Origin of the sequence: Streptomyces sp. JHA26 (assembly GCF_002005565.1) — a bacterium.
In the GTDB taxonomy this organism is placed as follows: Bacteria; Actinomycetota; Actinomycetes; order Streptomycetales; family Streptomycetaceae; genus Streptomyces.
The window spans coordinates 1-111,671 of sequence record NZ_BDJC01000006.1 but is presented as its reverse complement, the minus strand read 5'-3'; the positions used below and the strand labels follow the sequence as shown (position 1 = coordinate 111,671).

109 protein-coding genes and 1 pseudogene (1 of these 110 running past the window's edge) are annotated in these 111,671 nt (G+C 71.8%); 63 read left to right on the top strand and 47 right to left on the bottom strand.

Translation table 11 applies throughout. From position 1 onward, the window contains the following. The 4 genes from JHAT_RS05855 to JHAT_RS05840 all read right to left on the bottom strand — a co-directional run. On the bottom strand, positions 1–214 hold the 5' portion of the coding sequence (locus JHAT_RS05855) for a nucleoside triphosphate pyrophosphatase (RefSeq protein ID WP_077796950.1). Its footprint begins 407 nt before the window's first position; the window shows 214 of its 621 coding nt (coding positions 1–214); its start codon is at positions 212–214; the stop codon falls past the left edge of the window. A 32-nt stretch (positions 215–246) separates the two neighbouring features. After that, positions 247–375 carry a morphogenic membrane protein MmpB gene (mmpB, locus tag JHAT_RS35715; protein ID WP_077796949.1) on the bottom strand — a complete coding sequence of 43 codons (129 nt, stop codon included), beginning with the start codon at positions 373–375 and terminating at the stop codon, positions 247–249. Positions 376–508: 133 nt separating this feature from the next. Beyond that, the gene (locus JHAT_RS05845; protein ID WP_077796948.1) at positions 509–718 is read right to left on the bottom strand and encodes an acyl-CoA carboxylase subunit epsilon; all 210 of its coding nucleotides are present in this window, start codon (positions 716–718) and stop codon (positions 509–511) included. A 9-nt stretch (positions 719–727) separates the two neighbouring features. Next, positions 728–2,329: an acyl-CoA carboxylase subunit beta gene (locus JHAT_RS05840; protein WP_077796947.1), complete on the bottom strand. Its 1,602-nt coding sequence runs from the start codon at positions 2,327–2,329 to the stop codon at positions 728–730. Positions 2,330–2,439: 110 nt separating this feature from the next. Between JHAT_RS05840 and JHAT_RS05835 the strand changes: the two genes are divergently transcribed. Together JHAT_RS05835 and JHAT_RS05830 are read left to right on the top strand one after the other, a co-directional pair. Next, a complete protein-coding gene (locus JHAT_RS05835; RefSeq protein WP_077796946.1) occupies positions 2,440–3,306 on the top strand; it encodes a biotin--[acetyl-CoA-carboxylase] ligase in 867 nt (288 codons plus the stop codon). 484 nt (positions 3,307–3,790) lie between these two features. Then, positions 3,791–4,930, top strand: coding sequence for an adenylate/guanylate cyclase domain-containing protein (locus JHAT_RS05830; RefSeq protein WP_077796945.1), 1,140 nt, complete (start codon positions 3,791–3,793; stop codon positions 4,928–4,930). A 14-nt stretch (positions 4,931–4,944) separates the two neighbouring features. Here the strand turns inward: JHAT_RS05830 and JHAT_RS05825 are convergent, their stop codons facing one another. Beyond that, complete coding sequence (locus JHAT_RS05825; RefSeq protein WP_253195405.1) at positions 4,945–5,562, bottom strand: hypothetical protein; 618 nt, start codon at positions 5,560–5,562, stop codon at positions 4,945–4,947. Positions 5,563–5,778: 216 nt separating this feature from the next. Between JHAT_RS05825 and JHAT_RS05820 the strand changes: the two genes are divergently transcribed. Further along, positions 5,779–6,579, top strand: coding sequence for an enoyl-CoA hydratase/isomerase family protein (locus JHAT_RS05820; RefSeq protein ID WP_077796944.1), 801 nt, complete (start codon positions 5,779–5,781; stop codon positions 6,577–6,579). A 71-nt stretch (positions 6,580–6,650) separates the two neighbouring features. Then, positions 6,651–7,799, top strand: coding sequence for a sensor domain-containing diguanylate cyclase (locus JHAT_RS05815; protein WP_171990762.1), 1,149 nt, complete (start codon positions 6,651–6,653; stop codon positions 7,797–7,799). 42 nt (positions 7,800–7,841) lie between these two features. On the opposite strand, the gene JHAT_RS34560 is transcribed toward JHAT_RS05815, so the two are convergent. After that, positions 7,842–8,159, bottom strand: coding sequence for a hypothetical protein (locus JHAT_RS34560; RefSeq protein ID WP_171990761.1), 318 nt, complete (start codon positions 8,157–8,159; stop codon positions 7,842–7,844). Between the two features lie 109 nt (positions 8,160–8,268). Between JHAT_RS34560 and JHAT_RS34555 the strand changes: the two genes are divergently transcribed. Then, on the top strand, positions 8,269–8,622 hold the full coding sequence (locus JHAT_RS34555; RefSeq protein WP_171990760.1) for a hypothetical protein: 354 nt from the start codon (positions 8,269–8,271) through the stop codon (positions 8,620–8,622). A gap of 223 nt (positions 8,623–8,845) precedes the next feature. After that, positions 8,846–10,093, top strand: coding sequence for an Ig-like domain-containing protein (locus JHAT_RS05805; protein ID WP_077797003.1), 1,248 nt, complete (start codon positions 8,846–8,848; stop codon positions 10,091–10,093). A gap of 156 nt (positions 10,094–10,249) precedes the next feature. On the opposite strand, the gene JHAT_RS05800 is transcribed toward JHAT_RS05805, so the two are convergent. After that, positions 10,250–11,122, bottom strand: a complete 873-nt coding sequence (locus JHAT_RS05800; protein WP_077796942.1) for a helix-turn-helix transcriptional regulator — start codon at positions 11,120–11,122, stop codon at positions 10,250–10,252. Positions 11,123–11,274: 152 nt separating this feature from the next. Here JHAT_RS05800 and JHAT_RS05790 point away from each other — a divergent pair, with 152 nt between their 5' ends. Next, a complete protein-coding gene (locus tag JHAT_RS05790) occupies positions 11,275–12,315 on the top strand; it encodes an NAD(P)-dependent alcohol dehydrogenase (RefSeq protein ID WP_077796940.1) in 1,041 nt (346 codons plus the stop codon). 116 nt (positions 12,316–12,431) lie between these two features. Here JHAT_RS05790 and JHAT_RS05785 read toward each other — a convergent pair whose 3' ends face one another. Further along, entirely contained in the window at positions 12,432–13,673 is a 1,242-nt protein-coding gene (locus tag JHAT_RS05785; protein WP_253195404.1) for an MFS transporter, read from the bottom strand. 128 nt (positions 13,674–13,801) lie between these two features. On the opposite strand from JHAT_RS05785, the gene JHAT_RS05780 reads away from it, so the two are divergent. Together JHAT_RS05780 and msrA are read left to right on the top strand one after the other, a co-directional pair. Next, entirely contained in the window at positions 13,802–14,734 is a 933-nt protein-coding gene (locus tag JHAT_RS05780) for a LysR family transcriptional regulator (RefSeq protein ID WP_077796938.1), read from the top strand. A gap of 124 nt (positions 14,735–14,858) precedes the next feature. Further along, positions 14,859–15,371, top strand: a complete 513-nt coding sequence (gene msrA / locus JHAT_RS05775; protein WP_077796937.1) for a peptide-methionine (S)-S-oxide reductase MsrA — start codon at positions 14,859–14,861, stop codon at positions 15,369–15,371. Between the two features lie 54 nt (positions 15,372–15,425). Here msrA and JHAT_RS05770 read toward each other — a convergent pair whose 3' ends face one another. After that, positions 15,426–16,544, bottom strand: a complete 1,119-nt coding sequence (locus JHAT_RS05770) for a hypothetical protein (RefSeq protein WP_077796936.1) — start codon at positions 16,542–16,544, stop codon at positions 15,426–15,428. 95 nt (positions 16,545–16,639) lie between these two features. On the opposite strand from JHAT_RS05770, the gene JHAT_RS05765 reads away from it, so the two are divergent. After that, positions 16,640–17,794 carry a cystathionine gamma-synthase gene (locus JHAT_RS05765; RefSeq protein ID WP_077796935.1) on the top strand — a complete coding sequence of 385 codons (1,155 nt, stop codon included), beginning with the start codon at positions 16,640–16,642 and terminating at the stop codon, positions 17,792–17,794. Positions 17,795–17,804: 10 nt separating this feature from the next. On the opposite strand, the gene JHAT_RS35160 is transcribed toward JHAT_RS05765, so the two are convergent. The 3 genes from JHAT_RS35160 to JHAT_RS05755 form a co-directional block, all read right to left on the bottom strand. After that, on the bottom strand, positions 17,805–18,062 hold the full coding sequence (locus tag JHAT_RS35160; protein WP_107481833.1) for a hypothetical protein: 258 nt from the start codon (positions 18,060–18,062) through the stop codon (positions 17,805–17,807). 32 nt (positions 18,063–18,094) lie between these two features. Then, positions 18,095–18,595 carry a sigma factor-like helix-turn-helix DNA-binding protein gene (locus JHAT_RS35155; protein ID WP_107481831.1) on the bottom strand — a complete coding sequence of 167 codons (501 nt, stop codon included), beginning with the start codon at positions 18,593–18,595 and terminating at the stop codon, positions 18,095–18,097. 195 nt (positions 18,596–18,790) lie between these two features. Then, entirely contained in the window at positions 18,791–19,297 is a 507-nt protein-coding gene (locus JHAT_RS05755) for a MarR family winged helix-turn-helix transcriptional regulator (RefSeq protein ID WP_107481830.1), read from the bottom strand. A 162-nt stretch (positions 19,298–19,459) separates the two neighbouring features. Between JHAT_RS05755 and ilvA the strand changes: the two genes are divergently transcribed. The 6 genes from ilvA to JHAT_RS05725 all read left to right on the top strand — a co-directional run bounded on the left by ilvA (position 19,460) and on the right by JHAT_RS05725 (position 25,079). Then, a complete protein-coding gene (gene ilvA / locus JHAT_RS05750; RefSeq protein ID WP_077796934.1) occupies positions 19,460–20,689 on the top strand; it encodes a threonine ammonia-lyase in 1,230 nt (409 codons plus the stop codon). A gap of 252 nt (positions 20,690–20,941) precedes the next feature. Beyond that, positions 20,942–21,976, top strand: coding sequence for an ATP-binding cassette domain-containing protein (locus JHAT_RS05745; RefSeq protein WP_077796933.1), 1,035 nt, complete (start codon positions 20,942–20,944; stop codon positions 21,974–21,976). Between the two features lie 5 nt (positions 21,977–21,981). Further along, positions 21,982–22,779, top strand: a complete 798-nt coding sequence (locus tag JHAT_RS05740) for an ABC transporter permease (RefSeq protein WP_253195409.1) — start codon at positions 21,982–21,984, stop codon at positions 22,777–22,779. A 122-nt stretch (positions 22,780–22,901) separates the two neighbouring features. Next, positions 22,902–23,444, top strand: coding sequence for a hypothetical protein (locus JHAT_RS05735; RefSeq protein WP_077796931.1), 543 nt, complete (start codon positions 22,902–22,904; stop codon positions 23,442–23,444). After that, positions 23,444–24,583 carry a hypothetical protein gene (locus JHAT_RS05730; protein WP_077796930.1) on the top strand — a complete coding sequence of 380 codons (1,140 nt, stop codon included), beginning with the start codon at positions 23,444–23,446 and terminating at the stop codon, positions 24,581–24,583. The genes JHAT_RS05735 and JHAT_RS05730 overlap by 1 nt, the downstream gene beginning before the upstream one ends. Before the next feature lie 4 nt (positions 24,584–24,587). Then, complete coding sequence (locus JHAT_RS05725) at positions 24,588–25,079, top strand: hypothetical protein (protein WP_077796929.1); 492 nt, start codon at positions 24,588–24,590, stop codon at positions 25,077–25,079. Positions 25,080–25,143: 64 nt separating this feature from the next. Here JHAT_RS05725 and greA read toward each other — a convergent pair whose 3' ends face one another. Continuing rightward, the gene (gene greA / locus JHAT_RS05720) at positions 25,144–25,641 is read right to left on the bottom strand and encodes a transcription elongation factor GreA (protein WP_077796928.1); all 498 of its coding nucleotides are present in this window, start codon (positions 25,639–25,641) and stop codon (positions 25,144–25,146) included. Between the two features lie 170 nt (positions 25,642–25,811). Then, positions 25,812–26,210 (bottom strand): DUF4307 domain-containing protein, encoded by a 399-nt coding sequence (locus JHAT_RS05715; RefSeq protein WP_077796927.1) that lies wholly within the window; start codon positions 26,208–26,210, stop codon positions 25,812–25,814. Positions 26,211–26,359: 149 nt separating this feature from the next. Here JHAT_RS05715 and mca point away from each other — a divergent pair, with 149 nt between their 5' ends. Both mca and JHAT_RS05705 read left to right on the top strand, forming a co-directional pair. Further along, complete coding sequence (gene mca, locus JHAT_RS05710; protein WP_077796926.1) at positions 26,360–27,241, top strand: mycothiol conjugate amidase Mca; 882 nt, start codon at positions 26,360–26,362, stop codon at positions 27,239–27,241. Continuing rightward, a complete protein-coding gene (locus JHAT_RS05705) occupies positions 27,234–27,494 on the top strand; it encodes a hypothetical protein (RefSeq protein WP_171990759.1) in 261 nt (86 codons plus the stop codon). The genes mca and JHAT_RS05705 overlap by 8 nt, the downstream gene beginning before the upstream one ends. Positions 27,495–27,564: 70 nt before the next feature. Here JHAT_RS05705 and JHAT_RS05700 read toward each other — a convergent pair whose 3' ends face one another. Further along, a complete protein-coding gene (locus tag JHAT_RS05700; RefSeq protein ID WP_077796924.1) occupies positions 27,565–30,774 on the bottom strand; it encodes a tetratricopeptide repeat protein in 3,210 nt (1,069 codons plus the stop codon). 200 nt (positions 30,775–30,974) lie between these two features. Here JHAT_RS05700 and JHAT_RS05695 point away from each other — a divergent pair, with 200 nt between their 5' ends. The 5 genes from JHAT_RS05695 to JHAT_RS05675 all read left to right on the top strand — a co-directional run bounded on the left by JHAT_RS05695 (position 30,975) and on the right by JHAT_RS05675 (position 39,719). Next, on the top strand, positions 30,975–33,005 hold the full coding sequence (locus tag JHAT_RS05695) for a thioredoxin domain-containing protein (RefSeq protein WP_077797001.1): 2,031 nt from the start codon (positions 30,975–30,977) through the stop codon (positions 33,003–33,005). Positions 33,006–33,209: 204 nt separating this feature from the next. Further along, positions 33,210–34,472 (top strand): glycosyltransferase, encoded by a 1,263-nt coding sequence (locus tag JHAT_RS05690; protein ID WP_077796923.1) that lies wholly within the window; start codon positions 33,210–33,212, stop codon positions 34,470–34,472. Then, positions 34,469–36,118 (top strand): phospholipid carrier-dependent glycosyltransferase, encoded by a 1,650-nt coding sequence (locus tag JHAT_RS05685; RefSeq protein ID WP_077796922.1) that lies wholly within the window; start codon positions 34,469–34,471, stop codon positions 36,116–36,118. The genes JHAT_RS05690 and JHAT_RS05685 overlap by 4 nt, the downstream gene beginning before the upstream one ends. Further along, positions 36,115–37,302, top strand: a complete 1,188-nt coding sequence (locus tag JHAT_RS05680; protein ID WP_077796921.1) for a polyprenol monophosphomannose synthase — start codon at positions 36,115–36,117, stop codon at positions 37,300–37,302. The genes JHAT_RS05685 and JHAT_RS05680 overlap by 4 nt, the downstream gene beginning before the upstream one ends. After that, positions 37,299–39,719: a galactose oxidase-like domain-containing protein gene (locus JHAT_RS05675; RefSeq protein ID WP_077796920.1), complete on the top strand. Its 2,421-nt coding sequence runs from the start codon at positions 37,299–37,301 to the stop codon at positions 39,717–39,719. The genes JHAT_RS05680 and JHAT_RS05675 overlap by 4 nt, the downstream gene beginning before the upstream one ends. Here JHAT_RS05675 and JHAT_RS05670 read toward each other — a convergent pair. Genes JHAT_RS05670 through JHAT_RS05660 form a run of 3 tightly spaced genes read right to left on the bottom strand, consistent with a single transcriptional unit; the run spans position 39,716 to position 41,867 of the window. After that, the gene (locus tag JHAT_RS05670) at positions 39,716–40,447 is read right to left on the bottom strand and encodes a Mut7-C RNAse domain-containing protein (protein WP_077796919.1); all 732 of its coding nucleotides are present in this window, start codon (positions 40,445–40,447) and stop codon (positions 39,716–39,718) included. The two genes, JHAT_RS05675 and JHAT_RS05670, sit on opposite strands and share 4 nt — an antisense overlap. A 33-nt stretch (positions 40,448–40,480) precedes the next feature. Then, positions 40,481–41,128, bottom strand: a complete 648-nt coding sequence (locus JHAT_RS05665) for a TetR/AcrR family transcriptional regulator (RefSeq protein WP_077796918.1) — start codon at positions 41,126–41,128, stop codon at positions 40,481–40,483. Between the two features lie 25 nt (positions 41,129–41,153). Further along, positions 41,154–41,867 (bottom strand): hemolysin III family protein, encoded by a 714-nt coding sequence (locus JHAT_RS05660; protein WP_077796917.1) that lies wholly within the window; start codon positions 41,865–41,867, stop codon positions 41,154–41,156. A 386-nt stretch (positions 41,868–42,253) separates the two neighbouring features. Here JHAT_RS05660 and JHAT_RS05655 point away from each other — a divergent pair, with 386 nt between their 5' ends. Continuing rightward, positions 42,254–44,086, top strand: a complete 1,833-nt coding sequence (locus JHAT_RS05655) for a phosphoenolpyruvate carboxykinase (GTP) (protein ID WP_077796916.1) — start codon at positions 42,254–42,256, stop codon at positions 44,084–44,086. Positions 44,087–44,446: 360 nt separating this feature from the next. On the opposite strand, the gene JHAT_RS05650 is transcribed toward JHAT_RS05655, so the two are convergent. Both JHAT_RS05650 and JHAT_RS05645 read right to left on the bottom strand, forming a co-directional pair. Further along, on the bottom strand, positions 44,447–44,869 hold the full coding sequence (locus tag JHAT_RS05650) for a hypothetical protein (protein ID WP_077796915.1): 423 nt from the start codon (positions 44,867–44,869) through the stop codon (positions 44,447–44,449). A gap of 78 nt (positions 44,870–44,947) precedes the next feature. Then, the gene (locus JHAT_RS05645) at positions 44,948–46,159 is read right to left on the bottom strand and encodes a pyridoxal phosphate-dependent aminotransferase (RefSeq protein WP_077796914.1); all 1,212 of its coding nucleotides are present in this window, start codon (positions 46,157–46,159) and stop codon (positions 44,948–44,950) included. 234 nt (positions 46,160–46,393) lie between these two features. Between JHAT_RS05645 and JHAT_RS05640 the strand changes: the two genes are divergently transcribed. Continuing rightward, positions 46,394–47,275: a serine protease gene (locus JHAT_RS05640; protein WP_077796913.1), complete on the top strand. Its 882-nt coding sequence runs from the start codon at positions 46,394–46,396 to the stop codon at positions 47,273–47,275. Positions 47,276–47,299: 24 nt separating this feature from the next. Here JHAT_RS05640 and JHAT_RS05635 read toward each other — a convergent pair whose 3' ends face one another. Both JHAT_RS05635 and JHAT_RS05630 read right to left on the bottom strand, forming a co-directional pair. Next, positions 47,300–48,910 carry an amidohydrolase family protein gene (locus tag JHAT_RS05635; RefSeq protein ID WP_077796912.1) on the bottom strand — a complete coding sequence of 537 codons (1,611 nt, stop codon included), beginning with the start codon at positions 48,908–48,910 and terminating at the stop codon, positions 47,300–47,302. Between the two features lie 11 nt (positions 48,911–48,921). Next, a complete protein-coding gene (locus JHAT_RS05630) occupies positions 48,922–50,211 on the bottom strand; it encodes an amino acid deaminase (protein WP_077796911.1) in 1,290 nt (429 codons plus the stop codon). A 133-nt stretch (positions 50,212–50,344) separates the two neighbouring features. Here JHAT_RS05630 and JHAT_RS05625 point away from each other — a divergent pair, with 133 nt between their 5' ends. The 8 genes from JHAT_RS05625 to JHAT_RS05590 all read left to right on the top strand — a co-directional run bounded on the left by JHAT_RS05625 (position 50,345) and on the right by JHAT_RS05590 (position 57,935). Further along, entirely contained in the window at positions 50,345–51,382 is a 1,038-nt protein-coding gene (locus JHAT_RS05625; RefSeq protein ID WP_077796910.1) for a sugar kinase, read from the top strand. Further along, positions 51,379–52,164 (top strand): IclR family transcriptional regulator, encoded by a 786-nt coding sequence (locus JHAT_RS05620; RefSeq protein WP_077796909.1) that lies wholly within the window; start codon positions 51,379–51,381, stop codon positions 52,162–52,164. The genes JHAT_RS05625 and JHAT_RS05620 overlap by 4 nt, the downstream gene beginning before the upstream one ends. Further along, a complete protein-coding gene (locus JHAT_RS05615; protein ID WP_077796908.1) occupies positions 52,161–52,571 on the top strand; it encodes a RidA family protein in 411 nt (136 codons plus the stop codon). The genes JHAT_RS05620 and JHAT_RS05615 overlap by 4 nt, the downstream gene beginning before the upstream one ends. Before the next feature lie 120 nt (positions 52,572–52,691). Then, a complete protein-coding gene (locus JHAT_RS05610; RefSeq protein ID WP_077796907.1) occupies positions 52,692–54,173 on the top strand; it encodes a GntP family permease in 1,482 nt (493 codons plus the stop codon). Between the two features lie 102 nt (positions 54,174–54,275). Continuing rightward, on the top strand, positions 54,276–54,974 hold the full coding sequence (locus JHAT_RS05605) for a hypothetical protein (RefSeq protein ID WP_077796906.1): 699 nt from the start codon (positions 54,276–54,278) through the stop codon (positions 54,972–54,974). A 67-nt stretch (positions 54,975–55,041) separates the two neighbouring features. Next, positions 55,042–56,373, top strand: coding sequence for an Nramp family divalent metal transporter (locus tag JHAT_RS05600; RefSeq protein WP_077796905.1), 1,332 nt, complete (start codon positions 55,042–55,044; stop codon positions 56,371–56,373). Positions 56,374–56,524: 151 nt separating this feature from the next. After that, entirely contained in the window at positions 56,525–56,929 is a 405-nt protein-coding gene (locus tag JHAT_RS05595; RefSeq protein WP_077796904.1) for a peptidase inhibitor family I36 protein, read from the top strand. An 85-nt stretch (positions 56,930–57,014) separates the two neighbouring features. Then, positions 57,015–57,935 carry a hypothetical protein gene (locus tag JHAT_RS05590; protein ID WP_077796903.1) on the top strand — a complete coding sequence of 307 codons (921 nt, stop codon included), beginning with the start codon at positions 57,015–57,017 and terminating at the stop codon, positions 57,933–57,935. A gap of 138 nt (positions 57,936–58,073) precedes the next feature. On the opposite strand, the gene JHAT_RS05585 is transcribed toward JHAT_RS05590, so the two are convergent. Then, positions 58,074–59,756 carry a chitinase gene (locus tag JHAT_RS05585; protein WP_171990758.1) on the bottom strand — a complete coding sequence of 561 codons (1,683 nt, stop codon included), beginning with the start codon at positions 59,754–59,756 and terminating at the stop codon, positions 58,074–58,076. Positions 59,757–60,160: 404 nt separating this feature from the next. On the opposite strand from JHAT_RS05585, the gene JHAT_RS34295 reads away from it, so the two are divergent. Both JHAT_RS34295 and JHAT_RS34290 read left to right on the top strand, forming a co-directional pair. Further along, positions 60,161–60,568 carry a hypothetical protein gene (locus JHAT_RS34295; protein WP_143660363.1) on the top strand — a complete coding sequence of 136 codons (408 nt, stop codon included), beginning with the start codon at positions 60,161–60,163 and terminating at the stop codon, positions 60,566–60,568. An 80-nt stretch (positions 60,569–60,648) separates the two neighbouring features. Continuing rightward, complete coding sequence (locus tag JHAT_RS34290; protein ID WP_143660361.1) at positions 60,649–61,095, top strand: contact-dependent growth inhibition system immunity protein; 447 nt, start codon at positions 60,649–60,651, stop codon at positions 61,093–61,095. Positions 61,096–61,561: 466 nt separating this feature from the next. On the opposite strand, the gene JHAT_RS05580 is transcribed toward JHAT_RS34290, so the two are convergent. After that, positions 61,562–61,894, bottom strand: a complete 333-nt coding sequence (locus JHAT_RS05580; protein WP_253195403.1) for a MerR family transcriptional regulator — start codon at positions 61,892–61,894, stop codon at positions 61,562–61,564. 57 nt (positions 61,895–61,951) lie between these two features. Here JHAT_RS05580 and JHAT_RS05575 point away from each other — a divergent pair, with 57 nt between their 5' ends. The 12 genes from JHAT_RS05575 to JHAT_RS05520 all read left to right on the top strand — a co-directional run bounded on the left by JHAT_RS05575 (position 61,952) and on the right by JHAT_RS05520 (position 71,430). Beyond that, positions 61,952–62,902, top strand: a complete 951-nt coding sequence (locus JHAT_RS05575) for a hypothetical protein (RefSeq protein ID WP_077796900.1) — start codon at positions 61,952–61,954, stop codon at positions 62,900–62,902. Positions 62,903–62,978: 76 nt separating this feature from the next. Next, positions 62,979–63,686, top strand: coding sequence for a Flp pilus assembly protein CpaB (cpaB, locus tag JHAT_RS05570; protein ID WP_077796899.1), 708 nt, complete (start codon positions 62,979–62,981; stop codon positions 63,684–63,686). A gap of 9 nt (positions 63,687–63,695) precedes the next feature. Continuing rightward, positions 63,696–64,949 (top strand): AAA family ATPase, encoded by a 1,254-nt coding sequence (locus tag JHAT_RS05565; RefSeq protein WP_077796898.1) that lies wholly within the window; start codon positions 63,696–63,698, stop codon positions 64,947–64,949. 119 nt (positions 64,950–65,068) lie between these two features. Then, positions 65,069–65,404, top strand: a complete 336-nt coding sequence (locus JHAT_RS05560) for a septum formation initiator (protein ID WP_077797000.1) — start codon at positions 65,069–65,071, stop codon at positions 65,402–65,404. A gap of 1 nt (position 65,405) precedes the next feature. After that, positions 65,406–65,783, top strand: coding sequence for a TadE/TadG family type IV pilus assembly protein (locus tag JHAT_RS05555; RefSeq protein ID WP_077796897.1), 378 nt, complete (start codon positions 65,406–65,408; stop codon positions 65,781–65,783). A 123-nt stretch (positions 65,784–65,906) separates the two neighbouring features. Then, positions 65,907–67,244 (top strand): CpaF family protein, encoded by a 1,338-nt coding sequence (locus tag JHAT_RS05550; RefSeq protein WP_077796896.1) that lies wholly within the window; start codon positions 65,907–65,909, stop codon positions 67,242–67,244. A 9-nt stretch (positions 67,245–67,253) separates the two neighbouring features. Beyond that, entirely contained in the window at positions 67,254–68,198 is a 945-nt protein-coding gene (locus tag JHAT_RS05545) for a type II secretion system F family protein (protein ID WP_077796895.1), read from the top strand. A gap of 13 nt (positions 68,199–68,211) precedes the next feature. Next, positions 68,212–69,099, top strand: a complete 888-nt coding sequence (locus tag JHAT_RS05540) for a DUF5936 domain-containing protein (protein WP_077796894.1) — start codon at positions 68,212–68,214, stop codon at positions 69,097–69,099. A gap of 303 nt (positions 69,100–69,402) precedes the next feature. Beyond that, positions 69,403–69,600, top strand: coding sequence for a Flp family type IVb pilin (locus JHAT_RS05535; protein ID WP_077796893.1), 198 nt, complete (start codon positions 69,403–69,405; stop codon positions 69,598–69,600). Then, positions 69,597–70,187 (top strand): pilus assembly protein TadG-related protein, encoded by a 591-nt coding sequence (locus tag JHAT_RS05530; protein WP_077796999.1) that lies wholly within the window; start codon positions 69,597–69,599, stop codon positions 70,185–70,187. The genes JHAT_RS05535 and JHAT_RS05530 overlap by 4 nt, the downstream gene beginning before the upstream one ends. A gap of 32 nt (positions 70,188–70,219) precedes the next feature. Further along, entirely contained in the window at positions 70,220–70,798 is a 579-nt protein-coding gene (locus JHAT_RS05525) for a hypothetical protein (RefSeq protein ID WP_077796892.1), read from the top strand. A gap of 8 nt (positions 70,799–70,806) precedes the next feature. Continuing rightward, positions 70,807–71,430 carry an OmpA family protein gene (locus JHAT_RS05520; protein WP_077796891.1) on the top strand — a complete coding sequence of 208 codons (624 nt, stop codon included), beginning with the start codon at positions 70,807–70,809 and terminating at the stop codon, positions 71,428–71,430. A gap of 142 nt (positions 71,431–71,572) precedes the next feature. Here JHAT_RS05520 and JHAT_RS35150 read toward each other — a convergent pair whose 3' ends face one another. The 4 genes and pseudogenes from JHAT_RS35150 to JHAT_RS35145 all read right to left on the bottom strand — a co-directional run. Then, the gene (locus JHAT_RS35150) at positions 71,573–71,983 is read right to left on the bottom strand and encodes a glyoxalase/bleomycin resistance/extradiol dioxygenase family protein (RefSeq protein ID WP_077796890.1); all 411 of its coding nucleotides are present in this window, start codon (positions 71,981–71,983) and stop codon (positions 71,573–71,575) included. 23 nt (positions 71,984–72,006) lie between these two features. After that, positions 72,007–72,147, bottom strand: coding sequence for a hypothetical protein (locus JHAT_RS34950; protein WP_216353421.1), 141 nt, complete (start codon positions 72,145–72,147; stop codon positions 72,007–72,009). Positions 72,148–72,168: 21 nt separating this feature from the next. Continuing rightward, positions 72,169–72,360 carry a hypothetical protein gene (locus tag JHAT_RS05510; RefSeq protein ID WP_077796998.1) on the bottom strand — a complete coding sequence of 64 codons (192 nt, stop codon included), beginning with the start codon at positions 72,358–72,360 and terminating at the stop codon, positions 72,169–72,171. Between the two features lie 90 nt (positions 72,361–72,450). Next, positions 72,451–72,636 (bottom strand): annotated as a pseudogene (locus JHAT_RS35145) (Scr1 family TA system antitoxin-like transcriptional regulator); the annotation flags it as partial. Positions 72,637–72,710: 74 nt separating this feature from the next. Between JHAT_RS35145 and JHAT_RS05500 the strand changes: the two are divergent. Further along, complete coding sequence (locus JHAT_RS05500) at positions 72,711–73,043, top strand: hypothetical protein (RefSeq protein ID WP_307718344.1); 333 nt, start codon at positions 72,711–72,713, stop codon at positions 73,041–73,043. A gap of 196 nt (positions 73,044–73,239) precedes the next feature. Here JHAT_RS05500 and JHAT_RS05495 read toward each other — a convergent pair whose 3' ends face one another. Further along, on the bottom strand, positions 73,240–73,617 hold the full coding sequence (locus tag JHAT_RS05495) for a DUF192 domain-containing protein (RefSeq protein ID WP_077796889.1): 378 nt from the start codon (positions 73,615–73,617) through the stop codon (positions 73,240–73,242). Positions 73,618–74,040: 423 nt separating this feature from the next. Between JHAT_RS05495 and JHAT_RS05490 the strand changes: the two genes are divergently transcribed. The 7 genes from JHAT_RS05490 (at position 74,041) to JHAT_RS05455 (ending at position 83,781) form a co-directional block, all read left to right on the top strand. After that, positions 74,041–74,451 carry a hypothetical protein gene (locus tag JHAT_RS05490; RefSeq protein ID WP_077796888.1) on the top strand — a complete coding sequence of 137 codons (411 nt, stop codon included), beginning with the start codon at positions 74,041–74,043 and terminating at the stop codon, positions 74,449–74,451. Positions 74,452–74,459: 8 nt separating this feature from the next. Beyond that, positions 74,460–76,490: an ATP-binding protein gene (locus tag JHAT_RS05485; RefSeq protein WP_077796887.1), complete on the top strand. Its 2,031-nt coding sequence runs from the start codon at positions 74,460–74,462 to the stop codon at positions 76,488–76,490. A 434-nt stretch (positions 76,491–76,924) separates the two neighbouring features. Beyond that, a complete protein-coding gene (locus JHAT_RS05480) occupies positions 76,925–77,797 on the top strand; it encodes an LLM class flavin-dependent oxidoreductase (protein WP_077796886.1) in 873 nt (290 codons plus the stop codon). A gap of 64 nt (positions 77,798–77,861) precedes the next feature. Further along, the gene (locus tag JHAT_RS05475) at positions 77,862–78,665 is read left to right on the top strand and encodes a class I SAM-dependent methyltransferase (protein ID WP_077796885.1); all 804 of its coding nucleotides are present in this window, start codon (positions 77,862–77,864) and stop codon (positions 78,663–78,665) included. A 1,108-nt stretch (positions 78,666–79,773) separates the two neighbouring features. Then, positions 79,774–81,099: a PhoH family protein gene (locus JHAT_RS05465; RefSeq protein ID WP_077796883.1), complete on the top strand. Its 1,326-nt coding sequence runs from the start codon at positions 79,774–79,776 to the stop codon at positions 81,097–81,099. Positions 81,100–81,550: 451 nt separating this feature from the next. Then, on the top strand, positions 81,551–82,246 hold the full coding sequence (locus JHAT_RS05460) for a transglycosylase SLT domain-containing protein (protein ID WP_171990757.1): 696 nt from the start codon (positions 81,551–81,553) through the stop codon (positions 82,244–82,246). 140 nt (positions 82,247–82,386) lie between these two features. Continuing rightward, a complete protein-coding gene (locus JHAT_RS05455) occupies positions 82,387–83,781 on the top strand; it encodes an AI-2E family transporter (RefSeq protein ID WP_077796881.1) in 1,395 nt (464 codons plus the stop codon). Positions 83,782–83,844: 63 nt separating this feature from the next. Here the strand turns inward: JHAT_RS05455 and JHAT_RS05450 are convergent, their stop codons facing one another. Continuing rightward, entirely contained in the window at positions 83,845–84,378 is a 534-nt protein-coding gene (locus JHAT_RS05450) for an alkyl hydroperoxide reductase (protein WP_077796880.1), read from the bottom strand. A gap of 6 nt (positions 84,379–84,384) precedes the next feature. Then, positions 84,385–84,939 carry a peroxiredoxin gene (locus tag JHAT_RS05445; RefSeq protein WP_077796879.1) on the bottom strand — a complete coding sequence of 185 codons (555 nt, stop codon included), beginning with the start codon at positions 84,937–84,939 and terminating at the stop codon, positions 84,385–84,387. A gap of 133 nt (positions 84,940–85,072) precedes the next feature. On the opposite strand from JHAT_RS05445, the gene JHAT_RS05440 reads away from it, so the two are divergent. Then, entirely contained in the window at positions 85,073–86,011 is a 939-nt protein-coding gene (locus JHAT_RS05440) for a LysR substrate-binding domain-containing protein (protein WP_077796878.1), read from the top strand. A 91-nt stretch (positions 86,012–86,102) separates the two neighbouring features. Here JHAT_RS05440 and JHAT_RS05435 read toward each other — a convergent pair whose 3' ends face one another. The 5 genes from JHAT_RS05435 to JHAT_RS05415 all read right to left on the bottom strand — a co-directional run bounded on the left by JHAT_RS05435 (position 86,103) and on the right by JHAT_RS05415 (position 90,996). Next, positions 86,103–88,445, bottom strand: a complete 2,343-nt coding sequence (locus tag JHAT_RS05435) for an ABC transporter permease (protein ID WP_171990756.1) — start codon at positions 88,443–88,445, stop codon at positions 86,103–86,105. After that, positions 88,442–89,131 carry an ABC transporter ATP-binding protein gene (locus tag JHAT_RS05430; RefSeq protein ID WP_077796877.1) on the bottom strand — a complete coding sequence of 230 codons (690 nt, stop codon included), beginning with the start codon at positions 89,129–89,131 and terminating at the stop codon, positions 88,442–88,444. Before JHAT_RS05430 ends, JHAT_RS05435 begins: the two co-directional genes overlap by 4 nt. Beyond that, complete coding sequence (locus tag JHAT_RS05425) at positions 89,128–89,652, bottom strand: PadR family transcriptional regulator (RefSeq protein WP_077796876.1); 525 nt, start codon at positions 89,650–89,652, stop codon at positions 89,128–89,130. Before JHAT_RS05425 ends, JHAT_RS05430 begins: the two co-directional genes overlap by 4 nt. 151 nt (positions 89,653–89,803) lie before the next feature. Next, complete coding sequence (locus JHAT_RS05420; RefSeq protein WP_077796875.1) at positions 89,804–90,061, bottom strand: hypothetical protein; 258 nt, start codon at positions 90,059–90,061, stop codon at positions 89,804–89,806. Beyond that, positions 90,058–90,996, bottom strand: a complete 939-nt coding sequence (locus JHAT_RS05415) for an SPFH domain-containing protein (RefSeq protein ID WP_077796874.1) — start codon at positions 90,994–90,996, stop codon at positions 90,058–90,060. The genes JHAT_RS05420 and JHAT_RS05415 overlap by 4 nt, the downstream gene beginning before the upstream one ends. A 271-nt stretch (positions 90,997–91,267) precedes the next feature. Between JHAT_RS05415 and JHAT_RS05410 the strand changes: the two genes are divergently transcribed. Next, positions 91,268–93,577, top strand: coding sequence for a transglycosylase domain-containing protein (locus JHAT_RS05410; RefSeq protein ID WP_107481827.1), 2,310 nt, complete (start codon positions 91,268–91,270; stop codon positions 93,575–93,577). Positions 93,578–93,645: 68 nt separating this feature from the next. Here the strand turns inward: JHAT_RS05410 and JHAT_RS05405 are convergent, their stop codons facing one another. From JHAT_RS05405 to JHAT_RS05385, 5 genes are all read right to left on the bottom strand, one after another. Next, a complete protein-coding gene (locus tag JHAT_RS05405; protein WP_171990755.1) occupies positions 93,646–95,721 on the bottom strand; it encodes a SpoIIE family protein phosphatase in 2,076 nt (691 codons plus the stop codon). A 280-nt stretch (positions 95,722–96,001) separates the two neighbouring features. Next, complete coding sequence (locus tag JHAT_RS05400) at positions 96,002–96,706, bottom strand: DUF402 domain-containing protein (protein ID WP_077796872.1); 705 nt, start codon at positions 96,704–96,706, stop codon at positions 96,002–96,004. Positions 96,707–96,763: 57 nt separating this feature from the next. Further along, a complete protein-coding gene (locus JHAT_RS05395) occupies positions 96,764–98,149 on the bottom strand; it encodes an aspartate ammonia-lyase (protein WP_077796871.1) in 1,386 nt (461 codons plus the stop codon). Positions 98,150–98,269: 120 nt separating this feature from the next. Next, on the bottom strand, positions 98,270–99,682 hold the full coding sequence (locus JHAT_RS05390) for a M28 family peptidase (protein ID WP_077796870.1): 1,413 nt from the start codon (positions 99,680–99,682) through the stop codon (positions 98,270–98,272). A 240-nt stretch (positions 99,683–99,922) separates the two neighbouring features. Then, the gene (locus JHAT_RS05385; RefSeq protein WP_171990754.1) at positions 99,923–101,590 is read right to left on the bottom strand and encodes a fumarate hydratase; all 1,668 of its coding nucleotides are present in this window, start codon (positions 101,588–101,590) and stop codon (positions 99,923–99,925) included. A gap of 203 nt (positions 101,591–101,793) precedes the next feature. Between JHAT_RS05385 and JHAT_RS05380 the strand changes: the two genes are divergently transcribed. Beyond that, positions 101,794–102,492 (top strand): DUF1707 domain-containing protein, encoded by a 699-nt coding sequence (locus JHAT_RS05380; protein WP_077796868.1) that lies wholly within the window; start codon positions 101,794–101,796, stop codon positions 102,490–102,492. Positions 102,493–102,595: 103 nt separating this feature from the next. Further along, entirely contained in the window at positions 102,596–102,976 is a 381-nt protein-coding gene (locus JHAT_RS05375) for a WhiB family transcriptional regulator (RefSeq protein WP_077796867.1), read from the top strand. Between the two features lie 207 nt (positions 102,977–103,183). Here JHAT_RS05375 and glpX read toward each other — a convergent pair whose 3' ends face one another. Beyond that, positions 103,184–104,218, bottom strand: coding sequence for a class II fructose-bisphosphatase (gene glpX / locus JHAT_RS05370; RefSeq protein WP_077796866.1), 1,035 nt, complete (start codon positions 104,216–104,218; stop codon positions 103,184–103,186). A 124-nt stretch (positions 104,219–104,342) separates the two neighbouring features. Here glpX and JHAT_RS05365 point away from each other — a divergent pair, with 124 nt between their 5' ends. Beyond that, the gene (locus tag JHAT_RS05365) at positions 104,343–104,876 is read left to right on the top strand and encodes a DUF4245 domain-containing protein (protein ID WP_171990753.1); all 534 of its coding nucleotides are present in this window, start codon (positions 104,343–104,345) and stop codon (positions 104,874–104,876) included. 91 nt (positions 104,877–104,967) lie between these two features. On the opposite strand, the gene JHAT_RS05360 is transcribed toward JHAT_RS05365, so the two are convergent. Beyond that, positions 104,968–105,558, bottom strand: coding sequence for a malonic semialdehyde reductase (locus JHAT_RS05360; protein WP_077796864.1), 591 nt, complete (start codon positions 105,556–105,558; stop codon positions 104,968–104,970). A gap of 310 nt (positions 105,559–105,868) precedes the next feature. Here JHAT_RS05360 and JHAT_RS05355 point away from each other — a divergent pair, with 310 nt between their 5' ends. Continuing rightward, complete coding sequence (locus JHAT_RS05355; RefSeq protein WP_077796863.1) at positions 105,869–106,081, top strand: DUF4287 domain-containing protein; 213 nt, start codon at positions 105,869–105,871, stop codon at positions 106,079–106,081. A gap of 56 nt (positions 106,082–106,137) precedes the next feature. On the opposite strand, the gene JHAT_RS05350 is transcribed toward JHAT_RS05355, so the two are convergent. The 3 genes from JHAT_RS05350 to JHAT_RS05340 form a co-directional block, all read right to left on the bottom strand. After that, complete coding sequence (locus JHAT_RS05350) at positions 106,138–106,383, bottom strand: exodeoxyribonuclease VII small subunit (RefSeq protein WP_077796862.1); 246 nt, start codon at positions 106,381–106,383, stop codon at positions 106,138–106,140. A 9-nt stretch (positions 106,384–106,392) separates the two neighbouring features. Further along, positions 106,393–107,601, bottom strand: a complete 1,209-nt coding sequence (gene xseA, locus JHAT_RS05345; protein ID WP_077796861.1) for an exodeoxyribonuclease VII large subunit — start codon at positions 107,599–107,601, stop codon at positions 106,393–106,395. Positions 107,602–107,699: 98 nt separating this feature from the next. Beyond that, complete coding sequence (locus JHAT_RS05340; RefSeq protein ID WP_077796860.1) at positions 107,700–109,067, bottom strand: APC family permease; 1,368 nt, start codon at positions 109,065–109,067, stop codon at positions 107,700–107,702. Positions 109,068–109,184: 117 nt separating this feature from the next. Here JHAT_RS05340 and JHAT_RS05335 point away from each other — a divergent pair, with 117 nt between their 5' ends. Beyond that, positions 109,185–110,201, top strand: a complete 1,017-nt coding sequence (locus JHAT_RS05335; RefSeq protein WP_077796859.1) for a 4-hydroxy-3-methylbut-2-enyl diphosphate reductase — start codon at positions 109,185–109,187, stop codon at positions 110,199–110,201. A 60-nt stretch (positions 110,202–110,261) separates the two neighbouring features. After that, positions 110,262–111,002, top strand: a complete 741-nt coding sequence (gene ppgK / locus JHAT_RS05330) for a polyphosphate--glucose phosphotransferase (protein WP_077796858.1) — start codon at positions 110,262–110,264, stop codon at positions 111,000–111,002. Positions 111,003–111,093: 91 nt separating this feature from the next. On the opposite strand, the gene JHAT_RS05325 is transcribed toward ppgK, so the two are convergent. After that, complete coding sequence (locus JHAT_RS05325; RefSeq protein ID WP_375603544.1) at positions 111,094–111,540, bottom strand: DUF6542 domain-containing protein; 447 nt, start codon at positions 111,538–111,540, stop codon at positions 111,094–111,096. Positions 111,541–111,671 lie beyond the last annotated feature (131 nt).

Sequence of the window (111,671 nt, the reverse complement as noted above, 5' to 3'; positions counted from 1 at the left end):
CCAGGGCGCCGTGCACCTCGGGCTTCGCGGCCACGACGGAGGCCTTGGCCTCGGCGAGCGCGAGGGCCAGCTCGGCGGGGGTCGGGGCGGTCACGGCGTCCTCGTCGACGCCGCTGACGAGCACCTCGGGGGCGAGCCCGGCCTGGCGGAGCAGCCCGAGCCGGGCGGGGGACTGGGAGGCGAGGACGAGACGCCGGCGGCGCTGAGCAGTCATGGGGCCAGGTTAGCCACCCGGACGGCGCCGGCTCACCCCAGGCCGATCACGATCATCGCCAGCACCATGGCCGTGGCCAGGAGAACGCTCAGCCGCCGCAGCATGTGCTGCATGTCGCGCAGCTCTTCGGGCGGCTCGTTCTCGGGGTCGGACCACAGCATTCCACCAGCGTGCGGCCGAGCACGGGGGCGGCGCTTGAGTACGGGTACTCATTTGGGGCGCGGGGTTTCTCCTGCGTGCACCCGCGCGGCGAAACCGCACCTCGGCACGGCCCCGCGCCCCTGGGGGTCCTCCCTACGCCGGCCAGTACGTACGGCCCCAGGACGCCGGCCCCGGCTGGGGCAGCGTGCGGGCCGCGATGCGGGACGGGTCGGACCACGCGTCCCTGGCGGCCGGTGCGCCGGACGGCTCGGGCAGGGCCGTCACGGCGCGGGCTCGGACCACCGCCAGGGCGGCGGCGAGCTCCTCGGGGGTCGGGTTGCCCCGCACGACCTTGATCGTCACGTCGGCTCCTTACAGGGGGATGTTGCCGTGCTTCTTCGGAGGCAGGGATTCCCGCTTGGTGCGCAGTTGACGCAGGCCGCGGACGATGTGGCGGCGGGTGTCGGACGGCATGATCACCGCGTCCACGTAGCCGCGCTCGGCCGCCGTGTAGGGGTTGAGGAGGGTGTCCTCGTACTCCTGGATCAGGCGGGCGCGGACGGCCTCGACGTCCTCGCCGTTCGCCTCGGCCTCGGCGAGGGTGCGACGGTGCAGGATGTTGACGGCGCCCTGGGCGCCCATCACGGCGATCTGGGCGGTGGGCCAGGCCAGGTTGAGGTCGGCGCCCAGGTGCTTGGAGCCCATGACGTCGTAGGCGCCGCCGAAGGCCTTGCGGGTGATGACGGTGATCAGCGGGACCGTGGCCTCGGCGTAGGCGTAGATCAGCTTGGCGCCGCGGCGGATGATGCCGTCGTGCTCCTGGCCGACGCCGGGCAGGAAGCCGGGGACGTCGACGAAGGTGATGACGGGCACGTTGAAGGCGTCGCAGGTGCGCACGAAGCGGGCGGCCTTCTCGGACGCGGTGATGTCCAGGCAGCCGGCGAACTGCATCGGCTGGTTGGCGACGATGCCGACGGGCCGGCCCTCGACCCGGCCGAAGCCGGTGAGGATGTTCGGCGCGAACAGCGGCTGCGTCTCGAAGAACTCGGCGTCGTCGAGGACGTGTTCGATCACCGTGTGCATGTCGTACGGCTGGTTCGCCGAGTCCGGGACGAGCGTGTCCAGCTCGCGGTCCTCGTCGGTGAGGGCCAGGTCCGCCTCCTCCGGGAACGCCGGGGGCTCGGAGAGGTTGTTGGACGGCAGGTACGACAGCAGCTGCTTGACGTACTCGATGGCGTCCTTCTCGTCGCCGGCCATGTGGTGGGCCACGCCCGAGGTCGAGTTGTGGGTGCGGGCGCCGCCCAGCTCCTCGAAGCCGACGTCCTCGCCGGTGACCGTCTTGATGACGTCCGGACCGGTGATGAACATGTGGGACGTCTGGTCGACCATGACCGTGAAGTCGGTGATCGCGGGGGAGTACACCGCGCCGCCCGCGCACGGACCGACGACCAGGCTGATCTGCGGGATCACGCCGGAGGCGTGGGTGTTGCGGCGGAAGATCTCGCCGTAGGCGCCGAGGGAGGCCACGCCCTCCTGGATGCGGGCGCCGCCGGAGTCGTTGATGCCGATGACCGGGCAGCCGGTCTTCAGCGCGAAGTCCATGACCTTGACGATCTTCTGGCCGTAGACCTCGCCGAGGGCACCGCCGAAGACGGTGAAGTCCTGGGAGAACACCGCGACCGGGCGGCCGTCGACCGTGCCGTAGCCGGTGACGACGCCGTCCCCGTAGGGGCGGTTCCTCTCCAGGCCGAAGTTGGTGGACCGGTGCTGGGCGAACTCGTCCAGCTCGACGAAGGACCCCTCGTCGAGCAGGAGGTCGATCCGCTCACGCGCCGTCAGTTTGCCCTTGGCGTGCTGCTTCTCGACCGCGCGTTCCGAACCGGCGTGCGTAGCCTCCTGGATACGGCGCTGGAGATCCGCGAGCTTGCCCGCGGTCGTGTGGATGTCAGGCTGCTGCTCTTCCGGCTCGGACATCGGGATGCGGCTCCCTGCCTGCTCAAAAGGGGGGACGGTTACTCATCCGTAGAGTAGTAGGGGGTCCTCCGATCGGCAGTGCGGTCTTTCCCACACCTAGTGTGGGTTGCATGACACCCCGAGATGCCTCCGACCCCTCGCCCAGCCGTTGGTCCGACCTGGACCGGCCGCCCCTCAACGTCACGGCACTGCGCCGGGGACTGGTGCGCGAGGGCGGGCTGTGGCGCCGGGTGGACGTGGTGCAGCGCACCGGGTCCACCAACACCGACCTCGTGGCGCTCGCCGCCGGGGGGAAGGCGGACGAGGGCGCCGTGCTGGTCGCCGAGGAGCAGACGGCCGCGCGGGGGCGGCTCGACCGGCAGTGGACGGCGCCGGCCCGCTCCGGTCTCTTCTTCTCCGTGCTGCTGCGGCCCGTGGAGGTGCCGGTGGACCGCTGGGGCTGGCTGCCGCTGCTCACCGGCGTCGCGGTGGCGACCGGGCTGTCCCGGGCGGCGGGGGTGGACACGGCCCTGAAGTGGCCCAACGACCTGCTCGTCACGGTGGACGGCGAGGAACGCAAGGCCGGCGGGATCCTGGCGGAGCGGGCCGGCGACGGCGGGGTGGTCGTCGGCGTCGGCATCAACGTCACCCTGCGGGCGGACGAGCTGCCCGTCCCGCGTGCCGGGTCGCTGGCGCTGGCCGGGGCCGTGAGCACGGACCGGGATCCGCTGCTGCGGGGGGTGCTGCGGGCGCTGGAGGACTGGTACGGGCGGTGGCGGTCGGCCGGGGGCGACCCGGCGGTGAGCGGGCTGCAGGAGGCGTACGCGGCGGGGTGCGCGACGCTCGGCCGGATGGTGCGGGCGGAGCTGCCGGGGGACCGGGCGCTGGTGGGGGAGGCGGTGGCCGTGGACGGGGACGGGCGGCTGGTGCTGGCCACGGAGGAGGGGGCGCGGGAGCCGGTGGGGGCGGGGGACATCGTGCACTTGCGGTTGGCCTGAGGGGGGCGGGTTGCCTGCGGCGCTTGGGCGGGGGTGCCTGCGGCGGTCTGTGCGGGTTGCCTGCGGCGCTTGGGCGGGGTGCCTGCGGCGGTCTGTGCGGGTTTGGTGGGGGTGTGCGTGGCGCCTTGGGTGGTCTGGGGTTCGGGGCCGCGTCGGGGGGTGTCCGTCCTCGGAACGGCGCGGAATCGGTTCCTCGAGAGCAGGCGGGGCGTGGACGCGCCGACCGCTGCGGGCGGACACCCCCCGACACGTCCCCTTCGCGCCGTACGCGGCTGACGGCCGTCACCCCGCTCGGGCGTACCGGCCGTGCGGTGCCGCGTGGCTGCGGGCGGCCGGGGAGGCGCCACGGTGGTGCCGGGGCGTGTGATCCGACCCGTGTCCGTGCCCGTGCCGGGAGGCGGCTCGCGGGAGTGAGCTGGGGCACACCTGACGTAAAGTTGGGGCCGGTCGAACCTGACCGCGGCAGATCGGAAGGGCAGCAGGCGTGACCGTCGACGACACGGGCTCCGGCGCGGACGGGGACGGCCGGGTGGACCCCGAGCCCGGCCCGGATCCCGCCGACTCCGGCGAGGACCCGCTCGCACTGCGCCTCGAAGGGCTCATCCTGGGCGCCGAGCGCCGCTACACCCCCTTCCAGGCCGCCCGCAGCGCGGGCGTCTCCATGGAGCTGGCCTCCCGCTTCTGGCGGGCCATGGGCTTCGCCGACATAGGCCAGGCCAAGGCGCTCACCGAGGCCGACGTCCTGGCCCTGCGGCGTCTGGCCGGTCTGGTGGAGGCGGGACTGCTCAGCGAGGCCATGGCCGTGCAGGTGGCCCGGTCCACCGGGCAGACCACCGCCCGGTTGGCCGAATGGCAGATCGACTCCTTCCTGGAGGGTCTGACCGAGCCGCCGGAGCCGGGGATGACCCGCACCGAGGTGACGTATCCGCTGGTCGAGCTGCTGCTGCCGGAGCTGGAGGAGTTCCTCGTCTACGTCTGGCGTCGTCAGCTCGCCGCCGCGACCGGCCGGGTCGTGCAGGCCGGCGACGACGAGGAGATGGTGGACCGGCGGCTCGCGGTCGGCTTCGCCGACCTGGTCGGCTTCACGCGGCTGACCCGCCGGATGGAGGAGGAGGAGCTCGGCGAGCTCGTCGAGGCCTTCGAGACCACCGCCGCCGACCTGGTGGCCGCCCGCGGGGGGCGCCTGATCAAGACCCTCGGCGACGAGGTGCTGTACGCCGCCGACGACGCGGGTACCGCCGCCGAGATCGCGCTGCGCCTGATCGAGACGATGGCGAACGACGAGACCATGCCGGAGCTGCGTGTCGGCCTCGCCTTCGGCACGGTGACCACCCGTATGGGCGATGTGTTCGGCACGACCGTGAACCTGGCCTCCCGGCTCACCTCGATAGCCCCCAAGGACGCCGTGCTCATCGACTCCGCCTTCGCCGAGGAGCTGATCCGCACCAAGGACGCCCCGGCCTCCGAGGCGGAAGCGGCCGAGGAGGCCGCCGCGGCGGAGAAGGAGGGCGAGGAGCCGCCGGCGTACCGCTTCGCGCTCCAGCCGATGTGGCAGCGGCCGGTGCGTGGTCTCGGCGTGGTCGAGCCGTGGCTCCTCACCCGGCGGGGCGACGCCGGGGACTGAGGGCCGGGCGGTGGTCAGCCGTCGCCGTCCAGCAGGTCCACGCACAGGCCGATCAGCGGTATGCACAGTCCCCCCGGGGGCTCCGGTTCCGGAGCGGGGGGCGTGGTGCGGCTCGGGGCGGGCGTGGGTGTGGGGTGCGGGGCGGGTGTGCTGGTCTGCGGCGCGGGGGGCGTCGGGTCCTCGGTGCCGGTGTCCGGTGTGTCCGGTGTGTGCGGGGGTTCCGGGGTGGCCGGGGCGGTCGTCGAGCCCGTTGTCGACGGATCCGGCGCGGCCGGCGTCGGGGAGCCGCTCGCGGAGGGGCTCGGTATCGGGCCGCTCGGTCCGGGGAACGCGCTCGCGCCGCCCATGACGGACGTCGCCGACGGACTCACCGCGGGCGTGGCGCCGTGGTCCGTGCCGGTGTCGCCCCTGTCGTTCCCGCGCGTCTCCACGCGTGGTGCGGCCTCGGCGGTGGAGCCGTCGAATCCGCCGCCCCCGGGCTCGGGGACCAGGCGCACGAGGCTGAGGGCGCCGGCCGCCAGGGCCAGGCCGCCGGCCGCGAGGAGGGCCTTGCGGGGGCGTGGCCGGCGGTGACGGCCCCGGATCCGGGGAAGCCGAGGTCGCGGTGTGGTCGGCGTGTCCGTCGTCGTCATGTTCCCTCCCCGGTGCGCAGGTGCCCCCCGCCGCTGCGCTTGGCGAGCGACCATAGGCGCTGCGGGGTGCCGGGACGGGGGCATCGACCGGATGTCACTCGAACGGGTGGACGGAGGCGGGGTGTCACGGTGGTACGCGCCCGGCCTTTTCCCGCGCGTCCGCACCTGCGATGATCGGGCGGTCGAGTTGTTAACCCACGTTAACCGGAGGGTGTCATGAGCGAGGAGCGGTTCGGAGAGTTCGTCCTGGTGCGGCGGCACGGGGACGGGCACGTCGCGGAGCTCGCCCTCGACCGGCCGAAGGCCATGAACGCCGTCTCGACCGCGATGGCCCGGTCCGTCGGCGCGGCCTGCGCGGCGCTGGGCGAGGACCGGGACGTACGGGTGGTGGTGCTGACCTCGACGCACGAGCGGGCGTTCTGTGTCGGCGCCGACCTGAAGGAGCGCAACTCCTTCTCCGACGCCGATCTGCTGCGCCAGCGGCCGGTGACGCGGGGCGCGTACACCGCGGTGCTGGAGCTGCCGCAGCCGACGGTCGCGGCCGTGCACGGGTTCGCGCTCGGCGGCGGGTTCGAGCTGGCGCTGTCGTGCGACGTGATCGTGGCCGACCGCACGGCGGTGGTGGGGCTGCCCGAGGTGTCGGTCGGGGTGATCCCGGGCGGTGGCGGCACGCAGCTGCTGCCGCGCCGGGTGGGGGCGGCGCGCGCCGCCGAGCTGGTGTTCACGGCGCGGCGGGTGGAGGCCGCGGAGGCGCGCGAGCTGGGTCTCGTCGACCAGCTGGTGGACGAGGGGCGGGACCGCGAGGAGGCGCTCGGCCTGGCGTCCCGGATGGCCGCGAACTCGCCCGTGGGCCTGCGGGCGGCCAAGCGGGCGCTGCGGCTCGGTCACGGGCTGGACCTGCGGGCCGGCCTGGAGGTCGAGGACGCGGCGTGGCGGTCGGTGGCCTTCTCCGGGGACCGCGCGGAGGGCGTCGCTGCGTTCAACGAGAAGCGGGCGCCGCGCTGGCCCGGGGAGTGAGCGGGCGCGGACCGGTCCCCGTTCGCGTCGTCCATGTCCACTTTTGGGTAGAACGTCCCTAGCCTGGAGTGATGGGTGAGGACAGTCGGCTCACGGCCGTCGTGGCGTTGGCGCAGGGCATGGCCGCCGCACACAGCTCGCGGGAGGTGTGGCGGGCGGCGGCCGTCGGCGCGTGCCGGGCGCTGGGCGGCAGCTTCGCGGCCCTGTCGGTGTGGGAGCGCGAGCTCGGCCGGCTCCGGGTCCTGGTGAACGTGGGCGAGCGGGCCGAGGGCGAGGAGGAGTTCCCCGAGGACGAGTCCTACCCCGTGCACCAGTTCGCGGAGATCACCGAGTTCCTGCACGAGCGCTGGGCCGGCGGCGGCGAGCCCGACGCCTGGGTCGAGACGGCCGAGGGGCCCGCGGCGGGGAGCCCCGGGTACGTCCATCAGCGCGTCGCGGCCCTGCGCCGCCGCGGGCGCGGCTGCTGCGTGGTCGCGCCGATCGTGCTGCACGGCCGCGCCTGGGGCGAGCTGTACGTGGCCCGTCCGGTGGACGAGCCCGTGTTCGCGCGGGGCGACGCCGACTTCGCCACCGTCCTGGCCTCGGTCGTGGCCGCCGGGATCGCGCAGACCGAGCGGCTGGAGGAGGTCCGGCGCCTCGCGTACACCGACGCGCTCACGGGACTCGCCAACCGCAGGGCGGTGGACTCCCGTCTGGACGAGGCGGTGGAGCGGCACCGCGAGGAGGGCGTCGTCGTCAGTCTCGTCGTGTGCGACCTCAACGGGCTCAAGCGGGTGAACGACACCCACGGGCACGCCGTCGGCGACCGGCTCCTGGAGCGTTTCGGGTCGGTGCTGTCGCTGTGCGGGGCCATGCTGCCGGGGGCGCTCGCGGCCCGACTCGGCGGCGACGAGTTCTGCCTGCTCGCGGTCGGGCCGTCCGCCGACGCGGTGGTCAAGGCGGCGGAGGAGCTGTGCCGCCGGGCGGCCGAGCTGGAGCTCGGCGACGGCGTGGCCTGCGGGGTCGCCTCCACCGAGGATCCCGTGGGACCCGTCCGCTCCGCCCGCCGGCTGTTCCGGCTGGCCGACGCCGCGCAGTACCGGGCCAAGGCCGAGCGGGCCGACCGGCCGGTCGTGGCCGGCCGCGAGGGACCCGACGACCCCGTCGTCCGTCTGGCGGACGAGCCGCCCCGGGAGGAGGACGGGGAGCGGCGCCGCTTCCGCGGGCGGCATTCGCCCTAGGCGTGCGGCTGGGGGGGGCGGTCGGAAGGACGTCCGGCGGCCTCAGAAACCGAGGCGTTCCCGGCGCACCGAGTACACGACGAACCCCGCGCCGAGGCCGAGGCAGGCGGTGCCGCCGACGACGTACGGGGTGCTGTCGAAGCTTCCGGTGTCGGCCAGCCGGGTGCTCCCCCCGCCGGCCGCCGCGGTGTCCGTCGACACGGCTCTGGCCTGCTCGGTGACCTGCGGCGACGGGCTCGTGGAGGGGGTGTCCACGGCCGGGGTCCCGGGCGTCGCGTTCGCGGACGGGACGAACCACAGGGCGCACAGTAGGCCCCCCGCGGCGGCGGCGGTCAGCAACGGACGGCGAGCGGATGACACGGAATATCGATCCCCTTGTGGCGCTGGCGAATTGGCCGTGTGGGCAGATGTTAGTGAAAGGCGCGGGTCACAGGAAAGTCACGGGAGCGGTCGGCCTTACTCTCCGGTCATGAGCACTCCGGAGACATCACGTTTTGTGCGGCTTCGCGTGGACCTCGTCCTGGCGATCGACGACGAGGAGGCGGTCACCGGCGCCGCGCTGCAGGCCCTCGCCGACGACCCCGGGCTGGCCGACGCGGAACGGGCGCACGCCGAGCGGACTGTGACCGAGGACACCGCCGAGGCCCTGGCCTGTCTCGTGGACCCGTTCGACCTGGTCGGCGCGGTGCCCGGGATCGAACTCCAACAGGCCTCCTGGAGCAGCGAACAGATCGACTACGACCCCGACTCGCCCGACTGGGACCCGGACGAGGATGATGGCGGCCAGGACGACCCGGAAGACGGGGAACAGGCGGGCGGCTGACGCGCCGTGGGGGAAATGGTGACCCCGGGCGGCAACCGCCGCCCGGGGTTCCACCGTCTCAGAGGGCGCACCGGGGGACCCCCGCGCCACCACCGCCCGCGGCGGACGTGGTATGTCCCACACCCGTCGGCGATGTGGAACGGGACGAACCGGTCGTAGCGTTGGACGTCTTGACGGGGAACCTCGGGGTTTTCGGGAATCGGCAACGATGGAGAAGCGTGTGATGACGGACGGTAAGCGGCGCAAGGGTCTGGCGGCCGCGTCCGCACTGCTCGGCGGTGTGCTGGTGCTCTCGGCATGTTCCGGCAACGACGCCGACGCCTCCGGAGGCGGAGACGGCAACACCTCGCAGGCGCAGGTCGACGAGGCGGCGGCCAAGAAGACCTCCGAGGCGCAGATCAAGATCACGCCCGCGAACGGCTCGGACAACGCCTCCATCAACAACTCGGCCACCGTCACCGTGAGCAAGGGCACGCTCACGGACGTCAAGATGACCACGACCGACGGCACCGAGGTCAAGGGCGAGATATCCGCCGACAAGACCAGCTGGAAGCCCAGCGCCCAGCTGGAGCGGGCCACCACCTACCGGCTGGCGGTCACCGCGCAGGACTCCGAGGGCCGCGCCGCCCACGAGAACTCCTCGTTCACCACGGTCTCCAAGAGCAACAGCTTCATCGGCACCTTCACCCCGGACGACGGCACCACCGTCGGTGTCGGCATGCCCGTGTCGATCAACTTCGACAAGGAGATCACCAACAAGGCCGCCGTCCAGAAGGCGATCACCGTCAACACCACCAGCGGCCAGGAAGTCGCCTGTCACTGGTTCAACACCCAGCGCATGGACTGCCGCCCCGAGACGTACTGGCAGGAGGGTTCCACCGTCACCCTCAAGCTGGCGCTCGACGGCGTCGAGGGCGCCGACGGCGTCTACGGCGTCCAGCAGAAGACGGTCACCTTCAAGATCGGCCGCAACCAGGTCTCGTACGTCGACGCGCAGACCAAGCAGATGAAGGTCACGCAGGACGGCAAGACCGTCCGCACCATCCCGATCTCCGCGGGCTCGCCCGAGAACAAGACCTACGAGGGCCAGATGGTGATCTCCGAGAAGTACAAGGAGACCCGGATGGACGGCTCGACGGTCGGCTTCACCGACGACGACGGCAAGGGCGAGTACGACATCAAGGACGTGCCGCACGCCATGCGCCTGAGCACCTCCGGCACCTTCATCCACGGCAACTACTGGGGCAAGGGCATCTTCGGCAGCGTCAACACCAGCCACGGCTGCGTGGGCCTGGAGGACGCCAAGGGCGCCGACGACCCGAACACCCCGGGCGCCTGGTTCTACAACAACTCCATCATCGGTGACGTGGTCGTCGTCCAGAACACCGGCGACAAGACCATCGCCCCGGACAACGGCCTCAACGGCTGGAACATGGACTGGGCCCAGTGGAAGGCGGGTTCGGCGGTCTGACGCCGGACTCCCCGCGGCTCACCGCGACTTCACGGCGGACGTCCGCCGCCCCTCACCGGGGGCGGCGGGCGTCCGCCGTTCTCCGCGCGGAACCGGCGCGACTGCCGGCCGACGCGGACGCGGGCGGGAACCCCGCCGCCGCGGCCGGCCGGCGGGTCACGTCGTCAGCGCGGCCGCCGCGTCCCTCCCCCAGCTGGCCAGCAGGCGCAGGGCCTCGGCCGACGGGGAGCCCGGCTCCGCGTGGTAGGTGACGAACGCCTGCTCGTCGTCGTCGACCAGGCGGAACGTCTCGAAGGACAGGGTCAGGTCACCGACCAGCGGGTGCCGCATCCGCTTGACGCCGTAGCTCTTCTCCTTGACGTCGTGCGTGGCCCACAGCCGCCGGAACTCCTCGCTCTTCACCGACAGCTCGCCCACCAGCGCGGACAGCCGCGGGTCGTCCGGGTGCCGGCCCGCGTCCATGCGCAGGAAGCTGACCATGTCGTACGCCTTCTGGTCCCAGTCCACGAACAGCTCGCGGTACTCCGGGTTCAGGAAGACCAGCCGCGCCCAGTTCCGCTCCTGGGCCGGCAGCTCGCCCCAGTCGCCGAAGAGGGCGGCGGCCATCCGGTTCCAGGCGAGGATGTCCGACCGGCGGCCCGTCACGTAGGCCGGCACCGTGTCGATCGACTCCAGCAGCTGGAGCAGCGCCACCCGCACCGGCTGCTGGGCCCGCGCCGCCGGCCGCCTGCGCTGCTGCTTCGGCTTGGCGAGGTGCGTCAGGTGGGCGTGCTCGGCGTCGGTGAGCCGGAGCGCGCGGGCGATCGAGTCCAGCACCTCCGCGGACACGTTCTGCCCGTTGCCCTGCTCGAGCCGCGTGTAGTACGCCACCGACACCCCGGCCAGCTGCGACAGCTCCTCCCGGCGCAGTCCGGGCACCCGGCGGTGCCGGCCGAAGTCCGGCAGCCCCACGTCCTGTGGCTTCAGCCGGGCCCGCCGGGTCCGCAGGAACTCGCTCAGTTCGGCGCGCCGGTCCAGCTGTCCGTCCATGCCTCCAGTATTCCCGGTCGTACGCCCGGGAGGCTGTCCCCGCCAGTGGTAGGAACGCTGGTCGTAGGCAGAACCGTGGTCTGGGTGGCGTGCGCCGGACGCGGCAGGGTGGAGACCGAACACCCCTCCACGAGAATCCCGGAGACCCCGGCATGACCACTGTCGCCGCGTACGCCGCACCCGCCGCCAAGGCTCCGCTGGAGCGCACCACCATCGAGCGGCGCGAGGTGCGCGAGCACGACGTCCTGATCGACATCAAGTTCGCCGGCATCTGCCACTCCGACATCCACCAGGCCCGCGAGGGCTGGGGCGAGGCCATCTTCCCGATGGTCCCCGGTCACGAGATCGCGGGCATCGTCGAGGCCGTCGGCCCGGGCGTCACCAAGTTCAAGGTCGGCGACCGCGTCGGGGTCGGCTGCCTCGTCGACTCCTGCCGCGAGTGCGAGAACTGCAGGGCCGGCCTGGAGCAGCACTGCCTCAAGGGCAGCGTCGGCACCTACAACGCCGTCGGCCACGACGGTGAGCCCACCTACGGCGGCTACTCGCAGAAGGTCGTCGTCGACGAGGCCTTCACCCTCCGCATCCCCGACGGCCTGGCGCTCGACGTGGCCGCGCCGCTGCTGTGCGCGGGCATCACCACGTACTCCCCGCTCAAGCACTGGGGCGCCGCCCCGGGCAAGAAGGTCGCCGTGATCGGCCTGGGCGGCCTCGGCCACATGGGCGTCAAGATCGCCCACGCCATGGGCGCCGAGGTCACCGTCCTCTCGCAGTCGCTGCGCAAGAAGGACGACGGCCTGAAGCTGGGCGCCGACCACTACTACGCGACCAGCGACGAGAAGACCTTCCAGGACCTGGCGGGCACCTTCGACGTGATCCTCTCCACGGTCTCCGCGCCGCTGGACTTCGGCTCCTACCTCGGCCTGCTCAGGACCGGCGGCGCCCTGGTGAACGTCGGCGCCCCCGAGGAGCCGATCGCGCTGAACCTGTTCTCGCTCATCGGCGGCAACAAGACCCTCGCCGGGTCCATGATCGGCGGCATCGCCGAGACCCAGGAGATGCTGGACTTCTGCGCGGAGCACGGCATCGGCGCCGAGATCGAGCTGATCGCCGCGTCCGAGATCAACGACGCCTACGAGCGCGTCCTCGCCAGCGACGTCCGCTACCGCTTCGTGATCGACACGGCGACGATCTGACGCGCCGAGCGCACCCACGGCCGGGCGCACCCACCGGTACCGGTGGGCGCGCCCGGCCGTTCTCACCGGCAGGCCGCGGCAGCCGACGCGGGCGGGGGACCGGGACCCCGCGGGGGTCATGCGGCCCGGACGTTCTCGGCCGGCGCGGCGGGTGCGGGGCCGGACGGGTGGGAGCGCCGGGGCAGCAGGAGCGGGGTGGCGAGCAGCAGGACGCCCGAGACGGTGATCGCGGCGAGGGGACCGGTGAAGGCGGCGAGGACGCCCCAGACCACCATGAGGGCGGCCTGGACGAGCCTGCTGCCGACGCTCCAGGTGCTGAGGACCCGCGCGGCGCGGTCCGCGGGGGTCCGCTGCAGGCGTTCCGTGGCGTGGATCGGGTTGAAGACGCCCATGCAGGTGATCAGCAGGCCCTCGACGACGATCAGGACGAGGAGTCCGGAAACGCCGGGACGGACGAACGCGAGACCGAGCGGGAACAGGGACCGCAGCCACCCGGAGGCGGTCAGCACCCGGTGGCGGCCGTACCGCCGCACGAGGCGGGGCGAGAGGCGGGCGCCCGCGAAGCCGCCCAGTGCCGGGACGCCGAAGGCCAGGCCGTACTGCCAGGCCGGGACGTGGTACTCGCCCAGCAGGAGGACCGCCAGGAGCGGACCGGTGGCCATGATCAGGCCGCCCACCAGGACCTGGTTGAGGAACAGGCGCCGCAGCACGCCGTCACGGAGGATGAACCGCCAGCCGTGGAACAGCCCGGCCACCCCCGGCCGGGCCGCCGGGTCGCGCGGTGTCGCGACGTCGTCGCCGCGGATGCGGCGCACGGTCAGCGCGGACAGCAGGTAGCTGAGGGAGTCGGCCAGGACCGTGACCACCGGGCCGAGGAGTCCGACGAGCGTGCCGCCGAGCGGCGGGCCCGCCGCGGTCGCCACCCAGTTGGTGCCCTCGAACCTCCCGTTCGCGACGAGGAGGTCGTCGCCGCGCACGAGGTGCTTCAGGTACGCGCCGGACGCGGCGGTGAAGGCGAGTCCCGCGGCCCCGGAGACGACCGAGACGACCAGCAGCTGGACGTAGGACAGCAGACCGAGGGCGTACGCGACCGGGACGCTCGCCATCGCGAGGAACCGGACCAGGTCCGCCGTGATCATCACCGGGAGCTTGGTCCGGTGCTCCACCCACGGACCGAGCGGGAACGCGACGACCGCCGCGACGGCGAGCCCGGCCGCCTCCAGCAGGGAGACCGCGAACGCCGACGCGTGCAGCACGCGCACCGCGATGAGCGGGAACGCGCCGAAGGCCGCCCACGTGCCGTACGTGCTGACGGCGTAGGCCGACCACAACCGGCGGAAGTCGGACCCCGGTCCCACGCTCACACGACTCCTCAGGAACGACCGATGTCTGGCCGCGGTCATCACACCGGTCACGGGAGAGCGGGGTCAAACAACCGCCGTCGGGTGAGCCACAACGGACGGTTGTGCGTACGTAGGCTGGTCCCGTGGACACCGAGGCAGTGCGATCGTTCGTCCGGGCGGCCGAGCTCGGACAGCTGCGGCACGCGGCCGACGAGCTGGGCGTGACCCAGCAGGCGGTCTCGAAGCGGATCGCCGCCCTGGAACGCGAGCTGGGGGTCCGCCTGTTCACCCGCACCGCCCGCGGCGTCGAACCGACACCGGACGGCCGGGCGTTCCTCCCGCACGCGCAGGGCGTCGTCGCGGCCGTCGACCGCGCCGTCACCGCGGTCCGGCCGGTCTCGCGGGCCCTGAGGATCGACGTGCTCGGCCTGCGGAGCGCGCAGGCCGTCGTGCTGCACGACCACTGGCGGGCGCACCCCGGGACCGACCTCGACGTGGTGACCCTCAGGGTCGACGACCCCCACGTGGCGGCCGCCGCCGTCCGGGCGGGGGAGATCGACGCCTCGTTCCGCAGCGTCACCGACCCGGCCACGCTCCCGCCCGGGGTGCGGATGATCCACGCCTTCGACTCCCCGCTGGAACTCCTCGTCGGCCCCCGGCACCCGCTCGCCCCCGCCCGCACACTCACCCCGTCCGAGCTGCGCGGGCTGCGGATCCGGGTGCCCGGCATCGCGCCCGGAAGCGAGTGGGCGGACTTCTACGACCAGCTCACCGAGGCCTTCGACCTCCGCATCGACGCGGCCGGCCCCCACTTCGGCGACGAGGTGCTCCTCGACACCCTCGCGGACTCCGCCGACGTCGCCACCCTCGTCGGCGCGCGCGACCGGTACGTCTGGCCGGACCGGCACGACCTGCGGCGGATCCCGATCGTGAACCCGACGCTCGCCTACCCGCTCTCCCTCATGCTCCCGAGGACGAACCCGCACCCGGGACTCCGGGCGGTCGTCGACCACCTCGCCACCCTGGCCCCGCCCCCAAGGCCGTCCTGGCGGCCGTCCTGGGCCCTGACCCGGTGAGCGGCCGAGCGGGCACGGAATCGCGCCGAACCCTCGCGTGTTGAGGGAAGCGGGCAAGAAACGCCGGTGAGGTGCGGGCCGGCCGGCCCGAGCGACCGGATCGAACGAGTGTGGAGGAGCCGTAATGGCTGCGCAGACGCAGAGGGCCGTGCTGGCAGGCGGATGCTTCTGGGGGATGGAGGAGCTGATCCGCCACCTTCCGGGGGTGACCGCCACCCGGGTCGGATACACCGGGGGCGACGTGCCGAACGCGACGTACCGCAACCACGGCACGCACGCGGAGGCCATCGAGATCCTCTTCGACCCCGAGGTGACCGACTACCGCGCGATCCTGGAGTTCTTCTTCCAGATCCACGACCCGAGCACCAAGAACCGCCAGGGCAACGACATCGGCCTCAGCTACCGCTCGGCGATCTACTACGTCGACGACGAGCAGAAGCGGATCGCCGAGGACACGATCGCGGACGTGGACGCCTCCGGGCTGTGGCCGGGCAAGGTCGTCACCGAGGTGGAGCCGGTCGGCCCCTTCTGGGAGGCCGAGCCCGAGCACCAGGACTACCTGCAGCGCTACCCGGAGGGCTACACCTGCCACTTCCCGCGCCCGGGATGGCGACTGCCCGCCCGCACCGAGGGCTGAGCCCGGGGACGGCCCGGCCGGCGGTTCCGGCCGGGCCGTCCCCGTGACGACCGCTCAGCGCGGCAGCGTCGCCGGGCTGCCGCCGTTCGCCTCGTAGCCCGCCACCGCCAGGGCGCGGTAGACCGCGAACTCCGCCGCCGGGTCGGCGGACAGGACCCACGGCAGGGCGCCGACGTGGCCGTCGACGAGTACCAGCTGGTTCATGGCCTCCGCCCAGCGCTCGCCGCGGACCAGGAAGAACACCAGCAGGTGGCGGACGTGCGCCTGCATCGGGTCGTCGGGGCGGGCCGAGTGCACCGCGTGCAGGGCGCCGTGGACCGCCTTGGTGACGACCTCGCTCTGGTAGAAGCCGCTGACCAGATTGACCTCGGGCAGGTGCTCGAAGACCGCGAAGAGCGGCATCGCGGCCAGCAGCGACCCCCGGGGCGCGCGGGCCGCGGCGGCCTCCGCGAACGAGTACGCCAGCTCGCGCGAGCCGTGCCACTTCTCGCACCAGTAGTGCAGGGCGGCCAGGTGCGCGCCCATGTGGGCCGGGGCGCGGTCCAGGATCTTCAGCCACAGCTGCTCGAAGTCCTCGCGCGGGTAGGCCAGGCCGCGCGCCACCGACAGCTCGATGATGTACGGGACCGGGTCGCCGGGGGCCAGCAGCGCCGCCTCGGCGCACGCCGCCTTCGCCTCCTCCATGATGATCCGGAACTCGTCCGTGCCCGGCGTCGCCGTCCGCCACGCCTGCTGCGCCAGGAACTCGGCGTGCACGGCCGCGCCGCCCGCGTCCTTGGGGGCCTCCGTCCGCCACACCCGCAGCCACTGCCCGCCCGGCACCTCGCCGACCCCGCCGGGCCGCTGCTGCAGCTCCAGCGACGCGGCGCCCGCGAAGGACTGCACGCGCTGCCAGCGCCGCTCGCCGTCCGTCTCGGTGCCGGCGAGCAGCTGCTGCGCCCCCCGGTAGTCCTGCGTGCGCTGGACCAGGTCCAGGACGTCCAGCAGGTCCTGGTCGGGACCCGGCATGCGCACGTCCAGCTCCTCCTCGCGGGCGAAGCCGTAGTTCGCGGGGTCCGCGGCGTCCGGGTGGCCGGGCGGAACCAGCCCCACCGCGCTCCGCCGGCGCCGCAGCACGGGGAGCAGCACGAAACCGAGCATGACCAGGGCGATCAGGACCCAGAGAATCTCCATGCCACCAGCGAACCAGACGCCGCCACCACTTGGCCAACCTGTGACCCGGCCCGGGAGAACGCGCGGAGCCGTCCGCGGCACTACGCTCGGGGCCCATGAGCGACAGGCACATCAGTCAGCACTTCGAGACGCTCGCGATCCACGCGGGCAACACCGCCGATCCCCTGACGGGAGCGGTCGTCCCGCCGATCTACCAGGTGTCGACCTACAAGCAGGACGGCGTCGGCGGCCTGCGCGGCGGCTACGAGTACAGCCGCAGCGCGAACCCGACCCGCACCGCGCTGGAGGAGAACCTCGCCGCCCTGGAGGGCGGCCGCCGCGGCCTCGCGTTCGCGTCCGGACTGGCGGCCGAGGACTGCCTGTTGCGCACGCTGCTGCGCCCCGGCGACCACGTGGTCATCCCCAACGACGCCTACGGCGGCACCTTCCGGCTCTTCGCCAAGGTCGCCACCCGGTGGGGCGTGGAGTGGTCGGTGGCCGACAGCGCCGACCCCGCCGCCGTGCGGGCCGCGATCACCGACCGGACCAAGGCCGTGTGGGTGGAGACCCCGTCCAACCCGCTGCTCGGCATCACCGACGTCGCGGCCGTCGCCCAGGTCGCCCGGGACGCCGGCGCCCGGCTCGTCGTCGACAACACCTTCGCCACGCCGTACCTCCAGCAGCCGCTGGCGCTCGGCGCGGACGTCGTCGTGCACTCCCTGACCAAGTACATGGGCGGCCACTCGGACGTCGTCGGCGGTGCGCTGATCGTGAACGACCAGGAGCTCGGCGAGGAGCTGGCCTTCCACCAGAACGCGATGGGCGCCGTCGCCGGCCCCTTCGACTCCTGGCTGGTGCTGCGCGGCACCAAGACGCTCGCGGTGCGCATGGACCGGCACAGCGAGAACGCCGGCAAGGTCGCCGAGATGCTCACCCGGCACGCGCGCGTGACGAGCGTGCTGTACCCGGGGCTGCCGGACCACCCGGGGCACGAGATCGCCGCCAAGCAGATGAGGGCGTTCGGCGGCATGGTCTCCTTCCGCGTCGAGGGCGGCGAGGAGGCGGCCGTCGAGGTCTGCAACCGCGCGAAGGTGTTCACGCTCGGCGAGTCCCTGGGCGGCGTCGAGTCGCTGATCGAGCACCCCGGCCGGATGACGCACGCCTCGGCCGCCGGTTCGGCCCTGGAGGTGCCCGCCGACCTGGTGCGCCTGTCGGTCGGCATCGAGAACGCCGACGACCTGCTGGAGGACCTCCAGCAGGCGCTCGGCTAGCCCGCCGGGCTCACCAGCCCTCCCAGCCCGTCACGGGCGGGGTCGTCTCCGACGGCGGCTCCGCCCAGGGCCGGGCGGTCAGCGCCCACACCGTGAACACCACGGCCGCGGCGCACAGCACCAGCCACGTCAGACGGCGCACGGCGGTCCTGCGCCGCAGCATCCGGCTCCCGCGGCGCAGGGCGTCCGCGTACAGCTCGGGCGGCACCCGCGGCGGCGACTGCTCCATGATCCGCCGCACGGCGGCCTCCCGTTCGAACCGGTTCACCGGCGCCCCCCGGCCCCCCACGCGCGTGCCGGTCACGGCGGCGCCGCCCTCGCGGTCCGGCGGGCGGGCTCCGGCGGCGGGTACAGCACGGCGGCCACCGCCCGGTCGTGGACCGTCCGCACCCGTTCCACGGGCAGCGCCAGCAGGGCCGCCACCTGCTCCTCGGCGACCCCCTCGTACAGCCTGAGCACCAGGACCAGGCGTTCCTGCGGGGCGAGTCCGCCGAGCGCCCCGCCGGGACGCCGGCGGGGCCGGCCGAAAGGACCGCGGTGGCGGTGCCAGGCCTCCCGGGCGAACCGGGTGGCCAGGTACTGGCGGGCGCGGTCGTAGGGGTCCTCGCCGCGCAGCCCGTCCCAGCAGGCGTACGTGTGGGCCAGGGACAGCGCCAGCAGGCGCCGCGCGTGCGGGTTGCCGTCCGGTGGCTCGGCCGTGAGCAGGGTGGCGGAGTGCAGCAGCCGGCCCGCCGCGCCCGCGACGAAGGCCTCGAACTCCCGGGCCCGGCGGGCGTCCCGGGCCGCATGCCGTTCTCGCACCGCGCCTCCCGCCTGGTGGGCGACACCCGTGACCTCGTCGAAAAGAGGGGGACCCGTCGCGCGCGTGAGCGGGTGCCGGCCGCGTACACCGAGGGCCCGGTCTCATATCAGGCCAGGGGCGGTCCGCCGGTCAAGAGCGCGGCGCCGTCCGCCCGGGAAAGCCGGTGAGGCCCCGGGACGCCGGGGCGGGCGGGCTCAGGAGGCCGACGACGCCTCCGGGCCCGCCGCGCCCTGACCACCCGTACGGGCGGACAGGGCGCTGTTGAAGCGGGTGAGGAGCGTGCAGAACGCCTCGCGCTCCTCCGGCGCCCAGTCGTGGGTCAGCTCGGCCATCAGCTGACGCCGCGAGGACCGCACCTCGTCCAGCCGCGACACACCGCGCGGGGACAGCTGGAGCACCACCGCGCGCCCGTCCTCGGGGTGCGAGGTCCGCTTGACGAGTCCGCTGTCGACGAGCGGGGCCACCTGCCGGGTGACCGTCGAGGAGTCGATCCCCATGCTCGCGGCAAGGGCCTTGACCCCCATCGGGCCCTCTTTGTCCAGGCGGTTCAGGAGCAGGTAGGCGGCGCGGTCCATGGAGTTGCGGACCTGCCCGACCCCGCCGAGCCGGGTCTGTTCCGCCCGGCGGGCGAAGAGCGCCACCTCGTGCTGGAGCGTCTCGAGAAGACCGGTGTCACCGGCGGTCGTCATGTCCATCGACATCTCAGGCGTTGTGGGCATGGCCGGGGGCTCACTTCGTGGAGGGCTGCTGATTGGGGGACAGGGTACGCGGCCGGACGGCGAGACGTACCGTCGCTGCGCAAAGCGGGTCTCGGAGGTTGGTCACACCGGTCGTCCGCGCCCGCGAACTGCGATGCTGAGGGCATGAGCTACAGCACCGCCGCCGCTGTCCGCCCCGGCACCCTCGACGACGTGCGCGGAGCCCAGAAGATGCTCTCGGGCGTGGCGCGGGTGACGGCGATGGAGGGCAGCCGGTACCTGTCGCAGCTGGTCGGTGCGCCGGTGCACCTCAAGTGCGAGAACCTCCAGCGGACGGGTTCGTTCAAGCTGCGCGGCGCGTACGTCAGGATCGCCGGGCTGCTGCCCGAGGAGCGGGCCGCCGGAGTCGTCGCGGCCAGCGCGGGCAACCACGCGCAGGGGGTGGCGCTGGCGTCCTCGCTGCTCGGGGTCCACGCGACGGTGTTCATGCCCAAGGGCGCCCCGCTGCCGAAGATCAGCGCCACCCGGGACTACGGCGCCGAGGTGCGCCTGCACGGCCAGGTGGTCGACGAGACGCTGGCCGCCGCGCGGGAGTACGCGGAGCGCACGGGCGCGGTCTTCATCCACCCCTTCGACCATCCCGACGTCATCGCCGGTCAGGGGACGGTGGGGCTGGAGATCCTGGAGCAGTGCCCCGAGGTGCGGACCGTGGTGGTCGGCATCGGCGGGGGCGGTCTGGTGGCCGGGACGGCGGTCGCGGTGAAGGGGGTCCGGCCGGACGTGCGGATCGTGGGCGTGCAGGCGGAGGGCGCGGCGGCGTACCCGCCCTCGCTGGCCGCGGGGCGGCCGGTGGCCGTCGAGCATCCGGTGACGATGGCCGACGGCATCAAGGTGGGGCGGCCCGGTGACGTGCCGTTCGAGATCGTCGGCGACCTGGTCGACGAGGTCCGCACCGTCTCCGAGGACGAGCTGTCCGCCGCGCTGCTGCTGTGCCTGGAGCGGGCCAAGCTGGTCGTGGAGCCGGCCGGGGCGAGTCCGGTGGCGGCGCTCATGAGCGATCCCGGTGCCTTCGAGGGCCCGGTGGTGGCGGTGCTGTCCGGGGGCAACGTGGACCCGGTGCTGATGCAGGGCGTGCTGCGGCACGGCATGGCCGCGCAGGGCCGCTACCTGGCGGTCCGCCTGCGGCTGACGGACCGGCCGGGCGCCCTCGCCACGCTGCTGGGGGTGCTGTCGGTGGTGGACGCGAACGTGCTGGACGTGAGCCACGTCCGGACCGACCCGCGGCTCGGGCTGACCGAGGCGGAGGTCGAGCTGCACCTGGAGACGAAGGGGCCGGAGCACTGCGCCGAGGTCGACCGCGCGCTGCGGGACGCGGGCTACCCGGTCATCGGCTGAACCGGGACGGATCCCTCTCCCCTTCCGTCACCCGTTCGGGGAATTCCGTTGTGAGACGCGATACATCGCGTTACTGTGTGGCGTGCGCCACGCGGCCGCCCGGCGTGCGGCGTCCGGCGGCATGTGTGGAGCGGGCCGAGCGTGCCGGAGGAACCCGCGGAAGGACAAGCGGAAAAACAGGTGGAAGAACAAGCGGAAGAAACCGCACGATCCTAGGCTTCCCGAAGAATCCCCGACGACGTGGAGACTCACATGCCAGGTGCCATCCATGCCGAAGGCCTGGTGAAGACCTTCGGTGACGTAAGGGCTCTGGACGGCGTCGACCTCGACGTCCCCGAGGGCACGGTCCTGGGCCTGCTCGGGCCGAACGGCGCGGGCAAGACCACCACCGTCCGCTGCCTGACCACCCTGCTGCGGCCCGACAGCGGCAGGGCCGTCGTCGCCGGCCTCGACGTGCTCGGGCAGCCCGACGCGGTACGCCGCTCGATCGGGCTCTCCGGCCAGTTCGCCGCGGTCGACGAATACCTGACCGGCCGGGAGAACCTGCAGATGGTCGGCCGGCTGTACCAGATGCGGGCCAGGGAGGCGAAGCGCCGGGCGGCCGAGCTGCTGGAGCAGTTCCACCTCGCGGACGCCGCCGACCGCCCCACGAAGACCTACTCGGGAGGCATGCGCCGCCGCCTCGACCTCGCGGCGGCCCTCGTCGTCTCGCCGCCCGTGATGTTCATGGACGAGCCGACGACGGGCCTGGACCCGCGCAACCGCCAGCAGCTGTGGGACGTCATCAAGCAGCTCGTCTCCGACGGTACGACGCTGCTGCTGACCACCCAGTACCTGGAGGAGGCCGACCACCTCGCCCACGACATCGCGGTGGTCGACCGCGGCCGGGTCATCGCCAAGGGCACCTCCGACCAGCTCAAGGCCCGCATCGGAGGCGAGCGCGTCGAAGTGGTCGTGCACGAGCGCGAGCACCTCCGCACCGCGTCGGAGGTGCTGCGCGGCTTCGGCAAGGGCGACACGACGGTCGAGGAGCACATGCGCAAGCTCACCGTGCCCGTGACCGGCGGCGCCAGGCTGCTCGCCGAGGTCATCCGCGAACTCGACAGCCGCGGCATCGAGATCGACGACATCGGCCTGCGCCGCCCCACCCTCGACGACGTCTTCCTCTCCCTCACCGGCCACGCGGCCGAGGCGGAGGACCCGGCGGGGGCGAACGGCCCCGCGGAGGGGGACGGAGGCCCGCAGGGGCACGACGGTCACCGGCAGGAGAAGGAGGTCACCCGGTGAGCATGATGGCCGACTCCCTGGTCATCGCCCGCAGGAACCTGATCCGGATGACCAGGATCCCCGAGATGGTCCTCTTCGGGATCATCCAGCCGGTGATGTTCGTGGTCCTCTTCACGTACGTCTTCGGCGGCTCGCTGCAGATCGGGGGCACCACCGATGCGGACGTCTACAAGGACTTCCTGATGGCGGGCATCTTCGCGCAGACCGTCACCTTCGCCACCGCGGGATCGGCGGCCGGTATCGCCGACGACATGCAGAAGGGGCTGGTCGACCGCTTCCGCTCCCTGCCGATGGCCCGCGGTGCGGTGCTGACCGGCCGGACGGTCGCCGACCTGGTGCAGACGACGATCACGCTGCTCGTCCTCGCGGTCGTCGCGCTGATCGTGGGGTGGCGCACCGGCTCCGCGGCGCCGACCGACGCCGGACGGATCCTGGCCGGCTTCGGCCTGCTCCTTCTCCTGGGATACGCCTTCACCTGGATCGGAGCGCTGATCGGCCTGTCCGTGCGGACCCCGGAGGCGGCGACCTCCGGAGGGATCATCTGGCTGTTCCCCGTGACGTTCGTGTCGAACGCCTTCGTGAACTCCGGTCAGATGACCCCCTGGCTCCGGCACATCGCCGAGTGGAACCCGTTCAGCGCCACGGTGCAGGCCTGCCGGGAGCTGTTCGGCAATCCGGGCGTCGTGCAGTCCGACGCCTGGCCCATGCAGCACCCCGTCTGGGCCTCGCTGATCTGGTCCGTCCTGATCATCGCGGTCTTCCGGACGCTGGCGGTGCGCAAGTACCGCTCGGCCGACGGCTGAGGCCGCGGGCGGCGCGGTCCGGGCCCGGACCGCCCGCGCTCCGGGCCCGGCGTTGAACCGATGTGATCATCCGGTCGTCACCATGATTGTCTGAAGGGGCGACACCGAACGGGGGATCACACATGAGCGAAAGCAAGACCACAGGGGACGACCGGCTCCCGGAGCCGGACGGGGCGAAGCTCCCGCTGTCCCCGGACGAGATCGAGCGGCACAAGGTCCTCCCCGGCTGGGAGGGCCACTACACCGCGCCGCCCGCGAGCAGCACCGTCGACCCGCTGGAGCGGCCGCCGCTGCAACCGACCGCTCCCGGCCTGCTCCCGCCGCCGCCCGCCGGCGGGAAGCCGGTCGACCTGAAGATCGCACCGGGCGTGCTCAAGAAGGCCGCCGGCCAGATCGACGACATCTACGACCACTTCTACAAGCCCGCCGCGTCGCTGGAGGAGCCCGCGCTGAAGGCGGTGGGCGCACTGGAGGGACTGGAGTCGGCGCGGGCGGTCCGGCTCGCCCACCGGCAGTGGGAGCGGCAGGCCGGCACGGTCACGGGATGGCTCGCGCACATCGCCGAGAGCCTGCGCCTCAGCGACGGCACCTACACCAAGACGGACGTGGCCGTGGGCCAGACCGCCGGCCAGGTGCGACTCCGCTCGGTGATAGAGGACTACTGATGGCGGAGACCTTCTACCTCACGCTGCTGTCCGTGGACCTGACGGCGCTGGACGACCTGGCGGACCGCTGGGAGAGCATCCACCGGAACATCAAGGGCCTCGGCAAGCGCATGCACGACGAAGCGCTCACCCCGCTGCGGGACAAGGGCTACTGGGAAGGGGCGGCGGCCCCGTACGCCTGGAGGATGATCGACGACATCGAGCGTCAGCTGGAGAACGCCGCGAAGGTGGCGGACGCGGCCCGACGCGTCGTCGAGGACGGCGTGGGCGAGCTGAAGTCGGCCCAGAAGGACCTCAAGGACGCCGCCCGGCGGGCCGGGGAGAAGGGCCTGTACGTCAACAAGGACGGGACGCTGTCCCCGGACGTCATCGGCAACGTCTGCAAGGTCGAGCTGACCGACGAGGACAAGAAGACCATCGAGGCGGCGGACCGGGAGATCGCCGAGATCCTCAGGCGGGGCGTCACGGCCGACCGCAACCTCGCCTTCAGCCTGATGGCCGACATCGGCCTGGGCCAGTGGTTCAACCAGGCGCCGGGGCTCACCGACATCGACTCCACGAAGAAGATCGGCGAGGACGCGTACAACGCGCTGGACCTCGCCCTGAGCGGCAAGGACCCCTACCCGGGGCTGAGCTCGGACGACCCGTACTCGCTGGGCCGGGACTGGGTGACCGGCGACGGCGACCGGCACCGCGACTACTACTACGGCGACGAGATGACCGAGCTGATCAGGTCCAGCGAGAGCATGGAGCAGCTGCGGCTGGACACGCTGCAGCAGTGGCGGTCCACCGGTCAGCCGGAGGGCAGCGTGGCGTACTCGATCTCGGAGAGCGGCAAGCTCGGCGCGCTCAAGAAGCTCGTCACCACGGACATCCCGGCGATCGTCACCGGCGACGAGGACCACCTGGGCGAGGCGTTCACCGGCTCGTACAACCTGAACTACACGGTCAAGGGCCAGGACCCCGACGGCTCCCTGGTGGTCGAGTACACCCTGAAGAACAACACCAGCAACGAGTCGTTCCTGCACTACGTCGGCTACTACGACTGGCTGGAGAAGTTCAACCGCGAGGAAGGCGCCTTCTCGTCCGTGGACCAGAAGATCGTCTGGACCGAGCGCATTCCGGCGAAGGAGAAGTGAGTCGGTGTCCCGAGTACGTCTGCCCGCGGCCGTTGCCGTGCTGGCCCTGCTGACCTGTCTGCCGGGCTGTTCGTCGGAGCCCACCAGCGTCGAGGCCTGCATGGGGAAGCAGGCGGTCGGCGCGACCTCCGGGCAGCTCGCCGGCACCTACCGGGGGGAGGGCGACGCGGAGGGCGTGACGCTCACCCTGAAGGCCTCGCGGGACGAGTCGGGCAGTGGCACGGTCACCGTGCGCGACTGGCCGACCGGCGACTGGTACCGGAGCGAGCTCGGCGAGACCTTCGACGGGTCCGGCACCTGGTCCGTGGTGCAGGGCGGCACCTCGGCCACCGAGTTCGCGCACCTGGCCCTCTCCTTCACCACGCCGCAGCGCTTCCTGAAGGGCGACACCCTCGACTCCCTGTCGATCGCCGAGGGCGACGGGCACACCCACCTCTACGCGGACGACGACCCGGACGTCTGCCCCGCCTTCCGGCTGCAGCGGCAGGGCGGCTGAGCGCCCTCCGGGACGACGAGGCCCCCGGCGCCGCGAGGGCGCCGGGGGCTCGTGCGGATCAGGGTCAGCCGTTGTAGGGCTCGGCCTTGAGGATCTTCACGGAGGCCTTCTTGCCGTTCGGCAGTTCGTACTCCGCGTTCTCGCCGACCTTGTGGCCGTTGACGCCGGAGCCCAGGGGGGACTGCGGCGAGTAGGTCTCGATCTCCGAGCTCGCGTACTCGCGCGAGGCGAGCAGGAAGGTCAGCGTGTCGTCCTCGTCGCCGTCGAAGGCGATCGTGACGACCATGCCGGGCGCCACCACGCCGTCCGCGGTGGGGGCCTCGCCCACCTTGGCGCTCTCGAGGAGCTGGGTCAGCTGGCGCACGCGGAGCTCCTGCTTGCCCTGCTCCTCCTTGGCCGCGTGGTACCCGCCGTTCTCGCGCAGGTCCCCCTCCTCGCGCGCCGCGGCGATCTTGGCAGAGATCTCGGTGCGCGCGGGACCAGTAAGGTACGCAAGCTCCTCCTTGAGCTTGTTGTACGCCTCCTGGGTCAGCCAGGTGACGTTCTCGCTGGTCTGGGTCACAGGTGCTCCTCGTCGGTACTGGGAATACAAAGCAACGCCCTACCCAGAAGGATGTTCCTCCACGGAAGGGCGAAACCACGAGCCTAACAATTCAGTGGCCGAAGAGGGAGGACATAAGCCACCAGATTTTCATCGGCGCAGGTCGGCGCAGGTCGGCGCCTACGGAGGCGTCACTCCGGGTGGCAGCCGAGCAGCTCGGCCGACGTGCCGCGGGCCTTCGTACGCAGCGTGACGACCTTGTCGATGCGCGTGGCGTCGCCGTCGAAGCGGAAGTCGGCCCGGCCCACCTCGTCGCCGTCCTCGGACTGGGAACGCATCGTGCAGTAGCCGGCGGTCCCGGCGTCCTTGCGGACCTCCAGGTGCACCTGCACCGCGTTCTCGGAGGTCTCGAAGCCGATCACCTCGGCGCTGATCCGGTTCTGGCCGACGTAGTGGTAGCCGAACCAGCCGACCACCGCGAGCAGCACGACGCCGAGCACGGAGCCGATGATCTTGAGGGTGCGGTCGGACCGTTCGTCCGAGGAGCGGCCGTAACGGTCCTCGGGCGCTCTCGTGGTCGCCGTGCTCATGATCGTCCTCTCGGCAGGAGCGGGACGGATGTCCCGAAAAGGGCCCCGGAGCCTGACTCCGGAATTATTCACCCTCCGATTCGGTCACTATAGAAGCCGCCGAACGCACCGAGAGACACCGGGGCGCCGACTTAACCGAGGATCGAGTCTTGACTGACCAGCTGCGACTGATGGCCGTCCACGCCCACCCCGACGACGAGTCGAGCAAGGGCGCGGCCACCATGGCGAAGTACGTGTCCGAAGGGGTGGACGTGCTGGTGGTGACCTGCACGGGCGGAGAGCGCGGCTCCATCCTCAACCCCAAGCTGCAGGGCGACCCGTACATCGAGAAGAACATCCACGAGGTGCGCAGGAAGGAGATGGACGAGGCCCGGGAGATCCTGGGCGTCAAGCAGGAGTGGCTCGGCTTCGTCGACTCCGGCCTGCCCGAGGGCGACCCGCTGCCGCCGCTGCCGGAGGGCTGCTTCGCCCTGGAGGACGTCGACAAGGCGGCCGGTGAGCTGGTGCGCAGGATCCGCTCCTTCCGCCCCCAGGTGATCACCACCTACGACGAGAACGGCGGCTACCCGCACCCCGACCACATCATGACCCACAAGATCACGATGGTGGCCTTCGAGGGCGCGTCCGACACTGAGAAGTACCCCGAGAGCGAGTACGGCCCGGCGTACCAGCCGCTGAAGGTGTACTACAACCAGGGCTTCAACCGCCCCCGCACCGAGGCGCTGCACAACGCCATGCTGGAGCGCGGCCTCGAATCGCCGTACGGGGACTGGCTCAAGCGCTGGGCGGAGTTCGAGCGCAAGGAGCGCACGCTCACCACGCACGTGCCCTGCGCCGACTTCTTCGAGATCCGTGACAAGGCGCTGATCGCGCACGCCACGCAGATCGACCCGGACGGCGGCTGGTTCCGGGTGCCGATGGAGGTCCAGAAGGAGGTCTGGCCCACCGAGGAGTACGAGCTCGCGAAGTCCCTCGTGGAAACGTCCCTCCCCGAGGACGACCTCTTCGCGGGCATCCGGGACAATGCCTGACATGAGCGCAAGCGCAAGCCTGGCAATGACGCACCTCGTCACCCTCGCCGAGATCGACGAGGACAAGGTCACCCCCGGCGTCCTCGGCTTCATCGTCTTCGCGGTGATGGCCCTGGCGGTGTGGGGTCTGATGAAGTCCATGAACCGGCACATGGGCAGGGTCGACTTCAAGGAGCCCCAGGACCCCGAGGCCGGCACCCCCGGCGGCGGGACGGGCAAGACCTCCGGCCGGGCCGAGCCGCAGCAGGGCTGACCCGCCCCGGGACACGCGGGCACCGGACCGGAGCGGCAGCCGTGCCGCCCGGCCCGGTGACGGGCGGGGCTCACCGCTCCGGCGTCACCGCCACGCCCATCACCTCGCGCGCGTGCCGGTCCGGCACCATGCCGAGGTGCCAGGCCTGCCAGCCCGCCTCCAGCCGCACGCCCCGCTCCAGCAGCAACCGGTACGCCTCCACGTAGTCGTCCAGCTTCGTGTCGCGTGCCGGATGCCGGGCGCGGGACAGCTGGGCCAGCTCCTCCTGCGCCACCGCCGTACCGACCTCCACCCCGCCGGGGGCGGCGTACGGCAGCAGCGTGCAGCGCAGGAAGCGGGCCCAGTCCTCGCCGCGCCGGTCGCCGTACGCCGCGAACAGCGCCGCCGCCTCGTCGCACAGCGCCAGCGCCTGCGGCGTACGGGCGTTGCCGGCGTCCACGACGGCCAGCTCCAGGCACGTCCACGCCTCCCCGTGGCCGACGCCGATGCGCCGGAAGTCGGCGCGCGCGTCGACGAGGAGCTGGCGGGCGAACCCCGAGTTCCTGAGCGAGCCCGTCCGGGCGGCCTGCTGGTCGCGGGTCACCCGCGCCGAATGGTGCCGGGCGCAGGCCAGGCCGTACACGTCGCGCATCCGCGAGAACATCGTGCGGGAGCGTTCCAGCGCGCGCACCGACTGGTCCAGGGCGCCCGTCTCCTCCAGCGCCTGGCCCAGGTAGTAGATGCTCCACGCCTTGCCGCGCGTGTCCTCGTTCTCCCGGTGCCGGGTCGCCGCCCGCCGCAGCTCCTCCACCGCCCGGGAGACGTCACCGTCCATCAGCCGGGCCCGGGCCAGCTGGGTCAGCGCCCAGGCCTCGCCGCGGGCGTCCTGGGTGCGGCCGTACAGCTCCAGGGCGGTCCGCAGCTCCGTCTCCGCCCGCGGCACGTCGCCCATCCGCAGCCGCAGCTGGCCGAGCTGGAAGTGGGCCCACGCCTGGCCGTGCACCGACTCGCCCGCGCGGTGCAGGACCAGTGACTCGGTGAGCAGGTCCATGGCCTCCGCCAGCCGGGCCCGGTCCCGCTGCACGGCCGCCAGCGCGTGCAGGGTCCACGCCCGGTCCGTGGCCAGCTCCGGCGAGGCCTGCAGGTCCAGCGCCTCCCGCAGCTTCGCCGCCGCCTCGGACAGACTGCCCTGGTGGTGCAGCGTGATGCCGAGCGAGCACAGGGCACGCGCCGCCCCCGCGTCGTGATGGGCCTCCCGGTACAGGCCGACCACCGAGGTGAGCGTGGTCCGCGCCTTGTCCAGCTCGCCGAGCTGCCGGGCCGCGATGCCGGTACGCCACTGCACGGAGCGCGCCAGCAGCCCCTGGTCCACGGACTGCGCCAGCTCGCTGATCTCGCCCAGTCGGTACAGGTCGCCCCGCAGCAGGCAGTAGTCGCACAGCGCGCCCAGCAGGTTCAGCACCGCGCCCTGGTCGACGCCCTCCGTGTGCCGCAGCGTCGCGGTGATGAAGCTCGACTCGTCGTCCAGCCAGCGCAGCGCCTCGTCCAGGGAGGTGAAGCCGTGCTGCCCGAACCGGTCCGAACGGGTCGACACGTTGCCGTCCACGAGGCGCAGGACCGAGTCGGCCAGCTCGGCGTGGTTCGTGATCAGCCGTTCCTGCGCCGCCGCGATCTCCGCCGGCTCCTCCTCGTCGAGGAGGCGGGCCCCGGCGAAGGCCCGCACCACGTCGTGCAGCCGGTAGCGGCTGCCCCGGGCGTGATCGAGCAGCCCCGCGTCCGACAGGGCCGCCAGCTGCCGCGTAGCCTCCCTCTCGTCGGTGGCCAGCAGCGCGGCGGCAGCGGCGGCACCCAGCGAGGTGCGCCCCGCCAGCGCCAGGCGCCGCAGCAGCCGCCGGGCCGGTTCCGGCTGGTCGGTGTAGCGCAGCCACAGCGCCCGCTCGACCGGCTCCACCGGGCCGTACGCGCCCAGGTCGACGGCCAGTCGGCGCGGCGAGCGCGGGCCCAGCGAGGACCCCGCGACGCGCAGCGCCAGCGGCAGCCCGCCGCACAGCTGGCGGATCCGCTCGGCGGACTCGGCGTCGTAGGGCCCCGACGCGTCCTGGGCGACGGCGCCGAGCAGCTCCTCCGCGCCGGCCGCGTCCAGCGGCTCCACCGGCAGCCGGAACACCCGCGCGGGCAGGTCGGCCGGCAGCTTCAGCGCCTCCCGTGCGGTGACCAGCACCAGACTGTCCGACCGCTCGGGCACCAGCGCGCGCACCTGCTCGGGGTCCGAGGCGTCGTCCAGGACGATGGTGACCGGCACGTCCGTCAGATGCTGGTGGTACAGCTCGCTCAGCCGCTTGACCTGCTGGTCCGCCGAGGACCGTTCGCGGAACAGGAGCTGCTCGCGGGGCGCACCGAGCCGGTTCAGGAGATGCAGCAGGGCGTCCCGGGTGCTCAGCGGCGCCTCACCGCCCGCCGAGGCGCCGTCCCCGCGCAGATCGACCACGCACGCCCCGCGGAAGTGGTCCCGCAGCTCGTGCGCGGCCCGCACCGCCAGCGTCGTACGGCCGCTGCCGGGCGCCCCGTGCAGGACCACCACCGTCGCTCTGGTCTCCGTGCTCGCACGGGCCGCCCGCACCCACTGCCGCAGCCGCGCCATCTCCTGCCGCCGGCCCGCGAAGGCGCCCCCCGGCTCGGGGAGCTGCCCGAACGACTGCTCCAGGGCGCTGCGCCCCCGGGCCGCGGCGCTCTTGTCGGCGCCCCGCAGCTTCGGCCCGGCCTTCTGCGGCCCGGTGGACGCGGCGAGCATCCGCTGCTGGTCCAGGAACGGGCGGATGCCGCGCACCTCCAGCGCGGTGAGCCACTGCAGCCGCAGCTGCTCGGGCCCGCCGGGCTGCCCGGCGGCCCCGGCACGGTGATGCGCGGCCGGCACGTGGGCCCCGGCCACCTTCACCACGGTCGCCGCCGCGCCGACGACCCCGACGGCCACCCCCGCGCCCACCGCCGTGCCCGTGCCGGTGCCGAGCGCCACGTCGGCGACGACCGCCGCGACCGCCGCCACGGCGGCCACCAGCAGGGGGGTGCCGCCGCCCTCCCGGGCGTAGCGCTGCCGGAAGGTGAGCTGTCCGGCCGACGCCTCGTCCAGGGCGCGGATGTAGGCCGCGTACTCCTCGGCGGCCGTCTCCGCGATCGCGTCCAGGGCCCCGCGGGCCCGCGACAGCAGCACGTTCCCGTCGGTGCGCCCGCCCGAGCGCCGCACCTCCTCCTCCACGGCGCGCCGCAACAGCCGCTCCGCCTCCGCCCGATGACCGTCCCGCATGTCACGTCCCCCTCCGGTGGCGATGGCGTCCCCCTGGTGTCCCCGGGCATCGCCGGGTCCCTCCCGGCCCGCCCCCGGGTCCTTCCCCGGTTGTCCGCCGGTCAAGTGTGCTGCGGTGAGGAGACCCTGGGGAGAGGAGCGGGCGGGGCACGGCGGTGTGCTGTCCGGCGGGGCGGGGGTACTGGGGCAGGATGGACACCATGCCGAACCGACTGGCGCACGAGACGTCCCCCTACCTCCTTCAGCACGCCGACAACCCCGTCGACTGGTGGCCCTGGTCGGACGAGGCCTTCGAGGAGGCGCGGCGGCGGGACGTGCCGGTGCTGCTGAGCGTCGGGTACAGCAGCTGCCACTGGTGCCACGTGATGGCGCACGAATCCTTCGAGGACGGGCCGACCGCCGAGTTCCTCAACGCGCACTTCGTCAGCGTCAAGGTCGACCGCGAGGAGCGCCCCGACGTCGACGCCGTGTACATGGAGGCGGTGCAGGCGGCGACCGGGCATGGCGGCTGGCCCATGACCGTCTTCCTCACGCCGGACGGGGAGCCCTTCTACTTCGGCACGTACTACCCGCCGGAGCCCCGCCACGGCATGCCGTCCTTCCGGGAGGTGCTCCAGGGCGTCCACCAGGCATGGACGGACCGGCGGGGCGAGGTCACCGACGTCGCGGGCAAGATCGTGCGCGACCTCGCCGGGCGGGAGATCTCCTACGGCGACCGGCAGGCGCCCGGCGAGACGGAGCTCGGGCAGGCGCTGCTCGGGCTGACCCGGGAGTACGACGCGCAGCGCGGCGGATTCGGCGGGGCGCCGAAGTTCCCGCCGTCCATGGTGATCGAGTTCCTGCTCCGGCACCACGCCCGCACCGGCGCCGAGGGCGCGCTGCAGATGGCGCGGGACACCTGCGAGCGCATGGCGCGCGGCGGGATCTACGACCAGCTCGGCGGCGGCTTCGCCCGGTACTCCGTGGACCGGGACTGGGTGGTGCCGCACTTCGAGAAGATGCTCTACGACAACGCCCTCCTCTGCCGCGTCTACGCCCACCTGTGGCGGGCCACCGGCTCGGAGCTCGCCCGCCGGGTCGCCCTGGAGACCGCCGACTTCATGGTCCGCGAGCTGCGCACCGCCGAGGGCGGGTTCGCCTCCGCGCTGGACGCGGACAGCGACGACGGCACGGGCCGGCACGTCGAGGGCGCGTACTACGTGTGGACGCCCGCGCAGCTCACCGAGGTGCTCGGGGCCGACGACGCCGCGCTCGCCGCCCAGTACTTCGGCGTCACCGAGGAGGGCACCTTCGAGCAGGGTGCCTCGGTGCTGCAGCTGCCCCAGGAGGAGGGCGTGTTCGACGCGGAGCGGATCTCCTCGATCAGGGAGCGGCTGCTGGCCGCCCGCGCGGAGCGTCCCGTCCCCGGCCGCGACGACAAGGTGGTCGCCGCCTGGAACGGTCTGGCGATCGCCGCACTCGCCGAGACGGGCGCCTACTTCGAACGCCCCGACCTGGTCGAGGCCGCCGTGGCCGCCGCCGACCTGCTGGTGCGCCTGCACCTCGACGAGCACGCCCGGCTCTTTCGCACCAGCAAGGACGGCCGTGCGGGCGCCAACGCCGGGGTGCTGGAGGACTACGCCGACGTGGCGGAGGGCTTCCTCGCCCTCGCGTCCGTGACCGGTGAGGGCGTCTGGCTGGATTTCGCCGGGCTGCTGCTGGACCACGTCCTGACCCGCTTCACCGACGACTCCGGCTCCCTCTACGACACCGCCGCCGACGCCGAGAAGCTGATCCGGCGCCCGCAGGACCCGACCGACAACGCCACCCCGTCCGGCTGGACCGCCGCCGCGGGCGCCCTGCTGTCCTACGCCGCCCACACCGGCTCCGAGCCCCACCGCACCGCGGCCGAGCACGCGCTCGGCGTGGTGAAGGCGCTCGGTCCGCGCGTCCCGCGCTTCATCGGCTGGGGTCTCGCCGCCGCCGAGGCCCTGCTGGACGGGCCCCGCGAAGTCGCCGTCGTCGGGCCGGACACGGGCGACGGCGCCACCCGGGGCCTGCACCGCACGGCACTGCTGGGGACGGCGCCGGGCGCGGTGGTCGCCGTCGGGGCCGAGGGCAGCGACGAGTTCCCGCTGCTCGCCGACCGCCCGCTGGTGGACGGCGCCCCGGCCGCGTACGTCTGCCGCGGTTTCACCTGTGACGCGCCGACGACCGATCCCGAGCGCCTGCGGGCCGCGCTGAACAGCTGAAACGGCACGAACGCCCCCCACGGCAACGGAACCGGTGGGCGAACCGTTCAGAATCGGTCATTCTTGTGAGGAAACGCGCTCTTCACCGAAACAGCTGATGTGTTTCACAGAAGACCCCTAGCCTCTTCACCTGACGCGACGGACGCCTGATCCGGGTGGTCCGTCGCGGCCGGGGGGTTTTCGAAGATCTGGGGGGATCTTTCCGTGCTGACGTCCGTTTTCGTCGCCGCCGTCTCACTGGCGCTCTTCTGGATGGCGGCGTTCACGCTGTGGTGGCAGATGCACGCCTGGCGTACGCCCGAGGTGCTCGCCTCCACCCGGTTCAGCAGACCCGACGGCGACGAGCACGTGTCGTTCTCGCTGCTGCTGCCCGCACGGCACGAACAGGCCGTGCTCGACCACACCGTCCAGCGGCTGCTGACCTCGACGCACACCGACTTCGAGATCATCGTGATCGTCGGCCACGACGACCCGGAGACCACCGAGGTCGCCGAGCGGGCCGCCGGTCGCGATCCGCGTGTGCGTGTCGTCGTCGACACCCACGAGAGGAAGAACAAGCCGAAGGCCATGAACACGGCGCTGCCGCACTGCCGCGGTGACGTCGTGGGGGTCTTCGACGCCGAGGACCAGGTCCATCCCGAGCTGCTCGCCCACGTCGACCACGCCTTCCGCACCACCGGCGCCGACGTCGTCCAGGGCGGCGTCCAGCTGATCAACTTCCACTCCAGCTGGTACAGCCTGCGCAACTGCCTGGAGTACTTCTTCTGGTTCCGCTCCCGGCTGCACCTGCACGCGCAGAAGGGGTTCATCCCGCTCGGCGGCAACACCGTCTTCGTGCGCACGGACGTGCTCCGCGAGGCGGGCGGCTGGGACCCCGAATGCCTGGCCGAGGACTGCGACCTGGGCGTCCGGCTCTCCAGCACCGGCAAGAAGGTCGTCGTCGCCTACGACTCCGACATGGTCACCCGGGAGGAGACCCCGGGCACGCTGATGTCGCTGCTCAAGCAGCGCACCCGCTGGAACCAGGGGTTCCTCCAGGTGTACCGGAAGAAGGACTGGAGGCAACTGCCCACCTTCACCCAGCGGTTGCTGGCCCGCTACACCCTGATGACGCCGTTCCTCCAGGCCTTCACCGGTGTGATCATCCCGCTGAACGCGGCCGTCGCGCTCCTCCTGGACGTGCCCGTCGGCATCGCCTTCGTCACCTTCCTGCCGGCCGTCACGGCCCTGGTCACCTTCGTCTTCGAGGTCGTCGGCCTGCACGACTTCGGCAAGCAGTACGGGCTGCGCGTCCGCTTCACCCACTACCTGAAGCTGATCGTCGGCGGCCCCTTCTACCAGGTCCTGCTCGCCGGGGCCGCCGTCCGTGCCGTGTGGCGCGAGCAGCGCGGCCGCAACGACTGGGAGCTGACCAGCCATGTCGGCGCCCACCTCGCGACCGTGGACCGAGAGGACGTTCCCGCGTGACCTCCACCCTTCCCGCGGCGGCCGGCGCCACGGTCCCCGCGCAACGCCGTCCCGCCCACGACACCGGTGCGGCCCCGCACGGCACCGCGCCGCCGGTCCGGCTCCGCTCCTCGCGGCCCGACCTGCTGCTGTGCGGCACGCTGCTCCTGGTGATCATGGTCGTGCAGGGCTGGAACATCTCCGACTACCCGGCCCTCAGCGACGACGAGGGCACCTACCTCGCCCAGGCCTGGTCCGTCCAGCAGGGCGACGGCCTCGCCCACTACACCTACTGGTACGACCACCCGCCGCTCGGCTGGATCCAGATAGCCGTGCTGACCTGGGTACCCGCGCTGATCAGTCCCGAGTCGATGACCGTCGGCACCATGCGCGCGGTGATGCTCCTGGTCGGCGCCGTCTCCGCGGTCCTCGTCTACGTCACCGCCCGTCGGCTCTCCCTGCCCCGCTGGGCCGCCGGGCTCGCCATGGCCCTGTTCGGGCTCTCCCCGCTGTCGGTCGTGCTCCAGCGGGAGATCTTCCTCGACAACCTCGCGGTGATGTGGACCCTGCTGGCGTTCGCGCTGGCCGCCTCCCCGAGCCGCCACCTGTGGCACCACTTCGGCGCGGGCGTCGCCGCCGCCACGGCCGTGCTCACCAAGGAGACGATGCTCGTCGTCCTGCCCGCCCTGCTGGTCACCATGTGGCGCCACAGCCATCCCGACACCCGCAAGTTCGCGCTGACCGGTGCCGTCACGGCCTGCACGCTCATCGGGTTCTCCTACCCGCTGTTCGCCCTGCTGAAGGGCGAGCTGCTGCCGGGCGGCGGACACGTCTCCCTGTGGGACGGCGTCGTGTACCAGATGACCAGGCCCGGCTCCGGCTTCATCCTCGACCAGGGTTCCGGTTCCTGGGGCGTCCTGCAGTCCTGGCTGTACTACGACCGCGTGCTGCCCCTCGGCGGGCTGGCCGGCGCGCTGCTGCTGCTGGCCACCTGGCGCTGGTCGGTCACCGCGCGGGCCCTGGCGGGACCGGCGCTGACGGTGGCGATCCTCGCCGCCCTCGCCCTGCGCCCGAACGGCTACCTGCCCGCCATGTACGTCATCCAGGCCCTGCCCTTCCTCGCCCTGGTCCTGGCCGGCGGCGCGGCGAGCGTCATCCACGTCGTGCTGCGCAGATGGCGCACCGAGGCCGAGGCGCGGGGCGTCACGGCGGGCCGGTACGCCCTCGCCGGCGTGCTGGTGCTCGCCGCCGGCGCCTGTGTCGTGCCCCGCTGGTACGACGGCGACCGCACCGCCGTCACCGCCGACGCCAACGCCCCCTACGAGGCCGCCGCCGACTGGCTGGCCGAGGAGGTGGCGGACCCCGCCGGCACCCGGGTGCTCGTCGACGACGCGCTGTGGCTGGACCTGGTGCACGCGGGGTACCGGCCCGGGCTGGGCGTCATCTGGTTCTACAAGGCGGACCTCGACCCGGCGGTGACGAGGACGATGCCGCGCGGCTGGCGCGACCTCGACTACGTGGTCGCCTCCCCGACGGTGCGGCGCGACGCGGTCGACCTGCCCAATGTCCGGGCCGCCATGAACCACTCCACCCCGGTCGCCGTCTTCGGTGCCGGTGCGGACCGCATCGAGATCCGCCGTGTCCAGTCCTCCGGAGCCGCCCGATGAGCCACGAGTCCACCGTCCCCGGCGAGCTGGGCCGCCCGGCCGTACGCCCCGTGACCGCGGAGGTGCCCGAGCCGGGCGCCGTCACCATCGTCGTACCGACCTTCAACGAGTCGGCCAACGTACGGCAGTTGCTGCACCGGATCACCGAGGCGGTGCCGGGGCGGCTGCCCTGCGAGGTCGTCTTCGTGGACGACTCCACCGACGACACCCCCGACGTCATCCGGGAGGCGGCGCTGGACTGTCCCTTCCCGGTCACCGTCCTGCACCGCGACGAGCCGGCCGGCGGGCTCGGCGGCGCGGTCGTCGAGGGTCTCCGGGCGGCCGGGTCGGACTGGATCGTCGTCATGGACGGCGACTGCCAGCACCCGCCGTCCCTGGTCCCCGAGCTGGTCGCCACCGGCGAGCGGGCGGGCGCCGGACTCGTCGTCGCCTCGCGGTACATCGAGGGCGGCAGCCGGGCCGGGCTCGCGGGCGGTTACCGGGTGGCCGTCTCGCGTGCGGCGACCTGGCTGGCCAAGGCCCTCTTCCCGCGCCGGCTGCGCGGCATCAGCGATCCGATGAGCGGTTTCTTCGCCATCCGGCGCAGCGCGGTCACCGCCGACGTGCTCAAGCCGCTCGGTTACAAGATCCTCCTCGAACTCGCCGTCCGCGACCGCCCCCACGCCGTCGCCGAGGTGCCGTTCGTCTTCGAGGAGCGCTTCGCGGGCGAGTCCAAGTCCACCGCGCGGGAAGGGCTGCGCTTCCTGCGCCACCTGGCCGGGCTGCGCACCGCCTCGGCGCCGGCCCGCATGATCGTGTTCGGACTGATCGGACTGAGCGGCTTCGTGCCCAACCTGGCCGCCCTGTGGGCGCTGACCGCGGCGGGGCTGCACTACCTGCCCTCCGAGATCCTCGCCAACCAGCTCGGGGTGGCCTGGAACTTCCTGCTGCTGGAGCGGCTGCTCTTCCGCGACCGGCGCCGGCACCGGCACTGGGCCGACCGGACGCTGCGGTTCGCGCTGATCGCCAACGCCGACCTGGTGCTGCGCATCCCGCTGATCGCGCTGCTCGTCGGGCGGTTCGGGCTGGCCGTGCTGCCCGCCACCGCGCTGGCCCTCGTCATCACCTTCGTCCTGCGTTTCGCCGGGACGGAGGCGCTCGTGTACCTCCCGCGCCGGCGTCGTACGTCAAGGAGTGACGCATGAGACGACCCCCGAGACCCCGCAGGAGAACCTCCGCCCTCCTGGCGGTGTCCGCCCTCACCGGCGGCCTCCTGCTCACCGCCCCCCAGCCCGCCTCCGCCGCCAACCTGATCCGGAACCCGGGCTTCGAGACCGCCGGCACCGACGACATGCCGTACTGCTGGGAGAAGTCCGGCTGGGGCGACAACGACTTCTCCTTCACCACCACCGCCGACGCGCACACCGGCTCGAAGGCCATGAAGGTCGAGCTGACCCGCCGGGTGGACGGCGACCGCAAGGCGCTGATCACCGAGTCCGCCGCGTGCGCTCCCGTGGTGACGGCGGGCAGGCAGTACGACCTGTCGCTCTGGTACAAGACCACCACCCCGGACGCCGCCCTGACCCTCTTCCGGCACGACGCCACCGCGGGCTGGCAGTACTGGACCGACCTCAAGACCCTCGGCACGGCCGCCGACTGGACCCGGGCGAGCGTGCGCACGCCCGAGGTCCCGGCGGGCACCGACCGCATCAGCTGGGGCGTCTCCGTCTACGGCACCGGCTCCGCGACCACCGACGACTACACGATGGAGCAGGTCGCCGACCCGGTCCCGGAACCGGAGTGCACCGGCACCGCCGAGGAGTGCGCGAACGGCCGCTGGGACGTGCTGCCCACCGGCAACCCGGTCCGCTCCATGCACTCCGTCGTCCTCCACAACGGCAAGGTGCTGCTGATCGCGGGCTCCGGCAACGACCCGGAGATGTTCGAGGCCGGCACCTTCACCTCGGCGGTGTACGACCCGCAGACCGGCGCGTACCGGACGATCCCCACGCCCAAGGACATGTTCTGCGCCGGGCACGTCCAGCTCCAGGACGGCCGCGTCCTGGTCATGAGCGGCAACGCCGGCTACCCGTCGGCGGACGGCACCGTCGGCTACCAGGGCTTCAAGGACTCGTACGTCTTCGACCCGGAGACCGAGACCTACACGAAGACCAACGACATGAACGACGGCCACTGGTACCCGTCGGCGACGATCCTCGGCAACGGCGACGTCGTCTCCTTCGGCGGGCTGCGCGAGGACTCCACCGGCTCGGTGACCGCCGAACGCTGGTCCGACGCCGAGCAGAAGTGGCTGCCGACCTGGCAGGTCCACCAGACCTGGTCCTACTGGGGCCTGTACCCGTCGATGATCCTCATGCAGGACGGCCGCCTCTTCTACTCGGGCAGCCACGTCTTCGGCAACAACATCCCCGGCACCGGCGCGGCGATCTACGACTACGACGCCGACACCGTCACCCAGGTGCCGGGCCTGCAGGACAAGGACGTGCGGGACCAGTCGGCCAGCGTGCTGCTGCCGCCGGCGCAGGACCAGAAGGTGCTGACCATCGGCGGCGGCAACATCGACTCCAACCCGGACGCGAACCGCCTGACCGACATCATCGACCTCAAGCAGCCGAACCCGGCCTACGTCGCCGGGCCCCCGCTCCCGCAGGGCACGGTCGACCTCGGCGCCGGGCCGGTGCCCGAGACCGGGAACCAGGGCAAGATGTACGTCTCCGCGGTGCTGCTGCCCGACGGCAAGGTGCTGGAGACCGGCGGCGCGCTGCACAACCGGGCGAACCCGGTCTTCGAGGCCTCGGTCTTCGACCCGGAGACGGAGACCTTCGACCCGGTGGCCGCCGACCCGGAGGCCCGCGGCTACCACTCGTCGTCGTTCCTGCTGCCCGACGGCCGGGTGATGTCCACCGGCGACAACCCGGGCAACGGCTCCTGGAACCACGACGTGTCGGTCTACACGCCCCCGTACCTGTTCAAGGGGGAGCGGCCCGTGATCACCTCGGTGATCGACACCGAGTGGACCTACGGCGACACCCAGCGGATCACCGTCGACCGGCCGATCGCCAAGGCCGAGCTGATCCGCCCGGCCGCCGTCACCCACTCCTCCGACCCGAACCAGCGGTTCGTGGACCTGCCGCTGTCCGTGGACGGGAACAACGTCGACCTGAACGTGACCAGCAACCCCGACCTGGCCCCGCCCGGCTGGTACATGCTCTTCGCGGTCGACGCGAACGGCGTGCCCTCGGTGGCGAAGTGGGTGCACCTGAAGGGCCCCGCGGCCCTCGCCGCGAAGGACGCCTCGGCGCACGTCCACTCCTTCGCCGACGCCCCCCGGGGCAAGGTCACCGGCCCCGGCAGGAAGCGCGCCTCGCAGCCGGTCCGCCCCACCGTCTCCGGCTGCGACCGGCACTACGGCTCCGCCAACGTCTGCGTGCCGACCGCCTTCCCGGCCGAGGTGAAGAAGACGACGGCCGCCCGCTGCGCCTGGCTGGCCCGCAACGACTACGGCCGCCTGGAGGTCGACGGCGAGGACGACCCGCTGCGCCTGGATCCCGACCACGACGGCGTCGCCTGCGGGAGGGGCGACCTGGCGCGGCGGCGCTAACGGTCCCGCCCGGACTCGGTGAGGGCGCGCTCCACGATGGCCTCCAGCTGTTCGTGGTGCGCGCCCTTCCAGTACGCGCGCCCGCACGCGGTGCACTGCGCGAAGACGTCGTAGGACCGCTGGGTGCCGCCCTCGAGCCGGTCCGCCAGCTCCTCCTTGGAGGCCTCCCTCAGCAGACCGTTGCAGGCGGTGCACCGGGTCCAGGGCCGCAGCTCGGGCCGGAAGCGGTCCAGGACCTCCCGGAGCTGTTCGTCGGGGCGGGTGCTGTAGACGTAGGCGCCGGACCACAGCTCGCGGCGGCGCAGCAGGCCCCGGTCGCGGCTGAGCATGACCCGTTTCTCGGCCGCCGACAGCGCGGCGAGCGCCGGGTCGCCGAGGTCCGTCGACTCGTAGGCCGTGTCCACGCCGAGCAGCCGCAGCCGGCGGGCGAGGGTGCCCAGGTGCACGTCGAGCAGGAAGCGCAGGGGCGCGCCCGGGACCCGCTGGGGGTGCTCGACGGCCCGCACGGTCACCGACTCGCCGTCGGCGGGGACGTGTCCGGGCGGCACCTCGCGGCCGTCCACGAGGAGCGCGCCGACCTCGGTCAGGGGGACGCCGAGGGACTCGACGACGTGACCGAGGGTGGAGACGCCGTCGGTGGCGGCGCGGACGGTGCCGGTGGGGCGGGCCCGGGGGACGAACAGGCGCAGTCCGGGGGCGAATTCGACGTGGATCTCGGGACCGTTCACCCGGTCAGGATGCCACGCGGGGGACCGGCGTCCTCAGGCCTCTGCCCGGGGCGGCGGGCCGTGCTCCAGGACGTCCAGGGCACGGTCGACCAGGTCGGCCAGGTCCTCCTCGTGGCCGTGCTCGGCCCAGTACCGCGAGACCTCCGTCAGGCAGGCGACCAGGGACACCGACAGGACCCGCGTCTCCAGGCCGTCGGGGTCGAGGCCGGTGCGGTCGGCGACGGCGCGGCCGAGCAGACGGCCGGTGACCGACAGGCCCTCCAGCATCCGGGAGCGCACCGCGGGCACCTCGGACACCAGCCGGGTGCGCAGCCGTGCCGCTTCGGGCTCGGCCTCGACGCCCCGGCCGATCACCGTGCGCATCACGTGCCGGACGGAGACCGGCCACGGCTCGTCCGCGGGCCGCGCCCGCAACTCCTCCAGCAGGGCCGGGTCGTGGGCGTCCGTGAGGACGATGTCCTCCTTGACGGGGAAGTAGCGGAAGACGGTGGACGGCGACACCTCGGCGCGGTCGGCTATCTGCTCGACCGTGGTGGTCTCGTACCCCTGCTCCCGGATCAGCCCGTAGGTCGCGGCGCGGATCGCCTCGCGGGTCTTGATCTTCTTGCGTTCCCGCAGGCCGGGCCGCGGACGGTCGGCGGGGGAGAGCGGGGAGGGAGGTGCGGCCGTCATGGGGTCCATTGTCGGACACCGCGGCCGTGAGGCCCTAGGCCTGCTGGTACGCCGCCAGCGAGATCCCCACGTAGTGCGCGATGAAGGCCGCCAGGGTGAAGGCGTGGAAGACCTCGTGGAAGCCGAACCAGCGCGGTGAGGGGTTCGGTCGCTTGAGGCCGTAGATCACGCCGCCCACGCTGTAGAGGATCCCGCCGACGATCACCAGGACGAGGACGGCGACGCCGCCCGCCCGCATGAAGTCGGGGAGGTAGAAGACGGCCGCCCAGCCCATGGCGAGGTAGCAGGGGGTGTAGAGCCAGCGCGGTGCGCCCACCCAGAAGACCCGGAAGACTATGCCCGCCGCCGCGGCGGCCCAGATGCCCCAGAGCAGCCACTGCCCCTGGGCGTCCGGCAGGAGGAGCATCGTGAGCGGGGTGTAGGTGCCCGCGATGATCAGGAAGATGTTGGCGTGGTCGAGCCGCCGCAGGATGCCGTCCATGCGCGGGCTCCAGTTGCCCCGGTGGTACAGCGCGCTGACGCCGAACAGCAGGCAGGCCGTGACGGCGTAGATCCCGCAGGCGATGCGCCCCTCGGACGTGTCGGCGAGGACGGTGAGCACCAGGCCCGCGACGAGGACGGCCGGGAACATTCCGAGGTGCAGCCAGCCGCGCAGCTTGGGCTTGACGGGATGCGGCAGGGAGAGCGCCACGGGACCGCGGCCGACGGCCGGCGTGTCCCTGGGCGTGTCGGAAGCGGACGCAGTCATGGTCGCATCGTACCTACGGGACCGTAAGTTACGCATCAGTACAGACGTCGGACGAACGGTGCGCGGTCATCGTCTCACGGGAGTACCCGCCCCGGCGTCCCGTACGCGTGCCGTCCGCGCCTCCGCCCGGGCGTCGCCGGCCGCCGAAGTAAAAGAAGTTCCAGGCGAACTTCAGGCGCACGCAAAAAAACACGGGGGCGACCACTGGTACGTGGCGATCCTCACCCCGCTCAGGTGTGAGGCCCTCTGGACATATGGGCACTCTCATCGGATGATCAAATGAGTGCGGTCGGCACCGGATGAGCAGCGTGAGCTCCTCGCGTGACGCATCCGGGTCGCAGCCCCCACGGGGCCTCCAACCAAAAATCCCTCATTTAGGAGCAATCGTGGCGCGCGACATCGTGGCTCCCCCCGTCGTCCCCACCCAGCACCAGGAGCTGATCTCGTGGGTGAACGAGATCGCCGAACTGACGCAGCCGGACAACGTGGTCTGGTGCGACGGATCCGAGGCCGAGTACGAGCGCCTGTGCGAGGAGCTCGTGGCGAAGGGCACCTTCAGGAAGCTCGACCCGATCAAGCGCCCCAACTCCTACTACGCGGCCTCCGACCCGTCCGACGTCGCCCGCGTCGAGGACCGCACCTTCATCTGCTCCGCCGAGGAGGAGGACGCCGGCCCGACCAACCACTGGAAGGACCCCGCCGAGATGCGGGAGATCTTCCGGGGCACGGGCGGCGAGGGCGGCCTGTTCCGCGGCTCCATGCGCGGCCGGACCATGTACGTCGTGCCCTTCTGCATGGGCCCCCTCGGTTCGCCGCTGTCCGCGCTCGGCGTGGAGATCACCGACTCCGCGTACGTCGCCGTCTCCATGCGCACCATGACCCGCATGGGACAGCCGGTCCTGGACGAGCTCGGTGACGACGGCTTCTTCGTCAAGGCCGTGCACTCCGTCGGCGCCCCGCTGGCCGAGGGCCAGGAGGACGTCCCCTGGCCGTGCAACTCCACCAAGTACATCTCGCACTTCCCCGAGGACCGCGAGATCTGGTCCTACGGCTCCGGCTACGGCGGCAACGCCCTGCTCGGCAAGAAGTGCTACGCCCTGCGCATCGCCTCCGTCATGGCCCGCGACGAGGGCTGGCTCGCCGAGCACATGCTGGTGCTGAAGCTGACCCCGCCCACCGGGGAGCCCAGGTACGTCGCCGCCGCCTTCCCGTCGGCCTGCGGCAAGACCAACCTCGCCATGCTGGAGCCCACGATCCCCGGCTGGACCGTGGAGACCATCGGCGACGACATCGCCTGGATGCGCTTCGGCGAGGACGGCCGCCTGTACGCCATCAACCCCGAGGCCGGCTTCTTCGGCGTCGCGCCCGGCACCGGTGAGCACACCAACGCCAACGCGATGAAGACCCTGTGGGGCAACTCCGTCTTCACCAACGTCGCGCTCACCGACGACGGCGACGTGTGGTGGGAGGGCATGACCGAGGAGACCCCGGCCCACCTGACGGACTGGAAGGGCAACGACTGGACGCCCGAGTCCGGTACGCCCGCCGCGCACCCCAACGCCCGCTTCACCACGCCCGCCGCGCAGTGCCCGATCATCGCGCCGGAGTGGGAGGACCCCAAGGGCGTGCCGATCTCGGCGATCCTCTTCGGCGGGCGCCGCGCCACGGCCGTACCGCTGGTCACCGAGTCCTTCGACTGGAACCACGGCGTCTTCCTCGGCGCCAACGTGGCCTCCGAGAAGACCGCCGCCGCCGAGGGTAAGGTCGGCGAGCTGCGCCGCGACCCGTTCGCCATGCTGCCGTTCTGCGGCTACAACATGGGCGACTACATGGGCCACTGGATCGACGTCGCCAAGGGCAAGGACCAGTCCAAGCTGCCCAAGATCTACTACGTCAACTGGTTCCGCAAGGACGACCAGGGCAGGTTCGTCTGGCCCGGCTTCGGTGAGAACAGCCGCGTCCTGAAGTGGATCGTGGAGCGCCTGGAGGGCAAGGCGGACGGCGTCGAGACCCCGATCGGCGTCCTGCCGACCAAGGAGTCCCTCGACACCGACGGCCTGGACCTGCCCGAGTCCGACCTGGACTTCCTGCTCGGTGTCGACAAGGAGGTGTGGCGCGAGGAGGCGGCGCTCGTCCCCGAGCACCTCAACACCTTCGGTGACCACACGCCCGCCGAGCTGTGGGACCAGTACCACGCGCTGGTGAAGCGCCTGGGCTGATCCCCCCTGGTTCCGCGGCCGGTCCGACTAGCCCTGACCTGCGAAGTCGTCACGAAGGCCGGCCGCGAGGGACCTCCTTCGCTCCAGTAGCTCGATGTCCCGGAGCACGAGGAGGCCCCGCTCGGGCCGGGTCCCCGCACAACGGCGTGCGACGGACCCGGCCCTTCGACGTTCGAGCGCCACGAAGGGGCGCGGGGAACTGCGCGAGCAACCACGGACGACGGAAAGCCGCCGGACGACAAGACACACAACGGCGCCGAAGCGAGCCCCCCGCTCAAGCCACGCGGTGCATGGCACCCGGCCCGCGCGTCGCTGCGGGTGCGCGCGGGCCGGGGCCGTCGAGGAGAGCCCGGTGAGGGCTCAGTGGGACGCCAGCTCGCGCGGCTCCAGGGCGGCGGCGTGGGCGTCCATGCGCTCGGCGGTCAGGATCGCGACCGCCGTGTCGGCGCGGGAGGCGGCCACCACCAGGGTGCGGCTCGCCAGGGTGTGCGCCCGGCGGTGCAGTGCCGCCGGGTGCGGAGCGGACGGCGCGGCGGTCAGCGGCGCACGGGCCGGTGCGCGGCCTCCCCGCAGCCGGGCGACCTGCTCCGCGAGCCGGTCGGCGGCCGTGTCCAGGTCCTCGGAGGGGGCCAGGGCGCGGAGCTCGTCCGTGGCGGCGAGCAGGGCCGCGAGATGACCCGCGAGCTGGATGTCCAGCTCCTCCTCGCGGGACCGGTGGGGGAAGTCCGGGGTGCTGCCGGCCGTCGTGCTGTGGACCGACTTGCTGCGGATCGGTTCGTACATGGGACGGCCTCCTGAACGATTTCAGGAAACCATCCTACATTGGATTCAATCTAAAGTTGAGGGGTGTCGGGGTGCGGCTCAAGGCTGGCCGTAACCGTCCAGGAAGCTGCCGATCCGGCCCACCGCCTCCCGCAGGTCCGTGGCCGTCGGCAGGGTCACCACGCGGAAGTGGTCGGGCTCGGGCCAGTTGAAGCCGGTGCCCTGGACGACCATGATCTTCTCCTGGCGCAGCAGGTCCAGGACCATCTGCCGGTCGTCCTTGATCTTGAAGACCTTGGGGTCGAGGCGCGGGAAGAGGTACAGCGCCCCCTTCGGCTTCACGCAGGTCACGCCCGGGATGCTGGTCAGCGCCTCGTGCGCCGCGTCCCGCTGCTCGCGCAGCCGCCCGCCCGGCAGCACCAGGTCCTTGATGGTCTGCCGCCCGCTGAGCGCCGCGACCACGCCGTGCTGGCCCGGCATGTTGGCGCACAGCCGCATGTTCGCCAGGATCGTCAGGCCCTCGATGTACGACTCGGCGTGCGCGCGCGGCCCCGAGACGGACATCCAGCCGACCCGGTAGCCGGCCACCCGGTACGCCTTCGACATGCCGTTGAAGGTGAGCGTGAGCAGATCCGGGGCGATCGCGGCCGTCGGGATGTGCACCGCGTCGTCGTAGAGGATCTTGTCGTAGATCTCGTCCGAGCAGACCAGCAGGTTGTGCCGGCGCGCGATGTCGGTGAGCCCGCGCAGCACCTCCTCGTCGTACACCGCGCCCGTCGGGTTGTTCGGGTTGATGATGACGATCGCCTTGGTGCGGTCGGTGACCTTGCGCTCCACGTCCGCGAGGTCCGGCATCCAGTCGGACTGCTCGTCGCAGCGGTAGTGCACCGCCGTGCCGCCGGACAGGGAGACGGCGGCCGTCCACAGGGGGTAGTCCGGCGCCGGGACGAGGACCTCGTCGCCGTCGTCCAGCAGGCCCTGCATCGCCATCACGATCAGCTCGGAGACGCCGTTGCCGATGAAGACGTGCTCGACGTCCGTCTCGATGCCGAGGGTCTGGTTGTGCATGACGACCGCCCGGCGCGCGGCCAGCAGGCCCTTGGCGTCGCCGTAGCCGTGCGCCGTCGAGACGTTGCGGAGGATGTCCTCGAGGATCTCGGGCGGGCACTCGAAGCCGAAGGCCGCCGGGTTGCCCGTGTTCAGCTTCAGGATGCGGTGACCGGCCGCCTCCAGCCGCATCGCCTCCTCGAGCACCGGGCCCCGGATCTCGTAACAGACGTTGGCGAGCTTGGTCGACTGGATCACCTGCATGTCCGCGAGCTTACGGCCCGGTCACGGGCCCCGGGTCGTGTTTTCCACCACGTGAGATGCGCGCGTTCGGGTGGTCGCGGCCGCCTCCGCCCGGGCCCGGCGGGCCGGATCGCGCCAACTGGCGTCCGAATAGGGCTCCTTGTCCACGCCCCTCCCCGTCATGACAATGCTCATGACAATCAGGGCGTCGTCCGGAAGACCTCCGGCCGGTGCCCTCCATAGAGGGGACCCCACATGAACAAGCCTCTCCTTGCCGCGCTCGCCACCCTGGCCGTCACCGGGATCGGCGTGGCACCGGCGGTCGCGTCACCCGCGGCTCCCGCCTCACCCACGACACGCACGGCTCCCGCGTCACCCGCGTCACCCGCGGCTCCCGCCGTCCGCGCCGTGACCTTCGCCGGCACCGTCTCGCTCAGCAACTGCTCCGGCTCCGTCGTCCGCCTGCCCGCCTCCGAGGACGACGACCCGGCGCTGGTCATGTCCAACGGCCACTGCCTGGAGACCGGCTTCCCGGCGGCCGGCGAGGTCGTCGTGAACCAGCCCTCCAGCCGGTCCTTCGGGCTGCTCAACTCCTCCGGCACCCGCGTCGGCACCCTGCGCGCCAGCAGGATCGCCTACGCGACGATGACCGACACGGACGTCTCGCTCTACCAGCTCACCCGCACGTACGCCCAGATCCGCAGCTCCTACGGGATCAGCCCGCTCACGCTCGACGACACCCACCCCACGGCCGGCACCGCGATCACCGTCGTCTCCGGCTACTGGAAGCGGACCTACGCCTGCGCCGTCGACGGGTTCGCCTACCGCCTGAAGGAGGGGGAGTGGACCTGGAAGGACTCGGTCCGCTACACCCCGGCCTGCCAAACCATCGGCGGCACCTCCGGCTCGCCCGTCGTCGACAACGCCACCGGCAAGGTCGTCGCCGTCAACAACACGGGCAACGAGGACGGCGGACGCTGCACCGAGAACAACCCCTGCGAGGTCGCCGAGGACGGCACGGTGACGGTCCGCGAGGGCATCAACTACGCCCAGCAGACCTACCGGATCCCCGCCTGCTTCGGCCCCGACAACAAGCTCGACCTCGCGCGCAGCGGCTGCGTCCTGCCCAAGCCGTAGTCCCGGCCGCGGCCCGGCCGCGGCTCAGCGCGGAACGCGGCGCACCGACCGTCCGGCCAGCACGTCGGTGCGCCGCCCGTCCTCCATCACGAACCGCCCGTCGACCAGCACGTACGGGATGCCCGTCGGAAGCCGGCGCGGATCCTCGTACGTGCTGCTGGCCGCGACCGTCGCCGGGTCGAAGAGGACCAGGTCGGCCCGGTACCCCTCGCGGATCCTGCCCCGGTCCGGCAGCCGCAGCCGGGCCGCCGGGCGCCCGGTGAGGTGCGCCACGCACTCCTCCAGCGACAGCACGCCCAGCTCGCGGACGTAGTGGCCGAGGTAGTGGGGGAAGGTGCCGTAGGCGCGCGGGTGCGGCTTGCTGCCCTGGAGGATGCCGTCCGAGCCGCCGGTGTGGACGCGGTGGCGCATGATCGCGCGGACGTTCTCCTCGTGGCCGACGTGCTGGAGGATCGTCGGGGCCAGCCGGTCCGTCAGCAGCAGGCGCCGGGCGACCGTCCACGGGGTCTCGCCGCGGGCCCGCGCCGACTCCAGGACCGTACGGCCCACGTACTCCGCCAGCGCCGGGTCGGCCACGCCGGAGATCTCGACGGTCTCCCACTCCACGGGCACGCCGTGGCAGCCGTCGGAGCCGGTCACCTCCAGGTGGTGGCGGATCCGCTCGGCGGTGTCGTCGTCCGCCAGCCGCTTCAGGATCCGCTCCGGGCCGCCCTCGCCGGCCCAGCTCGGCAGCAGCGCCACGAGGGTCGTGCAGCCGGGGGTGTACGGGTAGGTGTCGAGCGTGATGTCGGCGCCGGCGGCCAGCGCGTCGTCCAGCAGCGTCAGCAGCTCGGGCGCCCTGCCCCTGTTGACGCCGAAGTTCATGGTGGCGTGGGCGAGGTGGAGGGGGCAGCCGGCCTCGCGGGTCAGCTCCACCATCTCCTCGTACGCCTCCAGCGCCCCCGCCCCGTACGAGCGGTGGTGCGGGCAGTAGTAGCCGCCGTACGACGCCACCACCCGGCACAGCTCCGTCAGCTCGGCGTCCTTCGCGTACATGCCCGGCGTGTAGGTCAGCCCGGAGGACATGCCGACCGCGCCCTGCTCCATGCCCTCGGCGACCAGCCGGCGCATCCGCTCCAGCTCGGCCGGTGTCGCCTCGCGGTCCTCCCAGCCGACCGCGAGGGCGCGGACCGTGCCCTGCGGGATCAGGTAGGCGGCGTTGACGGCGACGCCCCGGTCGAGCCGGTCCAGGTACTCGCCGACCGACCGCCAGTCGAAGTCGACGTCGTCGCCGGGGCCGTTCCACCCGGCGATCGCGCGGCGCACCTCGCCGAGGGTGCGGTCGTCGACCGGCGCGTAGGACAGCCCGTCCTGCCCGAGGACCTCCAGGGTGACGCCCTGGGCCGCCTTGGCGCTGTGGTCGGGGTCGCGCAGCAGCGCCAGGTCGCTGTGGGCGTGCATGTCGATGAAGCCGGGGGCCAGGGCGAGGCCCTCGGCGTCCAGCTCGCGGCGGGCCCGGGGACGCTGGCAGCCGGCGGCCGCCGCCTCCTTGACGACCGACACGATGCGCCCGCCGTCGACGACCACGTCGGCGCGGTACGAGGGCTCACCGGTGCCGTCGACGACCTCGGCGTCCCGGATGACCAGCTCTTCCACCAGGGCCTCCTCTAGAAGAACGTGCGGACGTAGTCGACGACCGTCCCGTCCGCCTGCGCGACCGGGATCAGCTGCCACTTGTCGAAGGACGTGCACGGGTGGGACAGGCCCATGCCGACCCAGTCGCCGACCTCCAGCTCCGCCTCGGGGGCCGTGGCCAGCCAGGCGTGCTGGTCGGACAGGCCCGTCACCGTGACGCCGTCCGCCGGACGCTCGGGGCCGCCGGACGCGGGACGGACCACCTGGGCGAAGGGCAGGTGGAGGTCGTACGCGGCGTCCCGCTTGCCCGCGTTGGTGAAGGCCTGCCCGGGGGCGGGGCGCGAGACGACCTGGGACCACAGCCGGAAGGCGGGTTCCAGGGCGCCCTCGGCGGGGACGCGGTTGAAGGGGGTCAGCTCGCGGTAGTGCCCGTCGTCGTGCGAGACGTAGGCGCCCGAGCGCAGCAGCCTCAGCACCGGCAGGGAGAGGTCCGGGACCTCGGCGAACACGTCGGCCACCGCGTCGAACCAGGCGCTGCCGCCCGCGCTGAGCACGATCTCCTCCAGCCCCGTGAACCGCCCGGCCTTGTCGAGGTCCACGGCCAGGGCGACCAGCCGCCGCAGCCAGGCGCGCACCCTCTCGGGGTCGGCGTCCGGCACCTCGCCCTCGTACCCGGCGACACCGGCCAGCCGCAGCGTCGGTGCGGCGGCCACCGCGTCGGCGACCGCCGCGCACTCCGCCTCCGTGCGCACCCCGGTCCGGGCGCCCTCGCCGGCGGCCAGTTCGACCACGACGTCCACCGGGCGGGAGGCCCCCGCGCCGGTCAGCGCCGCGTCCATCAGCTCCACGCCGCGCACGGAGTCGACGTAGCAGACGAAGCGGAAGTCCGGGTCGGCGTCCAGCTCGGCGGCGATCCGGCGCAGGGCGGCGGCGTCGACCAGCTCGTTGGCCAGGAAGATCCGCCCGATGCCGAAGGCGCGGGCCACCCACACCTGGTGCGGCACCGCCAGCGTGATGCCCCAGGCGCCGTGCTCGATCTGCCGGTGGAAGAGCTGGGGGGCCATCGAGGTCTTGCCGTGCGGGGCGAACGCGAGGCCGTGCCGGGCGGCGTACGCCTCCATGAGCTCCAGGTTGTGCTCCAGGCGCTCGGCGGACAGGGCCAGCACGGGGGTGGTGAAGCCGCCGGTGAAGAGATTGCGGCGCTGGGCGGCCAGCTCGGCGACGGTCAGGCCCGCGGCGTCCGGCGGGAGGCCCTTGAAGCGGTGGTCGACGTGCTCCTCGGCCAGACGGGCGAGGGCTTCGGTACCGGTGTCGAGGGCCATGGAGCCTCCCTGAGGTGGGGTGTTGCATCATGTGCAACACCCGTTGCGTGTATCGCTCACTGCTGTCTAACATCTCGGCCAACGCGGGGTCAACGGAGCCTCCGCCCGCGACAGGACAAGGAGCCCCACCATCGTGACCGCCGACGGCCCCACCAGCACCGCCCCCGACGTCGTGGACGTCGTCGCGCTCGGCGAGTCCATGGTCACCTTCCTGCCCTCCCGCCCCGGACGCCTCGCCGACGTGCCCTCCTTCGACCGCGCCATCGGCGGCGCCGAGTCCAACGTCGCCTGCGTGCTGGCCGCCGCCGGACACACCACCCGCTGGATCAGCGCGGTCGGCGCCGACGGTTTCGGCGACCACCTCGTCGAGGCGATCGGCTCCTACGGCGTCGACGTCTCCGCCGTCCGCCGCGACCCCGCCCGGCCGACCGGCGTCTACTTCCGCACCGCCGTGGACCGCGCCGCCGACGCCCACGAAGTCGCCTACTACCGCGCCGGCTCCGCGGCCTCCGCGATGTCGGCCGCCACCGAGGACCTCGACGCGATCCGCTCCGGACGCGTCCTCCACCTGTCCGGCATCACCGCCGCGCTCTCCGCCGACTGCCTGCACCTGATGCGCGAACTGACCGCCCGCCGTCCCGGCCGCCCCCTGGTCTCCTTCGACGTCAACCACCGCCCCGGACTGTGGCGCGACGACGACGGCCCGGCGGTGCTGCTGGAACTGGCGCGCGGCGCCGACCTCGTCTTCGTCGGCGAGGACGAGGCCTGGGGACTCGGCGGCCCCGAGGCCGTGCGCGCCGCGCTGCCCGAACCGGACCTGCTCGTCGTCAAGCAGGGCGCGAGCGGCGCCACCGCCTTCCACGGGGAGCACGTCACCTTCGTCCCCGCGCTGCACGTCGACGTCGTCGCCGCCGTCGGCGCGGGCGACGCCTTCGCCGCCGGGTTCCTCTCCGCCACCCTGCGCGGACTGCCCGTGCGCGACCGCCTGCGCCACGGCCACCTGATGGCCGCCGCCGCCCTCACCGTCCCCGGCGACCTCGCCACGCCACCGGCACGCGCCCACGCCGACCGTCTGGCCGCACTCGACGACGAGGCGTGGGGGAGACTGCGACTCGGCCCCGGCTGGACACAGGCCGACGAAGGGGCCGACGAGGAGGTACGCACACCATGAGCCAGACCGTCGACCGCGCGCTCAGCATCCTGCCGCTGCTCGCCGAGGGCCCCGCCGACCTGGGCCGGGTCGCCGAACGGCTCGGCGTCCACAAGTCCACGGCCCTGCGCCTGCTGCGCACCCTGCACGAGCACGGCTTCGTCTACCGCCAGTCCGACCAGCGCTACCGCCTCGGCGCCCGGCTCATCTCCCTCGCCCAGGAGGCGATGGAGAACCTGGACGTCCGCGAGATCGCCCACCCCCACCTCGTACGCCTCAACGAACAGGTCGGACACACCGTCCACCTCGCCGTCCACGAGGACGACGAGGTCCTGTACATCGACAAGGTCGAGAGCCGCTACCCGGTCCGCATGTACTCCCGGATCGGCAAGCCCGTCGCCATCACCGTCGCGGCGGTGGCGAAGCTGCTGCTGGCCGACCTCCCCGAGCACGAGCGCCGCGCCGTCGCGGAGAAGCTCGACTACCCCCTCTACACGGCCCGTTCGACACCGAACGCCGACGCCTTCCTCGAGGAACTGGCCACGGTGCGCGAACAGGGCTGGGCCACCGACCTCGGCGGCCACGAGGAGTCCATCAACTGCGTCGCCGCGCCCGTCCGGGGCGCCGACGGCCGGGTGGTCGCCGCGATGTCGGTCTCCGCGCCGAACGTCGTCGTCACCGCCGACGAACTCCTCACCCTGCTCCCGCTGGTGCGCCGCACGGCCGACGCCATCAGCGGCGAGTACTCCGGCAGGACCCCCGTGCACACCCCCCAGCACCACCCCGAGAAGGACACGGCATGAGCGACAAGACCGCCCTCACCCCCTCCACCCACACCGTCCCGCCGGCGAAGTTCTCGCACGGCGTCAAGAAGGGCAACATCCTCCAGGTCGCCGGCCAGGTCGGCTTCCTGCCCCACGAGGAGGGCAAGGCCCCCACCCCGGCCGGCCCGACCCTGCGCGAGCAGACCCTCCAGACCCTCGCCAACGTCAAGGCGATCCTGGAGGAGGGCGGCGCGAGCTGGGACGACGTGATGATGATCCGCGTCTACCTCACGGACGTCGACCACTTCGCCGAGATGAACGAGATCTACAACGCCTACTTCGAGGAGCAGGGCCTCACCCAGCCGCCCGCCGCGCGCACGACCGTCTACGTCGGTCTGCCCGCCGGACTCCTCATCGAGATCGACGCACTGGCCGTCCTGGGCTGACCGTCCCTCACCCCGCCTGCCCGACCGTCTGTGAACGGCACGGCGTCACCCGTCCCGGGGGCGCCGTGCCGTGCTCCACCCTGCCCGAAAGCTCCATGTACTTACCCAGAGGACCCCCGCATGTCCCCTTTGTCCGTCCCCCTCGCCGCCGCCTCCGAAACCCCACCCCACACCGGTGGTCTGCTCACCCTGATCGACGGCACCGCCGGCCTGCTGACCGTCGCCGCCATCGGCATCGCGCTCCTGCTCTTCCTCATCATCAAGGTGCGGCTGCAGCCCTTCGTCGCGCTGCTCGCCGTCTCCATAACCGTCGGCCTGCTCGCCGGCCTGTCGGTCACCGAACTCTTCGGCACCGTCCAGAAGTCCGACGCCGTCTCGACCATCGAGTCCGGCATGGGCGGCATCCTCGGCCACGTCGCCATCATCATCGGCCTGGGCACCATGCTCGGCGCGATCCTCGAGGTCAGCGGCGGCGCCCAGGTGCTGGCCTCACGGCTCCTCGGCCTCTTCGGGGAGAAGCGCGCCCCGCTCGCCATGGGCCTCACCGGCCTGATCTTCGGCATCCCGGTCTTCTTCGACGTGGGCATCTTCGTCCTCGCGCCCATCGTCTACGCCGCCGCCAAACGCTCCGGCAAGTCGATCCTGCTCTACTGCCTGCCGCTGCTGGCCGGCCTGTCCATGACCCACGCCTTCCTGCCGCCGCACCCCGGCCCGGTGGCCGCCGCCGGCCTGCTGGACGTCAAGCTCGGCTGGATCATCCTCATGGGCATCGTCTGCGGCATCCCCGCCGTCCTCGCCGCCTGGGCGTACTCCGCCTGGATCGGCCGCCGCATCTTCGTGCCGGTGCCGCAGGACATGGTCGAGGCCGCCGAGGAGGCCAGGCAGGCCGTCGTCGAGGAGCAGCGCAAGGCCGGCGTCGCGCCGACCGAGGCCCCGGTCCCGCTCGGCACGGTCCTCGGCATCATCGGCACCCCCCTGGTCCTGATCCTCGCCGCGACCTTCTCCTCCATCGCCCTGGACCCCTCCACCCTCCGCTCGGTGGTCGAGTTCTTCGGCAACCCGTTCGTCGCCCTGACCCTCGCCCTCTTCCTCGCCTACTACCTGCTCGGTATCCGGCGCGGCTGGTCCCGCAAGTCCCTGGAGACCGTCTCGACGGCCTCGCTGAAGCCGGTCGGCAACATCCTGCTGGTGGTCGGCGCGGGCGGGATCTTCGGTGCCGTCCTCAAGGCCAGCGGCGTCGCCCAGGCCCTCTCCGACACCTTCAACGACGTCGGCCTGCCGGTGATCGTCCTCGCCTACCTGATCTCCGTGGTGCTGCGGGTCGCCCAGGGCTCGGCGACGGTGGCCATCGTGACGACGGCGGGCATCGTGGCGCCGCTGCTCGCCGAGGGCGACCACTCGCAGGCGTTCGTCGCCCTGGTCATCATGGCCATCTCGGCCGGCTCCATCTTCGCCTCGCACGTCAACGACGGCGGCTTCTGGATGGTCGCCAAGTACTTCGGCATCAGCGAACGGGACACGCTCAGGACCTGGACCGTCCTGGAGAGCGTGCTGTCGGTCGCCGGGTTCGTGGTGGCCGCGGTGGTCAGCCTGTTCGTCTAGAACGGGCCCGGGGCGCGTCGGCACGGGGTGTGTTGTTCGCGTCCGATAACGATGACGGGGCTGGCTGTGCCCGGCACAGGATCGTCGACCATACTGCCCGCTGTGGAGCAGCGCATAGAGTCGAGCAGCCAGCCCCTGAAAGGCGCCGGGTTCGACCCGGCCTTCATCCCCGGGCTCACCGCGCCCGCGCCGTCCGGCGAACCGGAGGAGACGCGGCCGGAGCGGACGGGGGTGACGGGGGAGACCGCCGCGGAGGGTGCCGCCCCCGAGGAGCCCGGGAAGGAGGACGCCCCCGCGGCCTCCGGCCCCGAGGAGACGGCGGAGCCGGACGAGGAGGCGGCGGAGCCGGACGAGGAGGCGGTGGACGGGCCGGTCTTCGAGGCCGCCGACCGCCGCGCCCGCATCGTCGCCGACCACAAGGGCGTACGGCTCGCCCTCGACGACCAGGCGTGCGAGTTCCGCTGGGACGAGATCGGCGCCGTCGAGACCGAGACGGCCCGCTTCGGCAAGCGGTACACCGTCACCGTCCACACCCCCGACCGCCGTTGGTACCCGATCGAGATCGAAGCGCCGTCCCGGAGCCGCTTCAAGGAGTGGGACGCGGCCCTGGACGAGGTCCTGGACGCGTACTTCGACGACGGCGAGACGGACGACGAGCTGAAGCCGGGCGGCGAGCCGGAGCCGACGGCCGAGTCGAAGCCGGCGGCCGAGTCGGACGCGAAGCCGGAGTCCGGCGCGGAGGACGGCGCGGACGACGACGCGGACGGCGCGGAGCGCAGGGCCGCGGCCGCCACGGAGTAAGCACATGGCGTGAAGATCCCCGCACGCCCTCTTGCCCGACCGGCGGCTTTCCGCTTTCTTGATCCGCATGGCGGACACCACGGGCAACACCAGGGACACCGGCGCACCCCACGGGGCCGGGGCCGACCCGGCCCCCCGTAAGGCCAGTTGGCGCCACATCGGCCCCGGCATCGTCGTCGCCGCGACCGGTGTCGGCGCCGGCGACCTCGTGGCCACCCTCATCGCGGGCAGCAACTTCGGCTACACGCTCCTGTGGGCCGCGATCATCGGCTGCCTGGTGAAGATCTCCCTCGCCGAGGCGTGCGGCCGGTGGCACCTGGCCACCGGCCGCACGCTGTTCGACGGCTGGGCGAGCATCGGCCGCTGGCCGGCGTGGTTCTTCGCGGTCTACGCCGTGATCTGGGGCTTCGTCTACGGCGCGGCGGCGATGTCGTCCAGCGCCCTGCCCCTGCAGGCCCTGTTCCCGGACGTGATGGACCTCGAGTGGTGGGGCGTGGCCTGCGGTCTGGTCGGCCTGGTCTTCGTCTGGTTCAACAAGTACGCCGTCTTCGAGAAGGTCATGACGGTCCTGGTGGGCGTCATGTTCGTGGTGACGGTCTACCTGGCGGTCCGGGTCACGCCCCACCTGGGCGACGCCTTCGCCGGCCTCCTGCCGGTCCTGCCCGACGAGAAGGACTCCGTCCTCAACACCCTCGGCCTGATCGGCGGCGTCGGCGGCACGATCACGCTGGCCGCGTACGGCTACTGGGTCAACGCCAAGGGCTGGACGAACACCGGCTGGATGAAGGTCATGCGCCTCGACAACCGGGTCGCCTACGCCACCACCGGCATCTTCGTCATCGCGATGCTCTTCGTCGGCGCCGAGCTGCTGCACTCGGCGAACATCGCGATCGCGAGCGGCGACAAGGGCCTGATCCAGCTCGGTGACGTCCTGGAGGAGGAGTACGGCACGGCCACCGGCAAGCTCTTCCTGGTCGGCTTCTTCGCCACCTCCTTCACCTCCCTGATCGGCGTCTGGCACGGAGTCAGCCTGATGTTCGCCGACTTCCTGGCCCGGCAGCGCGGCGAGCGGGAGGCACGCGGCGACGAACTGGCCTCGGGCCGCCGGGAACGCTCCTGGGCCTTCCGCGCCTACCTGCTCTGGCTGACCTTCCCGCCCATCGTCCTGCTCTTCCAGGGCCAGCCGTTCCGCCTGATCATCATCTACGGCGTCCTGGGCGCCGCCTTCATGCCCTTCCTCGCCCTCACCCTGATCTGGCTCCTCAACTCCGCCCGCACCCCCCGCGAGTGGCGCAACGGCGCCCTGAGCAACGGCATGCTCGCCGTCGCCGGCCTGCTGTTCCTGGTGCTGTGCGTGAAGCAGATCTGGGACCAGCCGTGGTCGGAGTTCTTTCGGTAGGAAATCGCACCCTTGTGGTGATCCATCCAGAGGAGGGGTTTATTTCCCCGCGCGATTTCGCCATAACTCGATATTCCCTTGCGGTGAAGGATCTTGCGGGGCACCCTTTTGGATGTAGATCATGCATCCATAAGGGAAAGAGGGGGAAATCATGGGTTTGAGGAAGAGGATTGCAGCCGCATCCGCCGTCCTGGTGACCGCCGGTGCGACTGTCGGTCTTGTCGCTCCTTCGGCGCAGGCGGAGACCCACTGCAGTTCGCTCTATCTCTGCCTGTACTACAACTCGAACCAGCAGGGCTCCTTCCGGGTGTTCGTCACGAACACCCCGGACTTCGCCGGATACACCTTCACGGGTGACGGAGCGGGGCGCGGGCAGTCCGTGAAGAACAACGCCGCCTCCGCGTCCAACGGATTCCCGACGAGCAGCGGCAGGAGCGCGCGTATCTTCTACAACTCGAATTACAGTGGCGCCTACGACAACGTCGGCCCGTCCAGCGCCAGGAACCTGAGCAACACGTACAACGAGAACGCGTCGTTCCTCTGGAAGACTTCTTGATCCAGTGTGTCGGTGAAAATGTCGCCGACCCTGCTCCCGCGAGGGAGCCGGGTCGGTGTCACCTAGGGAATTCGGGTCGGGGGAAATGAGTTTCGGTCTGCTGAGTGACAAGCTTCTGCGCTGTCGGCCGCTGGGAGTCGGAGCGGTACTTCTCGCTGCCGTCGGTTGTTCCTCGCAGCACTCGGAGCCGGCCGGCGGGCGGACCGCCGCACCGCGGGCCTCGGCCCTGCTGGCTTCGGCCGATCTCCGGCTGCCCATCGAGGAGTACCTCTTCTCCGACGCCGAGACGGGCAGGGTCCGGCAGGCCCAGCAGACGTTGATCGAGCGCTGCGCACGCCGTTTCGGTCTCACCTACGAGCCCGTCTCCGCGGACCCGCCCGTCGGCCCCCGCAGCGTGATGGACCGACGTTACGGGCTCACCGACGCGAAGCTGGCGCGCGCGGACGGTTACCACCTGGGTGACCGTGACCCCCGGATCCAGAAGACGGAGGAGTTCGAGGCCCCCACGGGGAAGATGCTGACCGTGCTGACCGGGAAACCCGGCGATTCCGGTGGCGACAGGGTCAACGGGGCCGAGGTGCCGGCCGGGGGATGTGCCGGTGAGGCCGGACGGAAACTGTCCGAGGACGGAATCCTCGGATCGAGCGATGCGGCGCAGGACCTCAACGGGAAGAGCTTCTCCGCCACCAAGGAGGACCCGCGCGTGCTCGCGGTGTTCAGGTCCTGGTCGCGGTGCATGAAGGACAAGGGGTTCTCCTACCCGGACCCGCTGACGGTGATGAACGACAGCCGCTTCCAGGGACAGAGGTCCAATCCGCTCGAGATCAGGACGGCCGTCGCCGACGTGGCCTGCAAGGGGCGCGTCAATCTGGTCGGCATCTGGTTCGCCGTCGAAGTCGGATACCAGAAGTCACTGATCGCGGAGAACCGGAAGGACCTGGCTCCGGTGCTTCAGGGCAAGCGGCATCAGCTCGAGGCGGCGGACGCCGTCAATTCCTCCGGCTGACGGCCGGACGCCCTCGGCACCGGCCGGGGCGATGCGGGCGTCGCCGCCGGGCCGGGTACCCGCGCCGAACGGTACGAACGGACTCGCCGCCGCGCCGCCCTGCCGAGGGCGAGCGCGGCGGCGTCCCGGACGAGCCGGCTACGGCATCGCGTCCACGTGCGGACCCACCACGTTCGACCAGGCGTTGCCCGACGTCGCGTCCCAGTTCGTGGACCAGGTCATCGCGCCCCGCAGGCCGGGGTACGTCTTCGACGGCTTGAAGGAACCGCAGTTCGTGCCCTTGGTGAGGCAGTCCAGGGCTGCGTTGACCACCGACGGGGCCACGTAGCCGCCGCCCGCCGCGCGGGTGGAGGCCGGCACGCCGAGGCCCACCTGGGACGGGTCGAGGCCGCCCTCCAGCTGGATGCAGGCCAGGGCGGTGAGGAAGTCGACGGTGCCCTGGGAGTACACCTTGCCGTCACAGCCCAGCATGGAACCGCTGTTGTAGTACTGCATGTTCACGACGGTGAGGATGTCCTTCACGTTCAGCGCCGTCCTGAAGTACCCGCCGGACGTCGACTGCATGTCGATGGTCTGCGGCGCCATGGTGAGGACCATGTCCGGGCCGGCCTTCGCCGACAGGGCACGCAGGGCCTGCGTCATGTACGTCGGGTTGAGCCCGTTCTCCAGGTCGATGTCGACGCCGTCGAAGCCGTACGTCTGCATCAGGGAGTACACGGAGTTGGCGAAGTTGGTCGCGGAGGCGGAGTCGTTCACCGAGACGGTGCCCTTCTCGCCGCCGATGGAGATGATGACCTTCTTGCCGGCCGCCTGCTTGGCGCGGATGTCGGCCTTGAACTGGTCGACGGTGTAGCCGTTCAGCCCGGCGGTGTCGAGGTTGAAGGTGACGGCGCCCGGCGTCGACGTGGCGTCCGCGAAGGACACGGCGATGATGTCGTACTGCGGGGAGACGTCCGAGATCTTCTGGACGGTGGCGCCGTTGTTGAAGTTCTGCCAGTACCCGGTGACGGCGTGCTTCGGCACGTCACCGCCGCCACCACCGTCACCGGACTCCGTCGTACGGGCGGTCACGGCCGCGGACCTGGCGGACTCACCGGCCGCGTTGGTCGCCGTGACCTGGAAGGAGTACGACGTCGAGGCCGCGAGGCCGGTCACGGTCGCCGAGGTGCCGGTCACGGCCGTCACCTTCGTACCGTCGCGGTAGATGCTGTAGCCGGTGGCGCCGGAGACGGCGTTCCAGGCCAGGGAGGCGGAGGAGGAGGTCGTCCCGGTGACGCTCAGCCCGGCCGGGGTCGCCGGAACGGTCGGCTCGGGCTCCTGGCCGCCGCCGCCCCCGTCGGGGCCGTACACGGACAGGTCGTCGACGTAGTACGCGGACTGCCCGTACCAGCCGTGCGTGTACACGGAGACGGAGGTCGTCGAGGCGCCGGTGCGGAAGCTCGTCGACAGCTGCTTCCAGGAGGCCGCGTCCGGGGTCCAGGTCGACACGTCCGTCGTCCCGGTGCCCGTAACGCCCAGGTAGGAGTAGCCGCCCTGGACCCACGCGCTCAGCGTGTACGTGGAGTTGGGCTGCACCTTGACCGTCTGCGCGCACCGGGCGTTGTCCTGCCCGCCGGGCGTCGCCTTGAGCGCGGCGCTGCCGGAGTGCGCGGGGGAGGCGACGGTCGTACCGCTGTTCGCGGAGCAGGTCCAGTTGCTCAGGCCGGCCTCGAAACCGGCGTTCTTCGCGTTGTTGACGTCCGCGGCGGACGCCTGGCCGACGGCACTGACGGTGAGCGCCAGAGCGGCGGCCACGGCACCGGCCGCGGACCCGACCCGCATCCGTCGTTGTCCGCGCCGTCTGTGTACGGGCTCCACTGGGGCCTCCGGTGGGGAATGGGGAGTGGGGAGGAAGGGGGAGGAACTCACGAACGAACTGACTACGGTGGCCACCGCGTTGACGTACAAGGTGGTCCAGACCAATTGAGGGTGTCAAGAGGTAGGTACGGACCAAGTGGAGCCCTGCGGACGGACGATGGTCGAAGACCACTCCTCCTGGCCGCGTCGCGACGAGTCCGCGTTGCGGTCGGCGAAGTGGCAAGGTGATGATCTCGGGCATGCCTGATCACGGGGAGCCGAAAGGCGGTTACGGCGGTGGATGACGGGGCGGGCTGACCCTTCGAACGTCGACCTTGCATACGTCCCTGACGTGCCTCTGCGGAAGTGGGAGAACCGGGGGTGAAGAGATGACGCACTACCCCGACCTGAGTCCTTATACCTATGGTTCGACATCGCGGACTCGGCTGAATGTGGGCTGGCTTGACCGGGAGCATCCGTTCGCTGTCGGCCTTGCGCCTGCCGGCCTGATCTCGGCACTTGTGCGGCACGCCAGGGAGCCGATCAATGTGCAGCGTGGGATGCACTTCTGTAACTTGTGCCCTAGCTTTCATGTGGCAAGAAAAAATACCACCAGAGAGGATCTCTTTATCGGTAGTGGAGAGATCCTTGTGGCGGGTTGTGAGGGCAAGATGTATGTTTCACCGCTCATGATAATTCATTATGTGGAGGCGCATGGGTACCTGCCGCCGGAAGAATTCTGTATCGCGGTATGCGATGGCCGATCGGGACTTGTACGTGATGCTGGCAAAGCGTAAGGCCGTGACGGGTGGGCTGGATTGCTTGAACAGTTCCCTGTGCGCGATCAGGTATTAGCGATGGCTGTACTGGAGGTGCCATGCTCTCGGAGTTCGTCGACAATGAGAAGTCGATTGAGGACCTGGAAGGTGATCGGTGGTCAGATCCGCCGGGTGAGAGTACGTCATTGGTTCGAGGAGTTCACCAGCTGAGAAAGCGTCCGATCAAAGAGCTTTCTGTGGAAGGTCTAAGCCGTCTGGTCGGCCAGGGGGTGGGGCTGCGCTGGCTTTTGCCCGTGGCGTTGGATCACTTGCGGGACACAGTACCGAAGCAGGCTGAGACCGGCTGGTACGACGATGACCTGCTTACGGCTGTTCTGCTGCAGAAACCGTCCGTGTGGCGGGATCACCCTGAACTCGCGCGTCATCTCAATGAGACATTGAGCATGCTCGCGGACCTGTCGCCGTATGTGCAACGCGACGTGGTGGCATTTCGTGATGCACTGAGCCCTTTCCAGCCTGGTTCTGGAGTACGGAAGTTGGGCTGACAGCGGGCGAAGCCCCTGGTGGACGGGTTTCGATCAAGAGAACCGTCTTCACCGGAGGCTTCACGTGCTTGTCTACCCGCCGGGCGCCGACGTGTCCAGCTCTGCCCTCCGCTTCCTCGCGTGGTGGAATGGGATATCCTCAAGCTTGCACCGGAACAAATAAGGCTATTCGCAACGGAGGCCTATGAGCATGGCTGGCGGTGCTGTCGGGAAACTGCAAGTTTATCTTGTCGGAGATGTGCAAGCCCCAGCAGAGACCTGTATTGTTCGCTGCGTTGGCGGAGTGGTTCGTATTGGGCAAAGACTGACGCTCGAAGGAGCGCAAGGTGCAGTCGGTGGCATCTCCTGTGCAACTCTTGAGTGGATCGACCGCTACGGACGGGGAATGGATTTCATCGATCCGCCTCATAATGCCCGGGTTGGACTGTTCGGTGAGGCTGTTGCGGGCTTGCGGCGCGGGGCCGTCCTAAGTGGCGTGGCGTAGGTGACCTCCCGTATTCGGTATAAAATTCTCCACCTCGCGCAGGAACTCCGCGCACACCGCACCCGCGTCGGCGTCCGGCGCGGCGCTCAGGTGGGGCAGGACGCCCCGGATCAGACGCACCGGCAGCTCGGACCTCAGCAGGGAGCGGATGACGCGGCCCCGGTCGACGGTGGACCGGCGGTAGTCCAGGTACCCGTTGCCGGACCGATCGGGGACGATCAAGCCCTCGAATGCCCAACCTGTCCTATTTTGACGCCTCTTGCGCCCCGTAAAGTTCCTCTTGAGGTACAGAAACGCTGTTCTCCGGTCACACACGCGTGGATACAGTGCTCACGTAGTCACGCAGTGAAGTCGTCCGGGTGGGTCGGAGCGATGCCGGCCGGTCCAGGGGCATGGGGAGACGGGGAGCCGCGCGTGCCAACTGCGATTGCCGTGACCGGTGTCGGCATGGCGCTGCCGCCACAGGACGAACGGACCATGCCCGCGGTCGTGCTCCAGGACGTCGACCAACGTCCCCTGGAGCAGGTGGTGGGCGAGATGCAGGCGCTGGTCGAGCAGCACGGGCACGTGATCGTCGTGTGCTCGCGGGGCGTCTCCCCCGGGGTGGAGCGACGGCTGCACACCGTACGGTCCCTGCTGGAGACCGACCGGATCGCCCTGTTCCGACCCGACCTGCCGCCCCTCGGACTCGCCGTCCTCGCCCGCCAGTTACGCCAGCTCGCCTCCTGCGACCTCGGCCCCGGCGTCCTCGCCTCCGCCGGACGGCTGCTCACGCACTACATCCACGCCGGCGCGCTGCTCGGTTCTGTCGCCCGGCTCGACCGCGTCCCCGTGAGCCTGAAGTCGCACGCCAAGTCATGGGTGCCCGGCAGCCAGTTCGGCGTCGTCGCCCACCCCGCACCGCAGTTGGTGCGGATCGGCCCGGATGCGGCCCTCTCCGGACCCGAGTTCGGGACCTGGATGCTGCACGCCAAGGGGCAGCTCGCCTCCGACTGGGTCACCGGCACCCTGGCCCCCTCCTGGAAGATCCAGGGGCTGCACGAGGCCCCGCTCCCGGCGGAGTCCCCCGCATGGTGGGGGACCGGCAAGCTCACCGAGTTCTGCGCGTACCTGCCCGACCTGTCGGTCCTCTACCAGCTCGTCACCTCCGTGCGGCGGAGCACCTGCCACTGGTGCGGCATCGACGTCATCGGTGACCGGTGCGTCTTCTGCGACGCCACACCACCTGTCGACGACGCACACTTCACAACCGCCCCCAGCACCGGCACCGGCCCCGGACACCGCCGCGAGCTGCAAAGGCACAGACGCGCGCTCACCGGGTAGGCCCGCCCCGCACGCGCCGCCCTCCCGCCCCCTCCGATCCGGCTCGACCGATTCCCCCAATGAGGTTGCACGGTCCATGAACTCCCGTCAGCGCCGCGGCATCATCCTGCTGATCCTGTCGGTCCTCTGCGCCCTCGGCGCCTTCGCCGGCGTGCTGTCCGTCGTCAACGACGTGAAGTCCAAGGTCGGCCCCGAGGTCACCGCGTACCAGGTGAAGAACGATGTGGCGCCCTACACGCCCCTCAGCGCGGGCCAGTTCGAGAAGATCGAGATGCCCGAGCGCTGGCTGTCGGAGAACGCGGTCACCGACCTCTCCCGGATCCGCGGCAAGATCGCCGTGACGACGCTGAAGGGCGGCTCGCTGCTGCAGAGCGACATGATCGTCGACCAGCCCGCCCTGCAGCCCGGGCAGCAGGAGGTCGCCATCATGATCGACGCGGCGACCGGCGTCGCCGGCAAGATCACACCGGGCGCCACCGTGAACGTGTACGCCACCTTCGAGGGGGAGCGTGACACCACCCCCGACCAGTCCAAGATCATCGTGACGAACGCCAGGGTCATCGACGTCGGCGAACTCACCTCGCTCCAGCCCGGTGAGAAGAGCAGCGACCGACGGACCACCGAAGCGGTCCCCATCACCTTCGCCCTGTCCACCCTCGACGCCCAGCGCATCACCTACGCCGAGTCGTTCGCCCAGCGGGTCCGGCTCGCGCTCGTGGCGCCGGGGAGCGACACCACGGTCCCGGACAAGGACCGTACGTACGAACTCGCGAAGGACAAGTGAGAGGCCCGCATGCCCACGAGGATCCTCCCGGCAGTCGGCGACGCGGACGCCGTACGGTCCATCACGACCCTGCTCAGCCAGCTCCCCGACGCCGAACCGGTCGCCCCGGTCACCGACTCCACCCAGCTCGTCGACACCCTGGCCCGGCTGGCCGCCGAGTCGGTCGACGAACTGCCCGAGGTCGTCGTGGTGCACGAGCGGATCGGCCCGGTCCCGGCGCTGGAGCTGATCCGCGAGGTCGCCCTGCGCTTCCCGGCCGTCGGCGTCATCCTCGTCACCTCCGACGCGAGCCCCGGCCTCTTCCAGGCCGCCATGGACTACGGCGCCCGCGGCCTGGTCGCCCTGCCGCTCGGCTACGAGGAACTCGCCAGCCGCGTCCAGGCGGTGGCCCAGTGGTCGGTGGGCGTCCGCCGGCACCTCGGCAGCGGCGGCGACGTGTTCACCGGCGCCGGCGGCACCGTCGTCACGGTCAGCGGTGCCAAGGGCGGGGTCGGGACGACCCTGACCGCCGTCCAGCTGGCGCTCGCCGCTCAGGCGTCCGGCCGCGCCACCGCCCTGGTCGACATGGACCTCCAGGCCGGCGACATCGCCTCCTACCTCGACGTCCAGTTCCGCCGGTCCGTGGTCGACCTGGCCGCCATCAACGACATCTCCCCCCGCGTCCTCGCCGACGCCGTCTTCCGGCACGACACCGGCCTCGCCCTGCTGCTCGCCCCCGGCGAGGGCGAACGCGGCGAGGAGGTCACCGACCGCGCCGCCCGCCAGATCGTCAGCGCCCTGCGCTCCCGCTACGAGGTCGTCGTCATCGACTGCGGCGCCCAGCTCGGCGGGGCCGGCGCGGCGGCCGTGGAGATGGCCGACACGGCGCTGCTGGTCACCACCCCGGACGTGATCGCCGTCCGGGGCGCCAAGCGGGCGGTGCGCATGTGGGACCGGCTGCAGATCCGCAAGGCGGAGGAGACGACCGTCGTCGTCAACCGGCACACGCGCGCCACGGAGATCCAGCCCCCGCTGGTCCGCAGGATCACCGGCACGGCGGTCGCCGCCACCACCGTCCCCGCGGGCTTCAAGGAGCTCCAGGGCGCCGTCGACTCCGGCCGCATCCACGAACTCGACGGCAGGAGCACCGTGAAGCAGGCCCTGTGGGCCCTCGCGGGCGAGCTGGGGCTGGCCAAGGCGGCCGGGAACGACCGCAGGGGCGGCCGGTTCCGCAGCGACCGCGGCTCGGCGGGCCTCCGACGCCGGAAGGACGGTGGGGGATGACGACCTACGGCTTACCCCACCGGCGGACGGGGAACGGCGACCGGTACCGCGACCGGTACGACAACCGCGACCGCGCCCGGTACGGCGACCGCGGCCAGGTCACCGTCGAGTTCCTCGGCATGACGCCGACGATCATCGTCACGCTGGTGGTGCTGTGGCAGCTCGTGCTCGTGGGATACACGTACACGCTCGCGGGTAATGCTGCGGACGAGGCGGTACGGGCGGCGACGGCGGCGGGCCCCGGGGCGCGGCAGGGGGCCTGCCAGGACGCCGGCCGGGACAAGCTGCCGGGGGCCTGGGAGGGGGGTGCCGGTGTGGACTGCTCCACCGCGAACGGGTACGTCACGGCCGACGTGCGGCTCGAGGTCCCCCTCCTCTTCCCCGGCACCGTCGGCTTCCCCTTCACCGTGCACGGACACGCGGGCGCCGTCGAGGAAGAGGAGGACGACGACTGAGATGCCGTACTCCCACCGCACCGGACGTGCCCGCGACCGCGGCCAGGTCGCCATCGAGTACCTCGGCTTCCTCCCGGTCCTGGTCGTCGTCGCCATGGCCGCCGTACAGCTGGGCCTCATCGCCTACACCGCGCAGCAGGCGGGCACCGCGGCCCGCGCCGGCGCCCGGGGTGCCTCGCTCCAGCAGAGCGCCCAGGAGGCCTGCACCACGGCGGTCAGCGACTGGCTGGCCGACGGCACGGACTGCCCGCCCTCGTACGGCGGGGACGAGGTGACGGTCACCGCCTCCGTCGACATCCCCTCCATCGTCCCGGGCTGGGACTTCGGGGACGCGACCAGGACGGCGACCATGCCGCTCGACCACCGAGCGGACGAGTGACGCCATGACCGGTGACCGCATGACCAGTGACCGCTCGACCCCTGGCCGCATGACCCGTGGCCGCACGACCGGCGACCGCACGACCGGCGACCGCGTGAACGAGGAGCAAGGAGCACCGGACGCATGAGCCTGCGCGCACGCATCCACGCACCCGATGAGCACGGCGGCCGGGGCGAGGACGGCCACCTCGTCGCCTCCTACCGGGCCAAGCTCCTGGAGGAGATCGACCTCGCGGAGATGAGCTCGCTCGCCACGGCCGAGCGCAGGGCCCGGCTGGAGCGCGTCCTCGGGCACATCATCAGCCGCGAGGGCCCCGTCCTGTCGACGGTCGAACGCTCCCAGCTGATCCGCCGGGTCGTGGACGAGGCCCTCGGCCTCGGCATCCTCGAACCCCTGCTGGAGGACGCCTCCATCACGGAGATCATGGTCAACGGACCGGACGCGATCTTCGTCGAGCGCGGCGGCCGCGTGGAACAGCTCCCGCTCCGCTTCGCCTCCGAAGACCAGCTGATGCAGACCATCGAACGCATCGTCTCCACCGTCAACCGCCGCGTGGACGAGTCGAACCCGATGGTCGACGCCCGCCTGCCCTCCGGCGAGCGCGTCAACGTCATCATCCCGCCGCTGTCCCTGACCGGCGCCACGCTCACCATCCGCCGCTTCCCCCGCTCCTTCACCCTCCAGGAGCTGATCGGCCTCGGCTCGCTCGACGAGCACATGCTGTACCTGCTCGCCGGACTGGTGCAGGCCCGCTTCAACATCATCGTCTCGGGCGCCACGGGCACCGGCAAGACGACCCTCCTCAACGCCCTCTCCGGCCTGATCCCCGAGACCGAACGCATCATCACCATCGAGGACTCCGCCGAACTCCAGCTCCAGCAGGCCCACGTGATCCGCCTGGAGTCCCGCCCGCCCAACGTCGAGGGCAAGGGCCGCATCACCATCCGCGACCTCGTCCGCAACTCGCTGCGCATGCGCCCCGACCGCATCGTCGTCGGCGAGGTCCGCGGCGGCGAGTCCCTGGACATGCTCCAGGCCATGTCCACCGGCCACGACGGCTCCCTCGCCACCGTCCACGCCAACAGCGCCGAGGACGCCCTGATGCGGCTCCAGACCCTCGCCTCCATGTCGGACGTCGAGATCCCCTTCGCCGCCCTGCACGACCAGATCAACAGCTCCGTCGACGTCATCGTCCAGCTCACCCGCTTCGCCGACGGCGCCCGCCGCATCACCGAGATCGCCCTGCTGGCCAGCCACGGCGGCGAGCCCTACCGCCTGGCCACGGTCGCCCGCTTCAACGCCCGGCCGATGACCGCCGACGGCCGGATCCACGGAGCCTTCGCCCACCACCCCCTCCCGCGCCGCACCGCCGAGCGCCTCTACATGGCGAGCCAGCCCATCCCGCAGGCCTTCGGCGTGGCCGACACCGCAGACCAGCTCGCCACCCGAGAAGCCAGGTAGGACCGCCCGATGGAACTGCACACGCTCGTCACGCTCACCACCGGCATCACGCTGCTGACCTGCACCCTGGCGGTCCTGGGCCTGCACTCCTACACCGCCGGCAAGGCCCAGCGCGAGGCCCTGGTCGACCGCCTCTCCGCCACCGGGCAGCTCCCCTCCACCGGCCGCCGGCGCCGCTTCCGCACCCTGGACCGCCGCCTGCGCCGCACGAAGCTCGGCCGCAGGCTGGAACTGCGCCTGGCCGCGACCGGCCTGGACATCACCCCCGGCGAGTTCTTCGCCTGCATGCTCGCCGCGGTCGCGGGCCTGGGGCTGGTCGGCCAGGCCGCCCTCGCCCCCTTCTTCGGCCCGATCGCCGGCCTGCTGGGCGTCTGGGCGGCGATGCAGTTCCTCACCTGGCAACGCCAGAAACGCATCGAGAAGTTCATCAACCAGCTTCCCGAACTCGCCCGCATCCTTGCCAACGCCACCCAGGCCGGCCTCGCCCTGCGCACCGCCATCGGCATGGCGGCGGAGGAACTGGAGGCCCCGGCCGGCGAGGAACTCGGCAAGGTGGCCGACCAACTGGCCCTCGGATCCTCCATGGACGACGCCCTGAACGAACTCGCCGAACGCCTCCCCTCCCGCGAACTGGTCGTCCTCGTCACCACCCTCGTCCTGTCCAACCGGGCGGGCGGCCAGGTGGTCGGCGCCCTGCGCAACCTGACGGAGACGCTGGAGGAACGCAAGGAGACCCGACGCGAGGTCCGCACCCAACTCGCCCAGGTCAACATGACGTCGTACGCCGTGCCGGTGCTCGGCGTCGGCTCCCTGTTCCTGATGAACGGGGTGAAGGACGGCGCCCTGGAACGCATGACGGGCTCCCCGGTCGGCCAGGGCGCGGTGATCGTCGCCTTCGGCCTCTACGCCGTCGGCTTCGTCCTCATCCGCCGCCTGTCCCGCATCGACGTCTGAGGAAGGGGGAGCCATGGGACTGCTGCTCGCACTGGTCATGGGCCTGAGCGTCTGGGGCGCCTTCGCCGGCATCCGCATGTACCGCGCCGACGCCAAGCTTCCCACCGACCTCGCCCTCGCCCTCGAGGTCGGCTCCACCCGCACCGGCGCCGTCGACTCCCTGATCGACCGCATGGGCATGCGCTACGCCCCCGCCGTACTGCGCCTCATGGGCCCGGCCCTGGTCGCCAGGTACCGCCGCCGCATCGACCTCGCGGGCAACCCCGGCGGCCTGACCCTCGACCGCTACGCCGCCCGCCGCGCCGTCTACGGCTTCCTCGGCGCCGTCGGCTTCCTGGTCTTCCTCCTGCGCGGCCAGTACGTCGTCGCCCTGCTCCTGCTGGCCTTCGGGGCGTTCTGGACGGAGGTCGGCATCTGGTCGGCGATCCGCATCCGCAAGGACGTCATCGAGCGCACGCTCCCCGACTTCCTCGACGTCCTGGCGGTCGTGGTCAGCGCCGGCCTCGGCTTCCGCCAGGCCCTGGACCGCGTCTCCATGCGCTACGAGGGCCCCTGGGCCGACGAACTGCGCATCACCCTGCGCCAGATGGACCTCGGCATGAGCCGCCGCCAGGCCTTCGCAGAGCTGCGCCGACGCAACGACTCCGAGCAGGTGGCGATGTTCGTGACGGCCCTCCAGCAGGGCGAGGAACTGGGCGCGCCCATCGTGGACACCCTGGTCTCCCTGGCCAGGGACATGCGCCGCACGGACGCCCAGAACGCCCGCCGCAAGGCCGCCCGCGCGGTGCCCAAGGCCACCATGATGATCACCACGTTCATGGTCCCGGCCACGATGATCCTGCTCGGCGCCGGCCTGATCCTGGGCTCCGGCACCGACTTCGGCACGATCACGGGGGAGTAGGCGGACATGCCGATCACCTGGCCGGGGAAGGGAGCGGGCGCCAGCCGAAGGAGTGCGACTGCACACGAAGGAGATCCTTCGAAACCCATTCAGCGGAAGCCTGGTTGGGCTTCTTCTACGCAAAACCTTTCGCACATGCAATCAGTTGTGGGACAGTCGTTGTCCGGTACCCCCGACAGGTCGAGGTTCGCATGAACAGACTCCACCGGCGCCGACCGCTCCGGGGCCACCACGAGGTGGCCGGGTCTGGAGCACCCTCGACGGACCGACCCACAGCACACGTCCACCCTGAAGGGGAACACCATGAACAACTGGCTGCACACCACCACCGCGTACCTGCGCTCCCACGCCGCCCGGAACGACAGGGGGCAGACGGCCGTGGAGTACCTGGGGATCATCGCGGTGGTGGTGGCCATCGTGCTGGCGATCACGGGGACGGACATCGGGCAGACGATTTACAACGCGATCGCGGACAAGATCACCGAGGTCACCGGTGGCTGACGGGTCACACGTTCGGCGATGCGGGGCAGGCCTTCCCCATCTACATCACTGTGGTGGGGGGCCTGCTCCTTCTCGCGCTCGCGTACTTCGCGGTCGGTCAGGCCGCTGCGATTCGTAGCGAAGCCCAGACGGCGGCGGATGCCGCAGCGCTCGCAGCGGCCCTGGAAACCCGGGACCGTCTCGCGGACGCGTGGCTGGCGAACGTCGAGGAACCGGATACGTGGCAGGACATCTTCGACGGGAATGCGCTGGTACCCGACGAGTGCTGGCGCGCGCATCAATTGGCGGCGCGTAATGACGCGAGCGTGGAATGCCGACCGGACGGGCCCTTGGGCTACACGGTTGCAGCAGAGACCAACAAGACCGTCGGAGACACGATCGTGCCGGGCACGGAGAACCAGAAGGCCACGGAGTCCGCAACCGCCGTCATCGAGGCACGCTGCTCGTTCAAGCCGCCCGCCGAGGATGCCGACGAGGATGCGCTGCCTGCATTGTCCTGCGAGGGCGAGGACTGGCACCTGGATCCGGAAGACCTCTCGGACCTGCCAAAGCCCGAGGATCTCTTCGACGTTCATCTGGCCGACTGACAGCGAACCATGAGGACTAAGGAAGCAGAGTCATGACCATTCGGTTCACAGCAAAGGCCCGCAGGGGATTGATCGCATTGCCCCTCGCGATCGGGCTGGCCTTCGGTGTGACGAGTTGTGGCGGCGCAGGTGACGACGAGAAGCCGAAGACGTCGCCGACCACCTCCAAGACCAGTGAGTCCAAACCGGACGCTCAGGAAGGGGACTCTGAGGGGACCTTGGCCGAACTGAGGGGCCCCGATGGTCTGCTTCTGACGGTCACGACCGCACAGCGTGATGACGGGGGCTTCGTCACGGTGAGCGGTGACCTGAAGAACGACGGTGACAAGTCGGTCAACGTCCCCGCGCAGTTGAGCGGCGACGAGACCGAGATCATCCGGAACGGCAAGTCCCTCGGCGGCGCCACCTTGGTGGACTCCAGGGGAAAGAAGCGCTACTACGTGCTGCGTGACACAGAAGGCCGCCCCCTCACGACAACGAAGTTTCCCGCGTTGAAGGCGGGTGAGGTGCTTCCGGTCTTCATGCAGTTCCCGGCGCCCCCGGCGGACACGACCGAGGTGACGCTTCAGCTACCCATGTTCGCGACCGGCACCATCACCATCTCCGGTTGAGGCACCCCATGACACACACCCGCCTCTCCCCGGCCCTCACCACCGTCACCCTCCTCCTCGCCGCGAACCTCTGCGGCGCCGCCACCGCGCACGCCGACGACGGCCCGTCCGTGCCCCCGGGCACGGAGGCCACCGCGTCCGCGCCCGTCGAGGTCGACCCCAACGACCCCGACCTGAAGCTGCCGGACGGCGCCACGCTCGCGCAGGCCAAGGTGTTGGACATCAAGTCGGTCGTCGAGGACCAGAGCGGTGACGAGCGTCGCGAGGACACCAACACCAGCGTGACCTTCGCGCTCCAGGCCGAGGTGCTGTTCGGCAAGGACAGCGCGAAGCTCGGCGGCGAGGCGAAGTCCCGTGTCGCGGGGATCGCCGAGGAGATCAGGAAGCAGAACGCCGGCAGGATCCGCGTCTTCGGCTTCACGGACAACCTGGGCTCCTCCGCCCACGGCGACGTCCTGTCCAGGCAGCGCGCCAACGCCGTCCAGGAACTCCTCGCCCAGACCCTGAACGACTCCGGCATCACCTACGAGGTCCGCGGCTACGGCGAGGACTACCCCATCGCCGACAACTCGACGGAGGCGGGCCGCAAGAAGAACCGCAGGGTCGAGGTCTCCTTCCCGCGCACGTCGTGAAGGCGACGGCACGGCGGGGCGCCGCACGGGCGGCCGGCGTCGCACTCGCGGCGCCGACGTCTGTCCTGCTGACCGTCTGCGGCGCCAAGGTCGCGTACACGGTGACGTCGGGTGACGCCCGCTCCCAGGCCGGTGCGAGTGGTCACCCGGCGGCGGCCGGCCTACGCCGAAGCTCCTCCTCCGAGACGTCTTCCACGTGGGTCAGAAACACCCAGTTGTGACCCGAAGGATCCTTGAGGATGACGGTGCGGTCACCGTGAAACATGTCTGTCGGCGGCTGGAGGATCTCGGCGCCGGCAGGGTGCACAGACACCTGCTCGACGTGGAGGTTGCCGTCGACGCGGTCGGCGATCAGGTAGGCGACCGGGACGTCGGCGGCGTTCGCCGCGACCCATGCCAGTCCGGCGTGGTGGTAGCAGACGAGTTCACCGAGCGGAAGCGGCTCGTCCGCGGCGATCTCCGGCATGCCGATGTCCCGGAAGCACTGCCCGGCGGCCCTCTCGGTGTCCTGGAGAACGGGCAGCTCGTCCAGACGCACGGCTCGGATGTGCATGTCCCCATTTTTCTCCCAGCCCTTCACGGGCTGACGGCGGCTCCGGCCGTTCCGCCCTCTCCCGCCCTCGGCACGGGGACGGTGCCGTCACTCACCAGGTCCACGACCGCGTCGCCGTCTACGGGTGCGAGGCGGAAACGGAAGCGCCGGGTGGTCCGGGCCATCGTCACGCGCACTGTGGGTTTCTACAGCAGGTGATCCGCCTCGCCCGCCCTGATCCCGCGGATGAGGGCGCGAAGGGCTTCCCGGCTGTCGGTGAGGGGGTGGTCCTCCTGTCCGGCCACGGCGATGTAGGCGTTGCCGTCGGCGTCAGTGCCTATGCGGAAACAGTTGTTTCCTTCGGTACAGAAAGGCTCTTCCCAGGTGATTTCCGGCATGACAGCCGCTCCTCGGAGTTCGTGGGCGATGCGGTGGATGAAGTCACGAGAGGCCTGGGGATCGAGTGACTTGTCGTGCCACCAGTCCATGTGCGAACGGTACTTGGCGAGCTGCGCGTCGGCATGGGTGAACTCTCCGCCGTGGGCGGAGTCCAGTTGGACCGTGTCCGACTGAGGAACGGTGCCGTGGGCGTAGAGCACGGCGTGGCCCGCACCGGGAAAGGCGCCCGCTTCGACGGGGAGTACCCGAATCTCTACGTTGTCCCGTTCGGACATCACGCTCCCCGCACAGCCCGGCCGTCGTACGCACCGCGACCCGCATCGTCCTGCGAGCCCACGGCCTGAGCGGCATGACCGACGCGGCGGTACAGGTGGTGAGCGAACTCACCGCCTGCGCCTGTGTCTTCGCGCCCACCGCGGAGGTGTACGTATCGCTGCGTTATCGGGACGGCGCCCTGCGCGTGGTCCTCTACGACGGTCACCCCCGCCACACTCACCCCCGCCTCGCCGCCGCCTGCGACGCCCGCCGCCGCTCGGCCCTGCGCCTGCCGGCCTGCGTGGTCCGGGCGTGCGGTGGCGACTGGGGCTTCGGCGACGCCCGCGAACCGGGCGGCGGCACCCGCATGTGGGCGGTCCTTCCCCACGCCGGAGCGCACGGCTACACCGGCGACCGGGAGCCGTGACCGGCCGAGGCCGCGGCGGAGGGGCACCGATCTCGCCCGGCGGCCCCCCGGCGGAATGCTGCCGACGAACCCCCTCGCAGGTGCTGATGGGAGCGAATGTCCCAGCGACACGCCGCCCCGCGCCCTGCTCTGCCGGGACATTCGCTCCCATCGGCGAACGCCGCCCAGGTCACCGAACCGCTCCAGGCGCGCCCCCCTACTCCTCCGCCCGCACCTCCACCCGCACCCCCGCCCGCACCCCCCACCCGGCCATCACCCCTGCCTCGGCCTCCAGCACATGCCGGGAGCGGAGCCGGGGGAGTCCCAGCCGGCCCGGGGGCATGGTGCGGACGGCGAGGACGGTGAGGCGGCGGTCCAGGTAGGCCACGTCGATGGGGAACCGCATGCGGAAGGTGTGCACGCTGCCGGCCGGCGTCAGCAGCAGCGCCCCCTGGACCGCGTCCCGCCCCAACAGCCCCTTGGTGCGGGCACGGTAGGACGCGGCGATCTCCAGCGGCACGGCGACCGCCGTCCCACCGGACCCACCCCCCACGACCAGCTGCCCCCGCCCGTCCCGCCAACGCCGCAGTCCCATACCCACTCCCTTCCGCCCACCGCACCCCGGCACACGTCCCCGGAGCACGAAATGCTGCTGCCCGGACCCCAGCGGGATGCCGCGGGCGGAGTTCTCCGGCAGGCGCTGATCGGAGCGAATGTCCCAGCGACACGCCGCCCCGCGCCCTGCCCTGCCGGGACATTCGCTCCCATCGCCGAACGTCGCCAAGGGGTGCCGAACCGCTCCGGGCGTGCGGCCTCGGCAGCCTCGGACGGCCCGGGCGGCAGTATCCCGACGGGCCGTCAATTCACTTGCTTCGGCAATTTGTTCGGGTACTTCCGCGGCTGCACCCCGCGCCGGTGAATTATGTGCGATGCCCCCTCGCCCCCTCAGCACCACCACTACCCTCCACAGGCAAAGCAACCGTGACTGTGGTGATCGGTGCGTTCGCAAGGGGAAACAGTGACCGATATCGAATCCGTGCTCGGGCAGGTCGTCCCGGCAGTGGGTGCGGCCGTCGCGGTCTACGGAGCCGACGTGCTCCGCAGGGCCGAGGACGAGGCCGCCGGGGAGACTGTCCGGCTGGGCCGACGGCTGCTCGGCAGGATCCTGGATCGGACCGCGCGCCGCGCGCCGATCGAGGAGGCGGTGACCGACCTGGCGGAATCGCCCGACGAGGACGCGCTCGCCGTGCTGCGCGCGCAGCTGCGGAAAGCCCTGAAGGACGACTCGTCCCTGTTGGCCGAGGTCGCCGCGCTGCTTCCCCCGGCGCCCGACGTGCGGGCCGGGGGCAGGCGGGGGATCGCTGTCGGCGGAGACGTCAACGGGATCCTCTCCACCGGAGACGGCGCGACGATCGTCCAGGGACGATGAGCGGCGACATGGGGCAGCGCCCCGACGGCGCCCACCCCGCGCCGCCCATGGAAGCGCCCCGGGTCCCGGCCCCGGCTCCTGCGCCGTTCGACGTGGGCCCCGACGAGGTGCTGGTGCGCCCGTCGGACACCCTCACGATCATGGGCAACGTCGAAGGCGTCGTCAGCGCGGGCGACAACGCCACCATCGTGGTGGTGGGCGACGACGGGGCGCCCCGCGTGATCGAGGCCGGCAGTCTGCTGCGGCTGCCCCTGCGAACCCCCGTCCCCCTCCCGGAGCCGGCCCCGGAAAACCTGTTCGGCCGCGACGAAGTCGTCGAGCGGGTCCTGGCGCAGCTCACCGAGCGACGTCACGTCCAGCTCTACGGCGAAGACGGCGTGGGCAAGAAGGCGATCGCCCGGGCCGTGCACCGGCAACTGGCACGGCGTGGACAGCGCGGATTCGTCCTGACCCCGCGCGTCGGCGAGACCGGATCGCTCCAGTCCCTCTACGCGCGACTGACCGAGGTGTTCTTCGGCCAGGTCCCTCTGCGGGACATCGACGCGACCGTGCTCCGCACCGCCCTCGCCCCGGTGTCCGACGTCCACATCACCGTCTACGAGAGCACGCTGAGCCCGGCCGACACGGCCCAGCTGCTGGAGACCTTCCCGGGGTGCACGTTCCTGTTCACCTCCCCTTCCCCCACGTTGCCCGACAGCGACGCCGCGCACCATGTGCAACGGCTGTCCGACGAAGCGGCGACCGACCTCCTCGGCGCCGAACTCGGGCTGGACGGGAAACCGGAGGGGCTGCGCAGGCTGCAGTTCGAGCGCGTCCTCGAACTCTCCGAAGGCAGGCCCCAACGCCTGCGCATGTACGGCAAGTTCATCAAGGACTCCGACGCCTGGCGGACGCAGGGGAAGCGGGGGCCGCACGACCGCCCGCCGCCGGTCGACCCCGAGCAGCTCAGCCCACTCGACCAGGCCCAGGCACTGGCCGTCACCCTGAGCGAACCGGCGCGCCGCGCCCTGGTGGCCCTGGCGACCTTCGGTACGCCGCTGTCCGCCGACTGGCTGGCACCGGTCACCGGAACCGCCCGTGCCCCGGAGGCGGTACGCGAACTCCACGACCGGCGGCTGGTGACCTACCAGGACGACGCCGTCCGGATCACCCCCGACGCCGCAGCCGCGGTCCGCCGGCTGGAGGACTGGCCGCCCGCCGACCCGGTCACCGCGGCCGAGGGACTGATCGTGGAGCTCCGACGACGTGACTCCGCATCACCGCTGCCCGACCTCCACGTGCTGCAGGCCGTCGCGGAAGCCCTGTGCAACGGCAAGCACTGGGCGCCGGCGAGCCGCTTCGTCGGTGTCGCCGCGCCCGTCGCCCTGGCCGGCGGACGGGGCCGAGTGGCCCTGCGGCTCTACTCCCTGGGCACGCTGGCCGCGGCGCGCGGCGGCCTCACCAAGGACCGGCACGCCTATGCCCGTGCCGAGGAGCAGACCCGCGATCTGCTCCGGGGCGACCGGGCCGCCGTACTTGCCGCTCTGGCCGTCCTCGCCCCGCCCGGTGCACAGGTGGCTTCGGCCGGCGGCGTCCTGGGCAAGGCGTTCGCACAGGTCAAGAGCATCGTCGCCGCGGTCGGCACGAAGACCGCGGTAACCGTCACCACCGTGGTCGTGGCGGCCGGGGTGGCCACCGGAGTGGTGGTGGCGAACTCGGGCGACGACATGCCCGCCGGCTGCGCGGAGGCGTACCGGGCCAACGAAGACGCCAAGAACCGTGAGGTACGCACCGCACAAGACCTCGCGGCCACCTACCGGCAGACCGCGTCGGATCTGGAAGCGGCGGCGGCGAAGGCGACGGACTCGAAGATCACTTCCGGGCTGCGGACGCGGGCAGCCGAGCTGAACACCGAGGCCGACACCGCGGAACGCGAGGGGGACGGTGACCTGACGGGCGCACATCCCGATGTCATCGCGGCCCTCGACTCCTCGAAGTCCCTCCGGGCTCAGATCGGAACACTCCAGGTGATCATGCAGGTCTGCCCGAGCCAGGACTGACGGTCGGCAGCGCACGAGTGGCCGCATGGTCCTCGTCCGAAGCTCCGTCACGAGCTCGATGTCGTGCGTGGTCCGAGTGAGCGGGTGCGGCGGAGTGCCGCCGCACGTGCTCGTCGGCCTGGGCGGCGGGCGCCGGGAGCCGGTGTTGCTCCGGTGCGCCGTGGCGTCGCCGAACCCGGCCTCCGGTCGCGCGGAACGGTCCGTGTCGGCCGGTGGGCCGCAGGGATCTCCCGCTGCCACCGTGCCCGGGTCCGCCGTCCGCAGCGGGCCGCGGTCACCTCATCGCGCTCCGTCCGGAGGGCCCGAGGCCTCGGCCGAAGAGGCCGAAGAGCCGGTCGGCCGACCCTCCACGACCTCCACCCGCACCCCGGCACACGTCCCCGGAGCACGAAATGCCGTTGTCCGGCCCCCGCGGTCAACGGTAGGAAGACCCCATGACCGCACTCGGCGCAGTATTCCGCCCCCAGCTCGCCCCCGAACGACTGCGCGACGTGGCACGCGTCGCCGAGGAGGCCGGGCTGGAGGAGCTGTGGCTGTGGGAGGACTGCTTCCTCGAGGGCGGGATCTCCACGGCCGCCGCCGCCCTCGCGTGGACCGAGCGGCTCCGGGTCGGCGTCGGGCTGCTGCCCGTGCCCTTGCGGAACGTGGCCGTCACCGCCATGGAGGCCGCCACGCTGCACCGGATGTTCCCCGGCCGCGCGGTCCTCGGCGTCGGACACGGCGTACAGGACTGGATGGGGCAGGTCGGGGCGCGGGCCGAGTCGCCGGTCACGCTGCTGCGGGAGCACCTCCTCGCCCTGCGGGCCCTGCTACGCGGGGAGCGGGTGACGACCGAGGGGCGGTACGTCCGGCTCGACGACGTCGCCCTCGACTGGCCGCCCGCACCGGGGGCCGAGGTGCTCGCCGGGGTGACCGGGCCCCGTTCGCTGCGGCTCGCGGGGGAGGCCGCCGACGGGACCATCCTCACGTCGGTCCACACCCCCGACGCGGTGCGGCGGGCCCGTCTGCTCGTCGACGAGGGACGGGCGGCGGCCGGGCGGACCGATCCTCACCGGGTCGTCGTGTACCTCCTCGCGGCCACCGGACCCGGCGCCACCGAGCGGCTGCGGGCCGAACAGCGCGCCGAGGGCCTCGAGGTCGCGCCCGACCTGGGGGTCGCCGGAGACGCGGAGGCCGTCGCCGAGGCCGTCAGGCGGATGGCCGAGGCCGGCGCCGACACCGTCGTCCTCCAGCCGACCGGGGACGAACCCGACCCCGAGGGCTTCGTCCGGTTCGCGGCCGAACAGGTCCGGCCCCTGGTGGACTGAGCCGGCCACCGGCCACCGGCCCCCGCCCCTCCCCCCACACGTACATCCCGATCGGATCGCCCCCATGACACCCCCGCCCTCCTCCTCGTCCTCCCCGTCCTTCGACGCCCTCGTGGCCGAGGGCGCCGCCGTCCCCACCGAGGGGTGGGACTTCTCCTGGTTCGAGGGGCGGGCCACCGAGGAACGGCCGTCCTGGGGATACGCGCGGTCCATGGGCGGGCGGCTGGCCGGAGCCACCGCCGTGCTGGACGTGCAGACCGGCGGCGGCGAGGTCCTGGACTTCGCCCTCGGCGTCGCCGCCCCGCACCGGCCCCCGCTCGTCGTCGCCACCGAGGGGTGGCCGCCGAACCTCGCCAAGGCCACCGCACTGCTCCACCCGCGCGGCGTCCCCGTGGTCGCCTCGCCCGACGACGCGCCGTTCCCCTTCGCGGACGGGGCCTTCGACCTCGTCGTCAGCCGGCACCCCGTCGTCCCCCGGTGGACGGAGATCGCCCGGGTGCTCGCGCCCGGCGGTACGTACTTCGCCCAGCACGTCGGCCCCGGCAGCGTCTTCGAGCTGATCGAGTACTTCCTCGGCCCCCTGCCCGAGGAGAACCGCAACGCCCGCCACCCCGACCTGGAACGCGCCGACGCCGAGGCCGCCGGGCTCGAGGTCGTCGACCTGCGGGCGGAGCGGCTGCGGATGGAGTTCCACGACATCGGTGCCGTGGTCCACTTCCTGCGCAAGGTGGTGTGGATGGTCCCCGGATTCACCGTCGAGGAGTACCGGCCCCGCCTGCGCGACCTGCACGAACGGATCCGGGCCGAGGGCCCCTTCGTCGCCCACGGCGCGCGCCAGCTCTTCGAGGCCCGCAAGCCGCACGCGTAGGCCGGAGGCGGGGCTCGGACGGACATGGCCGGGAACTGCCGTTCGGGCCACGGTGCGCCCGCCGCCGTCCGGGTGATTTCCCGGGTGCTCGCCGGGGCGGGGGCGGACACCGGGTCAGGTGTGCCGTTCCGGACGTAAGCGGCCTACCTTCGCAAACATCCGCGCTCCGGAGGGAGCGTGCGGAATCACCCCGCGATCCTCACAGGGTTTCCACATCGTTATCCGCCGGTGCCCCTCGCGGGTCGAAACCATCCGCAGCGATCACGTAAATTCGAAGCAGGTAATTCGCGTGAGCAAAGCTGCGCGTGTGGCACCGCGCAGCGGAGGGGGCTGCGCGGTGCCTGGTCAAGCGAGCGTTCGCCGGTGGTGTCACCCGGTGGAGGGGTGCGGGGGGCGCGCCGTCGCGTCGGGGTCAGCGCGCACTAGAGCCTCTGTATGGCCACCTCTGTCACCCTTTTCCCCGTGAATTCCGTGCGAATGGCCACGTTCTGGCCACGATTCAGGGCGGAATATGCCGTTCCGTGACTACCCGGGCGTTGTCGGGCGATTTCGGAGAGTAGTTGTGGCACGCCGATGCACGCAGCATCACTTACGAAGGGTTATGGTGGAAACCCCCCCTCGGGCCGGTCCGTCTCCCCCCCACGGACCGGCCCGTTTTTCTGTCTCCCGCCCCTCCCCTGTCTCCCGCGACGCTCCGCCCCCGGCCCCGAGGCCACCGGCTCCGAGGCCCCGGCCCCGAGGGCTCCGCCCCCCGGGCCGCCCGCGCCCCGACCCGTCCGGGTGCCCACGTGGGGCGCCCGTCATCAGGAGTTCACCACCGCGTCGTCCCCCGTCACTGCATGGCGGCGCTCGTTCGAGGGCATAAGCCAAGCAGGTCGATGCCCGAACCACGGGCATCGGATCTCAGCGGGCGGCGCGGAGCCGTCCGCCCGGGAGGCCCTTTGCACCAGCCCCACCGTGCGGTCACGGCGCGGAAGAAGCGGCGGAGGGCCGGTTCGCGGTCCGCGCCCGTGCAAGGCGGCCGTCGACCGGCCGGCTCGTTCCCGCCCTCCCGGCCCAGCGTCCGCTCCGTCGCTCCCCGACCTCTTCCGAGGGGGTACGTCCTTCCGTGGTGACCAGCACAAAGCGCCACAAGCCAGATCGGCGCACCTACGTTCTCGACACCAGCGTCCTGCTGGCCGACCCCAAAGCACTGAGCCGCTTCGACGAGCACGAGGTCGTGCTCCCGATCGTCGTGGTGACGGAGCTGGAGGCCAAGCGGCACCATCCCGAACTGGGCTACTTCGCCAGGCAGGCCCTGCGCCTGCTCGACGAGTTCCGCGTGCGGCACGGTCGCCTCGACGCCCCCATCCCGATCGGGGACCTCGGCGGGACCGTGCGTGTCGAGCTCAACCACTCGGACCCCAGCGTGCTGCCGACCGGCTACCGCCTGGGGGACAACGACTCCCGCATCCTCGCGGTCGCCCGCAACCTGCAGGCCGAGGGGTTCGACGTCACCGTGGTGTCGAAGGACCTCCCGCTCAGGATCAAGGCGTCCTCCGTCGGTCTGCTCGCCGAGGAGTACCGCGCCGAGCTCGCCATCACGGACGCCTCCGGCTGGACCGGCATGTCCGAACTCACCCTGCCGGGTGAACAGGTGGACGTGCTCTTCGAGGAGGGCCGGGTCCACGTCCCCGAGGCCGCCGAGCTGCCCGTGCACACGGGGCTGACCATCCAGTCGGAGCGCGGCAGGGCGCTCGGCCGCGTCACACCCGACGGCAGCGTCCGGCTGGTGCGCGGCGACCGGGAGGCGTTCGGCATCAAGGGCCGCAGCGCCGAGCAGCGCATCGCGCTCGACCTGCTGCTGGACCCGGACGTCGGCATCGTGTCGATGGGCGGCCGGGCCGGCACCGGCAAGTCGGCGCTGGCGCTGTGCGCGGGACTGGAGGCCGTGCTGGAGCGCCGGCAGCACCAGAAGGTGATGGTCTTCCGCCCGCTGTACGCGGTCGGCGGGCAGGAGCTCGGCTATCTGCCCGGCTCCGAGGCGGAGAAGATGAGCCCCTGGGCCCAGGCCGTCTTCGACACGCTGTCGGCGGTCACCAGCCGCGAGGTCATCGAGGAGGTCACCGCCCGCGGCATGCTGGAGGTCCTGCCGCTCACCCACATCCGCGGCCGCTCGCTGCACGACGCGTTCGTGATCGTGGACGAGGCCCAGTCGCTGGAGCGGAACGTCCTGCTGACCGTCCTGTCCCGGATCGGCGCCAACTCGCGGGTCGTGCTGACCCACGACGTGGCACAGCGCGACAACCTGCGGGTGGGGCGGTACGACGGAGTGGTCGCCGTCGTCGAGAAGCTGAAGGGGCATCCGCTCTTCGCCCACGTCACGCTGACGCGGTCCGAAAGGTCCCAGATCGCGGCGCTCGTGACCGAAATGCTGGAGGACGGGCACATCTGAGAACCGCGACCCGACAAGGGGTCGCTCGTCCCGACCGCCGACGCCGTCCGGAAAGGCCAAGAGCCTAGCCGGGCGGCGTCGTCGCGCGTGGAGGTTTCTCGAAATCCGCAGGGCCAAACGGGATGTGAGCTTTCACACGCAACACAGAATTGCCTCACCGCGCCGGGTTACGGCAGAGTCTCATTCCTGTCAGGCCCCGCATACGACACACCTGTACCCCCAGGGGTGCCTCCCACGCCGTCAGGCAGTGGGGGACGTACGGCACCACAGAAGCACCAGTCCAACTCCATAGCAGCGTCGTATGCCGCCCGAGCACCACGCGGCGCTCCCGTCGAGGGAGTTGTCCACCGGGCCCGCGCCTCCCGTGACCCGCAGTTGGGGAGGCCAGTGCCAGGGGCACGATTGCGTCCGCGAGGGTCACCGAAGCGGGCGATGCTGGAAGGAAAACCGTGTGAGCCGGATCTCGGTCCGGGGATTCGCAGTGGCCTCGGCCACGGCGGTCACCGCAGTCGGAAGCGTCGTCGGCGTTGCCTCGGGCAGCACCGCTCAGAACCACGACGCGGAGGCGACGGCAGCAGGCACGACGCTGCTCGCGGACATCCCCATGGGCGAGCAGGCGCAGGTGCAGACCGCATCCCTGACGCAGCAGGCCGACGTACAGGCCATCGCCGCGGACGCGAGCGCCAAGAAGGACGCCGAGGAGGCGGCCCGCAAGGAAGCAGCCAAGACCGCCGTCGCCAAGCAGGAGAAGGCGAGGAAGGCGGCCGAGCAGGCCAGGAAGCGCGAGGAGGCCAAGGAAGCGGCCAGCCGCGACGCCGCGCGCGAGTCCGTGACCTTCGCCGTCCAGAGCTCCTACACCGTCGGCCAGATCCAGGCGATGGCGCGTCAGATGGTCCCCAGCGGCCAGTTCCAGTGCTTCAGCAACATCGTGGACCACGAGTCCAGCTGGAACTACCGGGCCGTCAACGCCTCCTCCGGCGCCTACGGCCTCTTCCAGGCCCTGCCCGGTTCCAAGATGTCCTCGGTCGGCTCCGACTGGCAGACCAACCCGGCCACCCAGATCAAGTGGGGCCTCAACTACATGGACAGCCGCTACGGCAGCCCGTGCGACGCCTGGGCCTTCTGGCAGAACAACCACTGGTACTGAGCCGGCCCGGCCCGCCGCTCAACCTCGCGCAGCCCCTCACCGTCCTACGGTGAGGGGCTCTCGCGCTTCCGCCATGTACGGTCGGACCGGAACGACTCCAGGGGGGAGTGGTGGGGAGAGACGGGGGAAGAGGACGGATCATGTCGCGAGTGCCAGGGTTGCTCGGCCGGCTGGGCGCCGGACTGACCCGGATGAGCAGGCAGTTGGACCAGCGCCGCGCCGAGGCGGAGGACGAGGACCTCGGAACCGGCGGCGCCGGACCGGCGTCCACCGTGGACCACCTGTCCGCGCCGGACGCGGACGACCTGTCCGCGGGGCACGGACACACGCTCGTGGAACACCCGGTCGTCGTCCGCGAACGGCCCGACCCCGCACAGGCGGTGCCGTGGGGCGTGCGGGTCGCGGCGGAGGCCGGATGGCGGCTGCTGGTCCTCGCGGGCACCCTCTGGGTGCTGATGAAGGTGATCAGCGCCGTCCAGCTGGTGGTGCTGGCGTTCGTGGCCGCGCTGCTGATCACGGCCCTGCTCCAGCCCTCGGTGGCGTGGCTCAGGCGGCACGGGGTGCCCCGCGGACCGGCCACGGCACTGACCGCCGTCCTCGGGTTCGTGGTGATGGGCCTGATCGGCTGGTTCGTCACCTGGCAGGTCATGGAGAACATCGACAACCTCTCCGACCAGGTCCAGGACGGCATCGACGAGCTGCGCAACTGGCTGCTCAACAGCCCCTTCCACGTCACCGACAAGCAGATCAACGAGATCGCCAAGAACCTGCGCGAGGCGGTCGGCGCCAACACCGACCAGATAACGTCCGCGGGGCTGGAGGGCGTCACGGTCGTCGTCGAGGCGCTCACCGGCATCCTGCTGGCCGCCTTCTCGACGCTGTTCCTGCTCTACGACGGCAAGCGGATCTGGCAGTGGACGCTGAAGCTGGTGCCGGCCGCGGCCCGGCCGGGCGTCGCCGGGGCCGGTCCGCGCGCCTGGCGGACGCTGACCGCGTACGTGCGCGGCACCGTCGTGGTCGCGCTGATCGACGCCATCTTCATCGGCATCGGCATCTACTTCCTCGACGTGCCGATGGCCGTGCCGCTGGCCGTGTTCATCTTCCTGTTCGCCTTCATCCCGCTCGTCGGCGCCGTCGTGTCGGGCGCCCTCGCGGTCGTCGTGGCGCTGGTGACGCAGGGCATGTTCGCGGCGGTCATGACGCTCGTCGTGGTGCTGGTCGTGCAGCAGATCGAGGGCCACATCCTGCAGCCGTTCATCCTCGGGCGCGCGGTGCGGGTCCACCCGCTGGCGGTGGTGCTGTCGGTGGCCGCCGGCGGCATGGTGGCCGGCATCGGCGGCGCCGTGGTCGCCGTACCGCTGGTCGCGGTGACGAACACCGTCGTGGGCTACCTGCGGACGTACTCCCGCGAGGCCGCCGTACGGCAGGCGCCGCGGCCGCGCGGCGCGACGGCGACGGACGCGTCCCCGGCGGCGGGACCGCGGCCGGAACCCACCCCCGCGGCCGAGCCGTCGCCGGAGGCGCCCCCGGCGTAGCGACGCGAAGGGCCCCGCCCACCGGGACGGTGAGCGGGGCCCTTGCTGCCGGGTCCGGCGGGACTACTGGGCGAGGACCGCCTCGGCGTCCAGCGTGGCGCCGACGGCCTGGATCACGGCGGCGATCTTGAAGGCCTCCTGGATGACCTCGCGGTCGAGCCCGGCCTTGCGCAGCACCTGCTCGTGCGAGTCCAGGCACATGCCGCAGCCGTTGATCGCGGACACCGCGAAGGACCACAGCTCGAAGTCGACCTTGTCGACGCCCGGGTTGCCGATGACGTTCATCCGCAGACCGGCGCGCAGGGTGCCGTACTCGTGGTCCGACAGCAGGTGCCGGGTGCGGTAGAAGACGTTGTTCATCGCCATGATGGCGGCGGCCGACTTGGCGGCCGTGTACGCCTCGGGCGTGAGGTTCGCCTTCGCCTCCGGCTCCAGCTCGCGCAGCACGATCGGGGAGCGCGAGGCGATGGCGGTCGCCAGCACGGTGCCCCACAGCTGCTGCGCCGGGAGGTCGGAGTTGCCGATGACCGAGCCCAGGTTGAGCTTCAGGTCCTTGGCGTAGTCCGGTACGGCGGACTTCAGGGAGTCGAGGGACATGTCAGGTCACTCCCCGGCCAGCAGCGCGACCGGGTCGAGGGTCTCGTCGCCCTTGGTCCAGTTGCACGGGCAGAGCTCGTCGGTCTGCAGGGCGTCGAGGACCCGCAGGACCTCCTTGGGGTTACGGCCGACCGAACCGGCGGTCACCATGGAGAACTGGATCTCGTTGTTCTGGTCCACGATGAACACGGCGCGCTTGGCGAAGCCGTCCTCGTCCTCGATGCCGAGGTCGCGCATCAGCTCGTGCTTGGAGTCCGCCATCATCGGGAACGGCAGGTCGGTCAGGTCCGGGTGGTCCTTGCGCCAGGCGTGGTGCACGAACTCGGAGTCGCCGGAGAAGCCGAGGACCTGGGCGTCACGGTCGGCGAACTCGTCGTTCAGCTTGCCGAAGGCGGCGATCTCGGTCGGGCACACGAAGGTGAAGTCCTTGGGCCATGCGAAGACGACCTTCCACTGACCCTCGTAGGTCTTGTGGTTGATCTGCTGGAACTCCTTGCCCTTCTCCAGCGAGACGCAGGCGGTCAGATCGAACTCGGGGAACTTGTCACCGACAGTGAGCACGCGCTCTCCTTGCAGCGAAGAAACACCCGCTTTGCGAGCGTTTCCCATGGGTTGGACGTTGTTGATGTTGGCACACAGTGCATTGATTAGTGAAATAGCTACACTCGGTCGAGTTGATCGGAGGTGGCTATTAGTGACTGGTAAGAAGAGGCAGCCCAGCCTCGCCCAGCTGCGGGCTTTCGCCGCGGTCGCCGAGCACCTGCATTTCCGCGACGCCGCCGCCGCGATCGGCATGAGCCAGCCCGCGCTCTCCGGCGCCGTCTCGGCCCTGGAGGAGGCACTCGGTGTCACCCTCCTGGAGCGTACGACGCGCAAGGTGCTGCTCTCCCCGGCGGGGGAGCGGCTCGCGGTGCGGGCCAAGGCGGTCCTGGCGGAGGTCGGGGCGCTGCTGGAGGAGGCGGAGGCGGTGCGCGCGCCGTTCACCGGGGCGCTGCGGCTCGGCGTCATCCCGACCGTGGCGCCGTACCTGCTCCCGACGGTCCTGCGGCTGGTCCACGACCGCTACCCCGACCTCGACCTCCAGGTCCACGAGGAGCAGACGGCGAGCCTGCTCGACGGCCTCGCGTCCGGCCGCCTCGACCTGCTGCTGCTGGCGGTGCCGCTCGGTGTCCCCGGCGTCACCGAACTCCCGCTCTTCGACGAGGACTTCGTCCTCGTCACCCCGCTCGACCACCAGCTCGGCGGCCGGGAGGGCATCGAGCGCGGCGTGCTGCGCGAGCTGAAGCTGCTGCTGCTCGACGAGGGGCACTGCCTGCGCGACCAGGCGCTCGACATCTGCCGGGAGGCCGGCCGCGCGGACGTCCCGGCGACCACGACGGCGGCGGGCCTGTCGACGCTGGTGCAGCTGGTGGCGGGCGGCCTCGGCGTGACGCTGCTGCCGCGCACGGCGGTCCGCGTGGAGACCTCCCGCTCCAGCCAGCTCCTCACCGGCTCCTTCGCCGACCCGGCACCCACCCGCCGCATCGCCCTCGCCATGCGCACGGGCGCGGCCCGCGCCGCCGAGTACGAGGAGCTGGCGGCGGCACTGCGGGAGGCGATGGAGGACCTCCCGGTGCGGACGGTCCGCGGCTGAACCGCCGGGGCGTCCCGGCGGACGCGGGAGCCCGGACGCGGCACGGGGTGCGTGCCGCGTCCGGGCCCGGGAGGATGCGGGACCGACGGGGCTACTCCGTCCGCAGGCCCTCCGGGCGCATCAGGCGCAGCAGCGGCGGCAGGCTGGCCAGGGTCACCACCAGGACGACCGCGGCGCCGATGCCGGTCATGGACAGCACGCCGGCCCAGTCGACGGACACGGGCGTGTCCGTCATCTTCAGCAGCACCGTGCCCAGCGTCAGGCCCACCGCCACGGCCAGCACCAGCCCCAGCGCGATCGGGATCGCGGTCTGCCACAGCACCGACAGGCTCAGCGTGCGGCGCCGGGTGCCGAAGGCGACCAGGGCCGACAGCAGCTTCCTGCGCTCGCGCAGCTGCTCCAGCTGGGAGACCAGCAGACTGGCGCCGATCAGCGCGAGCACACACGCGGCGCCGACGAGCAGGCCGGTGCGGATCGCGTCGAAGCGGTCGGAGCGCTCCGTCTCCGCCCAGGTCAGGGGCGTCGCCGACCGATCGATGGCCAGGGCCGTGTTGCGCACCCGGTCCCGCACGTCCGGCACGGACTCGTCGAGCCTGAGGTAGGCGTGCCCGGTCAGCGCCGGCACGAGCGCGGCCGGCATCGCCTTCGGCGTGAGCAGGAAACCGCCCCGGTCGATGTCGGCCAGCAGACCGTCGCGCGGCTCCGCCGTCTTGACGCCCCGCGGCACGGTCCAGGGGATCTCCAGGCTCTTCGCGTTGCCCCCGTACGTCGGGTCGAGGTACAGCTTCCGCCCCGGCGTCGCCAGCTTCCCCATGTCGGTCTCGCCGTCCCACTCGGCACCGCGGACGGCGAACACGTCACCGTCGCGGCAGGAGGGCAGGCCGGCGATCTCCCGCAGGGCCGCGCAGTCGCCCACGGTCATCATCGTGGAGGTCTCCGGGTCCTTGGCGCGGTCGCCGAGGTAGCCCTCGGAGTAGGCGGGGGCCGCCTTCACCCCCTCCGTGTTCCGCAGCTTCGCTACGGCCGGGGCCAGCGGCACCCCGCTCGGCAGGGCCACCTCCATCTGCGCCCACGACACGTCCTGCCCGGTGCTCTGCGTGTAGTCGTCGTCGACGCCCGCGAAGAGCATCTGCAGCGCGATCGCCCCGGCGACGGCCACCGCGATGCCGTTGACCATGCGGGCCGCCGTACCACTGCTCAGCTGCAGTCGGCGCACGGCGAGCTGCCAGGACACGGAGCCGGCGCCGAGCCGGGCGACGACGGTCTCCACGAGCCACGGCAGCAGCGCGGTGACGCCGACCAGCAGCAGGACGACGCCGCCGGTCACCAGGTACTGGTTGAAGTCCCCGCCCTCGCGGCCCTGGCCGATCATCGGGTACAGCATCGCCAGGCCGGCCACCGGCAGCAGCAGCCGCCACCACAGGCGCCGCCGCGCGGGCTTGGCCGTACGCACCACGCCGAGCGGCTCGATGACCACCCCGCGCAGCGCGAACAGCGTCACCAGGACGGCCGCGGCCGGCACCGCCACCGCGACCAGCAGGGCCAGCAGCGGCGAGGGGTTGAGGTAGCTGGGGAACACGCTGACGTCGAACACCTCGGCCGTGCCCGCCAGCTGGCGGCCGATCAGGAAGAACCCGGTGCCGAAGACGAGGCCGAGCACCGCGCCCGCCAGCGCCTCGCCGGCGGCTATCCGCCGGGTCATGCGGCTGTCGGAGCCCACCAGCCGCAGCGCGGCGAGCCTCCGGTCGCGCCGCTCGCCGCCGAACCGCACGGCCGCGGCGATGAACACCGCGACCGGCATCAGCAGCACCACGAAGACGACGAGGGTGAGCAGGATCAGCACCGGGTCGGTCTTCTCGGTGCTCGGCTGGGGGTCGCCGAAGCGGTCGATGCGGACGATCAGGCCGCTGTCGGGGCGCACCTCGAGGCCGTCGGCGCCCCGGAAGAAGGCCAGTTCGTGCGAGCCGATCAGCCCCTCCTCCCCGATGGTGCCGGTGATCCGCTCGGGCAGCCGCGCCCGCAGCAGCTTGCCGGAGTCCGACTCCAGCAGCTCCTTCAGCGCGGGGGAGACCACCATCTCGCCCACGGCGGGGAACTTCTCGACCCCGGGCGGCAGCGGCGCCCGGGGTCCCTCGGGCTCCAGGGCGCGGCCCCGGACGTGGTCGTCGCGGAAGTCGGTGTCGACGTCGGCGACGACCAGGGTGTCGTCGGCCCGGGGGATCTGGTTCTGGGTGAACGTGATGTCGGTGCGCGCGGCCTCCCGTTCCTGGCGGACGGCCAGCGCGTTCGGCAGGGCCGTCGTCAGCAGCAGCAGCGCCACCCCCAGCCCGACGCCGACGGCCGTCAGCACCGCCCGGGTCCACCCCTCGCGGCCGCCGGTGACGGTGAACCGGACGCCCATCACGAGGTCACGGGCCGACTGGCGCAGGCTCATACGGCGCGCTCCATGTCCCGCGACCTGCCGTCGCGCACGACGACCTCGCGGTCGGAGTACGCGGCCACCCGCGCCTCGTGCGTGACCAGCACGACGGCGGCGTTGGTCGACCGGGCGGCGTCCGTGAGGAGTTCCATCACGCGTTCGCCGTTGAGGGAGTCCAGCGCACCGGTCGGCTCGTCGGCGAAGAGCACGCGGGGGTTGGTGACCAGCGACCGGGCCACGGCGACGCGCTGTCCCTGGCCGCCGGAGACCTCGCCGGGCCGCTTCCTGCGCAGGTCGTCGACCTCCAGCCGCTCCATCCAGGTCAGCGCGGCCCGCTCGGCCTCCTTGCGGGGGGTGCCGTTCAGGCGCAGCGGCAACGCGACGTTCTCGACGCAGGTCAGCTCCGGCACGAGCTGGCCGAACTGGAACACGAAGCCGAACTCCGAGCGGCGCAGCGCACTGCGCCGGGCGTCGGACATGGCGGACAGCTCCCGCCCGTCGTACGTGATCGTCCCCGAGTCGGGGGTCACGATGCCGGCCAGGCAGTGCAGCAGCGTCGACTTGCCGGACCCGGAGGGGCCCATCACGGCGACGACCTCGCCGGGGTGGATGGAGAACTCGGCGCCGTCCAGGGCGAGGGTCGGGCCGTAGGCCTTGGTCAGCTTCTCGGCCGACAGCAGGGAACCCGTGGGAGCGGTCATCGGGCCACCGCCTCACGGAGCTTGTCGAGGCGCGCGGCGGTGAGCTCCAGCCAGCGCAGGTCGGCCTCGAGGTGGAACAGGGCGTGGTCGCAGATGAGCTGGTCGGCGAGGTCGCCCCTGCGCTTGCGGTCGGTGAGGATGCGCATGCTGCGCAGGTGCTCCGAGCGCTGGGTGTCGAGGACGTCGGCGGCGTCGCGGTGGGTGAGCAGCGCGAGGACGACCTTGGTGTACAGCGTCGACTGCAGGTACGGCTCGGGCTTCTCCGGGGTGGCGAGCCACTGCTGCACGTCGGTGATCCCGGCGTCGGTGATCGCGTACCGCTTGCGCTCGGGACCGCCGCCCGCCTCGATGCCGTCGACCACGACGAGACCGTTCTTCAGCAGGCGGGACATCGTCGAGTAGACCTGGCCGTAGTGCAGCGGCCGGTCGTGACCGAACTTTTCGTCGAAGGCGCGCTTCAGGTCGTAACCGTGGCGCGGCCCGGACTCCAGGAGTCCCAGGAGGGTGTGACCGATGGACATGCACCGCACTCTACACGCGGTGTATACGCACCATGTATACGCGGAGTGCAGAGGTCGTGGCCCGAGGTGCGGGACCGCAGGTCGGGGCCGATTGTCACGGTTCCGCCACAGCCGCCGCCGCGCCCTCGCGAGGGCGCGGCGGCGCGGCCGGTCACGGCGGCGGTGTCGCGTCCGGGCCGCCTCTCGGCGGCCGCCCCCGGCGGGGCAGCGGCCCGGTGTCCCCGGGCAGGCGGCCCGCCTCCGTGAGCGCCCTGCGCAGCAGGAACTCGATCTGGGCGTTGGCCGAGCGCAGCTCGTCGCCCGCCCAGCGGGCCAGCGCCTCGTACACCTGCGGGTCCAGCCGCAGCAGCACCTGCTTGCGCTGCTGCGGCCGGCGCTTGGGGGCCGGGCCCCCGGACGGGGTTGTCACTGGTAGAGCGTCCCCGTGTTCAGGACCGGCTGGGCGGCGCGGTCACCGCACAGCACGACCATCAGGTTGGACACCATCGCCGCCTTCCGCTCGTCGTCCAGCTCCACGATGTCCTGTTCGCTGATCCGCGCCAGCGCCGCCTCGACCATGCCGACCGCGCCGTCCACGATCTGCCGCCGCGCCGCGACCACCGCGCCGGCCTGCTGCCGCTGGAGCATCGCCGAGGCGATCTCCGGCGCGTACGCGAGGTGCGTGAAGCGGGACTCGATGATCTGCACGCCGGCCGCCTCCACGCGCGCGTGCAGCTCGACGGCGAGCTTCTCGGTGATCTCCTCGGCGTTGCCGCGCAGCGACAGGCCGTCCTCCTCGTGGGCGTCGTAGGGGTACTCGATGGCGATGTGCCGCACGGCCGCCTCGGTCTGGGTGGAGACGAACTCGACGTAGTCGTCCACCTCGAAGGTGGCCTGCGCGGTGTCCTCCACCCGCCACACCACGACCGCCGCCAGCTCGATCGGGTTGCCGTAGGCGTCGTTCACCTTCAGGACGGCCGTCTCGTGGTTGCGCACCCGCGTCGAGATCTTGGTGCGCGAGGTGAGCGGGTTCACCCAGCGCAGCCCGTCCTGCCGGATCGTCCCCCGGTACCGGCCGAAGAGCTGCACCACCCGGGCCTCGCCCGGCGCCACCATGTTCAGCCCGCACATCGCCAGGAACGCCGCCAGGGCGATCACGATGCCCCCGACGATCAGCCCGGCCTTCGCGCCGGTCGCCGACACCGCCGTGGCGGTGACGATCAGCGCGGCGCCCACGACCAGCCCGAGCAGTCCCAGCAGCAGTGCCAGCCCGCCGCCGATGCTGGGCGCCTGGGTCTCCCGCACCCGCGGCGCCGGCATCTCGGGCACGTCGGCCCCGACCTGCGGTGTTCCGTGTACGGACATGGAGGGTCCCCCGTTCTCGCGAGGTGCCCGTGTGGGGCACCTGGATGATTTCCTGATCCTATCTAAGTGATATCACTTTAACCGATCGCGGCAACCCTGAACCCCGCTCGTACGTCGGTTCCGGTGGAACGGGTGCTGATTCTCACGTCCTCGCAGGGCCGGATCGGTTGTCGTTCCTCATATATCCCGGTGTTAGCTTTCTGAGCTGACCTGAGCGGCGAACCCGTGCGACGGGTGAGCACGCACGACCGAATCGGAGCGGATCGGACCCATGGGACGAGCGGAAGAGAGAAGAGCGCGTCAGCGCGCCGGCCGCCGCGCGGCGCCGAGTCGACGCCGCTCGTCACCGGCGGCCGACCGGAGCCTCATACGCCGGCTGTTCACCTGGAAGAAGATCCTCGGCACGTTCCTCGGCGTGATCCTGCTCGGCATGGGCGCCTTCATCGTGCTGTACATGATGATCGACATCCCCGAGGGCAACGCCGACGCCCAGGCGCAGGGCAACGTCTACAAGTACAGCGACGGCTCGATCATGGCCCGCAAGGGCTACAACCGCGAGATCGTCGACCTGGCCAAGGTCCCCAAGGACGTCCAGCACACCTTCGTCGCCGCCGAGAACAAGACCTTCTACAAGGACTCCGGCGTCGACCTCAGGGGCACCGCGCGCGGCATCCTCAACACGCTCTCCGGCAAGGGAGCGCAGGGCGGTTCGACGATCACCCAGCAGTACGTCAAGAACTACTACCTGACCCAGGACCAGACCGTCTCGCGCAAGCTCAAGGAGCTGGTCATCTCCCTGAAGCTGGACCGGGAGAAGCCCAAGGACTACATCCTCGCCGGGTACATCAACACCAGCTACTACGGCCGCGGCGCCTACGGCATCCAGGCCGCCGCCCAGGCCTACTACCGCGTCGACGCCGAGGACCTCAACGTCGAGCAGGGCGCCTACCTCGCCGCGCTGCTCCAGGCGCCCAACCAGTACGACTGGGCGATCGCCAGCGACACCGGCAAGAGGCTGGTCCAGGAGCGCTGGAACTACGTCCTGGACAACATGGTCGAGCAGAAGTGGCTGGACAAGGCCGCCCGCCAGGCCATGAAGTTCCCCGTCCCCAAGGAGCCCAAGCCCGCACCCGGGATGGAGGGCCAGACCGGGTACCTGGTCGAGGCGGCCAACAACGCGCTCAAGAAGCAGCTCGTCGCCGACGGCACCGCCGAGGACACGAAGCAGGCCGACGCGATGGTCGACGCCGGCGGCTGGACCATCACGCTCAACGTCGACAAGAAGAAGCAGGCGGCGCTGGAGAAGGCCGTCAAGGAGCAGCTGACCAGCAAGCTGGACCCGAAGAAGCGCGAGGTCGACGCCGACGTCCAGGCGGGCGCCGTGTCCGTCGACCCGAAGACCGGCGCGGTCGTGGCGATGTACGGCGGCGTGGACTACGTCAAGCACTACCGCAACAACGCCACCCGCGACGACTACCAGCCCGCCTCCACCTTCAAGCCGATCATCCTCGCCGCCGCCGTGGACGAGGACGCCGAGACGCAGGACGGCGTCCCGATCACGACGAACACCCTCTACGACGGCACGAGCGAGCGCCCCGTGGTGGACGACGGCCGGGAGGTCGGGTTCGCCCCCGAGAACGAGGACCACCACGACTACGGCGACATCACCGTCCAGGAGGCGATGAACCAGTCGGTCAACTCGGTCTTCGCGCAGATGGGCGTCGACGTCGGCATGTCCGAGGTGGTGAAGGTCGCCGGCAAGCTCGGCATGGAGACCGAGGGCATGGCCCCCGTCCCCGCCCAGACCCTGGGCAGCATGGGCGCGAGCCCGCTGGAGATGGCCGGCGTCTACGCCACCCTCGACAACCACGGCAAGAAGGTCACCCCGGCCGTGGTGAAGTCCGTCGAGCACAACTCCCGCAAGGTCGACTTCCCCGACCCCATCGGCGACCAGGTCATCAGCCGCGAGGCCGCCGACACGGTGACGTCCGTGCTGACCGGCGTGGTCGACGACGGTACGGCCAAGAAGTCCGTGCGGGACAACCCGATGCGCGACGGCCAGCAGGTGGCCGGCAAGACCGGTACGTCCGACAACAACAAGTCGGCCTGGTTCACCGGCTTCACACCCGGCCTGGTCACCTCCGTCGGGATGTTCGGCGAGGACTCCAAGACCGGCGCCCAGGTCCCGATGTACAAGGCGCTCGGCGAACCCCGCATCAACGGTGGTGCCTTCCCGGCGCAGATCTGGGCCGCGTACACCTTCGGCGTGATGGACGAGGTCACGGAGTTCGACCTGGAGGCCAAGGAGAGCGTCGAGGTGGAGCCCAGCACCTCGCCCACGGTCAGCGAGTCGCCGTCCGAGTCGCCCTCGGAGGAGGAGACGGCCGAGGAGACGCCCACCGAGGAGGAGCCCTCCGAGTCGCCCTCCGAGGAGGAGACGCCCGAGGAGACGCCCACCGAGGAGGAACCCTCCGAGTCGCCCTCCGGCGAGGAGACGCCGCCCGAGGAGCCGACCGGCGGGGCGTCCACGGGGACGACGGAGGACCCGCTCTTCCCGGGCTGGGACCAGAAAGACCGGTAGCCGGCGGGCGACCGGCCCGAACGGCGGAAGGGCGCCCGGTGCTCACCGGGCGCCCTTCCGCGTACCCCTCAGCCCCGGTTCAGCTCGAACCAGACCACCTTGCCCGTGCTCAGCCGGGTCGCGCCCCAGCGCCGGGCCAGCCGGTTCACCAGGTACAGCCCGCGCCCGCCCTCGTCCGTGGCGCGCGCCTGCCGCAGCCGCGGCAGCTGCGGCACGTCGTCGCCGACCTCGCAGCGCAGCACGTCCGTGCGCAGCAGCCGCAGGGAGACCGGCTTCGTCGCGTACCGCACGGCGTTGGTCACGACCTCGCTGACCAGCAGCTCCACGGAGTCCGTGAGCTCCTCCATGCCCCAGCGGGCCAGCGCGCGCCGGGCCAGCCGGCGGGCCTTGCCGGGGGCCGCGTCCTCCGGCTCCAGGCACCAGTACGCCACGTCGCTGGGCGCGATGCCGTCGAAGCGGGCGGCGAGCAGTGCGATGTCGTCGTCCCGGTCGCCCGGCCCGAGCATGTCCAGCACCTCGTCGCACAGGGCCTCCAGCGGCGGCGGATGGTCCGGCCCGGTGAGCTGCGCCGTCGCGGCCAGGCGCTCCCGGAGCTGCTCGATGCCGGTCCACACGTCCCGCAGGCGGGACTCGACCAGCCCGTCGGTGTAGAGCAGCAGCGTCGCGCCCGCCGGGGCCTCCAGCTCCACGGCCTCGAAGTCCACGCCGCCCACGCCGATCGGGGCGCCCGCCGGCACCCGCAGCACCTCCGCCCGGCCGCCCAGGTGCAGCAGCACCGGCGGCGGGTGACCGGCGTTGGCGACGGTGATGCGGTGCGAGACCGGGTCGTACACGGCGTACAGGCAGGTCGCCATGCGGTCGGTGCCCAGGCGCTGCGCCTGCTCGTCGAGGTGGTGCAGCACCTCCTGCGGCGGCAGGTCCAGCCCGGCCAGGGTCTGCGCGGTGGTCCGCAGCTGGCCCATGATGGCCGCCGACGTCATCGAGTGGCCCATCACGTCCCCGACGACCAGCGCGACCCGGCTGCCGGGCAACGGGATCGCGTCGTACCAGTCGCCGCCGACCCGCGCCGTCTCGGCGGCCGGCAGGTACCGGGAGGCCAGCCGCACGCCGGTGCAGCGCGGCAGGTTCTCCGGCAGCATCGTGCGCTGCAGCTCGTCGGCGATGTACGCCTCGCGCCCGTACAGCACCGCCTTGTCGATGCCGAGCGCGCTGTGCGTCGCGAGCTGGGCGGCGACCAGCAGGTCGTCGCCCTCGAAGGGGATGCGCTCCGGACCGCGCAGGAACAGGGCCGCCCCGATCACCCGGCGCCGGCCGCGCAGCGGTGCGAGGATCGCGCGCCGGCCGCCGGGCACGGCGAACTCGCCGCCGTCACCGAGCAGGTCGGGCAGGGCGGCGCGGGCCGCGGGGGTGTCCGTGAAGACCGGGCGCACCCCGCGCAGCACCTCGGCGAGCGCGCTGCCGGGCCGCACCTCGCACAGCTCGGAGCCGACCGCCTCCAGCTCGGAGGGCTCGGGCTGCGCGGCGGGCAGGAACCCGCCCTCGGTGTCCCGCTCGGCCGGTATCCGGTCGGTACGGCGCAGCCGCAGCACCAGCGGGCCGGTGGGCCGCTCGTCGCCGACCGGCAGCGGCTCGCGCAGGTAGACGAGGATGGCGTCCGCGAAGGTCGGCACGGTGGCCCGGCACAGCCCCATCACGATCTCGTCCAGGTCCATGCCCCGGGCGATCCGCCGGGTCGCGGCGCCGACGAACCGCAACCGGTCCCCGTCCCGCCGCATGGGCGTGGGCCGTCCGGGCGCGGTGGGCTGCCCGGTGCGCCGGTCCGGTGCCGGGGACGTGTCGCGGCCGCCCTGCCCCGTGGGCGCACCCGCCCCGCCCGGCTGCACCGGGACGCCCTCGGCCGCGGGCCGCGGACGGTGGGTGTCGGGTTCGGCGGCGTGTTCCGCGCCCGGCTGGGAGTGCTCGAAGGCGCCCGAGCCGGGGACGGGCGGCGTCTCTCCGGTGCGTCCCTGTGCCGGTAAGGCGGCCGCGGGGGCCCGCGGCGGCACGGGGACACCCAGGAACGCCCCGCGGGAGTCCGTGGGGTCGGCGCCCGGCGAGGGGCGTTCGAAGGAGGTCGGGTGCTCCGTCACGCGTGTCGAATCCATCCGTCCGGGACTGCGCGCGGCGCGTGCAGTTCGTCCCGCAGGAATCCCGATACCCGCAAGACGGGCCCCAGGAACGGAATTCCCGCGCGGTCAGAGGCTGTTCCTGTGCCACCGGCGGGCCGCCCGCGGCCCGTACCGGTACTGCCCTCGTAGCCCTCGCTCACGTCCTGCCGCCCCTCGGTGACGATCGGTCAAGCACAGTGCACGCTCCGCCGGTTGCCGCTGCGCACCCTTGCGGAGGACGATCCTACGTTTCTTGCCCGGGGGCGCATCAAGGGTCTCATGGGGACACGTGCGCGGGGGTGCGGTCCCAGTCGCCGGGCAGCGACGGTACCGTCCAGGACGGATCGGGTCTCCACTGTTCCCAGCCGTCCGAGAACGGCGGTCCCCAGGCCCGGATCACCTCGACCGCCGCGCGCCCCGCCTCGCGCACCCGCTCGGCGAGAGCGGCGTCCACCAGCCGGTCCCGCTGGGCCTGCGCGAACTCGTCCTCGTCCCGCCAGTGCCAGCTGCGGTCCGGCTGCACGGTGATGTCCAGGAAGTGGTCCTCGGAGTCGACGCCGCCCTCCCAGCGGGTCAGCGGCTCCTCCAGGTTCACGTACCAGTTCTTGAACACCCAGCCCGGGTCCCAGAACAGCCACACCGACCACGGGTCGCCGGGCCGGGCCAGCTTCAGCACACCGGTGCCGAACCAGCGGTCGCGCTGCACCGCGCGCGGCTTGGTGTAGCGCGACGCCAGCGGCTCCAGGTGCACGGGCGTGCCGTCGGCGAGCACCGGCTTCACGCACTCGGTGCCGGGCGCCATCCACACGGCGAGCAGCTCGGCGTCGTCCCGCACCACGGTGACGGGACGCACGATGTGGAAGTGCCGGCCACCGTTCTCCCGGTACCGCCACAGGATGTGGCTGCCGGGGGGCCAGAACCGTGCCGGGGCGGCCGGACCGCCCCCCTGTGCCGTCACGCTCACCGCTTCACCGTCTGCCATGGAGAGATATTAGGTGCCCCGGCCACCCGACGCGGGGGTGATCGCGAGGAGCGGGCCTCACGGACGGGTCATCCGCAGCACGTCCAGGGCCTCGTCCAGCTGCTCGTGCGTGAGGTCGCCGCGCTCGACGTACCCGCCCTCCAGCACCACCTGACGGATCGTCTTCCGCTCGGCCAGCGCCTTCTTGGCGACCCTGGCGGCCTCCTCGTAACCGAGGTACTTGTTGAGCGGCGTGACCACCGAGGGCGAGGACTCGGCGTACTCGCGGGCCCGCTCCCGGTGGGCGACGACGCCGTCGACGGTCCGGTCGGCCAGCAGCCGCGAGACGTTGGCGAGCAGCCGCACCGACTCCAGCACGTTCTTGGCGATGACCGGCAGCATGACGTTGAGCTCGAAGTTGCCGGCCGCCCCGGCGGTGGCCACGGTCGCGTCGTTGCCGACGACCTGGGCGGCGACCATGAGCACGGCCTCCGGGACGACCGGGTTGACCTTGCCCGGCATGATGGACGACCCGGGCTGGAGGTCGGGCAGCGAGATCTCCGCGAGGCCGGTGCGCGGCCCCGACGACATCCACCGCAGGTCGTTCGCGATCTTCGTCAGGCCGACGGCGACGGTCCGCAGCTGCCCGCTGGTCTCGACGATGCCGTCCCGCGCGCCCTGCGCCTCGAAGTGGTCGCGCGCCTCGGTCAGCGGCAGCCCGGTCGCACGGGCCACCTCCTCGATGACGGCGGCGGCGAAACCGGGCGGGGTGTTGATGCCGGTGCCGACCGCGGTGCCGCCCAGCGGCAGCTCGGCGAGCCGGGGCAACGACGCGTTCAGCCGCTCGACGCCGTACCGCACCTGGGCCGCGTACCCGCCGAACTCCTGGCCCAGCGTGACGGGTGTGGCGTCCATGAGGTGGGTGCGCCCCGACTTCACGACGTCGGCGAACTCCTCGGCCTTGCGCTCCAGCGCGGTGGCGAGGTGGTCCAGCGCGGGGACGAGGTCCCGGCTCACGGCGGCGGTGGCGGCGATGTGGATCGACGACGGGAAGACGTCGTTGGACGACTGGGAGGCGTTGACGTGGTCGTTGGGGTGCACGTCCCGGCCGAGCCGCTCGGTCGCCAGGGTGGCGATGACCTCGTTGGTGTTCATGTTGGACGAGGTCCCCGACCCCGTCTGGAACACGTCCACGGGGAAGTGCTCGTCCCACTTCCCCTCGGCGACCTCGGCGGCCGCCTCCTGGATCGCGCCGGCGATCTCCTCGTCCAGAACCCCCAGCTCGGCGTTGACCTTGGCCGCGGCGCCCTTGATCCGCGCGAGCGCCTCGATGTGCGCGCGCTCGATGCGCTGCCCGGAGACGGGGAAGTTCTCGACGGCGCGCTGCGTCTGCGCCCGCCACTTGGCGTGGGCGGGGACGCGGACCTCGCCCATGGAGTCGTGCTCGATGCGGTAGTCGCTCATGACGGGTACAGCGTGCGGGGCGGGGCGGATGTTCCTGGAGCGGGCCGAACGGGTGCCGGTCCGCGGCGTGGCCGCGAGACGGCTCGGCGGCCGGCCCGCGGACGGGCCGGCCGCCGCGGGTCAGCCCTCCTGCAGGCTCACGTCGTCCAGGACGAAGCTGGTCTGCAGACTGCCGTCCTCGCTGCCGGTGAAGCTCAGGGCCACCTGTCGGCCGGCGTACGCGCCGAGGTCGACCGTGCGCTGCACATAGCCGCTCCGGGCGTCGACGTTGGACAGGGTGGCGAGCGTGGTGCCGTCGGCCTTCACCCGGAAGGTGTCGTACGCCGTCGACCCCGACTCGTCGGTGTCGACGTGCAGCCAGTACGTCAGCCGGGTGCACCCGGCCGGCACGGTCACCGTCTGGCCGACCGACTCGGTGTGCGTGGAACCGTAACCGGCGAGCCACGAGAAGCGGGTCCCGGAGTGCGCCGACTGGCCCGAGTGGGCGCCGATCGTACCGGTGTCCCCGGTCCACGGCGCGCTGCCGGTCTCGAAACCGCCGTTGGCGACGGGATCGGTGTCGCAGCCGCCGCCGTCACCGCCGCCGCCGGTGTCCACGGCGCGCTGCCAGATGGTGTGGGCGATCCCGTCCGACGCGCGGTTCAGGCCGGTGGTGTTGATGTTGTCGAGGTTGTCGCACGACCGGTGGTAGCACGGGTCGTACGAGGACCCGGCGGTGCCGCCCCACTTGGCGGCCTGCGCGGAGGTCTTGCGGGCACTGGCGCCCATCGCGTAGCCGGAGGTCGGGATGCCGTACTGCTCGAAGGAGTAGTCGTCGCTGCGCCCGGCGCCCTCGGTGTTCTCCTCGGGCTGCAGGCCCAGCGAGTCCCAGTACGCCTTCATCGGCGCGGCGGCGGCCGAGGTGACGTGGTTGATGAAGTAGCCGCCGTTGGTGGAGGCGACCATGTCGAAGTTGTAGTACGCCGTGATGGCGGACCGCTGCGCCGAGGAGAGCGAGCGGACGTAGAAGTCGGAGCCGTTGAGGCCCTGTTCCTCGTCGGTCCACCAGGCGAAGCGGACCCGGCCCTTCATCGTCGGGTTCTGCTGCGCCAGGGTCAGGGCGTTCTCCAGGAGGGCGGCCGAGCCCGAGCCGTTGTCGTTCATGCCGGGGCCCGCCGAGACGCTGTCGAGGTGGGCGCCGAACATGGACACGTTGCCCGCGTCGCCGTGCGGCCACTCGGCGATCAGGTTGGGCCCGGCGCCGCTGCTGCAACCGGAGGTGCACGGCTGCTCGGTGACGGTGTAACCGGCCGCCTGCAGCTTGCCCTTCACGTAGGCGACGGAGTCGCGGTACCCCTGGCCGTTCGAGCGGCGGGTGCCGCCGTTGCGTCCGGCTATGGAGTTCAGTTCGGTCAGGTGCGCCTTCACCTTCGTCACGTCGATGTCGGGCGGCTGGGCGGCGGCGGGCGCGGAGCCGGCGGCGACGGCGGGGAGTGTGCCGAGGCCCAGCACGGCGGCGAGGGACAGGCTCGCCACGGCGAATCTTCGTTTCACCTTCGGTCCTCCAGAAGTGGCTGAGGGGTGGCCACGCAGGTCATGTACGCATGGCGTGTACATGTCGGAGCGGCGAAAGACTCGCAGGGGGAGCCGGGGCAGTCAATGGAACGGACGCCCGGGACGGCAGGTTGTCCGAAAGAAGAACCACGTGTTCGTTATCCGGACGAGAAAAGGTAGGCGGAAGGCCGGCCCGGACGGGTCCGGACCGGCCTTCCGCCTACGTGGGAGCGACGCGGGCTACGCCAGCCCCGGCCCCCGCACCGGGATCGTCGTGAACGTCGGCGCCGGCGCCGGGTCCTGGAAGAAGTCGTTGCCCTTGTCGTCCACCACGATGAACGCCGGGAAGTCCTCGACCTCGATCTTCCAGACCGCCTCCATGCCGAGCTCCTCGTACTCGACGACCTCGACCTTCTTGATGCAGTCCTGCGCGAGACGGGCCGCCGGACCGCCGATCGAGCCGAGGTAGAAGCCGCCGTGCGCGTGGCAGGCGTCGGTGACCTGCTTGCTCCGGTTGCCCTTCGCCAGCATCACCTTGGAACCGCCCGCCGCCTGGAACTGCTCCACGTAGGAGTCCATGCGCCCGGCCGTGGTCGGCCCGAAGGACCCGGACGCGTACCCCTCCGGCGTCTTGGCCGGGCCCGCGTAGTACACCGGGTGGTCCTTCAGGTACTGCGGCATCTCCTCGCCCGCGTCCAGCCGCTCCTTGATCTTGGCGTGCGCGATGTCGCGCGCCACGACCAGCGGGCCGGTCAGCGACAGCCGGGTCTTGACCGGGTACTTGGTCAGCTCCGCGAGGATGTCGTCCATCGGCTGGTTGAGGTCGATCCTGACGACGTCGCCCTCCGACTCCAGCTGCTCGTCCGTCGTCTCCGGCAGGAACCGCGCCGGGTCGGTCTCCAGCTGCTCCAGGAAGACGCCCTCGGCGGTGATCTTCGCGACCGCCTGGCGGTCCGCCGAGCAGGACACGGCGATGGCGACCGGGCAGGACGCCCCGTGCCGCGGCAGGCGCACCACGCGCACGTCGTGGCAGAAGTACTTGCCGCCGAACTGCGCGCCGATGCCGATCTTCTGCGTCAGCTCGAAGACCTTCTCCTCCAGCTCCTTGTCCCGGAAGCCGTGCCCGAGCTCCGAACCCTCGGAGGGGATCTCGTCCAGGTAGTGCGCGGAGGCGTACTTCGCGGTCTTCAGCGCGTACTCGGCCGAGGTGCCGCCGACCACGATCGCCAGGTGGTACGGCGGGCAGGCGGCCGTGCCCAGCGAGCGGATCTTCTCCTCCAGGAACTTCATCATGGAGGCCTCGTTCAGCACGGCCTTCGTCTCCTGGTACAGGAACGACTTGTTGGCCGAGCCGCCGCCCTTCGCCATGAACAGGAACTTGTAGGCGCCGCCGTCGGTCGCGTACAGCTCGATCTGGGCGGGGAGGTTGGAGCCGGTGTTCTTCTCCTCCCACATGGTGAGCGGAGCCATCTGCGAGTAGCGCAGGTTCAGGTTCTTGTAGGCGTCGTAGATGCCCCGGCTCAGGGCCTCCTCGTCGCCGCCCGCCGTCAGGACGTTCTGGCCGCGCTTGCCCATGACGATCGCCGTACCGGTGTCCTGGCACATCGGCAGCACGCCCGCCGCCGCGATGTTCGCGTTCTTCAGCAGGTCCAGCGCCACGAACTTGTCGTTGCCCGACGCCTCGGGGTCGTCGATGATGCGGCGCAGCTGCGCGAGGTGGGCCGGGCGCAGGTAGTGCTGGATGTCGTGGATCGCCTCCTCGGCGAGCTTGCGCAGCGCCTCGGGCTCCACCTTGAGGAACGTCCGCCCGTCGGCCTCGAAGGTGGAGACGCCCTCGGCGGTCACCAGCCGGTACGGAGTGGTGTCCTCGCCCTGGGGGAGCAGATCGGTGTACGCGAACTCAGGCATCTCGCCCATTCCTCACTCGACAACACGCGCGGCTGGATTCTCAGCAACGACGGCTGGCCTCCGTTGGCAGCGTCCACCAGCGTAAAACCTGTCGTCGGCGGCGAGCTTGTGAGGTAAGGCTCAGTAGGCCGCGGGGAAACGGGCGGCGACGAGGCCGCCCCCACCCCTGGTCGCGATCTATCGCGTTTCGGTACGCTGCCGGGGTGGACCTTCAGAAGCACGACCGACAGCCGCAGGCGGGCACGACCCCGCACGTCACCGAGCTGCGCGCCTCGGACGCCGACCGTGACCGCATCGCCGACATGCTGCGCGACGCCCTCGCCGAGGGGCGCCTGACCGCCGAGGAGCACGCCGAGCGCGTGGAGGGCGTGCTGGCCGCCAAGACGGTCGGCGAGCTGGACGTGTTCGTGCGCGACCTGCCCGCCGCACACGGTGGTCACGGCGCCACCGCGGCCCCGGTCCCCGACCGCCCCACCCTCGGCGCGATCCCGGCGGACCCCGAGGAGAACGTGGTGGCGGTGTTCAGCAGCGCCGTCCGCAGGGGCCGCCGCCGCGCGAGCCGCCGCATCCACGCGTACGCGGTGTTCGGAAGCATCGAGATCGATCTCAGCGAGGCGCTCTTCGAGCACCGGCAGGTCGTCGTCAAGGCGTTCGCGGTCTTCGGCAGCGTCGAGGTCAGGGTCCCGGAGAACGTGTCGCTGCGCGGCGCGGGCGGCGGCGTGCTCGGCAACTTCGAGGTGGACACCCTCGACTCCCCCGAGGCCGACGCCCCCGTCGTCTACGTGGACGGCTGGGCGGTGCTGGGCAGCGTCGAGGCCCGCCCCAAGCGCGGCAGGCTCGTCGCGGACATCCTCGACCGGGTGCAGCGCAAGGTGGGGAAGGGTGTGCGCAAGCACGCGTAGCGCGGCGCCGGGCACGGTGGGGAACCCTGTGCATAGGCGCGCGCACAGCGGGTAAGCCTGACGCATCGTCTCTCGCTCGCGAAGCCGTCGTCAGGAGTAGACCGTGCTGCAACCGCCGCATTCGTCCCTGCAGGTAGCCGCCGTTCCGGCCCAGCGGGTACCCGTGCGGGACAGGGACCAAGACGCTCCGTGGCACACCGAGGCGGTGTGCCGGCGCGACGAGGCCGGACTGTTCTTCGCACCCTCCAAGGAACCCACCGCCGCCCGGCTCTCCCGCGAGGAGGCGGCCAAGCGCGTGTGCGCCCGCTGCCCGGTCATGGTCGAATGCCGCGAGCACGCGCTCCTGCAGCCCGAGCCCTACGGCGTCTGGGGCGGCCTCACCGCCGCCGAACGCCGCGTGGTCCTCGCCCGCCGTCGCCGTCGCGACCTGGAGCTGAAGAAGACGGCCCGCACGGCGGCGGGCCGCATAGCCGCGGCCGGCTGACCTCCGACACGGCAAAGGCGCCCCCTCCGCACAGGGGGCGCCTTTTGTCGCGTCGGTTTTGTCACGCCGGGCAGGGCGGCTCACCCAGGGGCGCGGGGCTGTGACATGTGCGGCTCCGCCGCGCGGGCGCGACCAGCCACGGCACTACCGCACCCGCCGCGCGCCGGCACTCCCCGCTCCAGAGTGCGCCCCGCGAGACCGACGGCGTCACTTCGCCCGGTCGAAGTCGATCGCGCTGTAGGCCCGCAGCTTGCTCAGTCGGTGCTCGGAGTCGATCCGCCGCACCGTGCCCGACTTCGACCGCATCACGATCGAGTCGGTCGTGGCCGTCTCGGACCGGTACCGCACCCCGCGCAGCAGCTCGCCGTCGGTGATGCCGGTCGCGACGAAGAAGACGTTGTCCCCGGAGACCAGGTCGTCGGTGGTCAGCACCCGGTCCAGGTCGTGTCCGGCGTCGATCGCGCGCTGCCGTTCCTCGTCGTCCTTGGGCCACAGCTTGCCCTGGATCGTGCCGCCCAGGCACTTCACGGCGCAGGCCGAGATGATGCCCTCCGGCGTGCCGCCGATGCCGAGCAGCAGGTCGATGCCGGTGCCCTCGCGCAGCGCCAGGATGGAGCCGGCCACGTCACCGTCGGAGATCAGCTTGATCCGGGCGCCGGTCTCCCGGACCTCCTTGATCAGGCCCTGGTGCCGGGGCCGGTCGAGGATGACGACGGTGACGTCCTCGGGGGTGCGGCGCTTGGCCTTGGCGACCCGGCGGATGTTCACGGACACGGGGGCGTTGATGTCGACGAAGTCGGCGGCCTCCGGACCGGTGACCAGCTTGTCCATGTAGAACACGGCCGACGGGTCGAACATGGAGCCGCGCTCGGCGGCGGCCAGCACGGCGATCGCGTTGGTCATGCCCTTGGCGGTCAGCGTGGTCCCGTCGATCGGGTCGACGGCGATGTCGACCTCGGCACCGGTGCCGTCCCCGACCCGCTCCCCGTTGAAGAGCATCGGGGCCTCGTCCTTCTCGCCCTCGCCGATGACGACGACGCCGTTCATCGAGACGGTGGAGACGAGGGTGCGCATGGCGCGGACCGCGGCACCGTCGGCGCCGTTCTTGTCACCGCGCCCGACCCAGCGGCCGGCGGCCATCGCCGCGGCCTCGGTGACCCGGACCAGCTCCAGGGCGAGGTTGCGGTCGGGGGCCTCTGAGGGGACGTCCAGTTCGGACGGCAGATGATGATGCTCGGTCATCGGAGCGCACCTTTCTGATACGACGACGGCCGGATGAGGGTATGAGCGCACTCTATCGCCAGTACGACAGAATGAGCAGGGGACCCCACGGATGAGCAGTTCGGGGACCTGCGACGATAGGGACGTGGCAGGTACGAAAGGCAAGCAGAAGACGGCCCGGGACATGATCCTCTCCCTGGGGGTCATCGTGCTCGTGGGGCTGGGCATGTGGCTCTTCATCCCGCACGACGAGGGGGAGCCCGACATCAAGCGGGTGGACTACCGGGTCGAGCTGCTCACCGCGCGCCGTGCCGCGTCGTACCCGATCGCGGCGCCGGTGGGGCTGTCCGAGGACTGGAAGCCGACCTCCGTGCGGTTCCGCGGCGACGACTTCGACGCCTGGCACCTGGGCTTCCGCGCCCCCGACGGCGAGTACGTGGCGGTCGAGCAGTCCACCGGGAAGCCGGCCGCCTTCATCGAGGAGGCCAGCCAGGGCGGGCGGAAGACCGACACCACCGAGCGGATCGGCGGCCGGACGTGGACCCGGTACGAGGGCGGCCGGTACGACGCGCTGGTGCTCCAGGACACGGACGGCGTCAAGGGCGCGACGACCGCGGTGGTGGGCACCGGGTCGTTCGAGCAGCTGGCCGACATGGCGGGGGCGCTGAAGACGGGCTGAGCGCCGGTCGCGACCCGCGTACGACGAAGGCCCCCGGCGCGTGCCGGGGGCCTTCGTCGTACGGTGACCGCGCCGTGGCGCGGGCGCCGTCTCAGACGGTGGTGACGACCTGCTCGTACGACAGGCGCGGGGAGCGCGGGAACCAGGCGTCCGGGCCCGGGCGGCCGATGTTGACGACCATCAGCGGGGTGTGGTCGTCGTCCAGGAACTCCTTGCGGACGCCCTCGAAGTCGAGGCCGGTCATCGGGCCGGCGGCCAGGCCCGCGGCGCGGACGCCGACGATGAAGTACGCGGCCTGCAGGGCGGCGTTCAGCGTGGCGGCACCCTCACGCACGGGGCGCTCGCTGAAGAAGGCGTCCTTGGCCTCGGGGAAGTGCGGGAAGAGCTGCGGCAGCTCCTCGTGGAACTCGTTGTCGGCCGACAGGATCGCGACCAGCGGGGCGGCGGCGGTCTTGGGCCGGTTGCCCTCGGCCATGTGCTTCACCAGGCGCTCGCGGGCCTCGGGGGAGCGGACCAGCGTGATGCGCAGCGGGGACTGGTTGAAGGCGGTCGGGCCGTACTTGACCAGGTCGTAGATCGCCTGCACCTGCTCGTCGGTCACCGGCTCGTCGGTGAAGGTGTTGGCGGTGCGGGCCTCGCGGAACAGCAGGTCCTGGGCGGCGGGGTCGAGAACGAGAGACATGCGTGAACTTCCTGGGGTGTGCGTCGGCCCGCGCGGTTCGGCGCGGGAGCCGTTGACGGCGACGACCTTACGGCAAGGAAGTTCAAGCTTCAACCAAAGTCGTCCCGGCAGTGATCCGGTTCACGCGGTCACCGGGGCGACGGGGGGGTGAGTGGGTCCGCGGCCCTCTGTGGGGCGGACGGGAACGGAGGGCTCCGGAGGCGGAGTGACGGAAGTGACACACATCACGTCCGGCGGGCGATCACTTCGCCCGCCGGCCGCAGTCCTATCCAGCACAGACCGCACCTCACACGGATGGGACCGCGCAGACATGACCGACGCCGTCAAGGGCCCCGCTTCCTACTTCCCGTCGATCGAGAAGAAGTACGGTCGGCCGATCACGGAGTGGAAGGAGCTGATCCGCTCCTCGCCGCTCACCAAGCACATGGAACTCGTCACCTGGCTCAAGACCGAGCACGGACTGGGCCACGGACACGCCAACGCGCTCGTCGCCCACACGCTCGCCGAGGACAGCGGGAAGTAGGGGGCAAGAGGGACGCCGGGGCCAGGGGGAGAAGGGGGAGGGGGAGCGGGAGGGCGCTAGGCGTCCTCGTCCTGCTCCCCGGTCTCCTCGGCCAGCGCCGCGTCCAGGCGGGCGCGGGCGCCCTCCAGCCACCGCCGGCACACCTTCGCCAGCTCCTCGCCCCGCTCCCACAGGGCGAGGGACTCCTCCAGGGTCGTGCCGCCGGCCTCCAGCCGCCGTACGACCTCGATCAGCTCGTCCCGCGCCTGCTCGTACCCGAGCGTCTCGGACACGGCCGCCGGTTGCTCCACCTCGCTGGTCATCCACTCACCCTATGCGTCGACTCGTACGGAGAAATCACCCTCGGACACGCGCGCGCGCAGCGTCTCGCCCGGCTCCACCTCGCCCGGGTCCCGCACCGCGCGGCCGTCGGACCGCTGCAGCACGGCGTACCCGCGCTGGAGGGTCGCGGCGGGGGAGAGGGCCACCACGCGCGCGTGCGTGTGCGTCAGCTCGGAGTCGGCCCGGTCGAGCTGGTGCCGCAGCGTGCGGCGCCCCCGCTCCAGCAGGGCCGTCACCTGCTCGGCCCGCTCGTCGACCATCCGGTACGGGTCCTGGACCGACGGCCGGGACAGCGCGTGGGCCAGCCCCCGCTCCTCGCGGTCGACGAACGCCGCCACGCACCGCCGCGCCCGGTCCCGCAGCAGCCGCACCCGCTCGTACTCCTCGCCGACGTCCGGTACGACCTTCTTCGCGGCGTCGGTCGGTGTGGAGGCGCGCAGGTCGGCGACGAGGTCCAGCAGGGGCGTGTCCGGCTCGTGCCCGATCGCCGAGACGACCGGCGTACGGCAGGCGGCGACCGCCCGGACCAGCTGCTCGTCGGAGAACGGCAGCAGGTCCTCCACGCTGCCGCCGCCGCGCGCGACGACGATCACGTCCACGTCGTCCCTCGCGTCCAGCTCCTTCACCGCCTGCACCACCTGCGGCACGGCGTGCACCCCCTGCACGGGGACGTTGCGCACCTCGAAGCGGACGGCGGGCCAGCGGCTGCGGGCGTTCTCCAGCACGTCCCGCTCGGCCGCGGAGGCCCGCCCGCAGACCAGGCCGATCAGCTGCGGCAGGAAGGGCAGCGGCTTCTTCCGCTCCGGCGCGAACAGGCCCTCGCGCGCGAGCGACTTCTTCAGCTGCTCCAGCCGCGCGAGCAGCTCCCCGACGCCGACCGGCTTGATCTCGGCGGCCCGCAGGGACAGCTGCCCGCGCGGCGCGTACCACTCCGGCTTGGCGTGCACGACCACGCGGGCGCCCTCGCCGACCACGTCCGCCACCGCGTCGAACACCTGGCGGTAGCAGGTCACGCTCACGGAGATGTCGTACGACGGGTCGCGCAGCGTCAGGAACACCACCCCGGCGCCCGGACGCCGCGACAACTGCGTGATCTGTCCCTCGACCCACACCGCGCCGAGCCGGTCGATCCAGCCCCCGATCAGCCGTGACACCTCGCCGACGGGCAGGGGGGCTTCGGGGGACGTGTTCGCAGCCATGCGCCCGAGCGTAACGGCCGGATACGACAACGGTCCCCGTCCGGACACGCCCGCGGCCCCGGCCGTCCGCCCGCGCGCACGTGGGAGGCGGGGCGCCCTCACGCCCCCACCCGACTCCGCCCCTGCACCGCCAGGACCACCAGGCCGATCACCAGCCAGACCGCCCCCACCACCCGCGCGGTCCCCGAGGCCTCCACGATCACCGCGACCGTGACGGCCGCGCCGAGCACCGGCACCAGCACATGCCGCCACCAGCTCACCGGACCCCCGCGGCGCCGGACCGCGAACCAGCCCACCACGCTCGCGTGCAGCAGCGTGAACGCGGTCAGCGCGCCGACGTCGACCACCGACACCAGGTGGTCGAGGCCGTCGTCCCGCCGCGCCGCCCACACCGCCGCCACCAGAGTGATCACGGCCGCGACCAGCAGCGCCACCCGCGGCACCCCGCCGTCCGTGCGCGACAGCGCCCCCGGCAGCCGCCGGTCGCGGCCCATCGCGAACAGCAGCCGCCCGGCCGCGGCCTGCCCGGCCAGCGCGGCGAACGCCGCGCCGATCGCCTTGCTCACCGCCACCAGGTCGTGCAGCCACGTCCCCACGGACGAGTCCACCGCGTCGTAGAACGCCGACCCCTGCCGCCCCGGCTCCGCCGCCAGCCGCGCCGACGACACCGGCTCCAGCAGCGCCACCAGATACGTCTGCGCCACGAACAGCACACCCGCCAGCGCCAGGCAGAACAGCAGCGCCCGCGCCACCTTCGCCGACCCGCCGGTGACCTCCTCCGCGAACGTCGCGATCGCGTCGAAGCCCAGGTACGACAGCACCGCCATCGACACCGCGCCGACCACCGCCGACAGTGCGAACGCCCCCTGCGTGCCGTCCCCGGACAGCGGCGACAGCCAGCCCCGCTCGGCCCCGTCGCGCGCGAGGACCACGATCGCCGCCGCCACGAACACCAGCAGGACCGCGACCTCCATCGCCAGCACCAGGAAGCCCACCCGGGCCGCCGCCCGCACCCCCCACAGGTTCAGCGCCGTCGTGACGGCCACCGCGAGCGCCGTCCACACCCACCGCGACACCTCCGGGACCAGGGCCTCCATGGCGATGCCGGAGAACAGGTAGGCCACCGCCGGGATCAGGACGTAGTCCAGCATCGCCATCCACCCGGCGACGAACCCGGCCCCGTCGCCGAGCCCCGCGCGCGCGTAGGCGAACACCGACCCCGCCCGGGGGACCACCCGCACCATCTGGGCGTAGCTGAAGGCGGTGAACGCCATCGCGACCGTGGCGACGAGGTAGACGAGCGCCACCGCCCCGTGCGACTTGGCGTCCAGGGTGCCGAAGACGCCGACCGGCGCCATGGGCGCGATGAACAGCAGACCGTAGACCACCAGGTCCCTGAAGCCCAGGCTGCGCCTCAGCTCGTGTTCCCCACCGGCCCCGGGGGCCGTCGTACCGGACTCGGACATCGTGCCTCCGCCAGCGCATCGCACCTGTGCCTCGGACTGTGCCTCGGAACGTCCCCGCCAGTGTCCCCGCCGACGCCGCGTCCACGCGATCTCTCACCCGCCGAACGCGGCCTTACGATGGGTGCCATGACCGCTTCGCCTGGCCGCCGTGTCCTGCTCGCCGCCCCCCGTGGCTACTGCGCGGGTGTGGACCGCGCCGTGATCGCCGTCGAGAAGGCCCTGGAGCAGTACGGGGCCCCCGTCTACGTCCGGCACGAGATCGTCCACAACAAGTACGTCGTGCAGACCCTCGAGAAGAAGGGCGCGATCTTCGTCGAGCGGACGGAGGAGGTCCCGCCGGGGAACATCGTCATGTTCTCCGCGCACGGCGTCGCCCCCGTCGTCCACGAGGAGGCCGAACGCGGCCGGCTCGCCACCATCGACGCCACCTGCCCCCTCGTCACCAAGGTGCACAAGGAAGCCGTCCGCTTCGCGAACGACGACTACGACATCCTCCTGATCGGCCACGAGGGCCACGAGGAGGTCATCGGCACCTCCGGCGAGGCCCCCGACCACATCCAGCTCGTCGACGGCCCCGAGGACGTCGCCAAGGTCGAGGTCCGCGACCCGTCGAAGGTGGTGTGGCTGTCGCAGACCACCCTCTCCGTCGACGAGACGATGGAGACCGTGGACGCGCTCAAGGAGAAGTTCCCGCAGCTCCTCTCCCCGCCGAGCGACGACATCTGCTACGCCACGCAGAACCGCCAGCTCGCGGTCAAGCAGATGGGCGCCGAGGCCGACCTGGTGATCGTCGTCGGCTCCCGCAACTCCTCCAACTCCAAGCGCCTGGTCGAGGTCGCCAAGCAGGCCGGCGCGCGCGCCGCCCACCTGGTGGACTTCGCCGACGAGATCGACGAGGCCTGGCTGGAGGACGTGACCACGGTCGGCGTCACCTCGGGCGCCTCCGTCCCGGACGTCCTGGTCGAGCAGGTCCTGGAGTGGCTGAAGCAGCGCGGCTTCGAGGACGTGGAGATCGTCAAGGCCGCCGAGGAGTCGATCACCTTCTCGCTGCCCAAGGAGCTGCGCCGCGACCTGCGCGAGGAGGCCGCCGCACTGGTGGCCGAGCGGGGCGGCTCCGGTACGACGGAGGCGTGACCGCCGGGCCACCGTCCAGGTGTCCACGTGACCGTCGGTGGCCCGTCGTAACGTGGAGCCATGCAGATCTTCGGCGTGGACATCGGCGGATCCGGGATCAAGGGCGCCCCTGTGGATCTCGACAGGGGCGATCTGGCCCAGGAGCGCTGCAAGGTGCTCACCCCGCACCCGGCGACCCCCGACGGGGTGGCCGACGGGGTGAAGCAGGTCGTCGACCACTTCGGCTGGACCGGCCCGGTCGGACTCACCTTCCCGGGCGTCGTCACCGGCGGCGCCATGGTCCGCACGGCGGCCAACGTCGACAAGAGCTGGATCGACACGGACGCGCGCGCCCTGTTCGGCGAGCGGCTCGGCGGACTGGACGTCACGGTCGTCAACGACGCGGACGCGGCCGGGGTGGCCGAGATGCACTTCGGCGCCGGGCGCGGCCGGCAGGGCACGGTCGTCCTGCTCACCTTCGGCACGGGCATCGGCAGCGCCGTCTTCACCGACGGCGTCCTCGTCCCCAACAGCGAGCTGGGCCACCTCGAGCTGGACGGCCATGAGGCCGAGAAGCGGGCCTCCAGCAAGGCCAAGGACGACCACGACCTGTCGTGGGAGCAGTGGGCCCACCGCGTGCGGAAGTACCTCGCCCACGTCGAGATGCTGTTCTCGCCCGAGCTGTTCATCATCGGCGGCGGGGTCAGCCGCAAGTCCCACAAGTTCCTGCACCACCTCGAGGGCATCCGGGCCGAGATCGTCCCGGCGCAGCTGCAGAACAACGCCGGCATCGTGGGAGCGGCGATGCACGCGGCCGGCTGACCGGCCGGCACCCGGACCGCCGTACGCGCCGGGACACGGCCGCCACGGTGTGTACGGCCGTCAGGGTGCGGTGGCCGTCACCCGGCGGCCGTCACGCGGTCGGCCGCTTCCGGGCGGTGGTGGCAGCAGCGGCGGCGGCGGCCCGGCGACGTGCCAGCCGGATCCGCCGGACGATCGCGATCGCCCCGGCGGTCAGCGTCCCGCCGTACAGCCAGCCGGCCTCGGTGGCCAGCGCGGTCACGAGCCCCATCAGCCGCCCGCCGACGCCGTCACCGTGCTCGGCGACGGTCAGGAGACCCGTGGCGAAGGCGATCGGCACGACGACGGGCGCGGTCAGCAGGTCGCCCCTGCGCACCCAGAACGCCGTGAGCACGCACACCGGCAGGAACAGCACGCCGTACACCGTCAGGGACCCGCCGAACAGCACCTGGACGAGGAACCCGAGCAGGGCCATCACCGCCGCGCAGAACAGACCGCTGCCCAGCCCGGTCAGCCGGGGATTGGGCAGCGCGCGCACCCGCCGCAGGACCCGCGGCACAGCCCCCGCCCCCGCCCCGGGCCCCGCCACCGCGGTCGGACGACGCGGCCCGCCGCCCGCGCGCGGTGCGCCGGGCCGGACCGGCGGTCTCGCCGGCCCGCCGCCGACGGCCCGCCCCTGCGGGGGGCAAA

Coding starts and splice junctions, on each gene's coding strand:
- mmpB (WP_077796949.1), bottom strand. CDS start 375: ATGCTGTGGTCCGACCCCGAGAACGAGCCGCCCGAAGAGCTGCGCGAC.
- JHAT_RS05840 (WP_077796947.1), bottom strand. CDS start 2,329: ATGTCCGAGCCGGAAGAGCAGCAGCCTGACATCCACACGACCGCGGGC.
- JHAT_RS05835 (WP_077796946.1), top strand. CDS start 2,440: ATGACACCCCGAGATGCCTCCGACCCCTCGCCCAGCCGTTGGTCCGAC.
- JHAT_RS05825 (WP_253195405.1), bottom strand. CDS start 5,562: ATGACGACGACGGACACGCCGACCACACCGCGACCTCGGCTTCCCCGG.
- JHAT_RS05820 (WP_077796944.1), top strand. CDS start 5,779: ATGAGCGAGGAGCGGTTCGGAGAGTTCGTCCTGGTGCGGCGGCACGGG.
- JHAT_RS05815 (WP_171990762.1), top strand. CDS start 6,651: ATGGGTGAGGACAGTCGGCTCACGGCCGTCGTGGCGTTGGCGCAGGGC.
- JHAT_RS34555 (WP_171990760.1), top strand. CDS start 8,269: ATGAGCACTCCGGAGACATCACGTTTTGTGCGGCTTCGCGTGGACCTC.
- JHAT_RS05805 (WP_077797003.1), top strand. CDS start 8,846: ATGACGGACGGTAAGCGGCGCAAGGGTCTGGCGGCCGCGTCCGCACTG.
- JHAT_RS05800 (WP_077796942.1), bottom strand. CDS start 11,122: ATGGACGGACAGCTGGACCGGCGCGCCGAACTGAGCGAGTTCCTGCGG.
- JHAT_RS05790 (WP_077796940.1), top strand. CDS start 11,275: ATGACCACTGTCGCCGCGTACGCCGCACCCGCCGCCAAGGCTCCGCTG.
- msrA (WP_077796937.1), top strand. CDS start 14,859: ATGGCTGCGCAGACGCAGAGGGCCGTGCTGGCAGGCGGATGCTTCTGG.
- JHAT_RS05770 (WP_077796936.1), bottom strand. CDS start 16,544: ATGGAGATTCTCTGGGTCCTGATCGCCCTGGTCATGCTCGGTTTCGTG.
- JHAT_RS05765 (WP_077796935.1), top strand. CDS start 16,640: ATGAGCGACAGGCACATCAGTCAGCACTTCGAGACGCTCGCGATCCAC.
- JHAT_RS05755 (WP_107481830.1), bottom strand. CDS start 19,297: ATGTCGATGGACATGACGACCGCCGGTGACACCGGTCTTCTCGAGACG.
- ilvA (WP_077796934.1), top strand. CDS start 19,460: ATGAGCTACAGCACCGCCGCCGCTGTCCGCCCCGGCACCCTCGACGAC.
- JHAT_RS05745 (WP_077796933.1), top strand. CDS start 20,942: ATGCCAGGTGCCATCCATGCCGAAGGCCTGGTGAAGACCTTCGGTGAC.
- JHAT_RS05740 (WP_253195409.1), top strand. CDS start 21,982: ATGGCCGACTCCCTGGTCATCGCCCGCAGGAACCTGATCCGGATGACC.
- JHAT_RS05735 (WP_077796931.1), top strand. CDS start 22,902: ATGAGCGAAAGCAAGACCACAGGGGACGACCGGCTCCCGGAGCCGGAC.
- JHAT_RS05730 (WP_077796930.1), top strand. CDS start 23,444: ATGGCGGAGACCTTCTACCTCACGCTGCTGTCCGTGGACCTGACGGCG.
- JHAT_RS05715 (WP_077796927.1), bottom strand. CDS start 26,210: ATGAGCACGGCGACCACGAGAGCGCCCGAGGACCGTTACGGCCGCTCC.
- JHAT_RS05705 (WP_171990759.1), top strand. CDS start 27,234: ATGCCTGACATGAGCGCAAGCGCAAGCCTGGCAATGACGCACCTCGTC.
- JHAT_RS05700 (WP_077796924.1), bottom strand. CDS start 30,774: ATGCGGGACGGTCATCGGGCGGAGGCGGAGCGGCTGTTGCGGCGCGCC.
- JHAT_RS05695 (WP_077797001.1), top strand. CDS start 30,975: ATGCCGAACCGACTGGCGCACGAGACGTCCCCCTACCTCCTTCAGCAC.
- JHAT_RS05680 (WP_077796921.1), top strand. CDS start 36,115: ATGAGCCACGAGTCCACCGTCCCCGGCGAGCTGGGCCGCCCGGCCGTA.
- JHAT_RS05675 (WP_077796920.1), top strand. CDS start 37,299: ATGAGACGACCCCCGAGACCCCGCAGGAGAACCTCCGCCCTCCTGGCG.
- JHAT_RS05665 (WP_077796918.1), bottom strand. CDS start 41,128: ATGGACCCCATGACGGCCGCACCTCCCTCCCCGCTCTCCCCCGCCGAC.
- JHAT_RS05660 (WP_077796917.1), bottom strand. CDS start 41,867: ATGACTGCGTCCGCTTCCGACACGCCCAGGGACACGCCGGCCGTCGGC.
- JHAT_RS05650 (WP_077796915.1), bottom strand. CDS start 44,869: ATGTACGAACCGATCCGCAGCAAGTCGGTCCACAGCACGACGGCCGGC.
- JHAT_RS05645 (WP_077796914.1), bottom strand. CDS start 46,159: ATGCAGGTGATCCAGTCGACCAAGCTCGCCAACGTCTGTTACGAGATC.
- JHAT_RS05640 (WP_077796913.1), top strand. CDS start 46,394: ATGAACAAGCCTCTCCTTGCCGCGCTCGCCACCCTGGCCGTCACCGGG.
- JHAT_RS05630 (WP_077796911.1), bottom strand. CDS start 50,211: ATGGCCCTCGACACCGGTACCGAAGCCCTCGCCCGTCTGGCCGAGGAG.
- JHAT_RS05620 (WP_077796909.1), top strand. CDS start 51,379: ATGAGCCAGACCGTCGACCGCGCGCTCAGCATCCTGCCGCTGCTCGCC.
- JHAT_RS05615 (WP_077796908.1), top strand. CDS start 52,161: ATGAGCGACAAGACCGCCCTCACCCCCTCCACCCACACCGTCCCGCCG.
- JHAT_RS05610 (WP_077796907.1), top strand. CDS start 52,692: ATGTCCCCTTTGTCCGTCCCCCTCGCCGCCGCCTCCGAAACCCCACCC.
- JHAT_RS05600 (WP_077796905.1), top strand. CDS start 55,042: ATGGCGGACACCACGGGCAACACCAGGGACACCGGCGCACCCCACGGG.
- JHAT_RS05595 (WP_077796904.1), top strand. CDS start 56,525: ATGGGTTTGAGGAAGAGGATTGCAGCCGCATCCGCCGTCCTGGTGACC.
- JHAT_RS05590 (WP_077796903.1), top strand. CDS start 57,015: ATGAGTTTCGGTCTGCTGAGTGACAAGCTTCTGCGCTGTCGGCCGCTG.
- JHAT_RS05585 (WP_171990758.1), bottom strand. CDS start 59,756: ATGCGGGTCGGGTCCGCGGCCGGTGCCGTGGCCGCCGCTCTGGCGCTC.
- JHAT_RS34295 (WP_143660363.1), top strand. CDS start 60,161: ATGACGCACTACCCCGACCTGAGTCCTTATACCTATGGTTCGACATCG.
- JHAT_RS34290 (WP_143660361.1), top strand. CDS start 60,649: ATGCTCTCGGAGTTCGTCGACAATGAGAAGTCGATTGAGGACCTGGAA.
- JHAT_RS05575 (WP_077796900.1), top strand. CDS start 61,952: ATGCCGGCCGGTCCAGGGGCATGGGGAGACGGGGAGCCGCGCGTGCCA.
- cpaB (WP_077796899.1), top strand. CDS start 62,979: ATGAACTCCCGTCAGCGCCGCGGCATCATCCTGCTGATCCTGTCGGTC.
- JHAT_RS05565 (WP_077796898.1), top strand. CDS start 63,696: ATGCCCACGAGGATCCTCCCGGCAGTCGGCGACGCGGACGCCGTACGG.
- JHAT_RS05560 (WP_077797000.1), top strand. CDS start 65,069: ATGACGCCGACGATCATCGTCACGCTGGTGGTGCTGTGGCAGCTCGTG.
- JHAT_RS05555 (WP_077796897.1), top strand. CDS start 65,406: ATGCCGTACTCCCACCGCACCGGACGTGCCCGCGACCGCGGCCAGGTC.
- JHAT_RS05550 (WP_077796896.1), top strand. CDS start 65,907: ATGAGCCTGCGCGCACGCATCCACGCACCCGATGAGCACGGCGGCCGG.
- JHAT_RS05545 (WP_077796895.1), top strand. CDS start 67,254: ATGGAACTGCACACGCTCGTCACGCTCACCACCGGCATCACGCTGCTG.
- JHAT_RS05540 (WP_077796894.1), top strand. CDS start 68,212: ATGGGACTGCTGCTCGCACTGGTCATGGGCCTGAGCGTCTGGGGCGCC.
- JHAT_RS05535 (WP_077796893.1), top strand. CDS start 69,403: ATGAACAACTGGCTGCACACCACCACCGCGTACCTGCGCTCCCACGCC.
- JHAT_RS05525 (WP_077796892.1), top strand. CDS start 70,220: ATGACCATTCGGTTCACAGCAAAGGCCCGCAGGGGATTGATCGCATTG.
- JHAT_RS05520 (WP_077796891.1), top strand. CDS start 70,807: ATGACACACACCCGCCTCTCCCCGGCCCTCACCACCGTCACCCTCCTC.
- JHAT_RS35150 (WP_077796890.1), bottom strand. CDS start 71,983: ATGCACATCCGAGCCGTGCGTCTGGACGAGCTGCCCGTTCTCCAGGAC.
- JHAT_RS34950 (WP_216353421.1), bottom strand. CDS start 72,147: ATGGCCCGGACCACCCGGCGCTTCCGTTTCCGCCTCGCACCCGTAGAC.
- JHAT_RS05510 (WP_077796998.1), bottom strand. CDS start 72,360: ATGCCGGAAATCACCTGGGAAGAGCCTTTCTGTACCGAAGGAAACAAC.
- JHAT_RS05500 (WP_307718344.1), top strand. CDS start 72,711: ATGACCGACGCGGCGGTACAGGTGGTGAGCGAACTCACCGCCTGCGCC.
- JHAT_RS05495 (WP_077796889.1), bottom strand. CDS start 73,617: ATGGGACTGCGGCGTTGGCGGGACGGGCGGGGGCAGCTGGTCGTGGGG.
- JHAT_RS05485 (WP_077796887.1), top strand. CDS start 74,460: ATGGGGCAGCGCCCCGACGGCGCCCACCCCGCGCCGCCCATGGAAGCG.
- JHAT_RS05480 (WP_077796886.1), top strand. CDS start 76,925: ATGACCGCACTCGGCGCAGTATTCCGCCCCCAGCTCGCCCCCGAACGA.
- JHAT_RS05475 (WP_077796885.1), top strand. CDS start 77,862: ATGACACCCCCGCCCTCCTCCTCGTCCTCCCCGTCCTTCGACGCCCTC.
- JHAT_RS05455 (WP_077796881.1), top strand. CDS start 82,387: ATGTCGCGAGTGCCAGGGTTGCTCGGCCGGCTGGGCGCCGGACTGACC.
- JHAT_RS05450 (WP_077796880.1), bottom strand. CDS start 84,378: ATGTCCCTCGACTCCCTGAAGTCCGCCGTACCGGACTACGCCAAGGAC.
- JHAT_RS05435 (WP_171990756.1), bottom strand. CDS start 88,445: ATGAGCCTGCGCCAGTCGGCCCGTGACCTCGTGATGGGCGTCCGGTTC.
- JHAT_RS05430 (WP_077796877.1), bottom strand. CDS start 89,131: ATGACCGCTCCCACGGGTTCCCTGCTGTCGGCCGAGAAGCTGACCAAG.
- JHAT_RS05425 (WP_077796876.1), bottom strand. CDS start 89,652: ATGTCCATCGGTCACACCCTCCTGGGACTCCTGGAGTCCGGGCCGCGC.
- JHAT_RS05415 (WP_077796874.1), bottom strand. CDS start 90,996: ATGTCCGTACACGGAACACCGCAGGTCGGGGCCGACGTGCCCGAGATG.
- JHAT_RS05410 (WP_107481827.1), top strand. CDS start 91,268: ATGGGACGAGCGGAAGAGAGAAGAGCGCGTCAGCGCGCCGGCCGCCGC.
- JHAT_RS05405 (WP_171990755.1), bottom strand. CDS start 95,721: ATGGATTCGACACGCGTGACGGAGCACCCGACCTCCTTCGAACGCCCC.
- JHAT_RS05400 (WP_077796872.1), bottom strand. CDS start 96,706: ATGGCAGACGGTGAAGCGGTGAGCGTGACGGCACAGGGGGGCGGTCCG.
- JHAT_RS05395 (WP_077796871.1), bottom strand. CDS start 98,149: ATGAGCGACTACCGCATCGAGCACGACTCCATGGGCGAGGTCCGCGTC.
- JHAT_RS05385 (WP_171990754.1), bottom strand. CDS start 101,590: ATGCCTGAGTTCGCGTACACCGATCTGCTCCCCCAGGGCGAGGACACC.
- glpX (WP_077796866.1), bottom strand. CDS start 104,218: ATGACCGAGCATCATCATCTGCCGTCCGAACTGGACGTCCCCTCAGAG.
- JHAT_RS05360 (WP_077796864.1), bottom strand. CDS start 105,558: ATGTCTCTCGTTCTCGACCCCGCCGCCCAGGACCTGCTGTTCCGCGAG.
- JHAT_RS05355 (WP_077796863.1), top strand. CDS start 105,869: ATGACCGACGCCGTCAAGGGCCCCGCTTCCTACTTCCCGTCGATCGAG.
- JHAT_RS05350 (WP_077796862.1), bottom strand. CDS start 106,383: ATGACCAGCGAGGTGGAGCAACCGGCGGCCGTGTCCGAGACGCTCGGG.
- xseA (WP_077796861.1), bottom strand. CDS start 107,601: ATGGCTGCGAACACGTCCCCCGAAGCCCCCCTGCCCGTCGGCGAGGTG.
- JHAT_RS05340 (WP_077796860.1), bottom strand. CDS start 109,067: ATGTCCGAGTCCGGTACGACGGCCCCCGGGGCCGGTGGGGAACACGAG.
- JHAT_RS05335 (WP_077796859.1), top strand. CDS start 109,185: ATGGGTGCCATGACCGCTTCGCCTGGCCGCCGTGTCCTGCTCGCCGCC.
- ppgK (WP_077796858.1), top strand. CDS start 110,262: ATGCAGATCTTCGGCGTGGACATCGGCGGATCCGGGATCAAGGGCGCC.